The sequence below is a fragment of the Pseudotabrizicola sp. genome (genome assembly GCF_030656345.1).
Lineage (GTDB): Bacteria > Pseudomonadota > Alphaproteobacteria > Rhodobacterales > Rhodobacteraceae > Pseudotabrizicola.
Genome location: NZ_JAUSNR010000002.1, coordinates 1 through 114,135 on the forward strand (window position 1 = coordinate 1; position 114,135 = coordinate 114,135).

Sequence of the window (114,135 nt, forward strand, 5' to 3'; positions counted from 1 at the left end):
AGATGTGGCGCATGATGCTGGAACGGACACCGGCGCAGGGCTATGCTGATGTTTGTGCTGCAATCCGCGATGCGGATTATACCGCTGATCTGGCGCATATCCGGGCAAAAACGCTGGTGATGGTGGGGCGCGACGACGCGACGACCCCGCCGGCGCTGGTGCGCGCGATGGCCGCGCAGATTGCCGGGGCAAAGTTTATCGAGATCGCCGATGCAGGCCACCTGCCGTGCGTCGAGCAGCCCGAGCGGTTTGTGGCGCTGCTGAAGCAGCATCTGGCCTGAAGGGAGGGGGCCGTCAGGCCCCACCCAACCCGACCGTGACCCCGCCGCAGACGAACAGGGTTTGTCCGGTCACGAAACCTGATGCCGGTGCGCAGAAAAAGGCGACCGCGTTGGCGACATCTTCGGGCTGACCCATGCGGCGCAGCGGCACCTTGTCGATGATCTGGCGTGTGAGGGGGGCGTCGGGAGGGTTGTTGGCCCAGAACGCAGCCGTGCCGATGGGCCCGGGGGCCACGCAGTTCACCGTGATGCCACTGGGGGCCAGTTCCAACGCCCATGTCCTTGCCATCGATTGCGCGGCCCCTTTGGTGGCGCTGTACAGCGTGCGATGTTCTTTGCCCAAGGTGACGCGGCTGGTGTTCATCACGATACGCCCGCCACCCGCTGCCTTCATCCCCGGCACAAAGACCTGCGCGCAGATGAGCGAGGCGCGAAGGTTCACATGGAACAACCGGTCGAAATCGTCCAGATCTACACTTTCCAGCGGGCCGGGGGCGACGATGCCCACGTTGTTGACCAGACAGCCCACGCTTTCTGTGGCGACAAGCTCTGCGGTGACCGCGCGGGTGGCATCGGCATCGGACAGGTCGACCTGAATGAAGCGGTCGGGGCTGCCCTCTGGTCTGGCAGTATCGAGCACTACGGTGCGGAAGCCGTCAGCCTGCAGCCGTGCGGTGATGGCCGCACCGATGCCGCCCGCACCGCCGGTGATGACGGCGGTTGGCGTCATCGGTCATCCTCATGGATCGACGAGGGGTGGTGGCACAGAGGGGATACGGTGATGTCCATCCATTGATACAGCGGCAGGCCGGTCAGCACATCGTGCAGATGGGCGTTGTCGCGGCAATCAAACACCGACAGGTTGCTGTAGCTGCCCGCCACGCGCCACAGGTGGCGCCAGATGCCCTGACGTTGCAGATCCTGCGAATAGGCCTTTTCCCGCGCCTTGATCTCTGCCGCCTGCGCGTCGGGCATGTCGGGGGGCAGCAGGACGGTCATGTCTACCTGATACAGCATGTCAGCCCTTTTCCAATGTGTTGCGGCGGTCCAGATAGGCCTGCCGCCAGCGGGTGATGAAGACCCGGTCAAACAGATTGCCCCGATGGAAGGGATCGGCGGCGATGAAAGCCTCGGCCTCGGCGTGGGTTTCCAGAGCGACAAGGTAGAGGCCGCCGCTTGCGGCCTGCCCGTCATCTGATAGTTTGGCCCCGCAGGCCAGCAGCAGGTGGCGGTTCGCCTCCAGATAGTCCAGATGCGCAGGCCGAAGCCGGAGACGCAGGTCGCCGGCTTCGGGTTTGTCGTAGGTTTCAATCATGAATGGCATCTGATCAGGCCCCCATCTGGCCCCAGATCGCCACGGCACTGCCGAAGATCACACCCAGATACAGCAGGATCAGCACCATATAGCCCATGATGTCGCGCAGCTTGAGGCCCGAGATGGCCAGCGCGGGCAGAAGCCAGAACGGTTGCACCATGTTGGTCCACTGATCGCCGATCTGCACGGCAACGGCGGTGGCCGGGATCGGCGCGCCAAGCTGGCGGGCGGCTTCCATCATCACCGGGCCCTGAATGACCCACTGACCCCCGCCCGACGGTACGAAGATGTTGATCAGGCCGGCAGAGATGAAGGACCAGATCGGCAGGGTCTCAGCCGTTGAGATGCCGACGAACCAGCTGGCAAAGGTGACAATCAGGCCGGAACCGGACAGAATACCGAGGATACCGGCGTAAAACGGGTATTGGATGATCACGCCGCCGAGGATTTTCACCCCGTCGGTCAGCGCCGCCAGAAAGCGGTTCGGGGTGACGAACAGCAGGATGCCAAGGAACAGGAACAGCGTGTTGACGAAGTTCAGCGTGATCGCGCCGCCGTTCCACAGGTAAAGTCCGGCATACAGCACACCGAACAGGCCGGTGCCGACGCCGATGATGGAACTGTTGTTCAGCTTTTCGGCCACGCTTTCGCGCGCTGTATCGGGCTCGGTCACGCGGGCCTGTGCGTTGGCGGCAACCTCTTTGATCTGGGCCGGGTCTTTCGGCAACAGCATCGCGTTAAAGAACGGCAGGGTCAGCACGATCAGCGCGCTGGTGATCAGCATGATCGGCGAAAAGATCGTCTCACTCAGCGGGATCAGGCCGATGGTTTCTTCAAGGAAGTGTCCGGGCGTGTTGATCAGCAACGGGACCGATCCGGACAGGCCAATGCCATAGATGGCAAAGCCGGAATAGCCCGCCGCGATGACCAGCGGATAGTGCAACCCCTTGACCTTATGTCCAAGTTTTTGCGCAATCAGCGTGCCGATCACCAGACCGAAGCCCCAGTTCAGCCAGGTCGCGCACCCGGCAATCATGGTGGCGGCGATAATTGCGCCGCGTGGGGTGGTGACGGGGGCAATAAGCTTGTCCATCAGCCAGTTGACCAGCGGGGTGCGCGCCAGAATGTAACCCGCCAGCAGGATGATGGTCATCTGCATGGTAAAGGCCAGCAGGCTCCAGAAACTGTCGCCCCAGTATTGGGTGACCTCCATAAAGCCGGTGCCCTGGCTGAGCATTGCGAAGACAACGGTCAGTGCGGTCAGGATAATGGCCACGACCAGCGGGTCGGGCATATAGCGGCTCATAATCCGCATGAAGAAATTGGCAATCGTGTTCATATGTTCTCCTCCCAAGGCTTTCCCGAGCCTTATATAGTTTGCTTATCAAAGTTTCTGAGTTATATTGTCAACGCATAAATTGTGTGGATGTGCGGTTCTTGGCGTTGTGAGGCAGCATCACGGACTGACGTGGCGGAGGAGTCGCGGGCTGCGCTGAGGCAAAACGGGTGGAGATGAAATGAATCGGTGGAAGAACAGTCCAGAAGGGTCAAACTGGGGCCGGTTTGGCCCGGATGATGAGCTGGGCACGCTGAACCATATCGGCGCGGCGCAGCGGTTGGCGGCGGCGACGGAAATCCGCGAGGGGCTGGCGTTCTGCCTGTCCTTGCCGCTGGATATTCCAGGCACCGTTTCGATCCACCCGCGCCGCAAACCGCCGCGCCTACAGCCGACGTTTCTGGGCGACACGCCCTATATCAACTATCCGCTCGAAAACGTGGCCGAGGGTCTGCAGGATGTGCTGAGCGATGATCAGGTGCTGCTGTCGACCCAGTACTCCACTCAATGGGATTCGCTGGCCCATGTCGGCGCGTTGTTTGATGCCGATGGCGACGGGGTGGCAGAGCCGGTGTATTACAACGGTTTCCGGGCCGGCACCGATATTGAGGGCCAGACCGAGGGTAGCCTGCACGGGTCTTTCGCGCGGCATCTTTCGGTGGCGGGGATGGCGCAAAGCGGGGTGCAGGGGCGCGGCGTGCTGGTTGATCTGCTGCGCGTCTTTGGGCCGGAGCGGCGGATCGTCGGGTTGACGGATTTGCTGGCGGTGATGACAGCGCAGGGGATTGAGGTGCGGCAGGGCGATATCGTGATGCTGCGCACCGGCTATGCCGAGGCGCTGCTGGACATGCAAAGCGCACCCGATCCGGAGGCGCTGGACCGGTTTGGCGCGGTGCTTGACGGCACGGACGAGGCGCTGAAACGTTGGATCAGTGACAGTCGGATTGCCGCAATTGCGGCGGATAACTTTGCGGTGGAAAACCCGCATCTGACCCCGGATGACTGCTGCTTCCGGTTGCCGCTGCACCACCATTGCCTGTTCAAACTGGGGATGCCGCTGGCGGAACTGTGGTATCTGCGCGATCTGGCAGAGGCGCTGGCACAACGCGGGCGCAACGCGGTGTTCCTGACCGCGCCGCCCCTGCGGCTGCCCGGGGCGATCGGATCGCCGGTCACGCCGGTTGCCACGATCTGACAGAGGGGCGATCAGAGGGGCTGTGATACAGCATCCTCGCTCAATCCAACCGCCCGGCGTCAGCAAACTCCACCAGACGGCCCACCACGCAGCGGACATTCGGGCTGAGTTATCATTGCCGGGCCCAAACGACATGGACATCAACGGTGCCCTGCACGCGAAGTCGATTTGGTCCTGCCCAGATGCATAAAATGTTCGCATTATAAACAAATGTGCGATATATTGAAGATGGACAAAGATCCTTGGCAGTAAACTGCATGCGGAAGGCCAGTACTTTGAGAAATTCAGATGAAATTTGGGCTTTGGCCGACGCAAAGAAAGACAGATTCATCGCGCTTGCAGACCAGGTCTGGGATGTGCCCGAACTGCTGTACGAAGAACATGAAAGCGTCCGCCTGCATACCGAAGCGCTGCGTGCCGAAGGTTTTCGTATCACGGAAAAACTGGGCGGGATCGCTACGGCCGTTATGGGCGAAGCGGGGGAGGGCGGCCCGGTCATCGCCATTCTTGGTGAATATGATGCCCTGCCGGGGCTGAGCCAGCGGTCCGGGTCTTTCCAGCCCGAGCCTGTGGTCAAAGACGGCAACGGTCATGGTTGCGGCCATAATCTTCTGGGGGCCGGGGCCCTGGCGGCGGCGACGGCGGTGAAGGACTATCTGCAGCGTCATGGCCTGCCGGGCAGAGTGCGCTATTACGGCTGCCCCGCCGAAGAGGGTGGGGCAGCGAAGACTTTTCTGGTGCGCGATGGCCATTTTGATGATGTCGACGCAGCACTGTCCTGGCATCCGATGTCGTTCAACGGCGTCATTCCGCCGCTGACCCTTGCGGTCAGCATGGTGGATTTTCATTTCACCGGACGGGCTGCTCATGCCGCTGTGGCACCGCACCTTGGCCGGTCCGCGCTGGATGCGGCAGAGTTGATGAGTGTCGGCGTGAACTACCTGCGCGAACATGTGCCGCAAGACAGCCGGATCCACTACGCCTATCTGGATGCAGGTGGGCGCGCGCCGAATGTGGTGCAGGCGCAGGCGACGGTGCGCTATTCGGTGCGGTCCCTGCGCGCTGCAGACATGTGCGATCTGGTGGCGCGCGTGGGCCGGATTGCCGAAGGTGCCGCGCTGATGACCGCTACGCAGGTCCGGTCCAACGTGGTGACGGCCATGTCCGAAATGCTGGACAATCCGCCGTTGTACCGCCTGCTGCACGACAACATGGCACGGTTGGGCCCGCCGGATTTTGATGATTGCGACCGCGCCTTTGCCCAAAGAATGCAGGCGACCTTATTGCCCGACGCCATAGAAGCCGCCTTCGCCGGTGCGGGCATAGACCCAGACAACGCCCCCCTGCACGAAGGCCTGGTGCCGCTGGAGGCGCGGGGCGTGCCGATGCTCGGCTCAACTGATTTGGGCGATGTCAGCTGGGTCGTTCCTTTTGCGCAGGCTGGGCAGGCAACCCATGCGCTTGGCACCCCCGGCCATACCTGGCAGATCACTGCGCAGGGAAAGTCGCCCGCAGCCCACAAGGCAATGATCAATGTTGCCAAAGCCTTGGCATCTACCGCTCTTGATCTTCTGACAGAACCAAAGCACCTTGCGGCGTCCCGTGCAGATCATGCAAGGCGGGTTGCGGCACAGCCCTATGTGCCGCCCCTGGCGGATGACGCCACACCGCATGTGCCATGACAAAAGGATAAGCGACGTGCAATCAAACGTGAACCGGCTTTCCGCCCTGCGTGACATCATGCGGCACAGCGGAACCACGCTGACAGCACTTGCCCCTGGCGCGCATATGCATTGGGTGCTTGGCTATCATCCTCACCCGGATGAGCGGCCCACATATCTGCTGGTCGGGCCTCAGGTGGCTGCGATGGTGGTGCCATCCGTCAATGCGCAGGATATCGGGTCACGCGTTGATGTGCCGCTGCATGTCTGGACCGATGAAGACGGCCCGTCAGCCGCAATCCGCAGCGCCCTCGTGGCGGTTCTGCCGGGTGGTCCGGTCCGGGTTTCGCTGGATGAGACGATGCGTGCGGATGCGGCGCTGCTGCTGCTGGATCAGCTGAATGCAGCAGAGCGTTGTTTCGCGACGGAAACCGTCGGCGCTTTGCGGATGCACAAGGATGACGCAGAATTCGCCGCGTTGAAGACGGCGGCATCGGCGGCGGATCATGCCATGCAGGCAGGCTTTGCTGCCCTGCGCCCGGGGCTGACTGAACGGCAGGTCGCGGATGCAATCCGCGCGGGTTTTGCGAAGAAGGACACGCCCTCGGCGTTCTGTTTGGTGGCCAGCGGACCGAACGGGGCCTTTCCCCACCATTCCACGGGCGACCGGGTGTTGCAGACTGGCGACGCTGTGGTCATCGACATCGGCGGCACCACGGGCGGTTTTCCCAGCGACATGACGCGCATGGCGCTGGTTGGTCAGGCCCCCGAAGGCTATGATGATGTGCACGGTATTGTTGAACGTGCGTTGCAGGCCGCAATGGCTGCCGCGCGGCCCGGCGTGGTGGCAAAATCGGTGGACAAGGCTGCGCGTGATGTGATCACGCAGGCCAGCTATGGCGAATACTTTGTGCATCGCACCGGCCACGGGCTTGGGCTCGAAGTGCATGAGCCGCCCTATCTGACCGCCACGTCAGAGACGATCCTGCAGGAAGGGATGGTGTTTTCGATCGAACCCGGGATCTACCTCCCCGGGCGGTTCGGCATCCGGCTGGAAGAGATTGTCATCCTGCGCAAGGATGGGCCAGAGATCCTGTCGTCCCTTCCGCGGGCGGCTTTTATCTCAGCCTGACAGGATTGTCGCGCAATGCAGCAACTGCGCAAAAATAGTGCTTGATTTGGCTGTGCAAAGCATCGCTTAATCCGCACATATGTTCGCTAATCGCACTCTATATGCCAGCGCTGTCATCACGCCACTGGAGAGGAAATGCCATGAAGAGAAGTCTGTTTCTGTCAACTGCACTTGCGGTTCTGTCCTGCGGGACGGCTGCACACGCCGAAACCCTGCGCTGGGCGCTGGCCGGGGATGCTCTGACGCTTGATCCACACGCACAGAACGAAGGCGTCACTATCATGCTGCAATCGCAGATGATTGAACCTTTGGTCTCGCGCGCACCGAGCGGAGAGCTGGAGCCAACGCTGGCAACGGAATGGGCGGTCAAGGCCGATGATCCGAATGTCTGGGTGTTCAAGCTGCGCGAAGGCGTGACTTTCCATGACGGTGCAACATTTGACAGCGAAGACGTGGTATTCTCGGTGGACCGCGCCCGATCGGATGCCAGTCAGATGAAGGGCATCATCGCTTCGGTCGCCGAAGTGCGCGCAACCGGCCCCTACGAGGTCGAGATCGTGACCAACGGCCCGAACCCGATCCTACCCGCATCGCTTACCAGCATCATGATGCTCGACAAGGGCTGGACCGAAGCCAACAACGCAATCACAGTGCAAAACGTGGCGGCAGGCGAGGTGACGTTTTCGTCCACCAACGTGAACGGCACCGGCCCTTATATGCTGGTCTCGCGTGAGGCGGATTCCCGTACCGTGATGCGCGCCTATGATGGCTATTGGGGCAAAGACGCGTTTCCGCTGGTCTTTGACGAGGTGATCTTTACCCCGATCCAGAACGCTTCGACCCGCGTGGCAGCCTTGCTGTCAGGGGAACTGGATTTCATTCAGGACGTGCCGGTTCAGGATATTGAACGCGTCAAGGCGACGGCTGGCCTCAAGGTCGAAAGCTCGCCCGAAAACCGCTCGATCTTCTTCGGCCTGAACGTCAGCGATACATTGGTCGGCGGCAATATTGACGGCAAGAACCCGCTGGCCGACGTAAAGGTGCGCCAGGCCATCAACATGACAATCAACCGCGATGCCATCCGCGATGTGGTGATGCGCGGCCAGTCGGTTCCCGCCGGCATCATCATGCCGCCCTTTGTCAACGGCTGGACGGAAGAGCTGAACGCGTATCCCACACCCGACATGGACGCGGCCAAGGCCCTCTTGGCCGAGGCAGGCTATCCGGACGGGTTCCCCATCACGCTTGATTGCCCGAATGACCGTTACATCAATGACGAGGCGATCTGTCAGGCGACTGTCGGCATGTTGGGTCAGATCGGCATTCAGGCCCGCCTGAACGCCACCTCAAAGGCGCTGTTCTTCCCGCAGGTCAACGCAAAAGAAACCGACTTCTTCATGCTGGGCTGGGGCGTTCCGAGCTACGATTCGGAATATATCTTTAACTTCCTCTACCACACGCAGGACGCGTCCTATGGCAGCTGGAACAGCACACGCTATTCCAACGCCGAACTGGACGTACAGATCAAGGCGATTGCCGCCGAAGTCGATCTGCCCGCACGCGATGCAATGATCGCCGACATGTGGGCGACTGCCAAAGAAGATCTGGCCTACATCCCGATCCACCATCAGGTGCTGAACTGGGCGATGAAGGACACGCTGTCGGTCACTGTGGATGCCGACAATCAGGCGCGCGTGAAGTATTTTGCCCTGAACTGAAGCTGATAAAATCCTGAAAGGTCCGGTGGCCGCAACCACCGGGTCTTTTTCGTTTACACTGGTTTTCAGCCTCATCAAGGATGGTGCAAATGCTTGCATTCCTTATTCGCCGTCTGATCCAGTCGGTTGTCGTTCTGCTGGTGGTGGGGGCGGTGTCCTTCGGCATGTTCCGCTTTATCGGCGATCCGGTGAACAACATGCTGGGGCAGGAACGCACGCAAGCCGACATCGCAGAGCTGCGCGACCGGCTCGGGCTGGACCGGTCGGTTGTTGTGCAATACGCCGTGTTCCTGCGCAATGCGGTACAGGGCGATTTTGGGATCAGCTACCGGCAGGGTCGGCCCGTGGCCGATATTATTGCCGAACGCGCGCCCGCCACGCTGGAGCTGGCGGCGGTGTCTGGTGTGATGGCGCTGGTTTTCGGCATCGGTCTGGGCGTGATCACCGCGCTCAAACGGAAAAGCTGGTGGTCAAGCGCGATCATGACTGTGTCGCTGGTAGGCGTGTCATTGCCTACTTTTTTGATCGGGATTTTGCTGATCTATGTGTTCTCAGTCCAGCTGGAATGGTTGCCCAGCTTTGGTCGCGGCGAAACGGTGAGGGTCGGCGGCTGGACCACGGGGTTTCTGACTCAATCGGGCATTATCGCGCTGATCCTGCCCGCGATAACGCTGGGTCTGTATCAGATGACCCTGATCATGCGGATCGTACGGTCGGAAATGCTCGAAGTGCTGCGACAGGATTACATCCGCTTTGCCCGCGCACGCGGATTGCGGGAGCGCGCGATCAACTTTCGCCATGCGCTGAAAAACACGCTGGTGCCGGTGATCACGGTCACAGGCCTGCAGATGGGCAGCATCATTGCGTTTTCGATCATCACCGAAACAGTGTTTCAATGGCCGGGCATGGGGTTGTTGTTCATCAACGCCGTCCAGTTCGTCGATATTCCGGTGATGGCGGCGTATCTCATGATGATTTCGGTGCTGTTCGTCAGCATCAATCTGGTGGTGGATCTGCTCTATTTTGCCATTGATCCACGTCTGAGTGTTGAGGGAATCAAAGCATGATCCGCCGCGTCACTGCGTTCTGGCAGTCAGATTTTGGCTGGAAGTTCCGCCATTCGCCGATGGCAATCCTATCGGCGCTGGTCACGCTGCTGCTGATCGGTGCAGCGCTGCTGGCCCCGCTGATCGCGCCGTACAACCCGTTTGAGTCCTCCAGCCTAAACCTGATGAACGGCTTTTCCGCACCGATGGCCCCCAACGCCTTTACCGGCGATGTCTTTTTGCTGGGCACCGACGATCAGGGGCGCGATGTGTTTTCCACCATCCTTTACGGTCTGCGCGTGTCGCTGTTCGTCGGTGTGCTGGCGGTGCTGTTCGGGCTGGTGCTGGGGGTGACCCTGGGGCTGATCGCGGGCTATGTCGGCGGGCGTGTCGATGGGTTCATCATGCGGGTGGCCGATATCCAGTTGACCTTTCCCGCCATTCTGGTGGCCATGCTGATATTTGGCATCGCCAAGGGGATCATAGCCCCGCAATACCGCGACCAGATGGCCATCTGGGTGCTGATCATCGCCATCGGCCTGTCAGACTGGGTGCCGTTCGCCCGCGTCGTGCGCGGCGCGACCATGGTGGAAAAGAACCGCGACTATGTGCAGGCCGCGCGGCTGATCGGGCGCAAGCCTGTAGCCATCATGGCGCTGCATATTCTGCCCAATGTGCTGAACCCGATCCTCGTCATCGCCACCATCTCGCTCGCCCTTGCCATCATTGCCGAAGCCACGCTCAGCTTTCTGGGCGTGGGCGCGCCGCCGACACAGCCGAGCCTTGGCACCCTGATCCGCATCGGCCAGACCTTCCTGTTTTCCGGCGAATGGTGGATCCTGCTGTTTCCCGCTGCCACGCTGCTGGCGCTGGCTCTGGCAGTAAACTCGCTGGGCGACTGGCTGCGCGATGCCCTGAACCCGAGGCTGAAATGACACCCCCCGTATTGTCCGTGCGCAACCTTGTGGTTGCGATCCCGTCACGTGCCGGCATCAGCCGCCCGGTGAACAACATCAGCTATGACATCGCGGCGGGCGAGATCCTTGGCGTGGTGGGCGAGAGCGGGGCCGGGAAGTCGATGGCGGGCAATGCCGTCATCGGCCTGCTGGACCGGCCTGCGCATATCGCCTCAGGCGAGGTCTGGCTGAATGGCCGTCGCATCGACAACCTGCCACCGGAAGAGCTGCGCCAGATCCGGGGCCGCCAGATCGGCATGGTGTTTCAGGACCCTTTGACCTCGTTGAACCCGTTGCTGCGGATTGGGGATCAGCTGATCGAAACCATCCGCGAACACCTGCCGATGAGTGCAGCACAGGCGCGCGACCGGGCGGTGGCCGCCCTGGAAGAAGTGGGAATCCCGGCGGCGGCCGAACGGCTGAACAGCTATCCGCATGAGTTTTCCGGCGGCATGCGGCAGCGGGTGGTCATCGCGTTGGCGCTATGCGCAGAACCCTCGCTGGTCATCGCGGATGAACCTACGACTGCGTTGGATGTTTCGGTGCAGGCGCAGATCATCGCGCTGTTGAAACGCCTGTGCCGTGACCGTGGCACCGCAATCATGCTCGTCACCCATGACATGGGCGTCATCGCCGAAGCGGCAGACCGCGTGGCTGTGATGTATGCCGGGCGGCTGGCAGAGCTTGGGCCGGTGCGGTCCGTCATCAAGGCCCCGCGCCACCCCTATGCCGACGGGCTGATGGGCGCGATGCCCTCGCTGGCCGTGGGGCAGCGGCGGTTGCGGCAGATCCCTGGTTCCATGCCCCGCCCGTCCAACATCCCTCCCGGCTGCGCCTTCAGCCCGCGCTGCCCGCGTGCGGCTGAAAAGTGCCGAAAAGACCCGCCGCCCACCCTTGACGATGATCCGCAGGGCCGCGCCGCCTGTTGGTTCCCGATGGAGCATCCCGCATGACCGCCTTTGTCGAAGTCACCCGCCTTGGCCGCAACTTTGATGTGTCGAAGCCCTGGCTGAACCGCGTGATTGAACGCCTGCCACGCCGCAGGCTGGTGGCCGTGTCGGACGTGTCGTTCCGGATCGAAGAAGGAGCCGTCTATGCGCTGGTCGGCGAAAGCGGCTCGGGCAAATCGACGATCGGGCGGATGCTGGCCGGGCTGATGACACCCAGCGAGGGCACGGTGCATGTGGGCGGTGCCGATCTGCATGCCGACCCCGGCGCGCGCAAGGCGGCGCGGATCCAAATGATCTTTCAGGATCCTTACGCCAGCCTGAATCCGCGTTGGCGGGTACGGCGCATCATCTGCGAGCCGATGGTGGTGACCGGCGGGCCGACCAAAGGGCTGGCTGAACGCCTGCTCGAACAGGTGGGTCTGTCGGCGGAAGATGCCGACAAGTTCCCGCATGAGTTTTCCGGCGGCCAGCGTCAGCGCATCTGCATCGCCCGCGCCCTTGCCGCAAATCCGCGCCTGATCATTTGCGACGAGCCTACCTCGGCGCTGGATGTTTCGGTTCAGGCGCAGGTTCTGAACCTGATGAGTGATCTGCGCGATGATCTGGGCCTGACCTACATGTTCATCAGTCACGATCTGACCGTGGTGCGCCACATGGCCGACCGCATCGGTGTGCTCTATCTTGGCCGACTGATGGAAGAAGCAACACCTGATCAGCTTTTTGCCACTCCCCGCCACCCCTACACCCAGATGCTGCTGGCTGCCGCGCCGCTCATCGACGGGCGCACGCGCGACATCGACCTGCCGCGCGGCGAGGTGCCGGACCCGATCTCGCCACCGCCCGGCTGTGCCTTCAACCCGCGCTGCCCCTTTGCCATCGATCTGTGCCGGCAAGTGCGGCCCGAGCTGCGTGATGTGGACGGGTCCCGCGTGGCCTGCCATAGGGCCGAAGAGATTGCGGTGCCTCCCGCGGGCTGAGCCAGCGTCAGGCCAGGCTGATGTCTGCCTCGGCCTCCACCTCGATCAGATAGTCACCGATCAGGTCGATCCCGCCCACCAGCGTATTGGCAGGCCGCGCCGTGCCAAAGGCGCGGGCATGGGCGGCTGACACCGCTTCCCAATCGCTGGCATGACGCAGATAGATGCGGGTCCGGACGACATCTTCCTCTTTTCCTCCCAAAGACAGGATGGCCGCCTTGACCTTGTCAAAGGCAAACACCGCTTGCCCATAGGCATCACCCGGGCAGACCGGCGTGCCATCTGGCGCGGTTGCGGTGGTGCCGCTGACCAGAATGCGCGCGCCACTGCGCACGGCACGGGAAAATCCGGCCTTTTCCTCCCAGATGCTGCCTGACTCTGCATGGCGACGGCCATTGCGGGTTACAACCGGAAACGGCGTCGGCAGCGCCTCCAGATGGTGGCTCAGATCGCCCGAGGCGGTCAGGAACGGGGCCTTGCGGTATTCATCGCCGCAATCACCGGGAATGGGGGTCAGCATGGCCAGCCCTGTCTCGATTTCGACATGATCCTGGGGAGTCAGGGCCACCGACAGCGCGCCCAGATTGTCTGCCCGGTGATCACCTTCGGTCAGTCTTGTGCCGACGATGCAGGCTGAAATTCCGGGCTGCGCCAGCGTCCATGCGGTGACGATGTTCGGGACCGACACATCATGCCGCCGCGCCACCCGATCCAGCATCGCAAGCAGCGCCTGAAACCGGTCCCACCCCCCGGCGCTTTCGATGAAGCGCTTGTATTTCATCCGGCTCCAGTCGTCGATCTGGCCGGGTTCGGGCGCGCCAAGGCTGCGGGCCGACAGAAACCCGCCCGCCATGCTGCCAAAGGCGAGGATGGCGATGCCGTGTTCCGCCGCCACCTGCGCCATATCGCCCCGCGCGCGACGGTCCAGCATGGAAAAGCACACCTGATTTGACATCACCGGAATGCCGTGGCGCAGCAGCATGCTCAAATGGGCGGCGTCAAAATTGGTCAGCCCGATTTCACCGATCAGCCCTTCTTCCCGCAAGGCGGCAAGGTGGGTCAGCGCCTCCAGATAGGCCTGATCTTCATAGCGCCACCAATGGAACTGCATCACGTCAATGCGCTCTACGCCCAGCCGGTTCAGCGCGCGGTCAACCCCGGCGCGGACGGTGCCTGTGTCCATCGGGCCGGGCGGGGGGCACCATTTGGTCAGGATCGTGGGCGGCGTCTCGCCCGCGTCTCGCATCGCCTTATGGACCATTCCGGCGACGATTTCGGCATTGCCATAGTGATCGGCCATGTCAAAGGTATCAAACCCGGCGCGGGCATAGGTCAGCAAGGCCCCGGCGGCGGCGTCCAGATCGAACGGGCGGCCATCGCGTTCCTGATCGGCCATCTGCCACAGCCCGGTGATCAGACGGCGCACCTTCAAGGTGCCCAATGCGGTTTGCGGCGGTGTTTGCATGATTGCCCCCTGTAATTTTCGCACAACTGTGCGCATAATGAACGCCAAGGCAAGGGGGGCACATGAAGATCGGTCTGGTTGTCAATCCTGTGGCGGGTCTGGGGGGTGCCGTTGGTCTGAAAGGCACTGATGGTTGCGACACGGTGGCAGAGGCGCTGCGACGTGGGGCTGTGGCACAGTCAGGCCTGCGCGCGCGCAGGGCTATTGCGCGGCTGGCCGCGCGTGTGCCGGGGGCTGTGGTGACGGTGGTGCCGGGTCCGCTGGGGGCGGATTGGGTGGCCGGGCTGGATCTGCAGGTGACAATTGCACCGATGCCCACCCCGACCGGCACTGCGCAAGATACGCGCGATGCCGTGATGGCGCTGCAGGGGTGCGATCTGCTGGTGTTTGCCGGGGGCGATGGCACCGCGCGGGATGTGGCTGCCGCTCTGGCGGGTCGCGCCGGCCTGTTGGGCATTCCCTGCGGGGTCAAGATGCATTCGGGCGTGTTTGCCATTTCGCCGGAAGCGGCGGGGGCGGCTTTGGCGGATCTGGTCACAGATCCGGTGGGCCTGCGCTGGGACAACACCGCCGAAATCATGGATATCGACGAAGACATCCTGCGCGCGGGCCGTCTGGTGCCGCGCCTGTATGGTCTGGCGCGGGTGCCGCGCTTGCGGTCGCACATGCAGGCGGCCAAGGGCGGGCCGCGTCAGGATGCGGCTGCAGCCCTGACGGGCGCCGCTGCCGACATCGCGCGCCGGATGCAGCCGGGCACGCTCTATCTGATCGGTCCCGGCACCAGTGCGGGCGCAGTGGCGCAGGCGGCGGGGCACCGGCCCACCCTTCTGGGCACCGATGCCCTGCTTGATGGCGGGCTGCTGGCCCGCGATGCCCGTTCGGAAGATCTGGAACGGCTTGCCCACGGGCGGCGCGTGCAGATCATCTTAGGTGTTACCGGGCGGCAAGGCTTCCTGCTGGGGCGCGGCAATCAGACCATTTCAGATCGCCTGATCGCGCAGGCGGGACGCGATGGTCTGATCGTGCTGGCGACCGCAGAGAAACTGGATGCTTTGGCACAACCCATGCTGTGGGTCGATACGGGCGATCCGGCGCTGGATGTCCGCTTGTCTGGTTTCGTACAGGTCCACACGGGCCTGCGTCAGCGCAGAATGATGCGAATTGGCGCAGCCGCATAAAAGACCTTGTGCGCAGGACGAACTTTTGTGCAAGAATTGCGATGAAGTAGATTCGACGTAAAGGAGCGCGTAATGACGGGACCAACCCGAGCCCATCCATGGATGGCCAATTCCGCACCGGGAATGATCGATGCCATGCTGGCCGAGATCGGCGCAGCCTCGCTGGCCGAGGTGTTCGAGCAAATCCCGCAGGACCATTTCCGCAAGACCCCGCTGAACCTGCCGCCACAGTTGTCATCCGAGATGGAGCTGAAGCGCGATCTGCTGGGCAAGCTGCGCAAGAACGCGACCTGTGAGGACAACCTCAGTTTTCTGGGCGCAGGGGTCTGGCAGCACCACGTTCCGGCGATTGTAGATGAAATCGTCGGTCGCACCGAATTTGCCACCAACGTCTGGGGCAGCTATCAGTCCGACCATGGCCGCAATCAGGCTTGGTTCGAGTTTTCGTCCCAGCTCGGTGCCCTGCTGAACCTCGATGTGGTGCAGCTGCCAGTCTATTCCTGGGGCTGCGCCATCGGCCACGCCATCCGCATGGCCGCGCGCAAGACCGGGCGTAAAAAGGTGCTGCTCGCACGTCTGTCAGACCCCGAACGCCTGTCGGTGATCCGCACCTATTGCCAGCCGCAAGAGATGGAAAGCGCCATTGAAATCGTGCTGGTCGAGCCTGATGTCAGCTCTGGGCGGTTGGATCTTGCCGATCTGAAGTCCAAACTCGGCCCCGATGTGGCGGCGATCTATTTCGAGAACCCGGCCTATCTGGGTACGATTGAAGCCGAAGCGGCACAGATCGCCCGCATGACCCGTGCAGCGGGGGCAGAGACCATTGTCGGTGTCGATCCGCTCAGTCTTGGGGTGATGATGGCCCCGGGCGATTACGGTGCCGATATCGTCACCGGCCCGGTGCAGCCGTTGGGCGTGCACATGAACTGTGGCGGCGGGGTGGGCGGCTTCATCGCCTCGCGCGACGAGCCGGAGTATGTGCATCAGTACAACGGCTTTCTGGTCTCCATCGCCGAAACCGTGCAGCCGGGACAATTCGGGTTCGGCCTCGCCTGTCCACACCAGAATTCCTACGGCCAGCGCGAGCATGGCAATGACTGGACCGGCAATTCCACCTATCTCTGGGCCATCGCCGGTGCGGTTTACATGAGCCTGCTTGGTCCCGATGGTTTTCGGGAACTGGGCCAGCTGATCATCTCGCGCGCGCGCTACGCCGCGCAGCAGGTGTCGCAGGTGCCGGGGGTGCGGGTCCACTGGCCCGACACCACCTTCAAGGAATTCGTGGTGAATTTCGATGACACCGGGCTGAGCGTCACTGAAATCAACGATCGCCTGCGCGCGCGCGGGATCTTTGGCGGCAAGGATCTGTCGGGCGAAGATCTGGGTCTAGGCCAGTCCGCCCTGTGGTGCGTGACCGAAGTGCATAGCGCCGCCGACATCCGCCATGCCGCGAACACCCTCAAGGAGGTGCTGAAATGACCCGTTTGCCAAACTTTCATGCCGCCAAATGGGACGAGCCTTTGGTGATGGAACTGGGCCGCCCCGGTGGCCGCGGCCAGCTTTTCCCGGCCCCGGAACCAGAAGTCATGGAAGCCATCGGCGACAACCCGTTACCAGAGGCGATGCAGCGCAAGGATCGCCCGGTGCTGCCCGAAATCACCGAATTCGAAGCGCAGCGACACTATCTGCATCTATCCCAGATGACGCTGGGCATGATGGGCGTCAGCCTGTTTGGCACCTGCACCATGAAGTACAATTCCAAGACCTCGGAGTTCGCGACATGGCGGCCCCAGATCGCCGAGGTGCACCCCTATCAGCATCCCGATACGCTGCAGGGCGTGCTGGAAATCATTCATGATTTCGACGGTATCCTGCAATCGCTGTCGGGCATGGACCAGTTCGTGTTCCAGCCCGGTGGCGGGGCCGATGCCGCCTATACCATGACAGCAGTGGCGCGGGCCTATTGGGCGGACAAGGGCCAGCTGTCGCAGCGCACTGAGATGGTCACCTCGATTCAGGCCCACCCTTGCAACCCTGCCACCGCGGCGGCGGCGGGATTTACCGTGATCAACCTGCCGCTGGAGGAAAATGGCTACCCCTCGCTTGAAGCGTTGAAGGCGGCGCTCAGCGAGCGCACGGCACTGATCATGCTCAACAATCCCGACGACATGGGGATCTACAACCCCGAGATCCGCGAATGGGTGCAGGCCGCCAAGGATGTGGGCGCGCTGTGCTTCTATGACCACGCCAATTTCAACGGCGTGATGGGCAAGCTGTCGGCGCGCGAGCTGGGGTTCGACGCCTGCATGTTCATGCTGCATAAGACTTTCGGCGCGCCAAAGGCCGGGGGCGGGCCTGCTGTCGGGGCCTTTGGTTGCACGGCGGAACTGGCCCCCTATATGCCCGCTCCGGTGGTGGTGAAGATAGGCGACCGCTACGCGCTGGACGATGATCGCCCGAAATCCTGCGGCAAGATCCGCGAATTCTGGGGCAACGTGCCTCAAGTGGTGAAGGCCTATGCCTGGGCGCGGGCGATGGGGGCTGAAGGCATACAGATGGCCAGTGACATCTCTGTCGTGGCGAACAACTACATGGATCACCGTCTGGCCCAACTGACAGGCATCGCGCGATCAAACCCCGATGTGACCGCGCGGCGGATGGAGATGACCCGCTGGTCGCTTGCCCCGCTGCACGAGGAAACCGGGATCGGCACGGTAGAGATTGCCAACCGCATGGCCGACTACGGCATCGACCCGTGGTGGATGAGCCACGAGCCGTGGATCGTGCCGCAACCCTTCACGCCGGAGGCGGGGGAGCTGTGGTCGAAGGAAGACATCGACCTGTGGATCGACGTGCTGGCCAGGATCATGCAAGAGGCGCGTGAAAACCCGGAACTGGTGCGCACTGCCCCGCACAACCAACCGATTGCGCAGGTCAAGGGCGATGCGTTTGAAGACCCGTCGCAATGGGCGATGACCTGGCGGGCCTATCAACGCAAGCGTGATCAGCTTGCGGCGAAAGGCGCGGCCTGACCCTATGACCACCCTAGTCCGCCAGGACCGAAATGCCCGTGAGTGGCAAGGTTGGCGGCCGACCCAGAACAAGGTCGGCCGTGATCCGTGCGGTCATCGGTCCGGCGCTGAACCCTACCCAAGGGAACAGCGCAAGGAAGAACCCCGGAAATCCGGGCGCTTCGCCCAGAATTGGCCGCCAGTCCGGCGTGCCGTTGACCCATGCGGTCCAGGACCGCAGGGCACGCACGCCTGCAACGGACGGCACCACCCCGGCGGCCATGCCCATGTTGCCGGTCAGGCTGCGCGGGTCGGTCACCAGCCCCTCACCGCGCCGCGCCGCGGGCCAGCCGCCGCCGATCACAAGCCCGCCATTGGCGACCTGTTTCAACGACAGCTTGCCAGCCGCCGAGTAGACCAGATGCGGGATGGTGGCGGCCATCGGCTCGGTCACCGTGACCTGCAACGGGAAGCCCTCGATGCCCAGCCTCAGCCCCAGCATGCCCGCGATCTGCCCCGCCGCCGCTCCGGCAGCGTTGACCACGCGACCCGCCTGCACCCGACCCTTTTCGGTCACAACAGCGTAACCACTGCCGTCCACCTCGATTGCCGTCACGCGCGTATGCCGGTGAATCACCGCACCTGCCCGCTCTGCCGCCGCCGCAATGGCGGGCGTGGCGCGCAGTGGGTTGGCCTTGCCTTCACGCGCGCAATACCCGGCCCCGACGGCATTTTCGGCCAGATACGGCGCGATGTCGCGCAACTCGGCCCGGTTCAGCACCACCGTCTCTACCCCCGCCTCCGCCTCGATCCGCGCCTTGGCGGCAATGGCTTGCATCTGCGCATCCGTCCGTGCCACCACCAGCCCGCCCGCGAGCTTCACCTGCAGATCCTCTCCCACGCGGTCAGACAAACCCTGCCACAGCGTCAGCGAATTCGTCAGCAGCCGCAGGCAGGGTGCATAGGCGCGGGCCCAAGCCTCACCATACGCGACGAATTCCGGGTACTGGATCTGCAAATGGATCGACCCCGCATTGGCACCCGAGGCCTGCGCGCCCAGCTCGCCCGCCTCCAGCAACAGCACATCGGCCCCGTCTTCGGCCAGGTACATCGCGGTCATCAGACCGGCGATGCCACCACCAATTACCACAACATCCGCTTTACGTTGCATCACACCCCATGTGCCGGTTCAAACCGGTCATCAGAAAGGACAAAGACATGAAAACCTTCTCTGGCAGTTACACTGTCACTGTGACCCCCTTCACCGAAGGCGGGGCAGAGATCGACTACGCCGCATGGCGCCGGTTTCTCGACTGGCAGCTGGCCTGCGGTGTGCCAGGCATCATCATCCTGGGCACCACCGGCGAATTCCTGACCCTGACCGATGACGAGCGCGGTGCCTTTGTCGAGGCGACGGTCAAGCACATCGCCGGGCGCATCCCGGTCATGGTCGGCACGATGAACGCCTATACCCCGAACGCCGTGCGCTACTCCAAACAGGCAGAGGATCTCGGGGCCGACGGGCTGATGATCGTCCCGCCCTATTACTACACGCCGACCGAGGACGAGATCTTCAACTATTACAAGGCGATCTGCGAAGCCTGTAGCCTTCCCATCATGCTCTACAACAACCCCTTTACAACGAATGTCGACATGTCGGCCAAACTGGTGGGACGTCTGACCAAGAGCTTTGACCAGATCCGCTACATCAAGGAAGCCAGCCAGCGGATCGAGCGGATCAACGCGATCATCGTAGAATCCGACGGGTTGATGAATGTCTGGGCCGGTCAGCAGGTGCTGGAAAGCTACAAGATGGGTGCGGTCGGCTATGTGAACCCCTATGGCAACTACATTCCGCGCGCGACTGTGAAGTTCGTGGAATGGGCGGAGCAGGGGCGTTGGGATGATGTCTGGGCGGTGCAACGCATTATCCAGCAGTTCGACACGATCATCACCAAGGGGCATCCGTTGTACGGGCACCAGTGCTATTCCAAAGCGCTGGCGGCGGCGGCGGGCTATCCCGTGGGCGACGTGCGCGCGCCGATCACCACCTTTGCCAGCCTTGGCGATGAAGGCCGTGACCGCGTGGCGGCGATGGTCCCGCTGATGGCGGAACTGGACCGGGTGGTGGACCGGATCGAGGGGCGCGCGAAGGCCGCGGAATAGGCTCATCGGATGTAAGCCGCACCGTTCACGTCAAGGGTCGCGCCGGTCAGATGCCGCGCGCGGCCCGAGGCGAGGAACACCGCCAGTTCGGCAATGTCCTGCGGTGGCACCCATTCCCCCATCGGCAGTTGCGCGGTCACCGCCGCCACCCCGCCGGTACGCTCGGCGCTTTCCACACTCATCTGCGTCGCGACCACACCGGGGGCAATGACGTAAGCCAGAATGCCATCTTTCGCATGGGTTCGGGCTACAGTCTTGGTGGCCGCCGCAATTGCCGCCTTGGTCGCGGCATAGGCGATGGCACCGGGGTTGGTGGTGCCGCGTGTGGTAACCCATGACCCGATGCCGATGATGGCCCCGGATTGACCTGCCGCCAGCCAGTCGCGCACCGCCAGCCGCATCAGCTGCGCCGGCGACAGCACATTGACGCGCCACGCCTCGTCCCATGTCTCGTCCCACAGAGCCGCATCATCCGCGATGCCGCCCGCCTGCCGCATGATGGCGGCATTGTTCACCACCACATCCGGCAGCCCATCTGCGCAGACTTCGGCCCAGAACGCCGAAAGGCTGGCAGGATCACCGAAATCCGCTGACATCAGCCGGGCGCGGTCGGGGGCCATGGCCACCGCCGCCTCCGCCCCCTCCCGATCCCGCCCGTAATGCGCGATCACCTGCGCCCCCGCCCCCAGCATAGCCGAGGCGATGGCGGCCCCGATCCCTTTTGAGGCTCCGGTAACCAGAACCTTGCGTCCCTCCAGCATCATCGCCTACTTCCTTGTGATGAACGGCGTATTGCGCAGCGCCGGGTTCGACCGCGCATAAGATGCCGGCAGCACGATCTGCTCCCCCAGCGCCAGTGCTGCACGCCATGCCCAATGCGGGTCCCACAGCATGCCGCGCGCGATCGAGATCATGTCGGCCTGCCCCGCCATCAGGATCGTCTCCGCCTGCACCGCCTCGGTGATCTGGCCGACAGCCATGGTCGGGATGCCGCTTTCCGCCCGGATCTTGCCGGAAAAGGCTACTTGATACCCCGGTCCTGTCACGATCTTCTGCCGGTTGTCCAACCCGCCCGATGACACGTCAATCATGTCGCACCCCGCGTCGCGCAGTGCGATGGACAGGGCCACCGCCTCATCCGGGTTCCAGCCGCCCTCCACCCAGTCGGTCGCCGACAGGCGCAGGATCACCGGGACATCATCTGGCACCACGGCGCGCACCGCCCGGAACACTTCCAGCGTCAGGCGCAGGCGGTTTTCCAGCGAACCACCGTAGCGGTCGGTCCGCTGGTTCGACAGCGGCGACAGGAACTGGTGCAGCAGATAGCCGTGCGCCGCATGAATCTGGATCAGGTCAAACCCGGCGCGCACCGCTCTTTTGGCGCTGTCGGCAAAGGCGGTGATCACATCGGAAATTGCGGTTTCATCCATAGCGCGCGGGGTGGGCCATGTGTCCAGATAGGGCAGGGCGCTGGGCCCCACCGTTTCCCACGCTGCATCGCCCTGGGCCGGGCCACTGCCCTCCCACGGTGGCAGTGTGCTCGCCTTGCGCCCCGCATGGGCCAACTGGATGCCGATCTTGGCCGGGCTGTAGCGTCGTACGAAATCGACGACGCCTGCAAAGGCCGCCTCTTGCGCGTCATTCCACAGGCCGGGGCAGCCGGGGGTAATGCGCCCTTCTGGCACCACGCCCGTGGCTTCGGCAATGATCAGCCCCACGCCACCAAGCGCAAACTGGCCCAGATGCACCATGTGCCAGTCTGACGGCACACCGTCGTGGGCCTGATATTGGCACATCGGTGCCACGGTGATGCGGTTGGGGACCGTCAGGCCGCGGATGTCGATGGGGGAAAACAGGGTGCTTGCCATGTCCGTTCCTTTAATTTGTGATTGAACCCATGGTTCGTGCGATATATGAACTTATGTGCGTCATTATGATCTGCCTGTGAAGCCCCTGCAAACAAAAAGGACCAGCCCCATGACTGCTCTTTCTGTCGCTGCCAGCACCTTCCCCTTTCTCTACTCCCGCGATGGTCTGGATGCACTGAAGCATCTGCGGGGCCTCGGCTTTGATGCCTTCGAGATGATGATCTTCCCTCCGCATTGCTGGCCGCGCGAGCTGAGCGTGGCGCAGCGCCGCGAGACCAAGGCCTGGTTGAACGGCGAAGGCGCACGCCTGACCTCATTCTGCTATCCGCTGCTGGACAACAACCCCAACGGGGTGGACCGCTTGATTCGGGCCTATACGCTGGACCGCTACCGTGAAGCGATCGATCTGGCGGCGGAATGGAGCTGCCCCTATGTCGTTGCCATCCCCGGCCCGACAAGCTCGCTTATCAACCCGCCGCGCGAGTGGATGCTGAACTGGTTCGTAGAAGGCGTGCAGGAGTTGGTGCGCTATGCCAAGGGTACCGGGGTCGAGATCCTGCTGGAAAACGTGCCCTTCACCTTCCTGCCCACCGCGCAGGACATGGCCGATACCGCAGCCCTGATCGGGCCAGAGGTCGGCATCAACTATGACATCTGCAACGCCGCCTTCATCAAGGAAGACCCGGCAGAGGCGATCCGCATGCTGGGTCCGCTGGTCAAGAACGTGCATATCTCGGACTCGGGCTATGGCGAGTTCAAGCACGAGCGGCTGGGCACCGGCATCGTCGATCCCGCACCGGTGGTAGTGGCGCTGAAAGACATTGGCTATACCGGGGCCACGGTGCTCGAAATCATCACCGATGCGCTGCTGCCGGGGGCCGATCCCGATGGTGACATTTTGGCCAGCAAGGATATTTTGGTACAGCATGGCTGGAAGCCGCTGGGCTGACACCGCGGTGCCTGATCCCGCAACGCGCGGTCAGGCCAGCCCCGCCTCGACCGGGTAGACATGCCCGGTCAGCCCGGCCGCGGCGTCGCTGGCAAGGAAATGCGCGAGGTTGGCCACATCCGCCATCGTCGCCATCCGTCCCAGCATGGTTTCTGCCGCCAGCGCGCCAAGCGCCACCTCGGGCACAGGGCCACTTGCGGCATGTCGGGCCACAATGCGCGACACCAGCGCATCTGTCGCAACTGGACCGGGGGCCAGTGCATTCACCCTGATGCCGCGCGTGCCCAGATCCATCGCCGCTGCCCGCATCACCCCGATGGCGGCATGTTTTGACGCGGTATACAGCACCTGTTTCGGGTGGGCGCGAAACCCGTTGATTGACGCCATCACAATGCCCGACCCGTGACCAGAGGCGGCCAGCGCATCCGCGAAGCTGCCCAGCGTGATTGCCACGCCCCAGACGTTTACCGTCATCACGCGGTGCCACTCTGCTGCTTCCAGCTCGGTCAAGCCGCGCCATGGCGGCACGAGGCCAGCATTGGCCACCACGACCGAAACCTTGCCCAAACGGTCGGCAATCGCCCGCATTTGCGCCTCTGCCGCCGGATCGGTCAGGTCCAGCGCAATCCGCTCCCACCCCGCAGGCAGGCCCTCCAGCATCTGCTGCAGGTCCAGCGCGACGATCCGCGCGCCGGATGCCGCCAGCCGGTCGGCAATCGCCCGGCCCAGACCGCCACCGGCCCCGGTGATAACAGCGTTTCGTCCGGTCAGATCCTGTGTCACGCTCATATTGCACGCCGCTTTCGTTCAGACTACAGTTCGCTTTGACTGACGCACTTTTGTGCGTCATGTGAACGAATGCAAGTGCAATCGCAAAAAACGAGGCAGAGTCGTGACGGGCAAGAATGATGTGACAATTCTGGGTGCGGGGTCGATCGGCCTGTCCTTCGCCGCCGTGTTTGCCGATGCCGGGTTTTCGGTCACCGTTTGTGACCCGGACGCACCCCGCCGGGCACAGGCGGGCGAGGGGCTGGCCGTGCAACGCGACGCAATTGCGCTCGCCGGGTTGCGGCGCGGTTTGCCGGGGCAGGTGACTTTTGCCGCGGATGGTGACGAAACCCTGCCGCAGACCACGCTGGTCATCGAATGTGGACCGGAAAATCTATCGGTCAAACAGGCGATCTTTGCCGGTCTGCTGGCGCAATGTCCGGCGGATGCCATCCTTGTCACCGCCTCCTCTGCCATCCCCATGTCGCAGATCCTGCCCGACCCACAGGATCAGCGCCGCTGTCTGGTGGCACATCCGGTCAACCCGCCCGCCGTGCTGCGCATGATCGAACTATGCCCGGCCCCTGCAACCGATGCGTCAGCAACCGACCGGGCGGCAGAGATCTTCGCCGCCGCCGGGTTCGCGCCGGTGCGTCTGGGGCATGAGATCGAGGGCTTCGTCCTCAACCGCCTGCAAGGCGCGGTCCTGCGCGAGGCCTATCGGCTTGTCGATGAAGGAGTGACCGATGTTGCCGGGATTGAGGCCGTGATGCGCCTTGGCCTTGGCCCGCGCTGGGCGCTGTCGGGTCCGTTCGAGACGGCAGAGCTGAACACGCCGGGGGGCATCCGCGCCCATGCGGCGCGGATGGGGCCTGCCTATGGCCGGATGGGGGCCTGGCGGGGTGAAACGGTGGATTGGCATGCCGGGCTGATTGACACTGTTGAGGCGCAGCGCCGCGCTGAAATCGCAGCTGACCAACTGCCCGCCCGCGCCGCATGGCGCGCCCGCGCCGTGGCGCGGCTGGTGGCTGCGCGCGATGTGCTGATGGGAGAGAGACCGTGACAGAGGCGCAGACGGCAGGCCGGTTCACCTTTGACGGCCAAAGCATCCCCCTGCGTCCCGGCCAGTCACTGGCCGCCGCCCTCACCGAGGCGGGTCTGCGCAGCTTTCGCCAGACCGCCAAAGGGGCATCGCGTGGCATCTTTTGTGGTATGGGCGTGTGTCAGGACTGTCTGGTCACCATCGATGGCGTCCCGAATCGCCGCGCCTGCATGACCCCGGCTGTGGCGGGGCAGGAAATCCGCACCCAAGTGCCGTTTCCCGATCTGGCAACAGCCGCCATTGCCCAGCCACCCACACCGGCCCGCATCATCGCCCCTGATCTGCTGATCGTAGGCGGTGGCGCAGGGGGATTGTCAGCCGCCATTGCAGCGCGGCAGGCCGGGGCCAGCGTGATCATCCTTGATGAACGCAAGGTGGGCGGCGGCCAGTATTTCAAACAATCCGCCGTCTCTGCCCCGCTGGATGCCCAGCAATCTGCCGGGGCCGATCTGCTGGCACAGGCGCTCGCCGCCGGGGCAGAGCTGATCGCCGAGGTGGAACTCTGGGGTGCCTTCGACGGCCTGCTGTTTCTGGCCGAACATAAAGGGACCGCCCTGATCGCCCGCCCGCGCGCCGCCGTCATCGCTACCGGTGCTTATGAGCGGCCCGAAATCTGTCCCGGCTGGACTCTGCCCGGCGTAATGACCACGGGGGCTGCGCAGACCCTGTGGCGCAGTTACCGCACCCTGCCGGGGCGGCGGGTCGCGATTGTGGGGTCCGGCCCGCTGAACCTGCAGGTCGGGCTGGAACTGGCGCAAGGCGGTGCCGAGGTGGTGATGATCGCCGAACGCGGGCCAGCCCCATGGATGCGCCCTATGGCCTCGGCAGCGTTGGCGCTGGCCGGTCCGGCGCTGGCCCTGACAGGCCTGCGCACCCTGGCGGCTCTGCGCAAGCGCAGTGTGCCCGTGCGGCACGGCACGCAACTGGAGCGGATTGATGCGGTGGATAACGCCCTGCGAGTCACGTTGACCGGGGGCACGGCCCCCGTAACTGCCGATGCGGTCCTGATGAATGCAGGGTTCGAGCCGCAGAATGAAATCCTGCGCCTCCTCGGCGCAGCCTCCACCTACGACCCGGCCTTCGGCCATCTGCGCGTCACACGTGACGACACTGGTGCCACCACGGTGCCCGGCCTGTATGCCGTGGGTGATTGCGCGGGCTTGGGTGGCGCGCCCGCCGCGATGGCCGAGGGCCGCCTCGCCGGGCGGGCGGCGGCGGCGGCCCTGGGGTTCGGCGACGGTTATGATGTGTTTGCCGATCAGCGCGCCTTAAGCCGGTATCGGCGGTTTCAGCGCCACCTGTGGGCATTGCACGATGTGGCCCCGCGCCTTCCGGATGTGCCCGATGACACGTTGATCTGCCGATGCGAAGAGATCAGCGCCGGGCAGATCCGGGGTGGGCTGGCCGAACAGCCCGGCCATGCCGGCACGCTGAAACGGGCCACGCGCGTGGGTATGGGCCGCTGCCAAGGGCGCTACTGCGGCCCGGTCGCGGCGCGGCTGGTGGCCGCCGCCACCGGCAAGGCGCTGGAAGATCACAGCTATTTTGCCCCGCGCGTACCGATTAAGCCGGTTACAATTTCTGCTATACTGGCCGCAGAAGAGGCGCTGAAAGATGCACTCTGATGTGCTGGTGGTCGGGGCAGGCATCACAGGGATGATGGCGGCACTGCATCTGGCGGATGCGGGCGCGCGGGTTACGCTGGTGGACGCGGGCGAAAACGCCGGCACCTGGGCCAATGCGGGCAGTCTGCATGTGCAGATGCAAAGCCGCTTTATGCGCCTGTACCCCGATCAGGTGCCGGCGGTAGAGGCATCGCTGCCGCTGTATAAAGCGGCGGCAGAGGAATGGGTGCGGCTGGATGCGTTTTATGGCCCGTTTGAGCTGGTGCGCAAGGGCGGGCTGATGCTGGCCGAAGGGACCGTTCAGCTGCGCTTTCTGGAGGATAAGGCAAAGCGCGAAACCGCGCGCGGCCTGACGGTCGAGATGCTTGACCGCCCAGCGCTGGACCGGATTGCGCCTTGGCTCGGTCCGCAGATTGTGGGCGCGGAACTGTGCCATGATGAGGGCAAGCTGAACCCGCTGATCGCCAACGCGCGCCTGCTGGCCGAGCTGGGGCGGCGGGGCATTGTCACCATCCGCGACCGTATTCTGGGCATCGAGCAGGGCAGTGATGGCGTTACGGCGCAGGGTCAAAGCGGAACCTATCAGGCCGATCAGGCCCTTATCGCCTCGGCCTGGGGGGCGGGCGATATGGTGCGGGGCCTTGGCGTCACGATCCCCACTCGCGCAGAACCGCTGCACATGAACATCACAGAGGCGGCGGCGGTCAGCATCGGCCATCTGATCCAGCATGCCGAACGGTCGATCACCCTGAAGCAACTGGGGCAGGGGCAGATCGTCATCGGTGGCGGCTGGCCCGCACGGGACCGGGGGCGCATTATGCCGCCCGAGGTTCTGGCGGCGTCCTTCCTTGGCAATGTGGCGCTGGCCGCCCGGTTGGTGCCGCAGATCGGCGGCTTGCGGGTGATCCGGACCTGGGCCGGCATGAACACCACCGCAGACGGCGGCAGCACCATAGGGCGGCTGCCGCAGGCGTCGCGGGTGGTGATGGCCCTTCCCGGCGATGCGGGCTACACCCTTGGTCCGCTGGTCGCGCGGATGGCGGCAGGGGTTGCGCTTGGTACAGCACCAGAGGCTGATATGGGAAGGTTTGCACCGGCGCGCTTTGCCGCCTGATGCGGCAGGGCGCTTTAGCGTTTCAGCGAATCGCTGATGTTGCGCACGGTTTCCTGCAGCTTCGGCAGCACATATTCTATCGCCGCCGCAGGTCCCATGCGCACCGTCGGCACGCCGACGTTGATCGCGCCGACCAGACCACCGGCTGAATTGTGCAGCGGCACCGCAATCGACATCAGCCCGGTTTCCAGTTCCTGATCGACCAGCGACCAGCCCTGTTCGCGCACCTGTTCCAGTACCCGGCGGAATTCGACCGGATCGGTCACGGTGTGTTCGGTCATCCGGGTCAGCGGAATGTGCTGCAACATGCCCGGCCACATTTCCGGCGGCTGTGCGGCCAGCAACACCCGCCCCGTCGCGGTGCAATGGGCCGGGAACCGCGCGCCCACGCTGATGCCCACGCTGATCACGCGGTGATATTGCGCGCCAGACACATAGACCACGTCAAACCGGTCCAGCACCGCTGCCGAAACCGATTCGCGCAGCTCATTCGACAGATGGTCGATAAAGGGCCGCGCAATATCCCACGCGCCTTTGGAGGACAGGACAGAATAGCCCAGCTCCAGCACTTGTGGCGTCAGATCAAAGAGTTTGCCATCGGCCACCGCATAGCCTTCGTGCACCAGTGTCAGCAGAATGCGCCGCGCACCGGCGCGCGTATTGCCGGTTTCGGCAGCCACTTCCGACAGGGTCATCTTGCGGCGCGTTCGGTTGAAGGCGCGCAGCACCTCCAGCCCACGGGCAAGGCTGGAAACATAATCGCGCGGGTTCAATCCGCCGTTTTCGTCATCGCTCCAGTCCGGCGACGCGGTCATCAGACCTGTGCGCGCCGGGTTGCGCGGGGGCAGAACATCCACCACCGAATCCACCAAAGCCTCGTCTTTTTCAATCACTTCCTTGGCCATCGGCCGCCTCCGTTTACGCATCCGGGTCAATTCTTTGCGGCATCCTAGTTAGCACAGCCAAAACACATCCTATACCGGGAAATACGCTTGTTTAGGACTTGCTTTTTGAGCGGGTTTCATTGTTATATCGCACAAGAGTGCGTTATGTGAACAATAACACCGCAGGGAGATCGCAAAAATGAAGAAGACCCTCACTTTTCCGAACGGACTGACAAGAAGATCCATGCTTGCCGGTCTCGCCGCAGGCTCTGCTCTTACAGCCTTGCCGCGCCGCGCCCATGCTCAGGATGTCACCCTGCGCTGGTGGTCTCCGCAGGGTGCCCCGGCACAGGCCGAGGCGTACAGATTTCAGATTGCCGCCTTTGAGGCCCTCAATCCCGGCATCAAGGTCGTGTTTGAAACCACATCGGACGAAGGCTACGCTCCCCAGCTCGCCGCCGCCTTTGCCAGCGGCGAAGTGCCCGATATCGTGACCCATCTGCCATCTTTTGCGGTGCAGACCTATTACGCCAACGGTTTGGTCGAACCGATGGATGAGGTGATCGCCGCCGTTGGTGCTGATGACTATTATGCCGGCGCGAACGACGTTTTCAAAGCAGCCGACGGCAAGTACTGCGCGACCGGAATCGGCAACACCGCATCCGACATGCTGTGGCTGCGCCGTGATCTGATGGAAGCCTCGGGAATCGCTGACGCGCCCAAAACCTGGGATGAGCTGCGCGCCGCCTGCCAGACCATGCAGAAGGACGGCATCTTCGGTGCACCGCTGCCTTACGGTCAGAACTCGATGACCTCGCTGATCTTCATCGGCTTCATCCACCGCGCGGGAGGGTCGGTGTTCACGCCCGATCTGCAGATCGCGATTGATTCCGAAGCCACCCGCAACGCGCTGGAATTCTACAAATCGATGCGCGAGCTTTGCCCGCCCGGTGCCACCAACTACAGCTGGGGAGAAAGCCTGACGGCGTTTGTCTCGGGGTCCTGTGCCACGGGCATTTATGCAGGCCGCGTTCTGGCCAATGTGAACGCCCAGAATCCGGGCATCGCCGATCAGATCACCTGCACCACCTATCCGACGATGTCGGCAGACATCCCGGCCTGGACCTTCAACGACTTCCCCAGCATCTTCATCCCGGCCCAGTCGAAACAAAAAGAAGCTGCCAAGGCTTTTGCCGCCTTCCTCTTCAACCCCGAAGGCTACATCCGCCAGTTGCACGCGGCCCCGGGCCACGTGCTGCCGGTGCTGCAATCCATCAGCGAGAATCCAACTTATCAGGCTAATGAAATCATCCAGAAATACTCGGCCGAGGTCGATCTGATGGCTGGGGCTGCGGCAGGTGGCTTCAACCTTGGCTATGAGACCAGCGCGCACGCTTCGAACGAAAAGGCGGGTGAGGTGATTGCCTCGAACGCCATCTCCGATCTGGTCCAGCGCGTGGTGCTGAACGGCGATGACGTGGACACCGCGCTCAGCGATTGTTCCAAAACCATCGAAGCCATCATGCAGGGCTAAGGCACAGGCGGGCGGCCCGGCACCCGGGCGGCCCGCATCTTGAAGGAAACCGCATGACCGCCCCGATCCAATCCCCGTTAGAGCGCCGTTATGCGCGCCTTGGCCTGCTGCTGATTGCACCGACGGTGTTGATCTTCTGCGCCGTCATCATTTATCCGCTGGTCTCGGCGCTGTATCTGTCGCTGTTCAAGGTGTTCACCCCCACGCTGGAAAGCAGCTGGGTCGGGCTGTCGAACTACCGCGAACTGCTGGCCAGCGGTGTGTTCTGGAGGGCGCTGGTCAACACCCTGATCTGGACCGCCGGCACCCTGACGCTGCAGATCGTGCTGGGCATCGGCATGGCGCTGGTGCTGCACCAGAACATCTGGTTCCGGTCACTGGCACGGTCCCTGATCCTGTTTCCCTATTTCATCTCGACCGTGGTGGCGGTGCTGGTGTGGAAGTGGGTGTTCAATGATCTTTATGGCATTCTGAACCATCTGCTGATGCAGATTGGGCTGATCAACATGCCGATCGACTATCTGGGCAGCATGCCCAATGCGATGATCTCGGTCATCCTTGTCGGCGCGTGGAAGTATTTCCCCTTTGTGGTGATTGCCGTGCTAGCCCGGTTGCAGACCATTCCCGAACCGCTGTACGAAGCCGCCCGCATCGACGGCGCAGGCCCCGTCGCGCGGTTTTTTGACGTGACCTTGCCGCAATTGCGCGATGTGCTGGTGGTGATCATCATGCTGCGCGCGATCTGGGACTTCAAGGAATTCGACCTGATCTGGCTGCTGACCGGCGGCGGTCCGTCGTCTTCGACCGAAACGCTGCCCATTGTCGTCTACCGGCAGGCCTTTGCATTGAATCAGATGGGCATGGCCGCCGCCTGGGCGGTCTCGATGATGGCAATCCTGCTGGTGTTCATGATCGTCTATATCCGCAAAACCCGCGACAAAGGGGCCAATTGATGCGCAAATTCCTTGGCCCCGTGGTCCTGAACGTCTTTGCCTGGACCACCATTCTTGCCGTGGCCTTCCCGCTGTTCTGGATGCTGGTCACATCAGTTAAACCCCAGTCCGAACTGTTCCGCCGCCCGCCAACCATGCTGCCCGAAAGCTGGACGATGGAGCATTACTGGCACCTGCTGACACAGACCAACTTCCTGGTGTACTTCCGCAACTCTGTGGTGCTGTCCACCGTGACCACCCTGCTGGTGGTGACGGTGGCCACGCTGGGTGCCTACAGCCTTGTGCGGTTCCGCTACCGGGGGCGTGAAAGTCTCGCCTTCATGGTGCTGTTCACCTACCTGCTGCCTTCGGTGGTGCTTATCATTCCGCTCTACCTGATGCTGGTCGGCCTTGGCCTGTCCAATACCCTGTTCTCGCTTGTGATCGCCTACACCACTTTCGCGCTGCCTTACGCGCTTTGGCTGATGCGGTCCTTCATGGCGGGGGTGCCGGATGATCTGGAATATGCCGCCATGGTCGATGGTGCCAGCCGGATGGGGGCCTTTGTCGATGTGATCCTGCCGCAGCTGCTTCCCGGTATCATCTCGACAGCACTGTTCACCTTCATCCTGAGCTGGAACGAATATCTCTACGCGCTTGTTCTTGTGAATTCGGACAATGCGCGCCCGCTGACCACCGGCGTGATGAACATGCTGATCTCGTCTTTCAACATCGAATGGTCCCTGCTGATGGCCGCCTCGGTGATGATGAGCGTGCCCCTGATCATCGTCTTCGCCTTCCTGCAAAGCTATCTGACCCGCGGCTTCGGCGCGGGCGCCGTGAAAGGCTGATCCATGGCCAATGTCGATTTCCGCACTGTCGTAAAATCCTTCGGCACCTTTACCGCCCTGCACGGGTTGGACCTGTCGATCAAGTCGGGCGAGTTTGTGGCGCTCCTCGGTCCCTCCGGTTGTGGCAAGACCACCACCCTGCGCATGCTGGCGGGGCTGGAGTTTCCCACCAGCGGCGACATCATCATCGGTGACCGCCGGGTGAATGACCTTGCCCCAGGGGAGCGTGACATCGCCATGGTGTTCCAGTCCTATGCGCTTTACCCGCATATGACGGTTGCGGAAAACATCGCCTATCCGCTGAAGAAACGCGGAGTGTCAAAGGCCGAACGCGGCCCGATGGTCGCCAAGACTGCCGAAATGCTGCACCTGACCGCCCTTCTGGACCGTAAGCCCAAACAGCTTAGCGGCGGTCAGCAGCAGCGGGTGGCGCTGGGGCGTGCACTTATCCGCGACCCCAAGGTCTTCCTGCTCGACGAGCCGCTGTCGAACCTTGATGCCAAACTCCGCAGCCAGCTCCGCGCCGAGCTGATCGAACTGCACCGCCGCCTTGGCCGCACCATGGTTTATGTCACGCATGACCAGCTGGAAGCCATGACCATGGCCGACCGGATTGCGATCATGGAAGGCGGCAACCTGCAACAGTTTGCCCCCCCGGCCGAGGTCTATGCCAAACCCGCCAACCGCTTTGTGGCAGGCTTCATCGGCACGCCGGGCATGACGCTGATCGATGGTGCCCTGTCACAGACCGACGGTTCGTGGGAATTTGAAAGCCAGGGGCTGCGCCTGCGCGTGCCCCGGTTGGCCGATACCGCCGCCGCTGGCCCCGCCGCCTTTGGCATCCGCCCCGAGGACGTGCATCTGGGCAGCGGCGGTCTGACCGGCGACGTGGTGCTGACCGAGGCCACCGGGCACGAGACCATCGTCACCGTGGCCATCGCGTCCGGCGTGCGCGTCATTGCCCGCATCCCAGGCACGCCGACGATGCGCATCGGCGACCGCATTCCGGTCACGCTCGATGCCACGCGGGCGCATCTGTTTGCGGCTGGCCCGCATGGGCTTCGCCTCAACCATCCCTCCGGCGTTTCTGATGCCGATGAAACATTCAATATCGCCACGCCCTTGCGCGCGGCTTCCAAAGGAGTTGTGTCTTGAATCGTCATTCTGTCGACTGGGCGGGTCCAATGCCCGCGATCACCACGCCGTTCCGCAAGGATCTGTCGATCGACGAAGAGTCTTTCACAGCCAATATCGACCGGCTGTTTGCTGCCGGGTCTACCGGCATGGTGGCCGCAGGCTGCACCGGCGAGTTCTGGGCGCTGAGCCTTGCCGAACGCGCGCGGCTGGCCAAGCTGACGGCCGATGCCTGCCGTGGCCGCGGCCCCGCCATCGTGGGCACCGGGGCGATCCGTCAGGATGAAGTGATCGACCAGATCCACGCCATCAAGGAAGCGGGCGGCGACGGCGTGCTGGTGCTGCCGCCCTACTTCGCCCACCTGACCGAAGCCGAGGTCATCGCCCATTTTGAGGCGATCAACGCCGCCAGCGTTCTGCCCATCGTGCTCTACAACATCCCCGGCAATGCCGGAAATGCCATCACACCTGCCATCGCCAGCCGTCTGGCCGATCTGGACAATGTGGTCGCGATCAAGGAGTCGTCGGGCGACTGGAAGAACTTCCACGCCACTCTGCTGCAGGTGCGCGACCGCATCCGGGTCTATTGCGGCCCGTCTTCGGTCTACGGTGTGGCCGCCACTTTGGCGGGTGCTGACGGGCTGATCGACTGTTTTCCCAACGTCTGGGACAAGGGCTGTCTGGACCTGTGGCACGCCACCAAAGCGGGCCGGATGGATGAGGCATGGGCGCTGCAACGCACCGGCATCGAGATGACCGATCTGTTCACCTCTGACGGCCGCTCGCTGTACCCCGCCACGAAGGCTGCTATGAATTTCCTGGGTCTTCCGGGTGGCGGAGAGCCGCGTCCGCCGCTGCGGGCGCTGTCTGGTGCGCCGCTTCAGGGTCTGAAGGCCGGAATGGATGCGCTATTGGCGCCGAACGCAAAGGTGGCATGATGGAACTGGGATTGAATGGGCGGCGGGCAATCGTCACAGCCGCCTCACGGGGTTTGGGGTTTGCGGCAGCGCGGTCGCTTGCACGTGAAGGCGTGTCGGTCGTGATGAACGCCCGCACCGCCGGGCCGCTGGAAGAAGCCGCGAGCGCGATCCGCGCGGAATTCGGCGTCGAGGCGGTTCCTGTCGCCACGGATTTCAACACTGCCGAAGGCAGGGCCGAGATTCTGGCGGCGGCGGGTGAGGTGGATATTCTGGTCAACAACCCCGGCGTGCGGCAGGTGCCGACGCCCTATGACCAGATCACGTCGGAAGACTGGCGGCACTGGCTCGAAGTGCATTTCCTGTCGTCGATAGAGATGATTCAGGCTGTCGCCCCCGGGATGACCGCGCGCCGCTTTGGCCGTATCGTCAACATGAGCGTCAGTTTCATCAAGTTCCCGCAGGTCGGCTTTGCCCATTCCCACGCCGCTCGTCTGGCGCTGTCAGGTGCGGTGGCGGCGATGTCGCGCGAACTGTTGCCGCATAATGTGACCGTCAACACGGTCTGCCCCGGGTTGTTCGACACCGATGCGTTGCACACCAACCTGCACGGCCACGCCAAACGCGGCAACACCACCTATGAGGCGATCCTGAAGAACAGGCTGGAAACCTGCCCGGCGGGCCGTCTGGGTGATCCGTCGGAATGTGGCGACCTGATCACCTTCCTGTGCTCGGCGCAGGCCGGGTTCATCTCAGGGCAGAACATCGTCAACGATGGCGGCGTCTATCAGGGGCTGTTCTGATGGCACGCGTGGCGCTTTTGTCCGGTGGCGGGCGCGGCCTTGGGGCCGCGATTGCCAACCGTTTGCTGGCCGAAGGCTGGTCGCTGTCGCTCGGCCTGCGCGATGTTTCGCAAGCGAAACAATTCGGGCTGCCGGATCGGGTGCAGGCGGTTCCCTTTGACGCCAACGACCCCGCAGCAGCCACCGCTTGGGTGGAGGCCGCAGCGGAGCATTTCGGCCAGATCGACGCGCTGGTGAACAACGCCGGCATCATGAAGATGGTCGATTTCGACAAAGGCACCGAGGATGACCTCGACGCGATGTGGCAGGTCAACGTCAAGGCCCCGTTCCGCCTGATCCGCGCCGCCCTGCCGCATCTGCGAAAGACCGGGCAGGGCAGGGTGGTCAACATCGCCTCCACCGACGCCAAGCGCTACCGTCAGGGCACCAGCGTGGGCTATTCGATGACCAAACATGCACTGCTGTCGATGACGCAAGCCGTGCGCGCCACTGCCTGGGACGATGGCGTGCGCGCCACCGCGATCTGCCCCGGTGCGATTGATACCGACCTGCTGGCCAATGTCACAGGTGCCACCCCCAAAGCCGACCGGCTGACCCCCGAAACCGTGGCTGGCATGGTGGCATTCGTCCTGTCGCTGCCCAATCAGGCGAGCGTGCCCGAACTGATCGCCAACACCCGGCTGGAGAGCCTGATATGACCCTTGATCCACGCCTGAACGATGATCTTGCCGCATGGGATGCCGCGCATTTCCTGCACCCCACGACGCATATCGCCAACCATGCCAAGGGCATGGTGTCAGGCCGCATCGTCACCGGGGGCGAGGGATGCACGATCATCGACCGTGATGGCAACCGCTTTCTCGATGGCTTTGCCGCGCTCTATTGCGTGAACGCTGGCTACGGTCGCCCGGAAATCGCCGATGCGATGGCGAAACAAGCGCACGATCTGGCCTTCTTCCACAGCTTCGGTGGCCATGGGAATGAGCCCGCCATCCGCCTGGCCAAGATGGTGATGGACCGTGCCCCCGCGAACATGAGCCGGGTGTTCTTCGGCCTGTCCGGCTCGGATGCCAATGAGACCAACGTCAAGCTGGCTTGGCACTACCACATCCTTAAGGGTGAGCCGCAGCGGCGCAAGATCATATCGCGCTGGCGGGGCTATCACGGGTCGGGGATCGTGTCCGGCTCCATGACCGGCCTGCCCGGCTATCACGCCCGCATGGGCCTGCCGCTGCCCGGTTTCCTGCACACCCACACCGCTCATCACCTGCGGCGCCCGCTCGATGACATGGATCAAGACGCTTACCTGAACTGGCTGATCGCCGAGCTGGAGCAGATGATCGTCACCGAAGGCCCGGAGACCATCGCCGCCTTTGCGGGTGAACCGGCGATGGGCACCGGCGGCATCATCCCGCCGCCCCCCGGCTATTGGGCGCGGGTGCAAGAGGTGCTGGACCGCCACGGCATCCTCTTGATCGCGGACGAGGTGGTGACGGGCTTTGGCCGGACGGGATCTATGTTCGGTTCGGACCATTTCGGCCTGCGCCCTGATTTCATCACCGTGGCCAAGGGTCTGACCTCGGCCTATGCGCCCTTGTCGGGCTCGATCATCTCTACCCGCGTGATGGATGTGCTGCTGACCGGGTCGGAAGAGCACGGGATGCTGGCGCATGGCTTCACCTATTCCGCCCACCCGGTCTGTGCGGCGGCAGGGGTCGCAACATTGGCGTTGGTCGACAGTCTGGGGCTGGTGGCCAATGCGGGGCGGGTGGGGGCCCATTTCCGTGACGCGTTGAAAGATGCGCTGGGCACCCACCCGAATGTGGCCGAAATCCGGGGCGAAGGGCTGATGCTGGCGGTCGAATTCATGGCTGATCCGGGCAAGCGCGAATGGTTCGCCCCGATGACCGTGGTGCCAAAGATCACGGCTGCCATGCTGACGCGCGGCGTGATCGCGCGGCCTTTGCCTGAAGGCAACATCGTCGGCTTCGCGCCGCCCCTGTGCCTGTCCGTGCCAGAGGCGGACCGTCTGGTCGCCGCTCTCAGGGACGCGGTGACCGAGGTTCTGGGCTGAGACAGGCCGCAATGACAAGGATGACAACATGACTGACTTTTCGCATCTGGTGCGCGAGGCGAACCTGATCGGCGGCGCGTGGGTCGGGGCCGACTCCGGCACGATGATCGACGTGACCAACCCCGCAACTGGTGCCGTCATCGCCCGCGTGCCCAACGCCGGTGCTGACGAGACGCGCCGCGCCATTGATGCCGCCCACGCTGCCTTTCCCGCCTATGCCGCCCTGCCGCTGAACGAGCGTGTCGCCATGCTGCGCCGTCTGCATCAGGCGATCCTGGATCATCAGGAGCCTTTGGCCCGGATGATGACCGCCGAACAGGGCAAACCTTTGTCCGAGGCGCGGGCCGAAGTCGGATCAAGTGCGGCTTACGTCCTGTGGTTTGCCGAAGAGGCGCGGCGAATCTATGGCGAGATCATTCCGTCGCCCGTCGCCGGGCGGCGGCTGATGACGACCAAGCATCCGGTGGGCGTGGTGGCTGCAATCACGCCTTGGAATTTCCCGTCGTCGATGCTGGCGCGCAAGATCGGGCCAGCACTGGCGGCGGGCTGCACGGTGGTGGTGAAACCGGCCAGTGCCACGCCGCTGTCCGGCCTTGTCTGGGGGCATTTGGCAGAACAGGCAGGATTTCCGGCAGGTGTGGTCAATGTACTAACCGGCAGCGCCCGCGCCATCGGCGGCGAGATCATGACCAACACAAAGGTGCGCAAGATCACCTTCACCGGCTCGACCGAGATCGGCAAGGATCTGATCCGCGCCGCCGCTGGCACGGTCAAACGGGTGTCGATGGAACTGGGCGGCAATGCGCCTTTCATCGTGTTTGACGATGCTGATCTGGACCGTGCGGTCAGTGGCGCCATCACCGCAAAGTTCCGTAACGCGGGCCAGACCTGCATCTGCACCAACCGGCTTTATGTGCAATCGGGCATCTACGACCGCTTCACCGCCGCATTTGCCGAACGGGTCACCGCGTTGAAGGTTGCGCCGGGCGATGAGGATGGGGCGGAGCAGGGCCCGATGATCGACGAAGCGGCGGTCGAAAAGATGGAAAACCTTCTTGCCGACGCGCTGGAAAAAGGCGGCCAACTGGTTACCGGCGGCGGGCGTCATGCGCGCGGCGGGCTGTTCTTCCAGCCCACAGTGATCAGCGATGCCACCCCTGCCATGCGCTTCAGCTCCGAAGAGATCTTCGGCCCCGTCGCTGCGATCTATAAATTCGAGACTGAGGATCAGGCGATCAGCCTCGCCAATGACACCGAATACGGCCTCGCCGCCTATGCCTATACCCAGGACATGCGTCGCGTGTTCCGCCTGCAGGATCAGCTTGGCTATGGCCTTTTGGGCATCAACGAGGTGTTGATCGTCACCCCCGAAGCCCCTTTCGGCGGGATCAAGGAATCCGGCATGGGCCGCGAAGGCGGTCGCCAGGGGATCGAGGATTTTCTGGACCTGAAATACACCTGTATCGGCGGGCTGTAGCTCGCCTGTACTGGCTTGCCCACGCAAAATGACACGATCCATCAGCATAAGGAGTTACTGAAATGTTTACCCTTTCCAGATCTGATTTTGTGCGGGGCGCGGTTGCGTCCCTTGGCTTTGCGGTCTTGGGCGCAGCTCCGGCACTGGCACAGACCAGCCTGCGTTTTGCACATTTCTCGGTCGAGGATGACCCGAACCACCGCGCGGCCACCGAGCTGGCCGACATGGTTGCCGCCGCCACCGGGGGTTCGGTGACAATCGCTATTTCGCCCAATTCACAGCTGGGCGGCGAGGTAGATGTGGTCGAAGGCATCCTCTTGGGCACCATCGATATGGCCCCGCCCTCTGCCGCGGTTCTGGCCAACTGGGTGCCGGAAATGAACGTGCTGAACATGCCGTTCGTGTTTCGCGACTGGGACCATTACCAAAGCGTGCTGAACGGCCCGATCTATGACGAACTGAGTGCCGCCGCCGCGCCCAAGGGGCTGCGCCTGCTGGGCTTCATGACATCCGGCCCGCGCCATATCATGACAACGTCTGCGGTGAACGGAATGGAAGATCTGGCCGGACGCAAGATCCGGACTGTGCAGAACCCGGTACATGTGGCCACGTTCAACGCCTTCGGTGCCAATGCGACGGCGATCGCCTACCCCGAGGTTTACAGCTCGCTGCAAACCGGCGTGGTCGATGGTGCGGATGCCGCCAACACCAATTACTTTACGGCCAAGTTTTACGAAGTTGCTCCCTACTGGGCACAGGTCAGCTGGCTGTTCTACACCAACCCGATCGTAATTTCGGAAGCGAAATTCCAGTCCTTTGACGAGGCCACGCAAACGGCCCTGCTCGAAGCAGGCCGCAAGGTGGGGCAGGAGCAGCAGGCTGACTGGCGGGCGAGCGATGATGAGCTGCTGGCCGAGCTGACCGCAAATGGTGTCACGGTCACCACCCCCGATCCCGCCCCGTTCCGCGCGGCGGCGGAGGCGATCTACACCGAATTCCTGACCACCGATGAAGAAAAGCGCCTTGTCGCGCTGATCACGCAGTAATGCCGGTCAAGCGCCTGATCATCCTGTTGCGAACCCTGACCACCGGCTTTGCCGTCACCTGTTTTTGCTTTATGGTGCTGGCGGTTACGGTGCAGGTGATCGGGCGCTATCTGTTGCCCATCAAACTGGGCAATGCCGTGGAAAGTGCGGCCTTCGCGCAGGTCTGGCTGGCCTGTATCGGGGCCGGTCTGGCGCTGCGCCATGGCGCGGTGTTTGCGGTTGATGCGCTGCCCGCCACGCTGCCACTTTGGGCAGCGCGCATCGTGTCGGTGCTGATCGCGGCGGGGTCTTTGGTGTTTCTGGCAGTGCTGGTCTATGGCGGCATCCTTCTGGTCCGGCAGGGGGCCTCGCAAACATCTCCCACGCTTTTGATGCCGATGTGGATCGTGTTCTTGGCGGTACCGGTTGGCATGTCCTTCATGGCGCTGGAGGTGATCCTGCGTGTGGTTGACCGATGGGCAGACCCGTTCGCCCCTGTATTCGAGACGGAGATGGCAGAATGATGCCGCTGGGCGGGCTTGCGTTGGTGCTGCTTGCGGGCGGCGTGCCGATCTTTTTCGTGCTGGGTCTGACCGCGCTGATCTCGGTGCTGTATGCCGATCTGCCGCTGGTACTGCTGGCGCACCGGTTCTATTCCGGGCTGAACAACTTTACCCTGATGGCAATTCCGTTCTTCATCCTTGCGGGGATGTTGATGGATGCGGGCGGGTTGTCGCGGCGGATTGTCGATTTCGCCATGGCGTTGATCGGCTGGGTCACCGGCAGCTTGCTGATGGTGGCGATTGTCGCAGCCACGGCGCTCGCCGCCATGTCCGGATCTGGTAGTGCGGATACCGCAGCGGTCTCGGCGGTATTGCAACCCGAGTTGCGCAGACGGCGCTACAATGTCGATTTTGCGGCTGCCCTGATCGCGGCCTCGGGCACTCTGGCGCAGATCATTCCACCAAGTTTGATGCTGGTGCTGATCGGAGTCGTTAACAACCTGTCGATCGGTGCATTGTTTCTGGCGGGCATCCTGCCCGGCCTTCTGGTCCTGCCGGGGTTTTTCTACATCGCGCATCGCCATGCGTCGCGTGGCGGGTCGCAATACCGTTCGTCAGAACCGTTCAATGGCCGCCGGTTGTGGCACAGCTTTGTTGTGGCGCTGCCTGCCTTTGGCATGGCGGTGGTCATCATGGGCGGTATCATTGGCGGCATCTTCACCCCCACCGAAGCTGCAGGGGCTGCCGTGGTCTACGCCCTGATTGTCGGGGCCTTCGTGTACCGAGAGCTGACATGGGCGCGGTTCCTGCACGCCATGGTGCAGGCCAGTGCCTTTACGTCCGGTATACTGATCCTGGTAGCGGCGGCGACCACCTTCAACTGGCTGATTGCTGTGGCCGGTTTTCCCGAGATGATCAAGATCTGGTTCAGCGACAATATCAACAATTTCTGGATGTTCCTGCTGATCGTCAACGTGCTGCTGATGGCGCTTGGCATGGTCATGGAAAGTCTTGCGATCATCCTGCTGCTGAGCCCCATCCTGCTGCCGATTGCTGCCTCCTATGGCATCGACCCGGTGCATTTCAGCGTGGTGATGGTGTTCAACTGCGCCATCGGGATGATCACTCCGCCGCTCGGCGGCGCGGTGTTCGTGGCGGCCACCATTGCCAGGCGTCCGTTTCTGGCCGTGGTGCGCCATATCTGGCAGCCTTGGCTGGTGATGACGTCTGTTTTGCTGCTGATCACTTTTGCGCCATTCTTCACGCTGATCCTGCCACAGCTGGCGGGCTACCTGAGATAGACCCGGCCCACGCCCCGGCATGAAAAAGGGGGCCGCCTGGCCCCCTTTTGGTTTACTCCACGACAATCAGATCCTGCCAGCCGGTGGTCAGTGCCTCGCCGCCACCGGGGCGGGCGACGACGCAATCCTCGACCCGGGCGGAAAAGGTGCCGTCCTGGAAGATTGAGGGCTCGATGGTGAAGATCATGCCTTCCTCGACCGGGGTGGCGTCGCCCTTGGTCAGGAACGGCGGCTCGTGCACGTCCCATCCAATGGCATGACCGAGCCGGTGGCGGAACTTGTCGCCGTAGCCGGCATCGGCGATCACATCACGCGCGATCTTGTCTACTTGTTCGCAGGTCGTCGCCCCAGCCTTCAGCGCCTCGATCCCGGCGCGCTGGCTGTCCATGATCAGGCGGTGCACCTTGACCTGCTCGTCGCTCGGCGCGCCAAAGCTGACCGTGCGGCCAAAGTCATAGCACATCCCGTCATGCACCGCGCCAAAGTCGAACAGCACCGACACCGGGGCAGTCAGCACCCGGGGCCAGGTTTCCAGCCGTCGGCCAAAGCGCATCGGATGGTCCGGCCCGGTATTGTACAGTGACGTGGTGAACGATGGGCCAAGCGAGCCGTGGCGCTTCATCTGGTAGTCAACCTCGGCCACCACATCCAGTTCGGTCATTCCGATCTTCAGCCGGGCCAGCACATCGGTGAAGGCGGCTTCGGTGATGCGGCCCGCCTCGCGCATGGTGGCAATCTCGCCTTCGTCCTTGATCACGCGTAGGGCGCGCAGGATATGGGTGGCGGAGGTGAAGCGGGCGGCGGGCACCAGCCTTTGCAGTTCCATCAGGCTTTCGGCTTCGGCATTGTCCGATGTGGCAATGGTCGCGCCATCCTTGATGCCCAGCTCTTTCAGGATGCCCTGCACCATCACCACCGGGTCATCCCAATCACCCAGCACCCGCACGTCCAGCCCATCAGACCCGCCCTTGGCACCGAACTCCGCCGTCATGCGCGGCAGGGTCAGGATCGGGTCACGGTCAGGCGCGATCCATGCGCCTTCCAGCCACATGCCGGGGTGCAGGTTCCGGCCATAGTTCGGGATGTCACGGTGGATGCCGGTCAGGTAGTCCAGATCAGTGCCTAGCGGAATGAACACAAGGTCAGCCTTGCCGGGCAGAAGCCCTCGGAAACGGGTCATGCGGTCTTGGTAGGTAGCCATCAGGTCTCTCCCTTTGGTGGTTCTGATTCAGATAAGGTGGCAGGCCGCGCGCCTGCCCGGCGCAATTGCGCGAAGGGCCGGGCTTTCCACGCGGCAGCGGTCGGTCGCCAGTGGGCAACGCGGGTGAAAATGGCAGCCCGAGGGCGGGTTCAGCGGCGACGGGATTTCCCCCGCCACGGGTTGAAACGCGGTGCGTCGGCGGCTCAACCGGGGCACGGCCTCGACCAATGCGCGGGTGTAGGGGTGTTGTGGGGTGTCGAACACTGCTTCTGCAGGGCCCTCCTCAACCACGCGGCCCAGATACATTACAAGCACCCGGTCGGCGAGATGGCGCACGATGCCAAGATCATGGCTGATGAAGATATAGGTCAGCCCCAGTTCCTCGCGCAGGTCCATGAAGAGGTTGACGATCTGCGCCTGTACCGACACATCCAGCGCTGACACCGCCTCGTCACAGATCAACACCTCGGGCTTCACCGCCAGCGCCCGGGCAATGCCGATGCGCTGACGCTGGCCGCCGGAAAACTGGTGCGCGAAACGATCGTGAAAGGCGGGGTCGATACCGCAGCGATCCATCAGGGTGCGGACATATGTGTCGAGCTCGGCGGTGCCGACGATGCGGTGCACGCGCGGGGCCTCGCCAATCAGTTCGGTCACCCGTTTGCGCGGGTTGAGCGACGAGAACGGGTCCTGAAAGATCATCTGCCGATCAAGGCCCTCGGTCACATCGCGCCGCTTGCCTTCCTGCAGCACCTCGCCCGATGTGGGGCGCGTGAGGCCCGCCGCCATCCGGCCAAGGGTGGATTTGCCGCAACCGGATTCGCCCACGATGCCCAGTACATCGCCACGGTGCAGGGTGAAATCGACACCATCCACCGCGCGCACCACCTGTGCGCCGGGGCCAAGACCGATGCGGCCGAGCGAGCGCGACAGAACGCTGTCATTGGTGCGGAAGGTCTTGGTCAGGCCCCGCGCCTCGAGGATGGGTAGATCGGCGGTCATGCCATGGCTCCGGCAGATTCGGTCAGGGGGTGGTGACAGCGGACGGTCTGGCCGCTGCCCGTGGGGCGCGGGTCGGGCCGGGTGGTGTCGCACAGCGCCGTGCGGTGCGCGCAGCGCGCGGCAAAGGCGCAACCGGGGGGCAGGTCGGACAGCAGCGGCATCCGGCCCGGGATCATCGGCAGGCGGGTGCCCTTGGGCTGGCCCGCCGCCACGCTGTCGATCAGTCCGCGGGTATAGGGGTGGGCGGGCGTGTCGAGCACGGCATCGACCGGGCCTTCCTCGACCACGCGGCCCGCGTACATAACCGACACCCGGTCGGCGATGCCCGCGACCACCGCCAGATCATGAGTGATCCAGACCAGCGCCGTGCCTCGGTCACGGCAAAGCGCCTGCGCCAGCGCAAGGATCTGGCCCTGTATGGTCACATCCAGCGCGGTCGTCGGTTCATCCGCGATCACCAGCTTCGGGCTGTGCAGCAGCGCTGTCGCAATTGCCACCCGCTGTCGCATGCCACCTGATAACTCATGCGGCCAGGCCCGCAGCCGCTGTTCCGGTGCTGCGATCCCCACCTCGGACAACGCCGCCACCAGCCGGGCACGCACGGCAGAGCGAGGCAGGGGGTCATGTGCGCACAGCGCGTCGCGCATCTGTGTCTCCACCCGCAAGACCGGGTTCAGGGTCATCATCGGGTCCTGAAAGATCATGCCGACCTGCCGCCCACGGACGCCCCGCATATGCCCCGGCGTCAGGCCGCGCAGATCGGTGCCGTCCAGCTCGATCCGGCCCGCCGTCACCCGCGCATCGCCCGGCAACAACCCGTTGATGGAAAACCCGGTCAGCGATTTGCCTGACCCGCTTTCGCCGACCAGCGCCACGATTTCTCCGGCATGCACGGTCAGGTCCACCCCATCCAGCGCGCGCAACTCATGCGCGCCGGTGCCAAAAACGGTGGTCAGGCCACGCACTGTCAGAACAGGGGCCATGGATCAGCCTCTCAGATGGGGGTTGAGGACTTCGCGCAGGCGGTCGCCCACAACGTTGATCGACACGACCAGCACCAACAGCACCACGCCCGGCAGCACCGAAATCCACCAGCGCCCGGATTGCAGGTAATCGAACCCGTTGGCGATCAGTAGTCCCAGCGAAGGGCGGGTGGGCGGCAAGCCCAGACCCAGAAAGCTCAGCGTGGCTTCAAGCGAAATCGCCTGCGCCATCTGGATCGTCGCCACCACCAGCAGCGTGGGCAGGCAGTTCGGCAGGATGTGGTGAAACAGGATGCGCAGCGACGGCAGGCGTAAGCCTCGCGCGGCATCGACGTAGTCGCGCGCGTTTTCCACCAGCGCCACGCTGCGCACGGTGCGCGCAAAGTACGCCCATTGCACCACCACCAGCGCCACGATGATCTTGTCGATCCCGCGCCCCAGAATAACCAGCAGGATCAGAGCCACCAGTATCGTCGGCAGGCTCAGCTGAAGATCGACAATCCGCATCAGCACGGCATCGACCCAGCCGCCGCTAAACGCCGCCACCAGCCCGACCAGCGTGCCAAAGGCCAGCGCAATCACCCCCGAGGCCAGCCCCACGATGAGCGAGATCCGCAGACCATACAGCATGGCCGACAGCATGTCGCGCCCCTGCCCATCGGTGCCCAGCCAAAAGGTCACCCCGGCAAAACTGGCTTCACCCGGGGACAGCAGGTTGTCGAGGATCGAGACTGACCGCAGGTCATAGGGATCTTGCGGCGCGATCAGTGGTGCGAAAATCGCGGCCAGGGTCATCGCCACAAAAACGCAGAACGCAACACTCGCGGTCGGAGAGGCGAAGAACGCGGTGGCAAAGGCGTGCAGGCGCGAGGGGCGCTTGGTAAAGATCATGGCCATCCCTCAGACCGCCCCTGCGCCAAGGCGCACGCGCGGATCAAGCAGAGAATACAGGATGTCGATCACCAGATTCAGCAACACGAACATGGTGACCACAAAGATCAGGTAGGCAACGATCAACGGGCGGTCCAATACGCTGATGGCGTCGATCAGCATCTTTCCGACGCCCGGCCAGGAAAAGATCGACTCCGTCACTACGGCAAAGGCGATGACGCCGCCGAACTCCATCCCCAGCACGGTGACAATCGGGATCAGCAGGTTTTTCATCGCATGCCAGCCCAGTATGCGGTATTCCGGCACGCCGTTGGCGCGGGCAAAGCGGATGTAATCCGATGTCATCACCTCGCGCAGCCCGGCGCGGGTCAGGCGGATTACCATCGACATCATGAGAAGCGACAGGGTGAAGGCCGGCATCGCCAGATGGCGCAATCCGTCAAGGGTCAGAAAGCTGACCCTGACGCCGAACACCGTTACCAGATCCCCCCGGCCAATCGCAGGCAACCAGCCCAGATAGACAGAGAACGTCAAAATCATGATCAGCCCGATCCAGAAGATCGGCACCGAAAAGCCGATCATCGACAGGCCCATGATGGTCTTCGATATCCAGCTGTCAGGCCGCAGCCCCGCATAGAACCCCGCAGGCAGGCCAACCCCCACCGCCAGCACCAATGCGGCCACCGCAAGTTCCAGCGTGGCGGGGAAGCGTTCCCAGATCAGGCTCATCGCGGGCACGCCATGGGTGAAGGACCGGCCCAGATCCCCCTCGGCAAGGTTGCCAAGGAAGATCAGGTATTGCTGCCAGACCGGACGGTCGAGGCCAAGGTTGACCATGATCGCGTCGAGACAGGCTTTGGTGCATTCGGACGAGGCAAAAAGATCGACCGGGTTTCCGATGACATGGATGCCAAAGAACACCAGAACGGTCATCGCGAACAGGACCAGAATGGCCTGCAAGATGCGTCTGAGGATGAATTCAGCCATAATCCGCCCTAGGTTTTACTTTGTGCCCCGCCCGGTTCATGCGTCAGTCAACGCGCTTTACTTCGACCGCAAGCGTGCGTTCATTTGTGCGTGGTGCATGTTCCAGACCGGCCTTCATTGCCCATTTGTTCACCTGAAAATGCAGCGGGATCAGGGCGCGATCTTCCATCGCAAAACGGGTGGCATCCTGCAGCAGGGCGAGCCGCGCGGTGCGGTCGATGGTCTGCTTGGCCAGTACCGATTTCGCGTCGATCGACGGGTTGGAATAGCGACCGAAGTTGCCGTTTCCACCGCCGGTTGCCGCATTATAGGTTTCCAGAATGCCCGAGACGGAATAGGTCGCCTCGCCTGCCACGGTGCCCCAGCCGGTCAGAGACATTGAAAACTTCGGGCTGTCAAAGCCGGGGAAACCGTCAGCGCCTCCGCGGATCAGGTCGGAGAAGAACACCGCGCGCGGCATCGTGTCCACCTCTGTCGTGATGCCGATCTGGGTCCAGAACTGCGCCACCGCCTCGACGATGCGGGCATCGTTGATGTAGCGGTCATTCGGCCCGTGGATGGTCATGCGGAACCCGTCGCCATAGCCTGCCTCGGCCAGCAGCGCGCGGGCGGCTTCGGGGTCATAGGCATCGGGTTGCAGATCCTCGACATAGCCGAAGAAGCCTGGCGGCACGATGTTGCGCGTGGGCTGGCTGGCTCCGCCCATGATCCGGTCACGGATCGCATCTCGGTTGATCGCCAGCGACAGCGCCTTGCGCACGCGCCAGTCGCGCAGCGGGTTCAGCATTGCGCTGCCATCATTGGCGGTGATGTAGGGTTCAGAATGGCGATAGGATGGCATCATATATATCAGCCGGTCTGACGCGATGGACGACACGGCAAAGCGGTCATCGCCTTCGAGCTGCGGCAGGTCGACAGTCGGCGGATAGTCGATCATGTCGACATCGCCGTTCAGCAGGGCCGCCAGCCGTGCGCTGTCTTCGCCCACGGGGCGGAACACCACCTCATCCCAACCCGGGTCGCCGCCCCACCAGTTGGGGTTTTTGGCGACAACGATGCGGTTTCCGGGGCTGAACTCCTTATAAATGAACGGCCCGGTGCCGATGGCTGCAGCGCCCGAGTTGAAATCGACTGACGGGGTTTTGCCCGGCACCACATGCTGCGCCACAATCGGGATCATCGCCAGATCTTCGGCCATGGTCGGATAGGGGCCTTCGGTGGTGATGTGAACGGTATGGTCGTCCACCTTGGACCAGACCTTGCCACCCTTCGCCAGCTGAAACGCGGGACTGGCGGTAGCGCCTTCGATCCCGGCTTTGAGCCGGTCAAAGGAATAGATAACGTCATCGGCGGTGAACGCCTCGCCATCATGCCAGGTTACGCCCTGTCGCAGTCTGAATTCCCAGGTGGTGTCATTGATGGGCTCCCACGACAAGGCCAGCCCGGGCGATGGCTGTGACGCGCTGTCCAGATCGACCAGATGCTCGAAGATATGTTCCTGCAATTGCAGGTCGGCAGAAAGCTGGGTCCAGTGCGGATCAAGCGTCGCCGCTTCTGACCGCACGCCGATGGTCAGCACTTCTTGGGCAAGGGCGGTCTGCGGCCCGGCAAGGGCAAGGGTTGCCACGATGGCAAAGCCAAGTCGTTTCACGTCATATCCTCCTTGTTGATGGTTTTGGATGGCACGCCTGCGCCCCGCGCTTTTCTCATTGAGCGGAAAAGTTCTCGCTGCGCACAAAAGTTCTTTGAAGGCTAAGGCAGGGCGCGTCGGTCTGTAAACAAAAATTTTGAACAAAAGTTCGGAAAACGCGGTGTGCCACCAAAGCGGTGAAATCTGCGTCAGTAAACGAGCGCCAGCTTTGCGGCGAGGGCGTCAAAACTGTACCCGGCCGCCTGCACCGCATCACTGCGGCGGCAGCTATAATAGGCTTGCGCCAGATCGGGGCCGAACCAAGTGGTAGCATCCTGCAGAGCTTGCCGTGTCAATGCTGCGTCGAGCGAAGCGGGCAGCGGGCGCACCCGCCAGGCGGCGCGCTGTTCGGGCGGCAATGTGTCGGGGTCGTGCTGCACATCGGGAGGGGCGGGACTGCCAGCCGCAATGCCCGCAAGTCCGGCACGGATGATTGCCGCCAGCGCCAGATAGACATTGGCGGTCGCATCGCTCACCCGGTATTCCAGCGATGCCTTGGGGCTGCTGCCATCCACTGCCGGGCCACGCGGCACCAGCCGGATCATCGCCTCGCGATTGCGCAGACCCACACAGGTAAAGGCCCCGACCCATGAATGCGGCCGCAGCCGTGCATAGGAATTGGCCGACAGCACGGTCAACGGCACAAGGCTTTCCGCATGGTCGATCAGCCCGGCCACAAAGGGCGCCGAACGGTTGGTCAGCCAATCGGAATGACAGGTCACATTGCGCGCACCATCCCACAGCGAGAAATGGATGTGTACGCCATTGCCCACCTCATCCAGTGACGGCTTGGGCAGGAAACTGGCCCGAAGCCCCATGCAATGCGCCGTGTCGCGGATGGTTTCCAGCGTCAGCACCGTGCGGTCAGCGGCGGTCAGCGGGTCGGTGGGGACCGAGCTGATCTCGAACTGCGAAGCTCCGTATTCGGCTTGGAACTGCTCCAGCGCGATGCCGGACCGCTCCAGCGTGTCCAACACTCTCTGGCCGAGCGGCGCAATCACGCGCCCGGCAGACAGCGAAAATGCCACATGGTTCGACTCGTTCAGCCCGTGCACCGTGAATTCATGCTCAAGCGCCACCTTCATCGTCAGGCCGGTGGCGGCCAGGTCGGCAATCGCCGATTTCAACGCCGTGCGCGGGCAGCAGGCCCATGGCGTACCATCCATCTGCCGCGCATCGCACAGCGCAAGATCAAACGCAGGGCCACCCTGATGCCCGCCCAAGGTAACGCAAGCCGCCGGGTCCGGGACAAAGCGGATCTCGCCCAAGGGACCAAAGGGATTGTCGGGTGGCAAACCGTTCAGGGCGCCGATGGTCAGGTTGGCGGGCACCCATGGCAGCCCATCGGCCATCGCCTCTGCCATCCGGCCTGCGGGCACCGATCTGCCGCGCAGTATGCCGTTCAGGTCCTGATTGCCGAGGAACAGAAAATGCCCGGGCGTGGCCATGCCATGTCTCCGCATCTGGTCAGGGTGGTGGCGCGCAATCTGCGCGCCACCACGGTCTCAGCGGCCCAGAGCGGTCTGGATACGCGTCAGATAGTCTTGCGCTTCCGGCTGGTTCGTCAGGATCACATCCCACGACATCTTGGCCTTTTCCATGAACGGACCCAGCTCCGGCTCGATGATCTCTACCCCTGCGGCGCGGGCGGTCTCTAACCCGGCGGCGGCCAGTTCGTCATGCGCGGCGATGCCAACCGCAATCGACTCAGTCGCGGCAGTCTGCACGATTTCCTTCAGATCATCGGGCAGCCCGTCCCAGAACGATTTCGACAGCAGGAACACGGTGGTCGACTGGTGTACGGTCAGCATTGTGTAGCTGTTGACGGTTTCATGAAACTTGTCTGCCACCAGCGCGTCGGGCGAGATTTCGATCGCATCAACCACGTTGTTCTGCAACGCCATGAAGAGCTCGCCATAGGCCATCGGGGTCGGCTGGGTGCCAAACGCATTGTAGGCCTCGACAAAGCCCGGCGTCGGCAGCACGCGGATCTTCACGCCTGCCAGATCATCCACCGTTTCGATCCGCACCGGGTTGCGGGACGCTACGCTGCGCTCATAGCTCGACCCGAAGCCAAGGCCGTACATGTCGTAGTCGCCCAGCAGGTCCAGCATCTCGCGACCCATGTCGCTTTGGAGGATGTCATAGGCCTGCGCCTTGTTGTCGAACAGATAGGGCAGCGACAGCACGCGGTAGGCTGGCACCACAGTTTCCAGCGTGGAGCCGCCGATGAAGCCGCCGGTCAGAATGCCGGTGCGGATCGACTGGATGGCGCGGGTTTCATTCCCGGCCTGCGCACAGCACTGGATATCCACCGTGATGCGCCCGCCGGAGCGTTCTTCCATCAGCCCGGAAAAGTGGTTCAGGATCACCTGATACGGGCTTTGGTCGCTCAGCACATGGGCCAGCGTCATCTCGTAAGTCTGGGCCGATGCCCCCCCGGCCAGCAAGACTGTGCTGGCGGCGGTGGCGATCAGGGTCTTGAACGTGTTCATGTGTCGTTCCTCCTGTGGTTGGTTTTTTGGTTATCGAAGCAGGGCCAGCGAAATGCCGGGGACGTAGGTTATGAGCATCAGATTTCCGACGAGAACCGCGAGAAAAATGAACAGTGGCCGCATCAGCTGTTCCATCGAAATCTTGGCAATCCCGCAGGCGATAAACAGGTTGACCCCCACCGGCGGCGTCACCATGCCCACCGCCAGATTGACGATCATGATCATGCCGAAATGCACCGGGTGGATGCCGTAGGAGGCGGCAATCGGTGCAAGGATCGGGCCAAGGATGATGATGGCGGCAAAGGTTTCCATGAACATGCCAACGCCGATCAGGAACACGTTGACCAGCAGCAGGAACACCAGCGGGTTGTCCGTCACCGTGCTGAGCATCGCGCCGATCATTTGCGGCGCGCGCATCAGATGCAGGGCAAAGCCGAACATCGCGGCAAAGGCCACGATGATCATCACCACTGCCGACGTAACGGCCGCCCCGGCAAAGATGCGGGGCATGTCGCGCAGCCTGATCTCGCGGTAGACCACCACGCTCAGGAACATGGCATAGACCACCGCCACCACCGCGGCTTCTGTCGCGGTGAAGATACCGCCGAAGATACCGCCAAGGATGATCACCGGCAGGAACAGCGACAACGATGCGCGCAGGGTGGCGGCCCAGACCCGGCGGACATAGGGACCAAGGACAAAGACCTCGCGCTCGCCATAGCCCTTGACCATTGAAATCAGGATCACGGTGGCGATCAGCGACAGCCCGATCATCAGGCCCGGCAAAAAGCCTGCGAGGAACATGTCGGTGATCGAAACGCCAGTGGTCACGCCGTAGATGATCATGGCGACCGAAGGTGGGATGATCACCCCCAGTTCACCGGAAGCCGCCGTGGTCGCGGCGCTGAACGGGCGGGGGTATTTCTGCTTTTCCATCTCGGGGATCAGCATCGAGCCCACTGCCGCCGCCGTGGCCGCCGATGAGCCGGAGATTGTTGAAAACAGCATCGAGGTCAGCACAACCGCCGCCGCCAGCCCGCCCCTTACCCAAGCCAGCAAGGCCTTGGCCAGGTCCACCAGCCGCTCGGCAATGCCGCCGAACTGCATCAGCCGTCCTGCCAACACATACAGCGGAAGCGCCATCAGCGTGAAGCTGTCCAGTGATTCGAACACCACCTGTGGCACCGCGATCAGCGGGATGCCCCGGTCAATCAGGATGGGCAGCGATGCCATGCCAAGCGCCAGCGCAATAGGCACGCTGATTGCAAACAGGCCCAGCAGGATCAGGATCAACGACACCATACCCTAAACCTCCGGCGCATCATCGGCGGCGAAGCGGATATCACGACCGGACAAAACCGTGTCGATCACCAGCGCAACAGAGTTGATGATCATCAACCCCGCCCCCACCGGCATGGCCCAATAAACGTAGTCCTTGGTGATCCCCAGCACCGGGCTGGTCTCCGACCGGCCCAGATCCACAAACGAGATGCCCACCCAGACCATCATCGCAAAGAACGCGACGCACAGCACAATCGACAGATTGCGCACCGGAATGCCGATCCGGGCGGGCAGCTTGCGCACCCCGAATTCCAGCGCGATCATCTGTGCATGGCGCACGCCAACCCCGGCACCCAGAAACACCATCCAGATCAGCGCATAGCGGGCCAATTCCTCGGTCCAGGGCGCGCTGATGTTGATGCCGCCCGCCGTCAGCACGAAACGCACGGTGACTTGCCCGAAGACAGAAAGGGTCACCACCATCAACAACATGCCGACAAGGATTGTCACCCCGGCGTTCAGTTTGTCGATGGCAGACAAGAAGCTGTGCACGGGCGCTTTCCTTGGGTTTTGAAGCCGGTCCTCAATTAGTTCACCAGAATCAATTTGTGCGCAATAGTTTCTTTTGTTCGCATATAGAACATTTTGCGATCTGAGAGGCTGGGCTTAGTTCCGGCCGATCGGATGCATGGTTGCGCGATGAAAATCCTTGGTCCCCGCAGCCTTCAGCACCAGCCGGGTGATCTTCCAACCATCTGCGCTGCGCGCAAATTCATGGTGATACTGCGCCCACAACTCACCATCCGGCGCGCCGGAATGATAGCGGTGCCAGGCGTAGAGGTAGCTTATGCTGCTCGCTCTGCCTGCGGATTCAAACCGGATATCAATGTTCGAAACATGATGGCTTGTCGCCGCAAAGATGGTTTTCAGGCCAGTGGCCACGCCTTTGCGGATTTCCTCCTGCCCAGTCAGCACCGCTGCCTCGGGCCCATAATCGACCACCGCCTCGGGCGCAAAAAGTGCGGCCACGTCGTCCGGTTCATTGCGGTCAAAGTGATAGCAATAGGCCCGGATCACTCCGGCAATCGCCTCACGGTCGAACAGCTGTTGGACGGTAGAGCTGTGTTCCATCGGCAAAGCCTCCATTCTGCAGGTGAATATGTGCGATTAACGCACAAATGTTTCAGTTTGGGCTATTTGCCCGTCGGCCCGACAGTATCCATCGCGCCAGGATCAGCATCAGCACGATGAACCCCGAAACAAAGGTGCCGATCACTGCAATCGCGGGGACAAGTGGCGAATAATTGGTGGCCGTGCGCGAAAACAGCCACAGCGGCAGCGGCGTGTCGGCCCCGCTGGTGTAAACTGACAAGGGAAGGTTGGACCACGACAGCAGAAAGGCGAACAACGCGCCGGAAAAGATGCCGGGCCACAGCGCTGGCAGCGTCACCTCGCGCGCAACCTGCCAGCGTGAGGCACCCAGATCGAACGCCGCCTCTTCCTGCGCCACGTCGTAGCCGAACAGCCGGATCGAGATGACCAGCGTGACAATCGGCACGATCCACACCGCATGGGCCACCACCGCCGTCTTCCAGCTGGGTGCGATTCCAAGCGCCGACATCGACAGCAGCAGCGCCAGGCCAAGCACCGGCTGCGGGAAAAAAATGGGCAGCACCAGTATCTTCTGAAACACCCCGCGCCCGCGCCAGTCATAGCGCGCATAGGCCATTGCCCCGATGGTGCCCAAAACCACCGACAACAGCACAACACAGACCGCGATCTGCAAGGATATGACATGCAGCGTCACCGTTGTGTAATCCGCCGCCGCCGCACGGTAGGCGTCCAGCGTCCAGACCTTGTGCGGAAACCGCATGTAGCGGGTGTTGGCAAGCGAGGCGAGTACGACCGAGGCAATCGGCAGATAGAGCGCAGTCACCAGAGTGCCAACCCACAGCACCTTGAGCCACAGGATGTGCCGCCCGCCCGTCATCGCCGGATGATCCGGTTCAGGTCGATCCGGCGGACGGCGGGAAACACCAGCGCTGCCGTGACGGCGATGACCAGCACGGTCAGCGCCGCCCCCATCGGCCAATCCTGCGCATAGTTGAACCGCTGCTCGATGGCCGCCGTGATCACCGTTACCGCGCGCCCACCCAGGATCGCCGCCTCGGCATTTGCCCCAAGGCACAGAACGAATGTCAACAAGCCCCCCACCAACAGGCCGGGGGCGGCAAGTGGCAGTTCCACCTCACGCAGAACCGCCCATCGGCCTGCGCCCAGATCCCGAGCCGCCTCAATCCGGTCGCCCGGGATCATGGCCACGCCCAGAAGCATCGGAAACAGCATGAAGGGGAAGTGGATGTAGATCATGCCCACCAGTGCCGCGAAACGGGTGTTCAGAAAAGTACCGATCTGCACGTCAAAAAGCGCATTCAGGGTGCCCGCCAGAATTCCGCCCCCCGGCATCAGAAAGACCGACAACCCGAACAGACGCACGCTTTCCGAGATGAAGATCGGCAGCGCGATCAGGGCGGTCACGATGCTGGCCCAGCGGCCCGCGTGATGGTGCAGGATCTTGGCCGTGGGCCAGGCCAGCAAGGCGGTGATCAGCGTGGTCAGCGCCGCGCCGATCAGCGACCACATCAAGGGCATGCCGTATCCGTCGCTAAAGGCGGTGCGGTAGTTCTGCAAACCGACCTCGCTGGTCAGATCAAAGGTGCGCGGCGGCATCAGGCTGTACCAGACGACGATCCCCAATGGTGCCGCAAAGAACAGCAGCATCAACACGATCATCGGCAGCGCATACAAGAAACCGGGATTGCGCTGCATCACGTGTCGACCCAGGCGATATCCGCCACATCAAAGCTGAACTGCGCCGTCTGTCCGATCTGCAGACCGGCTTGCGGCCCTGCGGCAACCTCGGCGATCAGCGCCGCGTCACCTGCGCGAAGGTGAAACTGCGTGCGTGACCCCAGCATCAGCTTTTGCGTCACCACCGCATGGAAGGCGTCGCCGGCGTCACCGCCCGGGCGCAGGGATTCCGGGCGCAGTACGGCATAGGCCCCCATTGCCCCCGATGCAGGCACGCCCAGATCGGCAAATATCGCACTGCCGCCCGCCTGAGACACCGCCAGAATGTTCACCTCGCCCATAAAGCCCGCAACAAAGCGGCTTCGCGGGCGGCGATAAATCTCGTCTGGGGTGCCGATCTGTTCAAACTTTCCGGCCCGCATGATGGCGATGCGGTCTGACATAACCATCGCTTCTTCCAGGCTGTGGGTGATATAGATGAAGGTCTTGCCCGTGCGCTGGTGCAGCTCTTTCAACTCCACCTCCAAGGTCTTGCGCAGACGGTAATCAATGGCCGACAGCGGCTCGTCAAAGAACAGGATCTCCGGATCCGACCCCAAGGCCCGCGCCAGCGCCACCCGCTGCCGTTCGCCCCCCGAACATTGCGTCACCGGGCGGGGATAGTAGCCCTCTGGCAAGCGGACCAGACGCAACAATTCGAGCGCGCGGGCACGCCGCACCTCGGGGGCCACGCCCTTCATCTTCATCGCGAACTCGATGTTCTGCCCGACCGTGCGGTGGTCAAACAGCGCCAGCGACTGGAACACCATCGCTGTGGGCCGCCGGTTGGCGGGCATGTCAGTGATGTCGCGCCCGCGCAGGTGCAGGCTGCCTGCCGTGGGCGTATCGAGGCCCGCCAGCAGCCGCACGAGTGTGGATTTGCCGCTGCCCGACGGGCCGACGATGGTAAAAAACTCACCTTCGGCAATGTCGATCGACACGCCGTCCACGGCGGTCATCGTCCCGAACCGCCGGGTCAGCCCTGTCAGCGACAGGGCTGGTGGAGGATGTGTCACCGCTCAACCCCGCGCGCGCATCGCGGCGGAATAGATGTCATACAGCCTGTCATAATCCGGCACGATGTCGAACTCGACCGCATTGGCGATCCGCTCGTCGAACTCATCCCACTGGATCGCGGCCAGCTCTTCGGTGGTGAAGCGCGACATCAGCTCCGGGTTGGCCATCTGTGCCACCGGCTGAAAGTTGCCATTGCCGCGCGCCACGATCTCTGCTGCGTCCGGCGTGGTGATGAACTCAAGGAAATCAATGGCTTCATCGAGCGGATCGGGATTGGCCACCGCCGAATTGATCTCGATCCAGTTGATGCCGCCCTTGCCATCGGCGGGGCCGGAATTGGGGGTGATGGCATACAGGTTGTTCACGCCCTCCAGCCGCGCCGCTGCCGTGGTATAGGTGCCGCCGGTGAAATACATGTCAATTTCGCCGTTCAGGATGGCCAGGTTCAGTTGCACGAAATCGGTGGTGATCAGCTTGGCGTTCTGTATCCAGCGCTTTGCGGTCTCTTCGAACCGTGCCACCTCTTCATCGGTTTTCACCTTGAACGGGTGCACACCGGCCCCCATGCAGATATCCATCACATTCCAGTCTTCATAGGCCAGAATGCCGTAGCGCCCGCTGAAATCGGGATTGTTGAAAAGATCCCAGCCCTCGTCCTTGGCCAGTTCCGGCGAGATCACGTCGGAATTCACCACGAAATCAAAAGTCTCATAGCGCTGCACCACGCCCAGCAGGTGGTTGCCATCCTCGCTCATCGCCCAAGGATAAGGCGCGGCGAACTTTGGTTTCATCTGCGCATATAGCGGCTCGAAACGGTCGCGCGGCAATTCGCGGATCAGGCCTGATGGCCACATCTCACCCCGCGCCCATGGGTTGTTAACGTTGATAAAATCCCAGACCGAGGTTTCCCCAGCCCGCAGCCGGTTCACCGAGCTTGGGTCCGATATATGGATCTCATAGCGGATGTCGCCCCCGGTCTGCTCCTTCCACAGCGCCAGCAGGCGCGGGTCGGCATAGGCATCCCATGTCAACAATGACAAGGGCCGCGACTGTGCGCTGGCCGCCATCGGCAGGCTTGCCGCCGCCGCCCCTGCCGCAAGGCTTTGCATGAATTTCCGGCGGCTGACCGAATGCTGCATCGGTGTCCGAAGCGGGTTGCGGGATGCCATCTGGCGCAGAATGCGGTCGCAGTTCATCAAAGCCTCCTTGTTCGCTATGTGAACTATTATGCGCGAATAGATTCATTTCAACGTATTTTCCGACGATCACCCCGTATTCATGGAAAAGCCGTGTCTCTTTGACCCCGGAAGTGCGGAAATTTGAGGCCGGCATTGCTGCAAAGTCCCCTAAAATGCACCCTTTGCCCCCAGCCCAACGCGGACGAAGCCCTTGCCTCTTGGATGAAGGTCATGAACACATGTGCGCAGACCCGCCGCCTCTTGTGTTGAAGGACCCGCCATGACATCCCCCTTCCTCTCCACCACATCACGCGACATCCCGATTGTGCCAGATCGTGCGGTGCTCTTGTTCATTGATGTGCAGAACTTTTCCTGCCACCCGGACGGTGCGGAATGGGCGGCGCTGCGAGCGGAAGATCTGGCGCAGATTCGCGATCCGTTCCTGGCCCAGATGCGCGATCACGTGGTGCCCCGGATGCAAAGACTACAGGCCGCCGCGCGCCGGGCAGGGATCGAGGTTATGTACACCACCATCGAAAGTCTGACCCTTGATGGGCGCGACCGCAGCCTTGATTACAAAATCAGCGGCTTTAACGTGCCAAAGGGATCGTGGGACGGCAAAGTGCTGGACGAAATCGCGCCGCAGGGCGATGAAATGGTGCTGCCGAAGTCCTCCTCCAGCGTGTTTGTCTCGACCCATATCGACTACATCCTGCGCAACCTTGGGGCGCAGCAGGTGATCATCTCTGGCGTGCTAACCGACCAATGCGTTGAAAGCGCCATCCGCGACGCCTGCGACCTCGGCTATCTGGTGACGCAAGTCACAGATGCCTGCGCTACCTTTGGTGAGGCGCGACAGGCCGCGTCGATCAACGCGATCAAGGGGTACTGCCGTCAGGTATCCACCGACGCCCTTGTCGCTGAACTGAAAGGCTGAAGCGTATTTGGGCGCTGTGCGAACTTTAGTGCGAAATTTGTAGACAGCCAGCGGGTAGCCCCTGTATCGTCGGAAGCATGTGGAAAACACTTGTTCTCCACCCGAACCGCCCAGAGCCGCAGGTAGCCCAAATGCCGCACATGACCGACCCGACCGCAAAGGCGCGGGCCAGATGAACCCCGACCGGGTCTGGGAAACTCCTGAGGAAGAATGGCGCGCGCTGGTCAACCGCGTGCGCGCCGGACAACCCTTGAAGCCCGCGGTCTGGCCGGGCGGGGCACACTGCGCGGTTGCCCTGTCGTTTGATGCCGATCACGAGACGTTTGAGCTGGGGCAGGGCCGCGCCGCCATCGGGCGGCTGGCCTGGGGCGAATTCGGGCGACGCACGGGTGTGCCACGCGTGCTTGATGTGCTGCACCGCCATGATGTACGCGCCACCTTCTTTACCCCCGCTGTCGCCGCGCTGATCGACCCCGCCGCGATGCGCCCCATCACCGACGCCGGGCACGAGATCGGTGTGCACGGCTGGCTGCACGAGAACACCTCGCGCCTTGACCGCACCACCGAGCGTGAGTTGATGTTGCGCGCCCGCGACGCGCTGGAACAGGTCACCGGCCAGCGCCCCGTAGGCCACCGCGCCGCGCAATGGGACCTCAGCCCGCATACCATCGAGCTGGTGGCCGAATTGGGCTTTGCCTATGACAGCAGCCTGATGGCCGACGACGAATGCTACGAACTGGTCACCAATGGCACCCCCACCGGCGTGGTCGAGGTGCCGGTGGAATGGGTGCGCGATGATGCGGTCTACCTGCTGTTCAACCGCGACCCCGCCACCCGGCCCTGGACCCCGCCCGAAGCGGTGTTCGACATCTTTCGCCGCGAGTTGGACGCCGCCTTTGACGATGGCGGCTTGTTCCAGCTGGTGATGCACCCCTTTGTGATCGGCTACCGGTCGCGCATCTGGATCCTCGATCAGCTGATCGCGCACGCAAAGGCACGCGGAACCGTCTGGTTTGCCACCCATGCCGAAATCGCCGACTGGGTCTGGCAGCACCGCTCCCAAACAGATTGAACCGCAAAGGACACGGCCCATGCTGAAGTTCTATTACAACGCCGCGCCCAACCCGTTGAAAGTGGCGCTGTTTCTGGAAGAATCTGGCCTGCCCTACAAAGGCATCGCCGTTGATACCAAACGCGGCCAGCAGCATGAGCCTGCTTTCCTTGCCATCAACCCCAATGCGAAGGTGCCGGTGATTGTCGATGGCGATGTGGTGGTCTTCGACAGCAACGCCATTCTGCTCTATCTGGCAGAAAAAACCGGGAGTTTCCTGCCGGAAAACACGCCAACCGCGCGCGGAGCTTTGTTGTCGTGGCTGATGTTCATTGCCAGCGGCGTCGGCCCTTTTTCGGGGCAGGCCGTCCATTTCCGCAACTTCGCGCCGGGCGACAACCCCTATGCCCGCAAGCGCTATGATTTCGAGGCGCGTCGCCACTGGCGCATCATCGATGACCGGCTGGCGCAGGGGCGCTACATATTGGGCGACCAGTACACCATTCTGGACATGGCGGTCTGGGGCTGGGCACCGCGCATCCCCTACATGCTTGGCGAAGGTGCCATGGATGATTTCGCCAACATCGCCCGCCTGATGGCCGAGCTTGACGCGCGTCCCGCCGCGCAAGCCGCGCTCACACTGAAGGACCGCCACGCGTTCAAGGTCGAGATGGATGAAGAGTCTCTGCGGTCCATGTATCCGCAGATCTTCGGGCCGGACCCGGTTTGATGCGCACCGCAATTGTCACCGGCGCAGGCTCGGGCATCGGGCGCGCGGTGGCCGCGCGCTTTGCCGCTGAAGGTATGGCCGTTCTCTGCGCCGACCTAAATGATGCGGCGGCACAGGTCGTCGCCGATGATCTGTCAGCCGCCGGGCATCACGTCCGCGCCATCCGGACCGACATCACGGACGAAGCTTCGGTGGCCGACATGGCCGCCTTTGCGATGGACTGGACCGGCCGCATCGACACTTGCATCGCCAACGCGGGCGCGATGATCGAAGGCGATATCCTGTCGCTGTCGCTGGACGACTGGAACCACGCGCTTATGGTCAATGCCACGGGGGCTTTCCTCACCGCGCGCGCCGTGCTGCCGCATCTGGTGATGCAGGCCGGCACGCTGGTCTTTACTGCCTCGACTGTCGGGCTGCTGGGAATGAAGGGGGTGGCGGCCTACTCGGCAGCCAAGGGAGCGGTCGTGGCGCTGACCCGCCAGCTTGCCGCCGATTTCGCCGCCCGCGGAGTGCGAGTGAACGCAGTGGCCCCGGGTGCCGTGCGCACCCCGCTGTCGGAATCGCAGTTCCGTGCCCGCGCCGCAGATGAGGCAGAATTTCAGGCCCTGTTGGCCCAAGTAATTGGGCGCTATCCGATCGCGCGCTGGGGCACTCCGCAAGAGATTGCTGAGGTGGTGCTGTTTCTGGCAACAGAGCGCTCGGCGTGGATGACCGGCCAAATTATTCCGGTTGATGGTGGCTTGTTGCAACTACGCTAAATGAGCCCATCTACCAATCGGATGATTGATCCTGACAACAGCAATTACTCTGTACGCCCCGCCGACGCATCATCGCGGTGCAGAAGCGGTGTACAGAGGGCTTGGGGGCAATCCGGCCATTTGATAGTGCCGCTTGGCTTGTCTTATGAGCTTCCCCAGTTCCCATGCGATGGCTTCGTCCTGCGTGACTTCCTCCAGCAAGATTATGGCAGTTGGCTGCAGGACCCGGTCCTGTTGGAACGGCTGGTCGGCGAGAAACTGAAGGCTGAAGCCGAGACCATCTCTGCCGGGGGTTGGAAGTGGATCGAAGTCGCCGTGGGCTTCCCCTACGGCCACACGATGGGCCTGCACGAGCTTTTGGGCACCATGGTCGATCTGACCAAGGAGGAGCGGGCCACGCGCGAAGCACTGCGAGACGAATATGACCGCCTGCAGGCTGAATACGCTGAGGCCGATGATCTTCCCGAAGAGATTGATCGGCGTCTGGCCGAGATCGAGCGCCCCTTGGCGCCTTCGACACCCGGCTGATGGTCTTCGATCCCGAACAGGTCGGCAGGGCTGGGGTCTTCTTCAGCATCGACAGCGACGGAAGCCCGCGCTGGCAAGGCAAGCCGCGCGAGCGCATAGAACACCGGAACCGCCAGTGCCACGGTAGAAAACGCCATCCAGACCGACGCGAACAATGAGGCCCAGGCCCCGGCGCGGGGCCGGAACACCCTTTGCCAAAAGTCAAAGCTGTATTCTGTCGGATAGCGCGCCGGGAAAAACCACTTTGTTGCAAAGGTCCACATCGCGGCCCTCGCAGGGCAAAGCCTTGGCGAACCATCCTGACCCTCAGAGCGCCCGCAAGAGCGTTTCAGAACTCAGCCCCGCATTGCGCTTGGATCAGAGGGAAAGATCTCTGTCAGGGTCAGGTCGCAGCCAATCAGTGCCTGCTCGCGCGATTGGCGAACGAAATCGCTTATCATGCCAGCGTTGGCCGACAGGCCACTGGCGGCCCATTTCGCCCCCAGTGCCGTATCCATCATCGCGATGTCCTGGATGATCCACGGAGTCGTTTCCGCATATTTGCGGCGTTTATCCAGCCACATCGCGAGCGACCCATCAAACAGATCACTCAAGGCCGAGGCAATCCACGGGTTTTCCATGGCAAAGCTCGCTTTCAGGCCAAGAATATGCATCCCCGGCACATAGCCGACACGATCAAAATAGGCGATCTCGGCGCTGCGGAAATCCGACAGCACATGGCGAAAGGCCGAGTCAGGGCGGAAAAATCCGGTCGGCATGAACGGGGTGAACACGGCATCAAGACTACCATCCAGCAGCGCCGCGATCATCGGCTGCTCTCCGGGCATCGCTTCAATCCGGCCCGGTCGGGCAAAGCGGCCCAGACGGTCGGTAATGGGGTGCGCCTCTGTCAGGCGGCCAGCATACCACATGACATCTTCAATCCCGACACCCAGATCCGCGAGCGCTGCCCGCGTCCAGGTATTGCCGCTGTCCTGCCAACCGGTGACACCAATCTTCTTGCCTGCCAGATCCTCCAGCCGGGTGATGGGGCTGGTCTTGGCCGTGATGATGCAGCGGTGGCGAAAGCCCCGCATCAGAAACTGCGGCACGCCCAGAACCGCAGTGCACCCAGCCGCCCGGTCCTGAACGTAGCGGCTAAAGGAAATTTCGGCCCCGTCGTAGGCGGTAGTCGTTGCCAGATCGTCGACCAGCGTGCCCACTCGCGTGATCTGCAGGTCAATTCTGGGGTCGCCCACATCGCCCAAAAGCAAGGGTGTCAGATAGTCCCAATCGCGGAGGGCAAGGCGAACTGTCGGTGCCATCAGATATGTCCGCTTCTGCATTTAGGGGCGACGCTGAACCCCTATCGTGCAGCCTGCTGGGCGCAGGCTGCACGATAGGGACGACAGGAGTATCAACACCTGACAGACATCCCCGCGTCCAATTGAAAATTCTTTTGTAAGTCGTAAAGATTTTTGATCGGTTGTCAGCGCCTGCCCTGGCACTCGGCCAGCCGGAACTTTGATCACATGTCCCTGGGCCGCCTGTTCAGGCACCACAAATCTGCATCGGCGACAACAGACCCACAGACGGGACTCGGCTCCTGCACCTTCAGGTTTACCGGCGACTGCACCGCAGCAGGTATGTTGCGCAACCGATTGTAAATTATGTAAAAAATGCAACGTCAAGATTGACCTTTACAGCATCGGAACAGACTGTTGGCGCCCGTCGGAAAATCGGAGCGGAAAAGAAATCTATCCACCATAAAAGATTTTTCGATTGGACATCCCCCCCTCACAAGGCTTCGATCCACCGCAAGACGAGGCACAAGCCCGCGACACCCCCATCCAACAGAGACGAGGTTTCCATGACACCTTCCCTTCCGATGAGCATGATGGCCACGCGCCGCAGCGTTTTGCTCAGCCTGGGCGCTGGCATCACCGCGATGGCATTGCCGCGCGGCACCTGGGCGCAAGCCACTGACGCCATCCTCAAGTTCGGACTTTCCACCTTCCCCCCCACGGTCAAGCCGTTCGACAATACCGGCGGGGCAGCAAACACTGTCAAACTGATGATCTACCGTGGGCTAATGGGATATGATGCGTCGGGGAAGCTGCTGCCCGAACTGGCAGAAAGCTATGAATGGCTTGAACCCACGGTTGCCGTGTTCAAGCTGCGGGCGAATGCCACGTTCCACAACGGCAAGCCGGTTACGGCGGCCGATGTGATCTTTTCCTTGAACGAAATCACCAAAGAAGGCTCCACCGCGTTTCTGAAAAGCGATCTGGCCATCATCTCAGCGGTGGAAGCGGTTGACGACAAGACGGTCAAGATCACCCTTTCTTCACCCAGCGCGATTTTCATGGATCTGATGGCCAGTTATTGCTGTCCGATCATTTCCGCCGAAAGCACCGATGGGAATGACATCGGCGCCGGTCCGTTTGTGATGAAATCCTCCGAAAAGGGCGTCTATATCGAGCTGGAGCGCTACGGGGCCTATTACGACGAAGGCGGGCCCAATTTCGGTGGCATCCGCTTTATCGCTTATGCCGATGAGAACCTGCGCTTTGCCGCTTTGGAGGCGGGAGACGTACATCTGATCGAATATCTGCCATGGACCCAGTTTGACGCTGTGGAAGCGTCGGACACGATGCAGATGAAAAGCACGCTAGGGCCGTATATGTTCCTGCTGTTCAATGTAACTCAAGGCCCGTTTGCCGATGCAAAGGTGCGTCAGGCGGTCGGCTATGCGATCGAACGGCAGGATGTGGTGGATGCGGCCTTTGCCGGTCGGGGCGTACCGCTTTTTGGCCTGCCCAATCCGCAAGGTTCGCCCTTTGATCTGGCCGACCCGGCGCATGAGTGGACCTATGACATTGAAAAGGCCAAGGCGTTGCTGGCCGAGGCGGGCTATCCGAATGGCTTCGACTGCCGCCTTCTGGCCACTGCGACCTATGGCATGCACCAGGACACCGCATCCGTGGTGCAAGCGTATCTGGCGATGATCGGCATCAACGCCACGCTGGATCTGCCCGATTGGGGCACACGTGTCACCGCGGGGAAGGAAGGCAAGTACGATCTGGCCGTGCATGGCACATCGGGCATCTACAACGACCCTGACTCGCTCTGGTCGCTGCTGTATTCGGGCAACCCGTCCTATCTGCAATCGTTTGGCTTCAAAAGCGCGCGGATTGACGGCCTGTTGGAGCAGGGCCGCACCGAAGTGGACACCGAAAAGCGCAAGGCTGTTTACCAGGATCTTGCCGCCGCCTATTTCGAGGAAGTGCCGCAAGTGCCGCTGAACTGGCGGGTTCAGGCCTATGCGATGAAAAAATCGGTCACCGGGTTCGAGGCACTGCCTGGCTTTCTGAACGGATCATCCGCCTACGCGCTTGACGAAACCCAACTGGGTTAAGGGGCGGCAGATGCTGGCATTCCTCCTGCGCCGTGTGGCGGCGGCGATCGTGATGCTGCTGGTCGTGGGCACGATCATCTTTTCTCTTCTGGTGATCGTGCCCGGTGACCCGGCAGAGCTGTTGCTGTCGACGGGTGGCGGCAGTGCCACGCAGGAGGCGATCCAGAATCTGCGCAACGAGATGGGGCTGGATAAGCCCATTCTTGCCCAGTACTTCAGTTTTCTGATCAATACGGCGCAGTTCGAGTTCGGCACATCCATTGTCGATGGCTCGTCCATCGCGGATGCCATTGCGCTGCGCCTGCCCCGCACTCTGGAGATCATCGGCGTAGGAGCGGTCCTCGCGCTGATTGTGGCGATACCGGTGGGCACGTTGGCGGGCTTGCGCGGTGGTGGGCGTTTCGATGTTGTCGCCTCGGGGGTAAACGCGCTCTTTACCTCGATCCCGGGTTTCGTAGTCGGCACGCTGTTCATCTACTTTTTCGCGCAGGTGCTGCGGGTGCTGCCCGCCGGGGGCTATATCGCCTTTTCCGAAGACCCTGCGCAGCATCTGCAAATGCTGGTGCTGCCTGCAACCACTGTAGCACTGCATCTGGCGACGATCATCTTTCGGATGACGCGGGCAAGCGTGCTGGAAATGCGCGGGCATGACTGGGTGCGCACCGCCACAGCAAAGGGCCTGCGCCGCAGTCTGGTGGTACGCCGCCATATCCTGCGCAACGCGTTGGGGCCGGTGATAACCGTTGTCGGCCTGCAGCTCGGGATTCTGCTGGGATCAACCGTGCTGATCGAGTTTGTCTATAACTGGCCCGGACTGAGCGGAATGCTGGTCACAGCGGTCGAGCAACGCGATTATCCGACGGTTCGCGCCATCATCCTGACGGTCGCCGCGATCTTTATCGCGATCAATCTGGTGATCGACATCCTGTATTCCTTGCTGGACCCGAGGATTCGCCTGAAATGACCGCAATCCCTGTCCCGCAAAAGACCCGCCTGCTGTCTGCCATTCCCCGACGCATGATCCTGCCCAGCATTCTGCTGGCGGCGCTGATCCTCATTCCCTTTGCCGCTCCGCTGATCACTGGCGCAGATCCGGTACAGATCTCGGTTCGTGACCGGCTGGCGCTGCCAAGCTGGGAGCATTGGCTGGGGCAGGATGAATTCGGGCGCGACCGGCTGGCACGGGTGCTGTATGGCGGGCAGGTATCGCTTACCGTGGCCTTTGTGGCCACCACGTTGGCCTGCATCTTTGGCACGCTGCTGGGTCTGATTGGCGCTTATTTCCGCGGGCCTTTTGAATTTATCACCACGCGCCTGTCGGATGTGGTGCTGTGCTTTCCGCCGATCTTGCTGGCGCTGCTGGTGGTGACACTGTTCGGCCCCGGTGCGGGAACGTTGGTGGCGGTGCTGTCCGTGCTGTACTTTCCGTCCTTTGCCCGGATCGCCTTTTCCGAGGCGCTGCGCGTCTCGTCGCTGGACTTTGTCGAGGCGTCGCGCGCCTTGGGCACACCGTCGCACCGGATTGTGCTGGGCACCATTCTGCCCAACATCGCTGGTCCGCTATCGGTGCAATATTCGCTGACCGCCGCCGCCGCGATCACCATCGAAAGCGGGCTATCCTTTCTTGGGCTGGGTGTGGTGCCGCCTGCCCCGTCCTGGGGCCAGATGATCCGGGGCGCGCGGCAGTTCATGAATCAGGATCCGCTGGGCATCCTGATCCCCTGCGTGGCGCTGATATTGACCATCTACGCCATCAACTTCTTCTGCGACCGTCTGCGCGATACATTGGACCCTAAGGGAGCATTGGGCGGTGGCAAGGATGAAACCTCGGTGCCGGTTGCTGCGCGCGTTGCCCCGCCGGATGAGACGGCAGATGTGGTCGCCTCGATCCGCGATCTGCGGTTGCAACTGATCCGCCCCGGCGGGCCGGTCGATGTGATCCAGGATGTGTCACTGACATTGCGGGCCAACCAATGTACAGCCCTTGTGGGCGAAAGCGGTTCGGGAAAATCGCTGTCTTCGCTCGCCCTGATGGGCCTGTTGCCCGGTGCGATCCACCAGGCCGGCGGGGCACTGCGCCTGCGCCGAAAATCAGGCCAGATGGTGGATCTGGGTACTCTGACAGCCAAGGCGTTGGAAGATGTGCGCGGCAATGATGTGGCGATGATCTTTCAGGAGCCGATGACCTCGCTGAACCCGATCCACAAGATTGGTACCCAGATGGTCGAGGCGATCCTGTCACACCGCCCGATGCCCTATGCTGACGCCCGTACCCGCGCCATCGACCTGCTGGAGCTGGTCGGCATCAACGAACCGGCCCGTCGGTTTGACGGCTACCCGCATGAGATGTCGGGCGGCATGCGCCAGCGGGTGATGATCGCCATGGCGTTGACCTGCGAGCCGCGCCTGTTGATCGCGGACGAACCCACCACCGCGCTGGATGTGACCATTCAGGCCGAGATCATCGAATTGCTGCAACGCCTGCGTACCGAATATGCAGATGGTCTGAGCCTGCTGTTCATCAGCCACAACCTTGGCATCGTGTCCGAAATTGCGGACCGCGTGGCGGTGATGTATTCGGGTCAGGTGGTCGAGGAAGGCCCCGTGTCGCAGGTGCTGAACACCCCGCACCACCCCTATACAGTAGCTTTGCTGGAAAGCATGCCCTCGTCCCATGAAGAGCTGCACTCGGCGCGGGGTGACCGGCTGCGGGCGATCAGCGGCACCCCGCCTCTGCCGGATGCCCGCCCCTCGGGCTGTGCCTTTCGCGACCGCTGCCCGATTGCGATCCCGTCCTGTGCTGATGCCCCGCCGCCTCTGTTCAACAGCGCCGATGGGGACCGTCAGGTGCGGTGCTTCCGGGCACCCGAAGCTGGATTGGAGGCCGCCCGATGACCCCGCTGCTGGAGGTTGAGAACCTGAGCAAAAGCTATCCCGTCGGCCGCAAGGGGCTGTTCGGCAAGCGGATGATGCAGGTCTTGCGCGAGGTCAGCCTTTCGGTGCAGCCCGGCGAGGTTCTGGGGCTGGTCGGGGAAAGCGGATCGGGCAAAAGCACCATCGGCAAGGCAGTGCTGCGCCTGATCGAGGCGGATAGCGGCACGGTCCGGTTTGACGGACAGGATCTTTCCACTATCTCTCACGCCGATCTGCGTCGCCTTCGCAAGGATATGCAGATCATCTTTCAGGACCCTTACGCCAGTCTTGATCCGCGCAAGACCATTCGCGCCGTGTTGTCCGAAGCTTTGGACACCCACAAGCTGCACATGGGCACCGCCCGCGCCGATAGACTGACCGAACTGATGACCATGGTGGGTCTGAGCCCGGCGTTTCTTGACCGCCGCCCGCATGAGTTTTCCGGCGGCCAGCGACAGCGCATCGGCATTGCCCGCGCTTTGGCGGTCGAGCCGAAATTCATCGTCTGTGACGAGGCGGTCTCGGCGCTGGATGTATCGATTCAGGCACAGGTGCTGAACTTGCTGGCCGATTTGCGCGCCATGACCGGAATCTCGTTGCTGTTCATCAGCCACGATCTGTCGGTGGTGCGCTACATCTCGGACCGAGTGATGGTGCTGTATCTGGGCAAGGTGATGGAGGTCGGGCCGGCGGACCAGATCCATTTTGCGCCCAGACACCCCTATACCGCCGCGCTGATTTCGGCGGAGCCTAGCCTCAAACATGAAAGCAATCGCATCCGGCTGACGGGTGAGATTCCTTCGCCGCTCACGCCACCCTCTGGCTGCGTGTTCCGCAGCCGCTGCCCCTATGCGCTGCCTGCTTGCGCCGAAACCGTGCCGCCCCTGCGCGACATTGGCGAAGACCGGCTAAAAGCCTGCATCCGCGACGACATTCTTTAAGGAAATACACTGATGATGACCGACAAGATCAAGATCGCCGAACTGACCAGCGAAGAAGCGCGTCAGTATCTGAACAAGGATGCCGTGATCCTGCTGCCGATGGGCTCGCTGGAGGATCAGGGCACGCACGCGCCGATGGGCGACTATCTGGCTGCCGAATGTGTGGCGCTGGACATCGCCCGCGCCGCGCGTGCCGAAGGCGTCCCGACGTTCATCGCCCCGGTAATCCCGTTTGGCGGGGCCGATTATTTCGGTTCTTCGCACGGTGGCATTGCCATCAGTCAGGCCACACTTTCCGCTTTGCTGGACGACATGTTTGCCAGCCTCGCGCGGCATGGTCTGACCAAGATTCTTGTCATTAACGGGCATGGGGGCAATGTCGGGCCCATCAATGATGTGTCGCTGAAGTGGCGGCAAAAAAACGGGATGTTCGTGGCGTCGATGTATCTTTGGCAGATCAGCTATGAGCTGCTCAAAGACATTCTCGGTCCCGAACAGGCGGCGAAATCCTCGGGGCACGGCGGCGACCCGCTGACCTCGATCGGGTTGCATTACTACCCGGAGATCCTGCGCCTCGATTTGCGTCAGGCCCCCCCGAACGGCCAGAAGGCCATGGGCTTAGAGGTGGCCGGGTTTGCCGCGATCAAATACGACGGCGCACGCCTGCAAGCCCCCATCGAAGCGATTGAAAGCGCGCCGCACGGCGTGTGGGGCGGCGATCCTGTGCACTGCTCGGCCGAAACTGGCAAGGCCCTGACCGACCGCCTCGTCAAAATCGGTGCCGGCTTCATCCGTGATCACGTCTCCAAAGGCTTTGCGGCCTGACGCGTCCTCAAAAGGCAGGGCGGCACGTGTGCCGCCCCTGACGGCATCGCAAAGAAGAGGGACATAAACCTGTACTCGGATTTCCTGAGCGCCTTGCGCAAAGCCAGTTTCGAAGGGGATCTGTCCGAACCACCAGCCCCCGCGCCAAGGGATTGCCCATTGGTTCCGGTGCCGCCACCGCGCGGGCGCGGAACGATTTGGCCAAAACGGGGGACTGTCAGCAGCCGGGCAATGCATTGCAGATCCGCCGTGTCGCGTGGACCAGAATGCGGCGCTTGCACCTTATGGCTTGGTCTTTTGCGCCAGAGCGTTCCACCTCGTCCCGTGCCACCATTGGCAGCATGATTTCCACCGATGCCCGTGATCAGGGGGCGTGCATGTCTGGCAAGACCAGTGATCACGTTTTGTTTAAGCGTTACGGTCAACCTGCCAAAGATTGGCTGTTGCGGGATGGCGGGCACCTGGGGGCATGAGGTGCGGAATCAGACGGTCTCATCGAAGACCTTTGCGCAAAACTGGGCCGGGCATGTCACCCGCACAGTTCAGACCGATCTGGCCACGGGCTTTTCTTGCCGCTGTCAGACGGCTCTGCGCGCAGGCGTTCAGAACACCCGTCCGATCGCGCTGCTCAAAACCTGTCTTTCTGCCCGCTGACAGTCGGCTTTCAGAAGCTGCACGACCCATGGTCAGTGCGGCAGAAAGGTTACATAGCGTGGATGCGCGGCCGCCCATTCCTCGGCGGCCTGCCGGGCCAGTTGGAAAATCTGCTCGGTCTGCACCTTGCGCGCCTTGTTGACGTGAACGCAGCGGATGTCCAACGGGGCCAATCGCACCGTCGTCGGGATCTCGACCAGCATGCCGGTTGCGATGTCATTTTCCAGCGCAGCCAGTGGCACTGCAGACGCGCCGTAGCCGCAACGGACCATATCGCAGATCGTGGCGAGAGAGTTGCCGGTGTGGCGGGCGCTTGGCCGCCGGCGCGTTTCCTCAATCAGCTCTGCCACCGGGCCGAACAACGGCGAGGTGTGCGGATATAGCACCAGAGGAAGTTCGCGCAGCTCATCCGGCGTCAGGGGTCGCAGGATTTCCCCCACTACATCGGGCCGGGCCGCCCAGCCGACATGGTACAGCACCGAAAAGCTATTTGGAATTTGCGGCAAGCCCGCTTCGCCTGTCACAAAAGCCATATCGAGCGCACCCGATTTGACCAGCGGGCGCAGATCGATGTTTCCCCCGGCATAGAAATCTACGAGCGGGGCATCGGGCATGGCGGCGATCTTGCGCCGCAACGTGACACCCCATGTCTGGCTGACCATTGCAACCAGACCAATCGAATAACGTTTTTTTTGCTTGGCCTTCAACCGGCTGGTCAGCGTCTCGCTCAGGTTCAGGAAATTTTCAGCATATTCGGCGACTTCGTGCCCCTGTTCCGTCAGGGTAAATTCGGATTGCGAGCGATCGATCAGCTGCACGCCGAAGCTTTCTTCCAGGCCGGAAATACGAGCAGAAACAGCCGGTTGCGTAAGGCCGATGTGATCGGCCACGCGTTGATAGCTTTGCAGGCGGGTCAGCCAGTAAAAGGCTTCAAGCTGTTTGAAGTTCATGTGGAAGGTCTATCGGGCATGGCGATGATTTTCACATAAAAACTTTCTATGGACCAGACCAGAATTTTTGCTTTGACGCTGCCGTGCCGCGTGGGCTGAATAAAGATAGCCCCCAAGCGCCACTCTGCACACGCGCTACAACGCCCAAGGATACCTGATGAGCATTGCCGTTTCCCTGCCCGCCAACGACAAGACCGAATGGTGGTGCAAGATGCTTCGCGATCTGATGCCGGATTGGGATATCTATCCCATCAATCAGGTGCCCGATCCCGACGCCATTACCTATTCGGTGGTCTGGCGGCCAGCCACCGGGGCCATGACGCCGTTCCGCAATCTGAAGGCCATCGTGTCGCTGGGCGCGGGGATCGACCATGTGCTCGCGGACAAGGAGCTGCCTCAGGATGTGCCGATCATCCGCACCGTGGGTACCGACCTGACACAACGGATGAAGGAATACATCGCGCTGCATGTTCTGCGCCACCACCGGGAGCTGCCGCAGATCCAGGCCAATCAGGCTGCCCACCTCTGGGATCAGATCATCGTGCCCCCCGCCCCCGAGCGGCGTGTCGGGGTTATGGGTCTGGGAAATCTTGGGGCCGCCGCCGCGCAGTTGCTGGCACAGATCGGCTTCAACGTGGTGGGATGGTCGCGCTCTGCCAAGATCATCGAAGGCGTCACAACATATTCGGGCGACGAGGCTTTTGGCGCGTTTCTCGAAGGCACCGAAATTCTTGTCTGCCTTCTGCCACTGACCGAAAGCACATTGGGCATTCTGAACGCTGACACCTTCAACAGGCTCAAGCGCGGGGCGTGTGTCATCAACGCCGCACGTGGTTCCCACATGGTAGACAGCGATCTGATTGATGCGCTGGGTTCGGGGCAGATCTCTGGGGCGACGCTGGATGTTTTTCATGTCGAACCACTGCCAAAGGATCATCCGTTCTGGGACCATCCGCGCATCACGGTGACCCCGCATGTCGCCTCGATGATCGACGCGCCGACCGGCAGCAAGATCGTCGCCAAAAATATCCGCGCCTTTGAGGACGCGGGTACTGTTGCCGATCTTGCGGACGCAAAGCGGGGCTACTAGGCGTACCAGCCTGCAGCGACCAGCAGCACCCATCAAAATCACCCTCCCCACCTCCGGCCCCTTTCTGGGGCCGGCTTCCTGCATTTGACGCAAAACATTAACCAAACTTCATATAAATTTCAAAGTATTACATATTTCTCCTCATGGCCCCATCCAAAGTTTCTTTGATGCGCTTGTTAAAAAAATTCGATTGGACATCGCGGATGGAAAACCGTTGCATCAGGGGATCAACCGGGCCGTCCAAAGCCTGCAGAAATCGCTATTTGCCCCGAAATGCGGCCGGGGGCACGTGATCCGCCCGACCTTCGCCAACGCACGGTCAGCCACCGCAAGGGGCCTGTTTCGTGCTGCGCCTTTGACTGCCTGGGCAGTCGTCGCTCGAAACGGCACCTCCGTTCCCGGAGAGCCTTCATCCAACAGGAGCCTGCTTTAACATGACATCACGCCTTCTTTGCGCCCTCGCGGCCACGAGCCTGCTGGCCAGCGCAGCCCACGCGCAGTCAACCGAGGTATCGGGCGAAATCACGCTGTCGGCCTATTCCGGCATCTTTCAGGACAAATACACCGAGGCGGTCATCAAACCGTTTCAAGAGAAATTTCCGGATGTCACGGTGAACTACTTTGCGTCAAACGCGTCGTCGGTGATGCTGGGCAACCTGCGGTCGCAGGCCAGTGATGTGCAGACCGATGTTGTGATCTTTGACGTGTCGACCGCGCTTATCGGCAACAAGGAAGAGCTGCTTGCACCGCTTTCGGTGGCCGACATTCCGAACCTGGCCGATCTGCTGCCGCAGGCGACCGTGCAAGAAGGTTTTGGTCCGGCCGTTACCTTTGACAACCTCGTGCTGGTCTACAACACCGAGGCCATCTCCACCAAACCGGACTCGCTTTCCGTGCTGTGGGATCCGCAATACGCGGGCAAACTGGCCGTGACCTCGATGCCCTCGATCCTTGGCTCTGGCCTGATGGTGATGACCTCGGCGATGCTGGGCGAAGACTATACACAGTCGGTAGAGCAATCATCTGCCAAGCTGGCCGAACTGGCACCTGCCGTGCAGACCTTTGACCCCAAGCCGGATTCCTACACGCTGGTCATCAACGGTACTGTTGCACTGGCGACGGGCTGGAATGCCCGCGCGCAATACTATGCCGATGAGTCTGCGGGCAAACTGGACGTTGTTCTGCCCAAGGAAGGCACCATCCTGCAGATCAATACAATCAACCTGATCAAAGGCGCCAAGAACGAGGCGGCTGCCAAGGCGTTCATCAACTACGCCCTGTCGCCCGAAGCTCAGGCCGCCTTTACCGAAGCGATGTTCTATGCCCCGGTCAACGCAAAGGCAGTGGTCAGCCCGGAGGCCACCGCGCGCACTGTAGCTGGTCAGCTGGAGCAGATCCTGCCGCTCGACTGGGGCTGGGCTGCCACCAAGTCCGAAGAGTGGAACCAGATCTGGAAGCGCCAGATCATCTCGGCCGGCAACTGACAGCGAAACGGACGGACCCATGAACCTGCGCCCCTCCCCCTTGGCTGACACCGCTCCGCCGCATATCCGCATTGACCGGCTGACCTTTGACTATGGCGGTGCCCGGCCGGCGGTGGACGCTTTGTCATTCGATATTGCCAAAGGCGAGTTCATTGGACTTCTCGGTCCGTCCGGCTGCGGCAAATCCACTACCCTGCGCATGTTCGCAGGGTTGCTGGCCCCCACCTCGGGCCAGATCATGATCGGCGGGCAGGATATCGTGTCGCGCCCACCGTGGGAGCGCAATCTGGGTCTGGTTTTCCAGTCCTACGCCCTGTTCCCCCACATGACCGTTGAACAGAACGTGGCGTTCGGGCTGCGGCTGCGCAAGGTCAGCAAAGAAGGCCAGCGCGCCCGGGTTGCCGAAGCCCTGCGCGCCGTCCGGCTGGACAGCTATGGCAGCCGCTGGCCGTCAGAGCTGTCCGGCGGCCAGCAGCAACGAGTCGCCATCGCCCGCGCCATCGTGATCGAGCCAGAGATCCTGCTGCTTGACGAGCCGCTGTCAAACCTTGATGCCCGTCTGCGCGACGAGATGCGGTTTGAAATCCGCGACATCCAGACGCGCACCGGCATCACCACCTTGTTCGTCACCCATGACCAGCAAGAAGCCCTGACAATGTGCGACCGGATTGCCGTGATGAATGCGGGCAGGCTGGAGCAGATCGGCACCCCGACCGACGTGTATGATCGCGCAGCAACCCCGTTCGTTGCAAACTTCATCGGGCGGGCGAATAATCTTTCGTCCAAACTTTCCCTCGTTGGGGGCCAGCCTGTCCTGACGTGCGACGGGCAGACACTGCCGCAACCGCTTCCTGCCGATGTGCCCGAAAACAGTGTCACCGGAAACAGTGTCGCCGCGATGGTGCGCCCCCATGCTATCCGTCTGATGCCACCTGCGCCTGAGGGAGTTTCCGGCACGGTCATGCGTCGCGTCTTCGTCGGCAGCATGATCGAGACCGAGATCAGGCTTGATGGCGGTCAGACCCTGATTGCCGAACTGCGCCCGAACAGCGCAGATGCCGCACTGTCCAACATTGGTGCGCGTGTCACGCTGGACTGGCAGGCCAGCGACATGCGTCTGTTTGCATCATGAGCGCCCTTGCCACAGATGGCCGCACGCGCCTGACGCCATGGCTGCTGCTTGCACCGGTGCTGCTGGTGCTGCTGGTGTCGTTCATCGCGCCGATCCTGTGGCTGTTCCGCATGTCGCTGAACGAGTCTGATTTCGGCGCGATCATCCCTGCTGTCAGTCTGGGCACCTATATCAAGATCCTCAACGACACCTACTATCTGGATCTGCTTGGGCGAACTCTGCGCCTGGCCGTCACATGTTCGCTGGTGGCGCTGGCGATGGCCTATCCGATGGCCCTGTTTCTGTCGCGGATGACATCGCGCTGGCGGACGCCGCTGACGGTGCTGGCGGCATCGCCGCTGCTGATTTCGGCGGTGGTGCGGTCGTTCGGCTGGATGATCACCCTTGGCGACGACGGGCTGTTAAACAACCTGCTGCTTGGCGTCGGGCTGATCGCCGCACCGCTGCGGATCGTCAACAATTACTTTGGCGTCGTCATCGGCCTGTCGGAAAGCATCATGCCCTTTATGTTTCTGACCATCATGGCAGGCTTGGGCAAGCTGGACCGCCGGCTGGACGATGCCGCCATGTCGCTGGGCGCGCCGCCCCATATCGTCTTTCTGCGCATCATCTTGCCGCTAAGCCTGCCCGCCATCGTGGCAGGACTGACCATCGGTTTTGTACTGTCGGTATCGTCCTTCATCACACCAACGCTGCTGGGAGGCGGGCGCGTGTTCCTGCTGGCAACCGAGGTTTATGACCTTGCGCTGATGTCGCTCGACTGGCCGACCGCCGCTGCGCTGTCATTCCTGATGTTGGGACTGTTTCTGGTGGCCATGCTCGTGACCGCACTGCTGGTTCGCCTGATGACAAGGACACGCTGACATGACCAGATTGCTTTCCATTCTTGGCCGGGCCTACGTGATAGCCATCTTCGGCTTTATCTTCCTGCCGATGCTGATCATTCTGATAATCTCGTTCAGCGCCGACAGCTATCTGTCTTTCCCGCCCTCGGGCTGGAGCCTGAAGTGGTACAGTACCGTTCTGGGCAACACGACCTTCATGGCCGGGCTGAAAAACAGCGCTATCATCGCGCTGATCGTGGCAGTGCTCAGCCTGCTGCTGGGCCTGCCCGCAGCTTATGCTCTGGTGCGGATGGAATTTCCGGGCCGCACGCTGATCCGCAACCTGATTCTGGCACCGCTGGTGCTGCCCGCGATGATGTTGGGGCTGGGCCTGTTGATGGTGTTCACCCCCGCTGGGCTGGTGGCGACCTATCCGGGGCTGGTGCTGGCGCATCTGGTGATGACGCTGCCGTTTTCGGTGCGCATTCTTCAAACCACCCTGTCCAATCTGGGCACGGATCTGGAAGAGGCCGCCATGACGCTGGGTGCGCGTCCGCTGCAGACCTTTCTGCTGATCACACTGCCCCGGCTGATGCCCGGCGTCATCGCCTCCAGCGCCATTGCCGCGATCCTGTCGTTTGACGAAATCGTGCTGTCGCTGTTCATCGTCGGCCCGCGCCTGCAAACCCTGCCGGTCGCGATCTATCGCTATGTCGATGAACGGACAGACCCGATGGTCGCTGTTCTGGCGGTGCTGCTGATCGCGATCTCGCTGGCCATCGTGCTGGTCGTAGAACGCAGCGTCGGCTTTGCCAAAGCCTTCGGGCGCTGAATTTCCTGTCTTAACCATCGAAAGACCTGACATGACCTACAAGATCAAACCAATGCCCGCGCAGATTCCGGCGGAACATCTGAGCCTTTTGGCGCAATGCGAAACCGCGACGCTCGGCCATTGGCGGCAGTTCGGCTTTCTCAGCCGCAAGATCCAACCGCTGATCCCGCGCCGCCGCGTTGTCGGTACTGCGGTGACCATCGCCATTCCCGGCCCGGATTCCACCCTGCTGCATCACCTGCTCAGCCTGATCAGGCCCGGTGATTTCGTGATTGTCGACCGCCTGCATGATGACCGCTACGCATGTTGGGGCGGCGGCGTGACCGTGGGTGCCAAAGCGGCTGGCGCGGTTGGTGCAGTTGTCGATGGCCCCTGCACGGATCTGGAAGAGATCGAGGCATCAGATTTTCCGATGTGGTGCCGGGGCATCTCTCCGATCACCACCCGCATTTACGATCTGGGCGGGGCGATCAACGTGGCGGTTTCTGTCGGCAACACCGTTGTGATGCCGGGCGACGCGGTGCTGGCGGATGAAAGCGGCGTTGTCGTGCTGTCCCCGGACGAGGTGGAAGCCGAGGCCCGCAAAGCGATCGAAACTCAGATCAGGGGCAAAGATCGCGAGGCCAGCGTACGCGATACCGGCGTCAAGCTGGGCGATCTGTCTGGAGCTTCTGCCAAAGTTCTCGCAAAGCTGGCCTGATCCATGCACTTGTTCTGGCCGGGGCCCATGGATCCCGGCCATGCCCCAGCACGTATCGCACCAACCAGAGAGCCATCATGACACGCCCGCGCCTCCCCTTCGTTTGCGAAAAATCACCCGCCAGCGGCAGCGGTGGCGTCGTGGTGACCAACCATCCGCTTGGATCGGCAGCCGGGGCGGAAATGCTCGCCGCCGGGGGCAATGCGATTGACGCCGCCGTGGCAGCCCTGTTGGCCTTGACGGTAGTAGAGCCGATGATGGTGGGCATTGCGGGCGGCGGGCTGTCCCATATCCGCCTGGCCGATGGGCAGCATCTGGTGATCGATGCGCTGTCATCAGCAGCGGCGTCGATGCACCCCGAAATCTATCAGCCGGTTTCAGACGATCCGGCGCAATACATGGATGCCAAAGACAATCGCAACCTGAGCGGGGCGTCGGCCGTTGCAGTTCCGGGAAACCTTGCGGGCTGGTGCAGCATGCACAGGCGCTTTGGCAAGCTGTCCTTCACGGATGTGGTAGAACCTGCGATCCGGCTCGCCGAACGCGGTTTTGTGGTCACGCATTATCTGGCAGGCGCTATCAAGGAGTCCGAGGCGGAACTGGGCCGCGACCCCGAAATGGCGCGGCTGGTGCTGCGCGACGGCGCGGCCCTTAACCCCGGCGACCGGATGGCAATGGGCGACTACGCGCAAAGCCTGCGACTGATCCAGCAGGAGGGTGCAGCCGCCTTGCACGGTGGCGCGCTGGGGGCCGCGCTGGCGGCACGCATGAAAACCGGCGGGCCTGATGCGGGCTGGGTCACGTTGGATGATCTGCGCACCTACTGCCCCGTTGACCGCGCGCCGATCATCGGCACTTACCGTGGGTTCCAGATCGCAGGCCCGCCGCCCCCCGCGTCTTCCGGGGTTCATGTGACCCAGATGCTCAACATGCTCGAAGGATACGACGTTGCGGCTATGGGCGTCGGCACGACCGAAGGCCTGCACCTGCTGGCCGAGGTTATCCGCATCGCATTTGCAGACCGCCGCGCCTTTTCCGGCGATCCGGACTTTGTGGATGTGCCGGTGGGGCGACTGACCTCAAAAACCTATGCCGCCGAGTGCCGCGCGCAGATCCGCAGCAGTGCAGGCCACCCAGATCCCTTTGCTCGGGGTCGCGAAAGTCAGGACACAACCCATATCACCGTTGCTGACCGCGATGGCAACATTGTCACCGCCACCCACACCATCAACGGGCTGTTCGGGGCGCGGTTCGTGGTGCCGGAGACCGGGATCATACCGAACAATTACATGTCAAACTTTGATCCGCGCCCCGGCAAAGCACTGTCCATCGTACCGGGAAAACGGGTGCCCACTTCCATGGCCCCGATGATGGTTCTGCAAGATGGCAAACCCGTGTTTGCATTGGGCCTGCCGGGTGGGTTGCGCATCTTTCCGTCGGCAATGCAGGCCATTGTCAATCTGATAGACCATCGCATGACCCTGCAAGAGGCCGTCGAGGCCCCACGGATCTGGACCCAGGGCCAGGAGGTGGAGCTGGAAGAAGGTTACGCCCCACAAAAGCCCGCTCTTGAAGCGTTGGGTCACAAGGTTAAGGTTGTCCCGCATATTGGTGGGGGTATGAATGCTATTGCATTTGACGACACCCAGACAGGGGCTGCCTGCTGGCGCGCCGATGGGACAGTTCTTGCTCTCGGTGGCGGCCTCGCCCGCCCCGGCGTCCGCTTTTGGCCCGACAAGGCACCCGCTGATGCTACTTAACACCCTCCCGGCGCGCAAACCTAGACCCAGCTTGTCTGGACGCGCAGCCGCCGCCCGGTGATGACACCTGCAAGTCGTTGGGGTCGCTCTGTCAGCATGCTGTCGGAGGCAACGGCGTCAAGGCGCGCTACAACAATAACAGCGACTTCGTTAGTTGCCCCGGCGAGTTCTGATTGGAAAGCACATGCCTTTGCCCCTCGCCAAACCCAAAGTGCCACGCTTTGATGTGGCGATCATCGGGGCCGGGGTCGTGGGCTGCGCGGTGGCACGCCGCTTTGCCCGTGAGGGTGCCAAGGTCGTGGTGATCGAAAAAGGGGCAGATATTCTGTCGGGGGCCTCCAAAGCCAACAGCGCAATCCTGCACACAGGATTTGACGCGCCACCCGGAAGTCTTGAGCTGGATCTGATCAAGGCGGGAAGGGCGGAATATCTGGACATCCATGGCGCACTTGGGCTGTCAATTGTGGAAACCGGCGCTTTGGTCTGTGCCTGGGCCGATCACGAGGGGGCGCAGTTGGAGTCCATTGCGGTACAGGCACATGAGAACGGCATATCCGAGGTGCACCTTCTGACCGGACCTCAGGCAAGGCAGGCGGTTCCCGGCCTGTCGAAAGCCCTGCTCGCCGCAGTCGACATAAAGGGCGAACATGTGATCGACCCGTGGTCTGCGCCGCTGGCCTATCTGACCGAGGCGGTGGCCCTTGGCACCGAGTTCCGCCGCAATACAGAGCTGCTATCCGGCAGCTTTTCGGGTGACTGGCATTTGCAGACCAGCCAGGGCGACATTCACGCCGCATCAGTCGTCAATGCCGCAGGGCTTTTCGGGGATGAGATCAACGCACGGCTGGGCCTGCCTGTGGATTTCAACATCAGGCCCCGCAAGGGACAGTTCGTCGTGCTCGACAAGGCGGCCGCTGTTCACGTACCGAAAATCCTGCTGCCGGTTCCGAACGAGATCACCAAGGGCATCGTCATCTGCCCCACGGCTTTTGGCAATGTGCTGGTTGGTCCCACCGCCGAAGAGCAGGGGGACCGCGATCGCGCCACCGTAGAGACAGCAACGTTGGAGATGTTGAAGGCGCATGGGGAGAGACTGGTACCGTCTCTTGCCGGTATCGAGGTGACGGCGGTATACGCCGGTCTGCGCCCCGGCACCGAAAAGAAGCACTACCGCGTCTCCAGCGACCCAAAAAGCCGCGCGATTGTGCTGGGCGGCATCCGGTCCACCGGACTGAGCGCGGCATTGGGGTTGGCTCAACATGCGGTTCGGTTGCATGCGGCATTTGCACAGCCGTTTCTCAAGCCAGCCGAAATTCCCCCCGTCACAGTGCCGAACCTGACCGAAACCCGCCCCCGCGACTGGCAGCAACCCGGCCATGGCGAAATCCTGTGTCACTGCGAGATGGTCACCCGGCGGGAGGTCGAGACTTGCCTGACCTCGCCCGTGCCGCCCGGCGATTTTGGCGGCCTGCGGCGTCGCACCCGCGCCGGGATGGGGCGGTGTCAGGGCTTTTACTGTCAGGGCCGACTGGCCGAGATTTCCGCCGGACACTTGGCTTGTCCCCTGTCCTGCGAGGGGGCCGCGGAATGACCGTGGATGTGGCCATCGTCGGCGGCGGACCTGCGGGCGTAGCGGCGGCGTTGGAGTTGCGGCACCACGGGCATTCGGTGATCATTCTGGAGCGCGAAGCATGTCTGGGCGGCGCCACCCGGCATTGCAGTCACTCTCCCTTTGGTATGCGTGAGTTCGGCCGCATTTACCTGGGTGCCGCCTATGGTCAAAGGCTGCAAAACGACGCCGCCCGCGCCGGGGTCGACCTGCGCTATCACCAGTCAGTGACGCGGATCGGACCGGGTGGCCAATTGGAAATCGCCAATCCCGACGGCCTGACATCGCTGACGGCGCGCCGTATCCTGATCGCAACAGGCGCGCGGGAAAAGCCGCGTTCCGCCCGGATGCTGCCGGGAGACCGCCCGGTCGGGGTCATCACCACCGGGACGTTGCAGGCGATGATCGCATTCCAGCACAAGATCCCTTTCCGACGCCCGCTGATCCTGGGATCGGAACTGGTGACACTATCGGCCGTTATGACCTGCCGCAGCAACGGCATTTACCCCGTCGCCGTGATTGAAACCCGGCCTTTCCCCTTGGTCTGTGCCCCCCTGTCGTGGTTTCCGGGCCTTTTGGGCATTCCCTTTCACACCGGGACACAGGTGCTGGACATCATCGGCAAGGGCCGGGTTGAGGCAGTCCGCATTCTCCGAGCCGGACAGGAACAGGTCATCGCTTGCGACGGCCTGCTTCTGACCGGGCACTTCACCCCAGAGGCTTCGCTTCTGCAGATGTCCGGTCTTGCGCTCTGCCCAGATACGGCTGGACCCGTGATTGATCAGACCGGGCGTCTGGCGGCCGGACTTTACGCGGCGGGCAATCTGCTAAGGCCGGTCGAAACGTGCGGCTGGGCTTACCGCGAAGGGCGCTGCATCGGTCAGACCATCGCTGCGGATTTGCAGCGAGGCACAGCAACTGCAACAGTCCGCGTCACCCATGACGCGCCCTTGCGCTATGTCGTGCCCCAGTTTTTGCAGCGTGGTATGGCAGGTATGCAGCATTTCCAACTGCGTGTCACGCGCCCGGTCGTCGGGGAAATCGCCCTGGAGCTGGATGGTCGCGCGGTGTTCCGCCTGCAAAACCGCTGGATGCCGGAACGCCGCATCCTTGTGCCAATCCCGAAACAGGCCATGCAGGCGGCCCATGTCCATTTCTCATTCCGGGAGTCTGACTGATGCGGGTCGCCGCCATTGACCAAGGCACCACGTCGACCCGTGCGCTGGTGATTGACGCACACGGCAACTGGCAGATCGCAGCCAGCCTCCGGCATGCTCAGCACCACCCGCAGCCGGGCTGGGTTGAACATGACGCCGAAGAAATGATCCGCAACATCCGCGCCTGTCTCAAGGCGACGGGTGATGTCGATGCGATCGGTCTGGCCAATCAGGGTGAAAGTTGCCTTGCATGGCATGCAGAGACCAAAGCGCCTCTGTCGCCGGTGATCGTGTGGCAGGATGCCCGCACGCAGGGCACCCTTTCCGTGCGGCCAGCAGCTGATGCCCAACGGTCGAAAGCGATTTGTGGTCTGCCGCTGGACCCCTATTTCTCGGCATCGAAACTGGCGTGGCTGCGGCAGAATCTGGCCACTGTGCGCGCTGCAGAAGCAAAGGGAACCCTGCGGCTTGGCACAACCGACGCTTTCTTTCTGGACCGGCTGGCGGGGGTGTTCGCCACGGATTGCGCCACCGCCTCGCGCACCGGATTGATGAATCTGGCAACGCAGGAATGGAGCGCCGAACTTTGCGCCCTGCACGGCGTACCAATCGAATGCCTGCCGCCGATCCGGGCGGTGGACGCCGGTTTTGGCACGATTGGCGGCGTGCCGGTCCGGGCCTCAATCGTTGACCAGCAGGCAGCGCTTTACGGCCACAACGCGCGCCTGCCCGGAGATTGCAAGATCACCTTTGGTACCGGGGCCTTTCTTCTGGCGCTGACAGGGACCGAGCGGCCGATGGTCGAAGGCCTGTTACCGACACTGGCGTGGAAGCGTCAGGGCCAGCCCGCCCTGTTTGCGGTTGAAGGTGGCGTCTACGACGCAGGCTCTGCGCTGGAATGGGCCCGCCGGATCGGGCTTTTCTCGACCCTTGACGAGCTTGGCACCTTTCACGGGCCGTCTGCCATATCGCGCGGGTTGGTCTTTGTGCCAGCCCTGTCCGGTCTTGCCGCCCCCCACTGGGATCGCTTAGCGGCCCCCCTGTTCATTGGCATGGACCACACCACCGACCGTCGCGACATGGTCCGCGCGGTTCTGGAGGGGATCGCCCTTTTGACGGTTGACCTGATCGAGGAAGCCAGTGGCACCGTCAGCTTGGGCGCGACGATCTCTATCGACGGGGGTGTGTCGCAAAGCGCCTATTTCGCCCAATTCCTCGCCTCGGCTGCGGGACGTGCGATCAGCGTGGCACCGATGCACGAACTGACCGCACTGGGTCTGGCCGAACTGTGCGGTCAGGATATAAGCGGGGTGCGGATGGGCGGTCAGACCTTCATGCCAGATGCTTCTGTGTCCGATGCGGACCACCGTACTTTTGCCATGGCCCTAGCGCGCACAAGGGAGTGGCGTCGCTGCCCCCCCGAAAACAGCGAACCAGGCTGATACCTCGGGGTTGGCAAGCGTCGTGGACACGGCTGCGACGCTGACGAGTATGTCTGTGTGAAGCCATACGGATCTTATGGGCAAGCCGATTGCACATGTTGCAAGCATAGCACGCCCGCCGGGCCGTTGTGACGGCGCCCCCCGGAGGAGCGAAGCGATCTGCACGACGGCGATCGCGGCGGCGGTATCAGGCAGGACAGAAACAACGGCCGGCGTCAAAACGGTCGGGATCAACGGTTGGAACGTCATCAGAACACCTCATGTTGGGGCAAACGGGAGGGCCGAAGGCGCTCTCGTGCAGCCTTCCAGCTCCCCGCCCCATCCTGCCTCTGCGTCTCTGACCTCGGTCCTTCGCTGAGCGGTGGTTGATTATGTTCCTGATATGTTCTATACAGCAGTACCAAGTAGCAGAGGAGTTTTTCCGATGGAAGACACCAGTTTTGCCCTGCCGGTGACGTCCAAGCAGATCGCCTATGCGCGGTCATTGGCGCTGCGCAACCAGACGCTGTTGCCTTGGGAGGTACAGCAGGATCGGCGAGCCTTGAGTTCCTGGATCGACGGGCAGGCCAGGTTGAAACCGGTCTCCGCGCTTGACCCGCTGCCGTCGTCGAAACAGGTCGCCTTTGCCGAGCGTCTCGCCCGCATCAAACGGCGCGCCGTCCCGGACGAGTGCTTCCGCGACAAGGGGCTCATGTCGAAATGGATTGACGGGAACAAGTGACGGGGTGCGGTCACCGATCCTGAGCTGCGTTCGCGAAGACGGATTGCAAGCAGTCGAGGCCGCTTGCCGCGAAGCCCTCGACCAAGGCGTCCACTCAGCCCCAGTCGTCATTAACATTCTTGCCCGAAGACGTGATCCGATTCCACCGCGCTGCGCCTGACCCACGAACCCGTGGTCGATTGCGCTCGCTACGACATCTGAATGTGCCGCGCCAGCAGCCCGCCCAGCGCGCTTTGTTCCGGGCGTATCCGCAAAACGGCAAGGCTGCTTTCCAGAATGTCGCGCGGGATGTCGCGACCGATCACTACGATCCGGCTGGTGCGGTCACCTTCTGGCCAGTGCGGCATGCTGACCGGCGGATGAAAGATGTGTTGCGCACCGTGAAAGGCGAAGGGGTGTTGGATGCCCTCTACATGCACGATGCCCTTCATGCGCAAGACATCGGGGCCGCGCAGCGCGATCAGGGTATCGAGCCAGAAATCGAAGATGTCCGCCGGGATCGGATCGTCGATGATGGCCGAGACAGACGTGATGCGGCTGTCGTGCAGGCTGAGAGCGGCAGTCGGCGCAGGCCTGTGAAACCCCATCGAAAGGCCGGCAAACGGGTCTGCGGCGGGGTTCGGGGCGAACAGCCCATAGGTGGGGTTGCCGTGACCGATGGGCTGGGCAGGCGGCGTGGGTCTGGGTGCCGCATAGGCAGCGACATTGACCCAGGAGAGGGTTTGCGCGGGATCGGCGTCTGCCTGCAGGCCGCTGATGCCGAACAGGGTGCCGGGTGCCACGCGGCCTTGATTGGCGGTGATGCGGGCGGCACCGGGGTTGATCTGGGCCAGACGGGTTTCGAACCGGCGCAGCTCGCTTGGGGTGACAAGGTCGGTCTTGGTCAGCACGATCCGGTCGGCAAGGGCAATCTGGTTCACCGCCTCGAACTGCGCGTCCAAGCTGCGTGGCCCGGTGGCGGCACAGGCCGTGGTGACGACGCCGTCCAGCCGAAAGGCCGCTGCCAGTTCGCGCTCGATCAACAGAGTGTGCAGGATCGGGCCGGGGTCGGCCAAACCTGTCGTCTCGATCACCACGCGGTCAAAGGCCACTTCGCCCAGCGCCTGACGGCGCAGCAGCGCCAGCATGGCAGTCACCAGGTCGCCCCGGATCGTGCAGCACAGGCACCCGGATTGCAGCAGGACCATCTCTTCGGTCGCTTCTTCTATCAGGTCGTGATCAAGGCCTATATCACCGAATTCATTGATAATCACCGCCACTCGCCCCATGCCGGAATCACGGATCAGGTGGTTCAGAAGTGTGGTTTTGCCAGACCCGAGGAACCCGGTCAGCAGCGTGACCGGAATGGGCAATGCGGGGGCTGTCATGTCTGAGTGCGCCTTTCGTCCTGTCAATAATCACTTGCGTTATATTATAACATTACATTATGCAAGCCGTTGACACAGTCCGGAGCCCGTCATGCATGCCATAGATTTTGCCCCCCGCACCAGCATCGCGCAGGTTGAGGAAGGCATGTGCCTTGCGCCACGGTTCGACGTGGACGGACTAATCCCGGTTGTCACCACGGACCGAACGACAGGCGAGGTGTTGATGATGGGGGTGATGACAGCCGAAGCCCTGCGCCTGACAATACAGGCGGGCGAGGCGCATTACTGGAGCCGGTCCCGCAAGTGCGTTTGGCACAAGGGGGCAACCTCGGGTCTTGTGCAGCGCGTGATCGAGATGCGGATCGACGATGATCAGGATGCCGTCTGGCTGCGGGTCGAGGTTGCAGGCGGGGCGTCGTGCCATGTTGGTTACCGGTCGTGCTTTTACCGGGCTGTGCCGGTGGGGCAGGCGGGAGCGCTGCGGTTTGTCGAGCACGTCAAGGTGTTCAATCCGGTCGCGGTTTACGGCGATGCCCCAAACCCGACGGTGCTGTGATGACAGTGCACCCTGCGCCTGCTGCCTGCCACCATGTCTTTGTCTGCACGGCATGTTGCGATGTTGGTGCCGATGATCTGCCGGGCGCAGCCTTGCTGCAGACCTTGCATCAGGCTTTCGCCGCTTGCGATTTGTCGAACACATTCACGGTGTCCGGCGTGCTCTGCATGGCTGGCTGCACGCGCCCCTGCACGGTGGGATTTGCCGCAAACGGCAAGGCGGCGTGGTTGTTCGGTGATCTCGGCCCCGCAGATTGCGCCGACATTGTCGCTTTCGCAGGTCTTTACGCAGTGCTGAATGATGGCTGGTGTTCGTCCACTGACCGCCCCGGCAAGCTGTCACGCAGTGCCCTTGCGCGAATCCCGTCTCTGCCGCTTTGGACGCGTGAGGGCGCACAATGACGGAGCATCTTGTGGCATCGGGCCTCTCATGGGCACCGCGCGGTGGCACGCCAATCCTGCACAATGTCAGCTTTACCGTGCCACAAGGTCAGGTGCTTGCGATCTGCGGCGCGAATGGTGCGGGCAAATCAACACTGCTACGGATGCTTTACCGCTATTTGCGCCCGGATGCGGGGCAGGTGCTGCTGGGCGGCACCGACCTGTGGGCGCTGAACCCCCGTGTCGCTGCCCGCCGCGTTGCCGCCGTTCTGCAGGAACAGCCCACGGATTTCGCCCTGACCGTGCGCGAGATGGTGGGCCTTGGCCGCACCCCGCACCGCGCAGGCTTTGCCGGGGCAGGGGCACGGGACGCCAAGGTCGTGGCCGCAAGTCTGCACCGGATGGATCTGGTGCGCTTTGCAGCCAAGCCCTTTGGCACACTGTCGGGCGGCGAGCGTCAGCGGGTGATGGTGGCGCGCGCATTGGCGCAGGAACCGGAACTGCTGGTGCTGGACGAACCGACCAACCATCTTGACATCCGCCACCAGCTGGACGTGCTGACCTTGCTGCGCGGTCTTGGCCTGACGGTAATCCTGACGTTGCACGATCTTACGCTGGCGGCGGAACATGCCGATGCGGTGCTGATCCTGCACCATGGGCGGCTGATTGCACATGGCGCGCCGCGCAATGTGTTGACCCCCGATATCATCAACCGCGCCTTCGACGTGACCGCGCGGATCGACACCACGGGACCCAGCCCGCGCTATTCCTTTCATCTTTAACGGAGACCCCGATGAAACTTGCCGCCCTTGCCTTGCTTCTGTCCGCCACGTCCGCCGCCGCGTTCCCCGTCACGGTGAGAAGCTGCGACCGCGACGTGACTTTTGAGGCCGCCCCGGCCCGCGCCGTTTCCAACGACGTGAACCTGACCGAGATGATGCTGGTTCTGGGCCTGCGCGACCGGATGGTCGGCTATACTGGGATTTCAGGCTGGAAAACGCTTGATGCGCAGATGCGCGACGGCATTGCCGAATTGCCGGAACTGTCGGCCAAATATCCGACCAAGGAAGTGCTGGTCGGGGCCGAGCCTGACATTTTCTTTGCGGGCTGGAACTATGGCATGAAGGTCGGCGGTGAAGTCACGCCTGAAACGCTGGCTCCCTTTGGCATTCAGACCTATGAGCTGACCGAAAGCTGCATCCACATCGGCGCCAAGGACAAGGTTGCGATGGAGGACATGTATAGTGACCTACTCAATCTGGGCACGATCTTTGGCGTGTCTGACCGTGCGACGGCGCTGGTTGATGGCTACAAGGCGCGTCTGGCCGAGGTGACGGCGGGCGTGGACCGCGCCAACCCCCTCCGCGTATTCGTCTATGACAGCGGCGAAGAGGCCCCCTTTACCGCCGGAAGATACGCCATGCCCACAGCCATGATCGAGGCGGCGGGCGGCGTGAACATTATGGACGATGTCGAGAAAAGCTGGACCGAGATTGCTTGGGAGCCGGTGGTCGAACGCAACCCCCAAGTGATCGTCATCGTGAACTACGGCGATGTGACTGCCGAACAGAAGATCGCCTTCATGAAGACCAATCCGGCATTTGCGGGCATTGATGCGGTGGTGAACGACCGTTTTGTCGTGCTTGAATATGTCGAGGCAACGCCCGGGCCGCGCAATATCGCCGCGGTGGAAAAGCTGGTCGCAGGATTTGCTGCCAACTGATCACGCGGCCCGCGCAACCTTTGCGCGGGCCATACCCCCGGAGGGCACCATGATTGACAGCACGTTGACCCATGCCGCATCCCGTCGCCTGACCCTTGGTGTCGGGGCCTTGATCGGCCTTTGCACCCTTGGCGCATCCATCCTTCTGGCCGTGGCGGTGGGCGCGGTGTCCATCCCGCTGCCAACGGTCGTGGGCGTTCTGGTGGGCAAGCTGATGCCGGGGATGGTCGAGGCCACATGGACCACAGGTGCCTCGGCGATTGTCTGGGAAATCCGCTTTCCCCGCGCGCTGCTGGCGGCGCTGGTGGGGGCGGGGCTGGGGCTGGTGGGAGCGGCCTTGCAAGCGGTGACGCGCAATCCGCTGGCGGACCCGCATCTGTTGGGTATCTCATCCGGGGCAGCGTTTGGAGCCATTCTGGCGCTGTTGCACACCGGGTTGTTTCTGGGACTGCTGACGGTGCCTTTGCTGGCCTTTGCTGGCGCACTGGTGGCGGCGATGCTGGTGGTAGGGGTGGCGCAACTGGCGGGGGCGACCAGTGCGGACCGGCTGGTTCTGGCAGGCGTTGCCGTCAGCTTTATCGTGATGGCCGGGGCCAACGTTCTGATCTTTCTGGGTGATCCGCGCGCGACGCATACGGTGGTGTTCTGGATGCTTGGCGGCCTTGGCCTTGCGCAATGGGCGCATCTGATCTGGCCGCTGGCGGTGCTGGTGCCCACCGGCCTGTGGCTGTGGCTGCGCGCGCCCGAGATGAACGCGATGACAGTGGGTGATGAAACCGCCGCCACCCTTGGCATCGCACCTGCCCGGTTCCGGTTGCAGGTGTTTGTCGCAGGTGCGCTGATCACCGGAGTCATGGTGGCGTTTTCCGGGATCATCGGCTTTGTCGGCCTGATGATGCCGCATATTGTGCGCCTTGTGATGGGGGGCAACAACGCCCGCGTGCTGCCGTTTTCGGCCCTGTTCGGCGCGATTTTCCTGATCTGGGCCGATATCGTGGCCCGTGTTGTCATGGCGCCCGAAGATATGCCGATCGGCGTTGTGACGGGCCTGATTGGCGGCGTGTTCTTTGTCGGCCTGCTGGCGCGGCGCAGGATGTAGCGTTGCAAGGTGACGCGTCGGTGCTTGTGGGATGTTATGTTATAGTATAACCATCTTGCCGAACCGAGAGGCTGCCGTGACCAAGTCGATCCCGCCCCATCCAGTGACCGCTGTGCTGTCCGGCAACGATTTGCTGGTCTTTGATGTGCTGCGTGCAGCCAACGGCCCGGCTTCGGCCTATGACATTCTTGATCGCCTGAAGCCGGAACGCCCCCGCATTGCGCCGACGACAATTTACCGCGCGTTGGAGCACTTGATCCGTGCGGGGCGTGTGCGTCGCATTGAATCACTGAACGCCTATCTTGCGGCCACGGAGGCAGGTGACCGGGCGGTTGTCTTCGCGATTTGCGATGATTGCGGCCGGGTGCAAGAGCGCGATGCTGGTACCGAAGTGGGGCGCATCACCAAAGCGTTGGCACGCGATGGATTTCGCCCGACCCATCCGGTCGTCGAGGTGCACGGCCGCTGTGGCGATTGTGAAGCGGGCTCTAACAGCGTGGCAGGGGGCAAGCCATGACCGGCTTCAGCCTGATCGTGGCGGGGCTTGGCCTGCGGCTGGCTGTGGCAGCCCTTGTATCGGGCCTGCTCTGGGCGGCTTTTGCGCTGGGTGGCCTGAGCCATGCCCGCGATGTGGCCGCACTGATCACACAGATGAAGGCCGAGTCCATCACGGCCGTTTTCGTCGAAAACACCCCGGACAGTCGCCTGCTCGGGCAGATTCCTGCGGAAACCGGGGCAAAGGTTGGCGGCACGTTGTTTTCCGACGCGCTGTCTGGCCCGGATGGACCGGCCAGCACCTACCTGAACATGATGCGCCACACCACCGCCACCCTCACCGCCGCTTTGAAGGAATGACCATGTCCGCACAAATCCCCGTTACCGTTCTCACCGGCTTTCTGGGTGCCGGAAAGACGACGCTCCTGAACCGTATCCTGACCGAAAACCATGGCCGCAAGTTCGCCGTCATCATCAACGAGTTTGGTGAGACCGGCATCGACAACGACCTTGTCACCCATGCCGATGAAGAAGTGTTCGAGATGAACAACGGCTGCATCTGCTGCACCGTGCGCGGTGATCTGATCCGCATCATCGGCGGACTGATGAAGCGCAAGGGGCTGGATGGTATCCTGATCGAGACCACGGGACTGGCTGATCCTGCCCCGGTGGCGCAGACCTTCTACGTCGATGCCGACGTCGCCGCCCGCACGCGGCTGGATGCGATCCTGACGGTTGCAGATGCGGTAAACCTTTCCACCCATCTGGACGAAAGCCACGAGGCTGCCGAGCAGATCGCCTTTGCCGACATCGTGCTGCTGAACAAGACCGACCTTGTGGATGCCGAAACGCTGACCGCGGTCGAGGCCCGGTTGCGCGCGATCAACCCAACGGCAAAGATCATCCGCACCGCGCGCTGCGACGTGGACCTTGATCAGGTGTTGGGCCTGAAAGCGTTTGAGTTGGACCGTGTGCTGGAGATCGAGCCGGATTTCCTGACCGAAGACCATGCGCATGAACATGATGACGCGGTCACAAGCATCTCGCTGCATTCGGATGTGCCGATGAACCCCGACGCCTTCCAGATGTGGTTCAGCCGCCTTCTGCGCGAAAAGGGGCAAGACCTGCTGCGGTCCAAAGGCATCATCGACATGGCGGGCGAGGATCAACGCTATGTCGTTCAGGGCGTGCATATGCTGATGGACGGCAACCTCTTGGGTCCGTGGCCGACCGACAAGCCGCGCCAGACCAGACTGGTGTTCATCGGCCGCAATCTGGCCAGCATGGGTCTGCGCGAGGGATTTGAGTCGTGCAAGGCGGCGTGACGCTTCCACCACCGCTGACCCGCCCGCCTGAGCCCACTGCCATCGAAAAGGTAGGCCGGTATTTCGATTGCGACGCGGTTCCGACTGGGGCGGTGGCTGTCGGTGACAGCGTCTATGCCAGCTTCGGCGATGGGCAGATCCGGGTGTTCCGCCCGAACCTGCCGGTGCAGGAGGTCCCAGCGCACAGGGGCGCAATCCTGTGCGTAGCCCGCCACACCTCGGGCGTTCTGACGGGGGGCGACGATGGCCGCGTCCTGCATCTGGATGCGGACAAGGGGATGACCGAACTGGCCCGGCACGGCGGCAGTTGGGTCGATTGTGTCGCCACGCACCCAAAGGGTGCGTGGGCAGCCTCGGTCGGCAAGACCGCGCATCTGACGGACGTTGGGGGCCGCGTTTACGCCCTTGATCACCCCAGCACAGTTGGCGGCATGGCCTTTGACCGTAAGGGCGGGCGGCTGGCCGTGGCGCATTATGGCGGCGTCACGCTCTGGACCCGTGGCCGGCGCGACTGGAAGGCATCATCGCTGAAATGGGCAGGCAGCCATGGGGCGGTGACGTGGAGCCCGGACAACCGGTTTCTTGTCACCACGATGCAGGAAAATGCCCTGCACGGGTGGCGGCTGCGCGACAAGGCCGACATGCGGATGTCGGGCTATCCGGCCAAGGTCAAGTCGATGGACTGGGTCGGAAAACTGCCCCACCTCGCCAGCAGTGGCGCGCAAGAGGCAATCTGCTGGCCCTTTGATGGCGCAAATGGCCCAATGGGGAAGCGACCGTTGACGCTGTGCCATGACGGCGACGCCCTGGCGACCGCAGTTTGCGGCTTGCCGGGCCACGACGCCGTGCTGACCGGGTTCGAGAACGGCGTCGTGCTTTACAGCGAACTCGACATGGGTTTCGATCCCTGTGTGATCAAGCGCCGCTCCGGGGCTGCGATCACCCATCTGGTGGTGACGCCCGACACCGGCTGGATGCTTGCCGCCGCCGAGGACGGGCTGGTGCTCTGGGCTCCCTTGGGCAGGACAGACCGCTGATGTTTGGCCTGTTCAAACGCAAAGCCCCCGCCGATCCGGTCGTGACAGACCGCGTGAAGCTGTGGGTCGCCAGCGCGATGGGTTTGTGCGACCGCGACACCATCATGCTGGCCGAACTGGACTGCCGCGACCCCGGCTGCCCCGATCTGGAGACTGTGGTCACTGTCATCCTCTCCGACCGCCGCCAGTTCGTCCTGCGGTTTCCCGGCCCGATGGCGCGCGTGACCGAAGAAGGTGTGCAGTCGCTTTTTGCCCAAGGCCCGGTCGGCCACACCGAATGAGCTGCCGATGCAGGCGGGCCAAGGGCCCGGGGCATCGCGCTCTTGTCTTCCCGTGCCAGCAAATGTGTTTAGGTGACAGTGTTTTGTTCCCACGGTAATCCGCCCCGTTTTGGCGGGGCACGACCGTAGAACCTACGCGGACATTTTCAGTTTCTGAGCGGGGTGAACCCGCCACTGCCCATGTTGGGGGCTCGTTGTTATAGGTCCATAGCCAGTCGGTGGCGATCTGCTGTGCCTCATCGATGGTTTCAAACTCTGATCGCCAAAGGCTTGCCACGCCATTCGATGATCTGGTTCAGGGAACGGATGACCCGCTCTGCCGGCAGCGAGAAGTCGACCGTGATGTCCAGACCCTCACGGTCGAAATCGTCCAGCACGTTCAGCAGCCGGAAATGGCGCCCGTCGCCGCGGTTTGAAGCGCAGGTTCAGCTCCAGCTCGCAGCATATCCTGTGGACCCGCTTGTGGTTCCAGATATGGCCGTTGACGTTCCGCAGGTGCAGGAAGCACAGCCCGAGCCCCCAGGTCCTGTGGACATTCGTCAGCCCAACCAGCAGGTCGGCGATCATCTCGTTCTCTTCGTCGCGCTCCGGTCTGCAGCTCAAACAGGTCTCGCTGACGCCAAGCGCCCGGCGGGCCAGCGCGATGCTGTTCCCCTTCGTTGCCACCGCCTTCTCGGCCAGCTCCCGGCGCTGAGCAGGCGGCGTCACTTTTTCCAAGTGTCTCGAGAAGCAGGTCAGCCTGCATGCTCAGATCGGCAAACATGTGCTTCAGCCGCCGGTTCTCATCTTCCAGCGCCTTCATCTGGCTGATCATGGACGCATCGATGCTGCCATATTTCGCGCGCCATTTGTAAAAGGTCGTACTGCTGATCCCATGCTCACGGCAAAACTCAGACGCGGCCAAACCGCCCCCGGCTTTCGGTGAAACGGCCCTTCTTCATCGGCATCATCAGCCCGATGGCGCTTGCCGCCAAACACGCGCTCGGGCGCGACAAAATCCATGCCCCGACTGACAAAGGCTGTTGCAACGGACAATGGAGACTACAGTTGTGTCGAGATCGCCACCTGCGACAAGGCCGCGATCACGGTGACCATGTCGCGCCCCGAGACCTCGGGCAATCGCAGCGCGGGCATGCATGTGAAGGCCGACTTCAAATATGACGTCGCACGGGACGTCTATATCTGCGCGACCGTGGATGAACTGACCCTTCGCTATACGCGCGAGGAAGACGGGCTCCTTGGGTCACCGACTACAACCGAACCGCCCACTTCGGCCCTTGGCTGCCAGAACCGGGGCGGATTCGCCCTGCACCTGAACATCGCAATCGCCCGACCCGCTGTACGCGATGACAGTTCCGCGCGCCGCCCGGTGGCAGGACAGAAGTCGCAACGCGCTATGAGACTGTTCCCCTTTTGCCTCAAACGCAGGCAGTCGGACATCAATCGTTGACTTGGACTCCGCAGGCCCGCACTGGAAGTGAATGCAAAAAATTAACTATTTTCACGGATCCGGAATGGGAGACGGTATGGGCATGCTTCATCTGCAAGGAGGACGCGTGTCGCAGGCCGTCGGCTTGAGCCTGGGGGCGGTTGTCACGCTGTCCTGCATGGGCGCAACAGCTTTTGCGCAGGACCTGGTGTGCGATAGCGCGGCCCCGGTCGGGACAGAGGCATATGAAATCTGTGATCTTGGCACGCTGGACACCGGAACGCGCAGCGGCGCATCGGGCATCAGTGCTGACGGGACTGTCGTGATCGGGTACGCCAACACCAGCGACGGCATGCGCCCGTTCCGTTGGACGCAGAGTGGCGGAATGCAAAACCTTGGTGTGCTGTCCAACGCCCACACCACGGCAAGAGGCGTCAGTGCAGATGGTACTGTCGTGGTGGGTACCAGCTGGGATCGCGGATTCCGATGGGTTGAAGGTGTGGGACTGTCAGATATTGGCACTCTGGCCGGGGGGGACACCACGGCGAATGCGGTCAGTCCGGATGGATCTGTCGTTGTCGGATACAGCATGGTTTCAGATATCAAGCGTGCCTATCGCTGGACTGAAACCTCGATGGAAGCTCTCTTCGGCGGAGACCACAGCGAGGCCTTGGGCGTCAATTCTGATGGTACCGTCATCGTGGGACACTACTCCACCGGGTGGTGGGTCGCCTTCCGTTGGGTCGAAGGCGTTGGGATGCAGTCTTTGGGAAGCCTCGGTGGGTATGTCCGGAGTCAAGCGAACGCGGTGACCCCGGATGGTTCTATTGTTGTGGGTTCCGCTGCCACCCCCGATGATTCAACACATGCCTTTCGCTGGGTCGCGAATGGCACAGGCGGTGTTTCCGGCAACCCCCAGATGGAAGACCTCGGCACGTTTGAGGGCGGAAGCAACAGCGACGCCACGGCTGTGAATGCCGATGGCACTGTCGTGGTGGGATCTTCCAACAATGGCGCATCAACCTGGGCATTCCGATGGGTTGAAGGCGAGGGCATGCAGAACCTTGGTGGATTGACCGGAGCATCCGACAGCATTGCCACCGGCGTGAGTGCCGACGGGTCTATCGTGGTGGGGGAGAGTGCAAGTTACGGAGATGATCACTTTGATATGGGGACAACCAGAGCCTTCATCTGGCGCGCTGGGAGCGGGTCGGATGGCGGTGGCACGATGGAAGACATTGCCAACCTCACCGCCTCTGTCCCGATCCTTGGCAATGACAGTGCGGTCGCACAAGCCGAACAGCAGTTTGCGCTGGGTCAGACCATGGGGCAGCAAGCTTTTGTGCAATCCGGTCAGATGGTCATGTCTGCTCAGACCAATATCCAGCACACCGGGCGCAACCCGACGACGGTTGGCGCGCGCAATTCTTCGGTTGGCGCGATCAGCTTCGGGCGCGGGATCAGTGGCACAGTCACACTGGGCGCGACGCTCAGCCTGAGCGGCACCAGCCTGAAAAACAACGCGTTCGACATGGATACGGATGTGGGCGCAGCCCTGTGGGGCCAGTACAGCGCAGGGGGTGCCGCGCGCACAGGCCTGCAATTCAGCGGTGCAATCGGCTATATGACATCCGAGGGTGAAATCGCCCGTGGCCGTCTGTTGACAGATGTGCTTCTGGCGACAGGCTCTTCCACAGTCGAAACCCGGGCCGTACAGGCGAGCATTGGCCACGGGCTTGAGCATGGGGACTGGCTGATCACATCGCAGATTGGCATCGCGCATTACGACACCCGCCGCGAGGCCTATGCCGAAACCGGCGCCAGCTTTAACGCCAGCTATGACGAGATGCGCAGCAGCCGGACCGTGGCAACGTTGGGTGTGACCGGCGCGTTTGACGTAAGTGAGCGTGGCCGTCTGGCACTCGGAGTTGGCGTCGACCGGGAACTGAACCCGGAACGTCCGCGCCTGACCGGGGCATCCGACATTCCCGGGCTGGCCACTTTCGATTTTGGTGGCACCTTCACACCGAACCGCACCCGCGGTTTCGCAACCGTTGACTACACCTATGCCTTTGAGAACGGGTCAAGCCTGACGGGAAATCTGCGGGTCGGCGACGCTGTCTATGGGACCACGCGTTCGGTGGGCGTTGGGGTCTCCTACAGCATGCAATTCTGACGGCGGAGAAGCTCTCGGACCCGGCCCTCGTGTGTGAGGGCCGGAGGACGCGCGGGGACTCTACCCCGCTTCCGGCTCAGCCGTGCGCGAGGCCTGCCATCTCTGGGCAGGCCCGCAGACATCTGTCAGCGAACCACATGGACCGAGCATTGCGCGTGGCGCACGACCCTTCCAGCGGTGCAGCCAAGGAAATAGTCCTGCAATCCGGGCCGGTGCGACATGATCACGATGCAATCCACCTGATTTGCCTCGGCCCATTCCAGAATTGTCTGACCCGAATGCCCCTCGATCAACACGCCCGCGCCATTTGCAAACTGCGCGGCCAGGCCGTTCAGCTGATCACGGATCGCCAGTTTCAGATCGGCGTCATAATCCGAAGGGATGTATGACATCGCATAGCCCGGGATCTTCTCCTTCACATGCAATACAGTCACCTTGCCATCGGGCGACAACAGGTTCTTTGCGGCCTGAAAGGGCCGCTCCGGCGCGTGATCGGTGTCAAGAGCCACGGCCACAAGAATATGCTGATACATTTCACCCTCCCAGGATTGTGTTTCATCTACACTTTCAGCTTTGACCCGGCCGCGCATTGACACGGATCAAACCGCGTTCATCTGGCGGCGAGGGTCAGGCTGTCATCCTGACGTCGGGAGACGTCAGGGCTGCATCACATAAGTGCCGGGGGCGGGACAAAGCGGGGCAAGGCCGTTATCCGGGGCACCCAGTGCAGGCGCTTGCACCAGACCACCGCCCTGCGCTGCCAGCCAGTCGGCCCAATGCGGCCACCACGAGCCGGGCTCTGGTTCGGTTTCTGCCAGCCAGGCGTCGGGGCCGACATAATGCGCCCCTGCCGGGCGGTGCGCGCTGCGGTAGTGCCGCCGCTTGTGGCCCGGCTCGCTCAGGATGCCGGTGTTGTGGCCGCCCTTTGTCAGCACGAAGGTCAGGTCGCAGTCGGTGAACAGCTTGGTTTTGTAGACTGACCGCCATGGCGCAATGTGGTCGGTTTCGGTGCCGATCACGAACAGCGGCACAGACAGATCCTTCAGCGCGATCACCCGGCCCTCGACGGCAAAGCGCCCCGCCGTCAGCCGGTTTTCCAGAAACAACCCACGCAGATATTGCGAATGCATGCGGGCCGGCATCCGCGTCGTGTCCGACAGCCAGACCCCTATATCGGTGGGCACATCCTCGCGACCCAGAAAATAGCGCTGGACGGCACGGGTCCAGATCAGGTCTTCGGCGCGGATTGCCGCAAAGGCGCGGGCCATCTGCGGGCGGTCAAGATAGCCCTGTTCCCACATCAGATCTTCCAGAAACGCGACCTGACTTTCGTCGAGAAACAACAAAAGCTCGCCCGCTTCGGCGAAATCCACTTGCGCGGCCATCAGGGTGACCGAGCCAAAGCGGTTGTCGCCGTCCCGGGCCATCGTCGCCGCTGTAATCGCCAGAATGGTGCCGCCAAGGCAGTAGCCGACGGCCTGAACCGGGGCGTCCGGCACGATTGTGGTCACAGCGTCAAGCGCGGCCATCACCCCGCGCTTGCGGTAATCCTCCAACGACAGGTCGCGCTGATCAGAGGTCGGGTTGGTCCACGAGATCATGAAGACGGTGAAACCCTGCCCGACCAGATAGCGCACCATCGAGTTTTCGGGCGACAGATCGAGGATGTAGTATTTCATGATCCAGGCCGGGACGATCAGGATCGGGCGGGCATGGACCTGCGGCGTTTGCGGCGTGTACTGGATCAGCTCCATCAACTCATTGCGATAGACGACCACGCCGGGCGTGCAGGCGAGATCCTTGCCAACCTGATAGCCTTCGGGGGCCGGGTCGCGCTGGCCGGTCAGGGTCTTGATCGCGTCATGGGCAAAATGCGCTGCACCTTCGGTCAGGTTGCGGCCCCCGGTCCTGACCGTTTCGGCAATGATCTCGGGGTTAAGCAACGGCGCGTTCGAGGGTGACAGAACATCCAGCGTCTGGCGGGCCAGAAAACGCGTGCGCTCGGCGTCATCGGGGCGCAGGCCGCGCATCGGTTCGGTGGCATGGTCCCACCAGTCCTGCATCGCCAGAAACCCCTGCTGCCACATCTGGAACGGCGGCTTTTGCCAGCCGTCATGGTTAAAGCGGTGGTCATAGGGCTTTGGGGCAAAGGGCGGGGCACCGCCGGGGCTGGTCGCCAGAGCCATCAGCTTCAACAGGCTGCGCTGTGCATGTTCGGCCAGTTCCAACTGACGGCCGGGCGCACGGCCAAGATGCTGGGCCCAGTCGCTCCACGCCTCGATGAAGGCATGGGTGGAGGTCCCGCCGGACAGCCGCGCAAACGCTGCTCGGGCGGCGCGGTCAAAATTCTGATGCGGATGTTCGGCTGGTTGTGGTGTCTCGATCACTGCCGGAAGCCCGGCGACCACCGGCGGGGAAACGGGGGGCAACTGCGGGGTTTTCCTGAGTCTGGTCATCTTGGCCTCTTTCCTTCTGGACTGGGGGCACTGATCGGGGAATCGAAGAAAATCTGGTTACTCCGGCTGTGTCACAGGTCACCATTTCACCCCGGGTTTGATCTGCTTTTCATGGGGCGCACGAAGGCGGCGGCACGGACCCCTCTGTGCCCTGGCACCACAACCCTCGGACCCAATGATCGGCGGCCCTTTCTGGCCTGTCGTTGATTTATGTCATGTTGCCCCGCAGGGTCGGCAAATGTCCTGCAACCCTGTCACACCCGGTGCGCGGTCCCAATCTGCGGGCCTGCCGCCTGTGCACCGTAGTGGGCGATCCTCTCGGCATGTTCTGCGACCCGGTCCAGCCAGCGCAGCGCATCGGTTTCCCGAAACACGTCCGCCGGGCTGATCAGGTCCGCATGGTTGCGCAGGAATGCCCCACGCCGGTGCTGCAGTGTGATGTCGCGGATGCGGTCAGACAGCCTGCTGGCCTGACCCGGCTTTGGTGGCCTGGACAGGGCTGCGGCAATGGCACGGGCAGGTCGTGCCAGTCGCGGGTTGTCGGCCAGATGGGCGATGCGGCCCCGCTCTTCGCTGCGCGCGGTCAGCCGGGTGATATGGTCGGTCAGATGCATCAGCGCGGCCATCCGGTTCAGCGGATCTGGCCGGTCCGGGGCCAGTTGCAGCCGTGAAAGCCAGGTTTCCAGCGCCTTGCGGGCTGGCTCTACCCGGCCGGGCAGCGCGGCCAGCGGGCGCAGGTCGCGTGCGCCCTGGGGGGCCAGTGCCGCCTGCAACGCCTGACCAATGGCCTCGGTGATGGCCGTCGCTGTGCGCGCGGCGGCATCCAGCGCGGTGCCGCTGTCTGCCAGAAGCTGCGGGTCCAGCGCCGCCGCCAGCGTAACCGGCCTGTCCGGCACCAGCCAGATCACCAGCGCGGCAAAGGGTCTTGTCAACGGCAGGAACAGGGCTGCGCCCAACACATTCAATCCGGTGTGAAACAGGACCAGTGCCGTCTGGTCATCCGGCCCGGTAAGCGGGTTGTGCAGCAGCGGTGCCAGCACGCTGATCAGCGGAAACGCCAGCATGGCCGAGATGGAATTGAACAACAGGTTGGCAACGGCTGCCCGCTGCATCTCGCTGCCGCCCCCCAGACTGGCCAGAAACCCGGTCAGCGTGGTGCCCATGTTCATGCCCACCACCATCGCCGCCGCCTGCCCGAAGGTCAGCGCACCAGACCCCAGAAGCACAAGCGCCAACGCTATCCCCGCCGACGAGCTTTGCATGATCGCCACGAGGATCAGACCCGTCGCAACCATCACCAGCCGTCCGGCCCATGTGTCCCCGGGCAACCAGTCGGGTGTCACATAGGTCTCAACCCCCGCTGATGCGGCCTGCATCAGGTCCAGCCCGATGAAAAGCAGCGACAGCCCTGCCAGCATCCGGCCCAGCCGTGCGAGCTGGCCCTCACCAAGAATTCCCATCAGGGATGCCACAAACAGGACAGGCAGGGCCACGATCCCCAGCTTGAGCTTTACCCCGACCAGCATGATGATCCAGCCGGTCATCGTCGTGCCGATGCTGGCCCCATAGATCACACCCAGCGAATGCGAAAAACTGATCAGCCCCGCGCCGACAAAGCCGATGGTCATGACCGTGACGGCCGTCGAGGATTGCACAACAGCGGTGATGCCCGCCCCGGTCAGAACGCCGCGCAACGGGCTGGAGGTCATGCGCAACAGCCAGCGTCGCAATCCATCCCCGGCAAGCGACCGCAACGCCGCTGTCATTGTCTCCATGCCGAACAGAAACAGTCCGATTCCGCCCAAGAATCCCAGCACTCCGCCTGTCATGGACCGACCACGGCAACGGCATTCAGGTGCCGCAGGTCATGCTGACGGGTCATCGGCGGGCGATTTTCGTATGCGGCGATCTTTTTCATCCCCTCAGGCCCAGCCGGATTTGCTTTTCGATCTCGGCTATTGCAAAGAACGCGACGCCGACGCCGACGATCAGCAATCCGTCGGTCAGCGAGACTGCATGCGTGCCAAGGACGCTTTGGAACAGCGGCACATAGGTGACGGCGAATTGCGCCGCAGTGACGGCGATGACCACGCCCCAGATCACCTTTGTCCCGCGCAAGGCCGCCCATGTCAGCGAGGTGCCGTGCATGTTGCGCACGAAGAACAGGTTGAAAATCTCAAGCACCACCAAGGTGTTCATGGCGATGGTCTGTGCCAGGGCCAGCGGATAGCCGCGTGACAGCGCATAGCTGAACATGCCAAAGATCGCGACCACGAACAGAAAGCCCACGAACACCACATACCAGACCAATGCGCCCGAAAGCACCGGCGCATGGCGTGCGCGGGGCGGACGGACCATGGTGCCTGCCTCGGTCGGCTCGAACGCGAGCGCGAGGCCAAGGGTGATCCCGGTGATCAGGTTGACCCACAGGATCTGCACCGCCGTGACCGGCAGGGCCATGCCCGCGATCAGCGCCACTATGATCACCAGAGATTCGCCTGCGTTGGTGGGCAGGGTCCAGCTGATCACCTTTTTCAGGTTGTCATAGACCGTGCGTCCCTCGCGCACGGCTGCGGCGATAGAGGCGAAGTTGTCATCGGCCAGCACCAGGTCGGCGGCTTCTTTCGCCGCCTCGGACCCTTTCAGCCCCATGGCAATGCCCGCATCGGCGCGTTTGAGCGCCGGGGCGTCATTCACCCCGTCGCCGGTCATCGCCACGGAAAGGCCATTGGCCTGAAGCGCCGTGACAAGGCGCAGCTTGTCTTCGGGGCTGGTGCGGGCAAACACATCGACCGAGGCGACTTCCAGCGCCAGCTGGGCGTCGTCCAGCTTGTCCAGATCGGCACCGGTCAACACCCGGCCGGGGTTTTCCAGCCCGATCTGCGCTGCAATGGCCGCAGCGGTGCCAGCGTGGTCGCCGGTGATCATCTTGACCCGGATACCGGCCGCCCGGCATTCCGCCACGGCGGCAATCGCCTCGGGGCGCGGCGGGTCGATCAGGCCGACAAGACCAAGGAAAGTCAGCCCGCCCTCCAGTTCTGCCGGGTCAATCCGGTCACCCGTCTCGGGACGTTCTGCCAGTGCCAGCACGCGCAAACCCCGCCGCGCCAGCGCTTCGGCGCGGTGGTGCCAGTGCTGCAGGTCAATGTTGCCGCACATTCCCAACACGCGTTCCGGCGCGCCCTTCACATGGGTCACGCGGCCCTGTGGCCCGTCGATCAGCACTGCCATGAAGCGGTGGCGGCTGTCGAAGGGGATGGAGTCCAGCCGGCGCTGCCTGTGATCGCCACCGACCTTGCCTGCAAAGGCCAGAAGCGCGCCCTCCATCGGGTCACCCTCGACGATCCAATCCCCATCCTTGCGATGCAGGCTTGCATCGTTGCACAAGGCTGCCGCCCGGGCGAGCGGCGTCAGGTCGCCCGCCGGAGTGATCTCCCCTTCGGGCGCATATCCTTCGCCACGGATGACAAAGGCTCCCTCTGCCGTTTCAACCGCGGCCACCACCATTTCGTTGCGGGTCAGCGTGCCGGTCTTGTCGGTGCAGATCACCGAAACCGACCCGATGGCCTCGATCGCGGGCAGGCGGCGGACGATGGCGTTGCGGCGCGCCATGGCCTGCACGCCGATGGCAAGGGTGATTGTCATCACTGCAGGCAAGCCTTCGGGGATCGCCGCGACGGCGACGCCGACCACGGCCATGAACAGATCGGCAAACGGCATCTGGAGTACGTAGGTGCCCCAGGCCAGCAAAAGCCCCGCCACCAGCAGGATCAGGAATGACAGCCAGCGTGCGAAGTGGTCGATCTGCGCGACCAGAGGGGTGGTCAGCTGTTCGACCCCGGCCAGAAGCCCGCCGATGCGCCCGATCTCGGTGGCCTGACCCGTCGCCACCACCAGACCGCGGGCGGTGCCTTGCGTGATCAGCGTGCCTGACCATAGCATCGAACGGCGGTCGCCAAGGGCGGCATCGGTGGCAACCGGGGTCTGGCCCTTTTCCACTGGCACCGACTCGCCGGTCAGGATGGCCTCTTGCGCGGCCAGCCCCCGCGCCTCGATCACCCGCAGGTCGGCGGGAACCTTGTCGCCCGCCTCCAGCAGTACGATGTCGCCGGGGACAAGGTCGGCCCCGTCCACCGATGCCCGCTGCCCATCGCGCAAGACGGCGGCCTTTGGCGCAAGCATGTCGCGGATCGCCGCCATCGCCGCCTCGGCCTTGCCCTCTTGGATAAAGCCGATGATAGCGTTCGCCAGCACCACCGCCAGGATCACGCCGGTATCCACCCAGTGCTGCAACGCACCCGTAACCACCGCCGCGCCGATCAGAACGTAGATCAGCACGTTGTGAAACTGCCGCAGGAACCGGACCACCGGCCCCCGCGCGCGCACTTCCGGCAGGCGGTTTGGCCCGTGTTCGGCCAGCCGCCGTGCAGCCTCGGGCGTGCCCAGTCCTTCGGGTGTTGCGGCAAGTCCGGCAAGGCAGTCGGCGGCTGGGGTGGCGTGGGGGTGCGTCAGTTCCATCATCGCGCGGTATAGCCGCCGTCGATGACAATCTCGGTCCCGGTGACGAACTTCGCCTCGTCCGACGCGAGCCAGACCACGGCCCAGGCGATGTCATCGGGCTCGCCCATCGTGCCGATGGGATGGGCCGCGCCCGCAGCCGCCTTTGCCGCCTCCAGATCGGGAGAGGTGGCGCGCAGATGGTTTTCCACCATCGGTGTCCAGATATAGGCCGGGTGAACCGAGTTCACCCGGATCTTCTCGGGGGCATAGGTGATCGCGTCGTTCTTGGTCATCAGCCGCACCGCGCCTTTGGAGGCGTGATAGGGCGCGATGCCACCGATGCCGACCAGACCGGCAATAGAGGACAGGTTGATGATCGACCCCTTTCCCGCCGCGCGCAGATGCGGGATCGCGTGTTTGGTGCCAAAGAACACGCCCTTCACGTTCACGGCCAGCACAATATCCCATTCCGCCTCGGTCACCTGATCGGTGGGCTTGGGGCTGCCGGAAATGCCCGCGTTGTTCACCAGCACATTCAGGGCACCGAACCGGGCGGCTGCGGCGTCGATGGCGGCTTTCATCGCGGCCTCGTCCGTCACATCCACGCGCCAGAATCCGGCGTCATGGCCCTTGGCGGTCAGTTCAGCGGCCAGCGCTGCGCCCTCGGCCTCAAGCATGTCAAGGATCGCAACCTTGGCACCTTCTTCGGCCATACGGATAACGCATGCGCGACCGATGCCGACGGCACCCCCGGTCACGAAGGCGGTCTTGCCTGCAAGTCGGTTCATATCAATCGTCCTTTCGTTGGTTTGGTTGTCGTCGGGGCGTCATCCCGTTGCCCGGCCCTCGGCCGCGATTTCGGGAAAATCTGTTCGGTCTTCGGCCACAGCACCGGACAAAAGCTCCACGGCGCGGTCTGCCGCATCCTGAAACGGCTCCAGCACCAGATCGACACCCGCGCCGGACAGGGCCTCGCTGTCGCCGCTGCTGTGCGAGGCCGCCGCGATCCGGCCCGAGAAACCGGCCGTGCGCGCCAGCTGGATCAGGGTCCGCCGGGTGTCTTCGTGGCTGAGGCCGGTCGGGTGGATCGGCACCGTCGAGACCATCCACTCGGCCCCCCGGAACGGCAGTTCAGCTACAAATTCAGGGTCACTTGCATCGCCGAAATCGGCCTCAAGCCCAAGGTCCCGCCAGCGCCGCACCGCCTGCGGGTTGAAGTCCACGCCCAGCACGCGGATGCCGCGTTTGTGCAACCGCAGCCCGATGGCGGTGCCAAAGCGGCCCAGCCCGAAAATGATGATCCTGTAGCTGCTGGGCGCATGTGCCCCCGCTTCGGATGGCTCTCGCGGCGTGTTCTTTCGCTCGAAGACTCCAAGCAACGGCTCGAAGCGTGCGTAAAGCTGATGCGAATAGGTGATCATGTAGGTCGATGCCGCGATGGTCACGAGGCCCACCATGGTGACAAGGCCAAGTGCGTCTTCGGTCACATGCCCGATCGACACGCCCATGGCGACAAAGATCAGGGAAAACTCGCTGATCTGTGCCACCGTCAGACCGGCAAGGAAGCCGGTGCGCTTGCGGTAGCCCATTGCCCCCATGATCGCCAACACGATCAAGGGGTTGCCGATCAGCACGAACAACGAGAACAGGATCGCTCCGATCACATGGGTCCCCAGAAGCGACAGGTCCAGCGTGGCCCCAAGGGCGATGAAGAAGAACAGAAGCAGGAAGTCGCGCAACGGCGCCAGCCGGGCGGCAATGGTCTCGCGATAGGGGGTGGAGGCCAGCGCTATGCCCGCCATCAGGCCACCCACCTCTTTGCCCAGACCCACGAAATCGCCGACAGCCGCAAACATCGCGGCCAGCGCGATGGCGAAAATCACCAGAAGTTCCGGCGCGCGGGCGAGCCGTTCGGTCAGCGGGTTCGCGGCATAACGGACGAACAGGACCACCACCGCCACCAGTGCCAGCCCGGAGGCCAGCACCATGACCACCGACCCGCCGCCATGCCCGGTATCCGAGGCACCGATACCGATCGCCGACAGCACGATCATCGCCAGCACCACGACAAGGTCCTGCACGATCAGGAACCCCAGCGCGATCTGGCCATGCAGGGCGTCGATCTCGCGCTTGTCGGACAGCAGTTTGACAATGATGATGGTCGAGGAAAACGTCAGCGCGACCGCGACGTACAGGCTGGTTATGTGCCCCAGTCCCAGCGCCAGACCGATCAGATAGCCAAAGAACGCCGTGAACATGACCTGCCCCAGCCCGGTCATCACCGACACCACACCCAGCGACCGGATCAGCTTTACGTCAAGTTTTATGCCGACCAGAAACAGCAGCACCGCGATGCCCAGCTCTGACAGCAGGTCAATCTGCGCATCCGACCGCACGACATCCAGCGCCGACGGCCCCGCGATCAGCCCGACCGCGATGAAGCTGACGATCAGCGGCTGCCGCGCCAGCGTGCCGATCAGCCCGATGCCGGCAGCCATGGCCAGAAGCAGGGCCACTTCGGCAAAAGAGGTCAGTATCGGCATCAAGGCTTCCCTTCGGCATCAGGACCGGCTGGTCCATCATTGTGCTCCCTCGGTGCTGTCTGATGCAGCCGCAGGAAGTCGTTCAGATCGGCATTGGCAATGCGCCAGCCCTTGCCGATATTAATTGCGCGCAAACGGCCCAGCTTGATCCAGTGGCGCACGGTCGCCTCGGCGACTTGCAGGCGGTCAGCGACTTGCCTGACGGTTTGATACTGGTCCTGCGGCATGGCGTTCTGTGTCCCGTGGGCTTTTGTGCAGAATAGCGAAGGACAGTCGCTTTTGATTGATCTGGATCAATTCACAAGACGATCCTGAGTGATTTACTCGCCTTAGGCGAAGGGCAGGGGGGACAAACCATCAAAAAGACCATGTTTGCGACTGGCTTCCCGGAACGGTCTGATCCGGGCGTTCAGGCGCGCGGTCAACCGCACTCCGGGCGAAGGTTCTGGTCAGCGTCGGCCGCCAGACCCTGAAAGACGCAGATTGTAACGTCCTCGTCCTTCCGGACGAAGCCGCATGTTTGATGCAGTACCACCCGCAGGAATTCTGCACCGCACCTGTCAAAGGAGACTAAACCATGCCGGATCGCATTGCCTACATCCCCCTGAATACCTATCCGCAAGCGGCCTCCGACGCTGCAGTCCTGCGCGCGATCAGCTTTGCAGGCGCGCTCGGATGCAAGGTGCATGTCTCGACGTTCGCGGCGAAGTTTCCGCCGGTTCCGTCGCCGGTCGGGGGGTACCTCATCAACGTCGAGGCTCTTTCGCGCGCAGCAGAGGCGCGCAGTGAAGCAGAGTGCAAACGTCTGCAAACCCTTGTCGGGACCGCTGGCGGGTCAGGTGCCGGGGTTTCCGTCACCAGTCATGACGTCGTGGCGGGTGAAGCGCTGACATTGGCTGTGACGGAATCGCGCTACTTCGATCTGTCATTGGTAATTTGGTCGGCCGAAGCGGTTGCGACGCAGGACATGGCACAAGGCCTGATCTTCGGCTCAGGCCTTCCCGTGATCCTTGTTCCCCCAACGGGCCCAATGGACGTCGTCGATCACATTGCCATTGCTTGGGATGAAAGCCGTGTTGCCGCGCGCGCTCTTGGCGATGCCTTGCGGATCTTGCGGCCAGGGGGAAGGGTCTCTGTCCTGACGGTGCAGGATGAAAAGGCGCTGAACGGGACCGGACTTGCGCAGACCCTTGCATCGGCCCTTGTTTTGCGAGGCTACGATGCAAAAGCGGTCGATCTGACACTGGACGGAAAAAGCATCGCAACCGCCCTTCAGGATGCGGCGCTTGCCGAGGGCGCACAGCTTTTGGCGATGGGCGGCTTTGGCCATTCCCGCCTTCGCGACTTTATTCTTGGCGGCGCTACGAAGGGTATTTTGGGCGATTTGCGCATTGCCAGTCTGCTGGCGCATTAGGGTTCAATGTACACTGAAAGGGCGTGCTGGTGCCGCGCCAGACGTTTCGGTTGCGGCGCAGAACGACGCTTTTCCGGCTGACCGATCAGGTCGGCACCTGCGAGGTTGCGCTGCGCCCCTCCATGACTTGATACGAGCGCATTTCCTTGGTGCCGAACGATTGGGCCGCAACACCTACACGCACCGGCCTGCATCAGTGACCCGATCCTCGACTTGCCCGGACAATCCGTGTGGTTCGACTCTGACATTCCAAGCCATCGCCACACACCATCTGCTCACAGTCAGGACGGCAAGATGCTTCCGCCCACGCGCATGTCTTGTGCCCGTAGGCCAAGCCGTTATGACAACAGGGCAGTCCCGCTGACGCCAGACTGCGCGAAACGGCGGAGATCCGGTCATGCACGATCACAGCTTTTTGCAGCGGCAATGGCGCAAGGTATTGCGTCTGGCCTTCTGGCTGGCGGTTCTGGTCCCACTGTCGGTGGGGATCGGCTCGGCTGTCGCGTTGTTTTTGTGGTCGCTGGAGCGGGCCACGCAGGCGCGCTTTGATCTGCCATGGCTGATCTGGCTGATGCCGGTGGCAGGCTTTGCGATGGTCTGGGCCTACCAGAAGTTTGGCGGCGCATCGACTGGCGGCAACAATCTCATTGTGGATGAAATCCATCAGCCCGGCGGCGGCGTGCCGTTGCGCATGGCACCGTTCATTCTGGTCTCGACCGTGCTGACCCATCTGGTCGGAGGCTCGGCGGGGCGTGAGGGCACTGCTGTGCAGATCGGTGGGGCGCTGGCGGGTGGTCTGGGGCGGCGGTTTGATCTGGATGCGCCGTCGATGCGCATCCTGCTGATCTGCGGCATCGCGGCAGGGTTCGGCGCGGTGTTTGGCACCCCGCTGGCCGGCGCAATCTTTGCGCTCGAGGTGCTGATGATCGGGCGCATCCAATATGACGCCCTGCTGCCTGCGCTGCTGGCGGCGCTGGTGGGTCACTGGACGGTGCTGGCCTGGGGCGTGGGCCATGTGCATTACGAGATCAGCTTCATCCCCAGCGACGTCACCGGCTGGTTTGGTGTGGATATCGTGCTGTTTGCCAAGGTCGCCGTAGCCGGGCTGATCTTTGGCCTGTGCGCCCGCGCCTTTGCCGAAACGTCGCACGGGCTGGCGGCGCTGTGGGCGCGCTTTGTCCCCTATGCGCCATTGCGCCCGGTCATCGCCTCGGGGCTGATCATCGGGCTGGTCTACCTGCTCGACACCCGCGCCTATCTGGGCCTTGGGGTCTGGAGCGCGATTCCCGGCGATCCGACGCTGATCGGGTTTCTGCAGCCGGATCAGACCGACCACACCAGCTGGTTCTGGAAGTTCCTGTTCACCGTGATCACCTTGTCAGCCGGGTTCAAGGGGGGGGAGGTGACACCTTTGTTCTTCATCGGGGCGGCCCTTGGCGTGGCGCTTGGGTCGCTGATGGGGGTGCCGACCGACCTGATGGCCGCCATCGGTTTCGTCGCGGTGTTTGCCGGGGCCACCAACACGCCGCTGGCCTGCGTGATCATGGGGATCGAACTGTTCGGCGCAACCCATGCTGTGTCGTTGGCCATCGGCTGTTTCATGGCCTATGCCGCCTCGGGCCATGCATCGATTTACGGCGCGCAACGGATCGCGGTGGCCAAGACGCGTGTCGCCTGGCAGCCCGACCCCGCCGTGCCCCTGCACCAGTGGCGCAAATTGCGCCGGTCGAAAGCAAAAGGGCGAAAGCCCGCCGACGACTGATCAGGCGACACAACAGGGCGGGTTGCACGACCCCTTATGCCTTCTGCGCAGGCCGTGGGGGCGTCATGCCAAGGGTCTTCCTGTCATTGGCTGCCGCATCAGGGCGCATTGCCGGTTTTGATCGCCGCAATGACCATCCCTGACCGCGTTCAGCCGATGGTGCGGCGCAGCACGTCCAGCCAGTTTCCCCAACACAGCCGCGCAATCAGATCCGTACCATAGCCTGCCTTTTCCATTGCATGGCCAAGCGCGGGCAGGCCTGCCGCTGACCCCATGAAGTGCGGGATCATCGTGCCGTCGAAATCCGACCCCAGCGCCACGCCGCCCTCGCCCAGTCGGGCGATCAGATGGTCGATGTGGCGCAGCATCACCTCGGGGCCGGTGTCGGCGTTCTTCACGCCATCCGTGCGGAGAAAGGCCACTCCGAAGTTCAGCCCCACCAGCCCCTTGCTTTCGGCAATCGCGTCAAGCTGACGATCCGTCAGGTTGCGGGTGGCGGGTGTCAGCGTATGTGCGCCGGAATGGGTGGCAACCATCGGCGCATCGGTCAGCTTTGCCACATCCCAGAACCCCGCCTCGTTCAGGTGGCTGAGGTCGAACAGGATGCGCAGGCGGTTACAGGCGGAAAGCAACTGCCGCCCCGCCGCTGTCAGCCCCGGCCCGGTATCGGGCGAGGCCGGAAAGTTGAAGGGAACGCCATGGCCAAAGATGTTGTCACGGCTCCAGACCGGGCCGAGGGAGCGCAGGCCTGCGGAGTGGTACAGGTACAATTCGTCCAGATCAGGGCCGATCCCCTCACAGCCTTCGATATGCAGCAGGGCGGCGATTGCGCCGGCCGCCTGCGCGGACTCGATCTCGGCAACACTCCGGCACAGGCGGATGGCATCGGGCCGGTCTGCGGACATGCGGTGCAGGATCGCGGCCTGTTCCAGCGTCACCTGCCGCGCCATCGTGGTGTCGACGGGTTCAAACGCACGGCAGGTTGCCATCGGGTCGGGGGCCGTCGCCGGATCGCCCGGAACCCAGACCGCGAAAAAACCGCCCGCAAAGCCACCTGCGCAGCACTTTGCCAGATCGACGTCGCCGTCTGTCCCATTGAAAAACGCGGCCCCCGTGCGGTCGCCAGCCGCCCAGAGTTTACTCAACAGGTCATTGTGGCCATCGAAAACCGGGCGCATCGGCATGGGTCTCTCCTTCTTTGTGACAGCGTTAAGACTCGCCTTGACAGGGGGGCACAAAAATTGCCCAGTTGGTCAAAGTTGCGTCTGCCCGGTCCGGGTATAGACGCATACCAACAAGAGAGACAGGGAGTCTTCCATGAAGCTTGACCTTACCCTTCGCCGTGCCGGTGCATTTGCGCTGGCGTCTTTTCTGGCCGGGACCGCCCCTGCCGCGCTGATGGCGCAAACCCCCGCCGATACGCTGGTGATCGCGGATGCGATCGACGACATCGTGTCCATCGACCCGCATGAAGCGTTCGAGTTTTCCGGCACCGATCTGGTAAACAACACCTATGACACGCTGGTAGAACTGGACCCGACGCAACCGGGTGACCTCGTCCCCGGGCTGGCCGAAAGCTGGGACGTGGCCGAAGATGGCGTGACCTACACCTTCAAGATGCGCCCCGGCGTCACCTTTGCTTCGGGGAATCCAGTGCGGGCCGAGGATGCGGCATTTTCCCTGCAGCGTGTGGTCAAACTGAACAAGACCCCGGCCTTCATCCTGACCCAGTTCGGCTTTACGCCTGAAAATGTCGAGGAAATGATCACCTTTGACGGTGACACGGTCACGATGAAAACCGACCAGCCCTATGCGCCCAGCTTTGTCTACAACTGCCTGACCGCTGCCGTCGGGTCGATTGTCGACAAGGAAACCGTCATGGCCAACGAGGCCAATGGCGACATGGGCAATGAATGGCTGAAGTCGAACACGGCGGGGACGGGGGCCTATGTGCTGCTCTCGTACAAACCATCCGACAGCTATATCCTTGAGGCGCGGGAAGGCCATTGGCGTGGCGATGCCAAGCTCAAGCGCGTGTTCATGCGTCATATCCCCGAGGGCGCGACCAACCGCCTGCTGCTGGAGCGTGGTGATATCGACGTCAGCCGCGAAGTGACTTCGGTCGACATCGAAGGCATGGAGGGCAATGCCGATATCCGCGTGGAAACCGACCTTGCAGGCTATATCTACTATATCTCCGCCAACCAGAAGAACGAAGCACTGGCCAATCCCAAGGTGTTGGAGGCGATGCGCTGGGCCATCGACTACCAGGGCATGACTGAAAGCTTCCTCAAGAACGAACAGACCGTGCATCAGGCCTTCCTGCCGCTCGGCTATCTGGGTTCGATCGACGAAACGCCCTATTCGCTGGATATTGAAAAGGCCAAGGCGCTGCTGGCGGAATCCGGGGTAGACCTGCCCCTGAACATCAAGATGTCGGTGCGCAACAGCCAGAACCGCACCGATATGGCGCAGTCGGTGCAGAACACTTTTGCACAGGCCGGGATCAACCTGACACTTTCCATCGGTGAGGGCGCGGAAGTGCTGGGCGAATATCGCGCCCGCCAGCATGACCTGACGCTGCAAAGCTGGGGGCCAGATTATCCTGACCCGCATACCAACGCATCGACCTTCGTGATCAACGGCGACAATTCGGATGAGGCACAGCTGACCGGCAGTCTTGCCTGGCGCAACGCATATGATCCGGGCGAGCTGATGACCATGACGGAAGCGGCCGTGATCGAACGCGATACCGACAAGCGCCGCGAAATGTATGAGGAAATTCAGCGGGTACACCGCGATACCTCGCCGTTCATCACCATGTTCCAGGAAAACAACCGCACCGCGATGCGCTCCAACGTCAAAAACTTCTACACTGGCGGCACCGTGGACTCGGTGACCTACTGGCTGGTCGAAAAGTAAGGGTTGTTCGGCGGGCGGGGTCACTCTCGTCCGCCGATGACTGCCGCGCATGACCGCATCCCCCGACACTCCCGCCCCGCCCGCCGGTCGCTTGTCCGGTCTTCCCCGTGTGCTGCGCCTGATCGGCGGCACCGCGCTTTCGCTGGCGATCACCATTCTGGGCCTGCTGCTGGTGACCTTCATCATCGGGCGCGTGGTGCCCATCGACCCGGTTCTGGCCATCGTCGGCGAGCGCGCTACCACAGCGCAGTATGAGGCGACGCGGCTGGCGCTCGGCCTCGATGAACCGATGTGGAAGCAATTCGCGATCTATGTCAGCAATGCCGTGCAGGGCGATCTGGGCCAGTCGCTGCGCACCAAGCGCGAGGTGTCGGCCGATATCATCCGCTATTTCCCCGCAACGCTGGAACTGGCGACCATTGCCACGCTGTTTGGTGTGCTGGTCGGCGTGCCTGCGGGTGTCTTGGCCGCCACCAGACCCGGCACATGGGTGGATCAGGTTGTGCGGATCGTGGGGCTGATGGGCTATTCGATGCCGGTGTTCTGGCTGGGGCTGCTGGCGCTGCTGGTGTTTTATGGCATTCTTGGCTGGGTCGGCGGGCCGGGGCGGCTTGATGCCGGGTTCTCGATGATGTTCGAACTGGATGTAAAACAGCGCACGGGCATGATCCTGATCGACACCGCGCTGGCCGGTGAATGGCCGATGTTCCGCAACGCGGTCAGCCATATCATCCTGCCGTCTGCGGTGCTGGGCTATACCTCGATGGCCTATATCAGCCGCATGACCCGCAGTTTCATGATGAATGAGCTTGGGCAGGAATACATCACCACTGCGCGGGTGAAGGGCATGCCCGAATGGCGGGTGGTCTGGGTGCATGCGCTGAAAAACGTGATGGTGCCGCTGATCACGGTGATTGCGCTGTCCTATGCCTATCTGCTGGAAGGGTCTGTGTTGACCGAGACAATCTTTGCCTGGCCGGGGCTGGGCAGCTATATCACCGATGCCCTGTTTGCCGCCGACATGCCTGCTGTTCTGGGCGGTACGGTGGTGGTGGGCGTGGTCTTCGTGACGCTGAACATGGCGTCAGATCTGTTGTACCGCCTTGTCGATCCGAGGGCGCGCTGATGGCCACAATGACCGAATGGCTGCGCGACCCCAGCCCCGCCTCGCGCACGCAGGCGCGGCTGGGGCAAAGCTATCTTGCCTGGCTGCGGATGCGGCGCAATCCGCTGGCGATGGTGGGGCTTTTCATCATCCTTGTGCTGCTGTTCATCGCGGCCTTTGCCCCTTGGGTTGCCACCCATGACCCGCTGGCGCAGAACCTGTCACAGCGTCTGCTGCCGCCCGGCACAGCGGGGCATTGGCTGGGCACCGATGATTTCGGACGCGATATCTGGAGCAGGATCGCCTACGGCTCGCGTATCACGCTGTATATTGTGACGTTGGTCGCGGTGACGGCCCCGGTGATCGGACTGCTGATCGGCACGGTTGCGGGCTATTTCGGTGGCTGGGTCGATCAGGTGCTGATGCGGATCACCGATATTTTCCTCGCCTTCCCACGGCTGATCCTTGCGCTGGCACTGGTCGCCGTTCTGGGGCCGGGGATTGAAAACGCGGTTCTGGCCATCGCGCTGACAGCATGGCCACCCTATGCAAGGGTGGCGCGGGCCGAAACGCTGACGGTGCGCACATCGGACTATATCGCCGCCGTGCGCCTGCAAGGGGCCGGGGCAGGGCGGATCATCTGGGGTCATGTGATGCCGATGTGCCTGCCGTCGGTGATCATCCGCGTCACGCTGGACATGGCTGGCGTGATCCTGATTGCCGCCGGTCTGGGCTTCCTTGGCCTTGGCGTGCAGCCACCGACCCCGGAATGGGGCTTGATGATCTCATCCGGACGCAAGTTCCTGTTTGAACAGTGGTGGGTCGCGACGATGCCGGGGCTTGCGATCTTTATCGTGTCGCTGGGCTTCAACCTGTTGGGCGACGGGTTGCGCGATGTGCTGGACCCAAGGAGCAGCGGCAAATGACCTTGCTTTCGGTAAAAGACCTGCGCGTGACCTTCGACACCGAAGCCGGCCGCGTCGAGGCCGTGCGCGGCGTGTCCTTCAGCCTTGGCCGCGAACGGCTGGGCATTGTAGGCGAAAGCGGATCGGGAAAGACCATGACGGGCCGGTCCGTGCTGCGGCTGATCCGCCCGCCAGGCCGGATCGAGGCGACCGAGATGGTGTTTGACGGCACCGATCTGATGGCTGCTTCGGAACGCGAGATGCGCGCCCTGCGTGGCCAGCGGATCGCCATGGTGATGCAGGACCCGAAATATTCGCTCAATCCGGTGATGAAGGTCGGCGCGCAATTGACCGAAGGTCTGCGGCTGCGCGATGGCATGTCGGCCAAGGCGGCGCGCTTCAAAGCCATCGAGGCGCTGGAGGCCGTGCAGATCCGCGGGGCCGAGCGCGTGATGGAGGCCTATCCGCACGAGTTGTCGGGCGGCATGGGTCAGCGCGTGATGATCGCGATGATGCTGATCCCCAACCCTGACCTGCTGATCGCGGATGAACCGACCTCGGCGCTGGATGTGACCGTGCAGGCCGAGGTGCTGACCATCCTTGACGGGCTGGTGCGCGACCGGGGCATGGGGCTGATATTTATCAGCCACGACCTGCGGCTGGTGGGGCGGTTCTGCGACCGGGTTCTGGTGATGTACAAGGGCCGGGTGGTCGAGGAGCTGGAGGCAAAGAACCTGATGCAGGCACAGCATCCCTATACAAGGGGTCTGCTGAACTGCCTGCCCCGTATCGGCGGCAGCCGGGCCCCGTTGCCGGGGCTGGACCGCGCTGCGGAATGGGCGGAGTAAAGCGATGGCACTGATCGAGGTTGAAAATCTGTCGGTCCATTACGGGATCAAGGGTCAGTTGGTGCGCGCTGTGGAAAGCGTCAGCCTGAGTGTGGACACGCGCGAAAGCTACGGGCTGGTGGGCGAAAGCGGCTCGGGCAAATCGACCATCCTGCGCGCCATCTGCGGGCTGGCACCCATGACGGCGGGCCAGATCCGCATCGGCGGGCAGACCTTGCCCACCCCGCGCGGCCGGGCCTTCAGCCGCCGGGTGCAGATGGTGTTTCAAGACCCCTATGCCAGCCTGCATCCGCGCCACACGCTGGACCGCACGCTGTCGGAACCGCTGGCGATTCATGGCATCGGCGGCAGTGATGCGCGGGTGGTCAAGGCGCTGGAAGATGTGGGATTGCCCGCCAACTTCCGCTTCCGCTATCCGCATCAGCTTTCCGGTGGCCAACGCCAGCGGGTGGCGATTGCCCGGGCGCTGATGCTGGAACCGGAGATCCTTTTGCTGGATGAACCGACCTCGGCGCTGGATGCCTCGGTGCAGTCCGAAACGCTGAACCTGT

104 protein-coding genes and 3 pseudogenes (1 of these 107 only partly in view) are annotated in these 114,135 nt (G+C 62.7%); 70 read left to right on the top strand and 37 right to left on the bottom strand.

Annotated features, from left to right (window positions below; all coding sequences use genetic code 11):
- Positions 1–281: alpha/beta fold hydrolase (locus Q7J44_RS00060; RefSeq protein ID WP_304875857.1), on the top strand; the 281-nt coding region annotated here is incomplete at its 5' end.
- Between the two features lie 13 nt (positions 282–294).
- Here the strand turns inward: Q7J44_RS00060 and Q7J44_RS00065 are convergent.
- Genes Q7J44_RS00065 through Q7J44_RS00080 form a run of 4 tightly spaced genes read right to left on the bottom strand, consistent with a single transcriptional unit; the run spans position 295 to position 2,935 of the window.
- On the bottom strand, positions 295–1,011 hold the full coding sequence (locus Q7J44_RS00065) for an SDR family oxidoreductase (RefSeq protein WP_304875858.1): 717 nt from the start codon (positions 1,009–1,011) through the stop codon (positions 295–297).
- Positions 1,008–1,298 (bottom strand): muconolactone Delta-isomerase, encoded by a 291-nt coding sequence (gene catC, locus Q7J44_RS00070; RefSeq protein WP_304875859.1) that lies wholly within the window; start codon positions 1,296–1,298, stop codon positions 1,008–1,010. Before catC ends, Q7J44_RS00065 begins: the two co-directional genes overlap by 4 nt.
- Position 1,299: 1 nt before the next feature.
- Positions 1,300–1,605 carry a YciI family protein gene (locus tag Q7J44_RS00075; protein ID WP_304875860.1) on the bottom strand — a complete coding sequence of 102 codons (306 nt, stop codon included), beginning with the start codon at positions 1,603–1,605 and terminating at the stop codon, positions 1,300–1,302.
- A gap of 4 nt (positions 1,606–1,609) precedes the next feature.
- Positions 1,610–2,935, bottom strand: coding sequence for a short-chain fatty acid transporter (locus Q7J44_RS00080; RefSeq protein ID WP_304875861.1), 1,326 nt, complete (start codon positions 2,933–2,935; stop codon positions 1,610–1,612).
- Positions 2,936–3,113: 178 nt separating this feature from the next.
- On the opposite strand from Q7J44_RS00080, the gene Q7J44_RS00085 reads away from it, so the two are divergent.
- From Q7J44_RS00085 to Q7J44_RS00120, 8 genes are all read left to right on the top strand, one after another.
- Complete coding sequence (locus tag Q7J44_RS00085) at positions 3,114–4,127, top strand: cyclase family protein (protein WP_304875862.1); 1,014 nt, start codon at positions 3,114–3,116, stop codon at positions 4,125–4,127.
- A gap of 302 nt (positions 4,128–4,429) precedes the next feature.
- On the top strand, positions 4,430–5,809 hold the full coding sequence (locus Q7J44_RS00090) for an amidohydrolase (RefSeq protein WP_304875863.1): 1,380 nt from the start codon (positions 4,430–4,432) through the stop codon (positions 5,807–5,809).
- Between the two features lie 16 nt (positions 5,810–5,825).
- On the top strand, positions 5,826–6,920 hold the full coding sequence (locus Q7J44_RS00095; protein WP_304875864.1) for a M24 family metallopeptidase: 1,095 nt from the start codon (positions 5,826–5,828) through the stop codon (positions 6,918–6,920).
- Positions 6,921–7,060: 140 nt separating this feature from the next.
- Positions 7,061–8,638, top strand: coding sequence for an ABC transporter substrate-binding protein (locus tag Q7J44_RS00100; RefSeq protein WP_304875865.1), 1,578 nt, complete (start codon positions 7,061–7,063; stop codon positions 8,636–8,638).
- 89 nt (positions 8,639–8,727) lie between these two features.
- A complete protein-coding gene (locus tag Q7J44_RS00105) occupies positions 8,728–9,705 on the top strand; it encodes an ABC transporter permease (protein ID WP_304875866.1) in 978 nt (325 codons plus the stop codon).
- A complete protein-coding gene (locus tag Q7J44_RS00110) occupies positions 9,702–10,619 on the top strand; it encodes an ABC transporter permease (protein WP_304875867.1) in 918 nt (305 codons plus the stop codon). The genes Q7J44_RS00105 and Q7J44_RS00110 overlap by 4 nt, the downstream gene beginning before the upstream one ends.
- Positions 10,616–11,593: an ABC transporter ATP-binding protein gene (locus tag Q7J44_RS00115; protein WP_304875868.1), complete on the top strand. Its 978-nt coding sequence runs from the start codon at positions 10,616–10,618 to the stop codon at positions 11,591–11,593. The genes Q7J44_RS00110 and Q7J44_RS00115 overlap by 4 nt, the downstream gene beginning before the upstream one ends.
- Positions 11,590–12,567: an ABC transporter ATP-binding protein gene (locus tag Q7J44_RS00120; RefSeq protein WP_304875869.1), complete on the top strand. Its 978-nt coding sequence runs from the start codon at positions 11,590–11,592 to the stop codon at positions 12,565–12,567. Before Q7J44_RS00115 ends, Q7J44_RS00120 begins: the two co-directional genes overlap by 4 nt.
- Before the next feature lie 7 nt (positions 12,568–12,574).
- On the opposite strand, the gene Q7J44_RS00125 is transcribed toward Q7J44_RS00120, so the two are convergent.
- Positions 12,575–14,032 (bottom strand): aldo/keto reductase, encoded by a 1,458-nt coding sequence (locus Q7J44_RS00125; protein ID WP_304875870.1) that lies wholly within the window; start codon positions 14,030–14,032, stop codon positions 12,575–12,577.
- A 62-nt stretch (positions 14,033–14,094) separates the two neighbouring features.
- Between Q7J44_RS00125 and Q7J44_RS00130 the strand changes: the two genes are divergently transcribed.
- From Q7J44_RS00130 to gcvPB, 3 genes are all read left to right on the top strand, one after another.
- Positions 14,095–15,210 carry an ATP-NAD kinase family protein gene (locus Q7J44_RS00130; RefSeq protein ID WP_304875871.1) on the top strand — a complete coding sequence of 372 codons (1,116 nt, stop codon included), beginning with the start codon at positions 14,095–14,097 and terminating at the stop codon, positions 15,208–15,210.
- A gap of 72 nt (positions 15,211–15,282) precedes the next feature.
- Complete coding sequence (gene gcvPA / locus Q7J44_RS00135; protein ID WP_304875872.1) at positions 15,283–16,689, top strand: aminomethyl-transferring glycine dehydrogenase subunit GcvPA; 1,407 nt, start codon at positions 15,283–15,285, stop codon at positions 16,687–16,689.
- Positions 16,686–18,242: an aminomethyl-transferring glycine dehydrogenase subunit GcvPB gene (gene gcvPB, locus Q7J44_RS00140; protein ID WP_304875873.1), complete on the top strand. Its 1,557-nt coding sequence runs from the start codon at positions 16,686–16,688 to the stop codon at positions 18,240–18,242. Before gcvPA ends, gcvPB begins: the two co-directional genes overlap by 4 nt.
- Positions 18,243–18,255: 13 nt before the next feature.
- Here gcvPB and Q7J44_RS00145 read toward each other — a convergent pair whose 3' ends face one another.
- The gene (locus Q7J44_RS00145; protein WP_304875874.1) at positions 18,256–19,392 is read right to left on the bottom strand and encodes an FAD-binding oxidoreductase; all 1,137 of its coding nucleotides are present in this window, start codon (positions 19,390–19,392) and stop codon (positions 18,256–18,258) included.
- 47 nt (positions 19,393–19,439) lie between these two features.
- On the opposite strand from Q7J44_RS00145, the gene Q7J44_RS00150 reads away from it, so the two are divergent.
- Positions 19,440–20,387: a dihydrodipicolinate synthase family protein gene (locus tag Q7J44_RS00150; protein ID WP_304875875.1), complete on the top strand. Its 948-nt coding sequence runs from the start codon at positions 19,440–19,442 to the stop codon at positions 20,385–20,387.
- 2 nt (positions 20,388–20,389) lie between these two features.
- Here the strand turns inward: Q7J44_RS00150 and Q7J44_RS00155 are convergent, their stop codons facing one another.
- A complete protein-coding gene (locus Q7J44_RS00155; protein WP_304875876.1) occupies positions 20,390–21,151 on the bottom strand; it encodes an SDR family NAD(P)-dependent oxidoreductase in 762 nt (253 codons plus the stop codon).
- Positions 21,152–21,154: 3 nt separating this feature from the next.
- A complete protein-coding gene (locus tag Q7J44_RS00160; RefSeq protein ID WP_304875877.1) occupies positions 21,155–22,255 on the bottom strand; it encodes an NADH:flavin oxidoreductase/NADH oxidase in 1,101 nt (366 codons plus the stop codon).
- Positions 22,256–22,364: 109 nt separating this feature from the next.
- Between Q7J44_RS00160 and Q7J44_RS00165 the strand changes: the two genes are divergently transcribed.
- Positions 22,365–23,204 carry a sugar phosphate isomerase/epimerase gene (locus Q7J44_RS00165; RefSeq protein WP_304875878.1) on the top strand — a complete coding sequence of 280 codons (840 nt, stop codon included), beginning with the start codon at positions 22,365–22,367 and terminating at the stop codon, positions 23,202–23,204.
- Between the two features lie 30 nt (positions 23,205–23,234).
- Here Q7J44_RS00165 and Q7J44_RS00170 read toward each other — a convergent pair whose 3' ends face one another.
- Positions 23,235–23,993, bottom strand: coding sequence for an SDR family NAD(P)-dependent oxidoreductase (locus Q7J44_RS00170; RefSeq protein ID WP_304875879.1), 759 nt, complete (start codon positions 23,991–23,993; stop codon positions 23,235–23,237).
- Between the two features lie 103 nt (positions 23,994–24,096).
- Here Q7J44_RS00170 and Q7J44_RS00175 point away from each other — a divergent pair, with 103 nt between their 5' ends.
- Genes Q7J44_RS00175 through Q7J44_RS00185 form a run of 3 tightly spaced genes read left to right on the top strand, consistent with a single transcriptional unit; the run spans position 24,097 to position 27,813 of the window.
- Positions 24,097–25,035 (top strand): 3-hydroxyacyl-CoA dehydrogenase NAD-binding domain-containing protein, encoded by a 939-nt coding sequence (locus Q7J44_RS00175; protein WP_304875880.1) that lies wholly within the window; start codon positions 24,097–24,099, stop codon positions 25,033–25,035.
- On the top strand, positions 25,032–26,699 hold the full coding sequence (locus Q7J44_RS00180; RefSeq protein WP_304875881.1) for an FAD-dependent oxidoreductase: 1,668 nt from the start codon (positions 25,032–25,034) through the stop codon (positions 26,697–26,699). Before Q7J44_RS00175 ends, Q7J44_RS00180 begins: the two co-directional genes overlap by 4 nt.
- A complete protein-coding gene (locus Q7J44_RS00185) occupies positions 26,689–27,813 on the top strand; it encodes an FAD-binding oxidoreductase (RefSeq protein WP_304875882.1) in 1,125 nt (374 codons plus the stop codon). Before Q7J44_RS00180 ends, Q7J44_RS00185 begins: the two co-directional genes overlap by 11 nt.
- Before the next feature lie 14 nt (positions 27,814–27,827).
- Here the strand turns inward: Q7J44_RS00185 and Q7J44_RS00190 are convergent, their stop codons facing one another.
- Positions 27,828–28,718 carry an IclR family transcriptional regulator C-terminal domain-containing protein gene (locus tag Q7J44_RS00190; RefSeq protein ID WP_304875883.1) on the bottom strand — a complete coding sequence of 297 codons (891 nt, stop codon included), beginning with the start codon at positions 28,716–28,718 and terminating at the stop codon, positions 27,828–27,830.
- 223 nt (positions 28,719–28,941) lie between these two features.
- Here Q7J44_RS00190 and Q7J44_RS00195 point away from each other — a divergent pair, with 223 nt between their 5' ends.
- The 12 genes from Q7J44_RS00195 to Q7J44_RS00250 all read left to right on the top strand — a co-directional run bounded on the left by Q7J44_RS00195 (position 28,942) and on the right by Q7J44_RS00250 (position 41,248).
- Positions 28,942–30,231 carry an ABC transporter substrate-binding protein gene (locus Q7J44_RS00195; RefSeq protein ID WP_304875884.1) on the top strand — a complete coding sequence of 430 codons (1,290 nt, stop codon included), beginning with the start codon at positions 28,942–28,944 and terminating at the stop codon, positions 30,229–30,231.
- Positions 30,232–30,284: 53 nt separating this feature from the next.
- Entirely contained in the window at positions 30,285–31,184 is a 900-nt protein-coding gene (locus tag Q7J44_RS00200; protein WP_304875885.1) for a carbohydrate ABC transporter permease, read from the top strand.
- Positions 31,184–32,014, top strand: a complete 831-nt coding sequence (locus tag Q7J44_RS00205; RefSeq protein WP_304875886.1) for a carbohydrate ABC transporter permease — start codon at positions 31,184–31,186, stop codon at positions 32,012–32,014. The genes Q7J44_RS00200 and Q7J44_RS00205 overlap by 1 nt, the downstream gene beginning before the upstream one ends.
- A gap of 3 nt (positions 32,015–32,017) precedes the next feature.
- Entirely contained in the window at positions 32,018–33,169 is a 1,152-nt protein-coding gene (locus Q7J44_RS00210; protein ID WP_304875887.1) for an ABC transporter ATP-binding protein, read from the top strand.
- Positions 33,166–34,086 (top strand): dihydrodipicolinate synthase family protein, encoded by a 921-nt coding sequence (locus Q7J44_RS00215; RefSeq protein ID WP_304875888.1) that lies wholly within the window; start codon positions 33,166–33,168, stop codon positions 34,084–34,086. Before Q7J44_RS00210 ends, Q7J44_RS00215 begins: the two co-directional genes overlap by 4 nt.
- The gene (locus Q7J44_RS00220; RefSeq protein WP_304875889.1) at positions 34,086–34,868 is read left to right on the top strand and encodes an SDR family oxidoreductase; all 783 of its coding nucleotides are present in this window, start codon (positions 34,086–34,088) and stop codon (positions 34,866–34,868) included. Before Q7J44_RS00215 ends, Q7J44_RS00220 begins: the two co-directional genes overlap by 1 nt.
- Entirely contained in the window at positions 34,868–35,566 is a 699-nt protein-coding gene (locus Q7J44_RS00225) for an SDR family NAD(P)-dependent oxidoreductase (RefSeq protein ID WP_304875890.1), read from the top strand. Before Q7J44_RS00220 ends, Q7J44_RS00225 begins: the two co-directional genes overlap by 1 nt.
- On the top strand, positions 35,563–36,942 hold the full coding sequence (locus Q7J44_RS00230) for an aminotransferase class III-fold pyridoxal phosphate-dependent enzyme (RefSeq protein ID WP_304875891.1): 1,380 nt from the start codon (positions 35,563–35,565) through the stop codon (positions 36,940–36,942). Before Q7J44_RS00225 ends, Q7J44_RS00230 begins: the two co-directional genes overlap by 4 nt.
- Positions 36,943–36,970: 28 nt before the next feature.
- A complete protein-coding gene (locus tag Q7J44_RS00235; protein WP_304875892.1) occupies positions 36,971–38,419 on the top strand; it encodes an NAD-dependent succinate-semialdehyde dehydrogenase in 1,449 nt (482 codons plus the stop codon).
- Positions 38,420–38,481: 62 nt separating this feature from the next.
- On the top strand, positions 38,482–39,465 hold the full coding sequence (locus tag Q7J44_RS00240) for a TRAP transporter substrate-binding protein (RefSeq protein ID WP_304875893.1): 984 nt from the start codon (positions 38,482–38,484) through the stop codon (positions 39,463–39,465).
- A complete protein-coding gene (locus tag Q7J44_RS00245) occupies positions 39,465–39,968 on the top strand; it encodes a TRAP transporter small permease (RefSeq protein ID WP_304875894.1) in 504 nt (167 codons plus the stop codon). Before Q7J44_RS00240 ends, Q7J44_RS00245 begins: the two co-directional genes overlap by 1 nt.
- Positions 39,965–41,248, top strand: a complete 1,284-nt coding sequence (locus tag Q7J44_RS00250; RefSeq protein WP_304875895.1) for a TRAP transporter large permease — start codon at positions 39,965–39,967, stop codon at positions 41,246–41,248. The genes Q7J44_RS00245 and Q7J44_RS00250 overlap by 4 nt, the downstream gene beginning before the upstream one ends.
- 52 nt (positions 41,249–41,300) lie before the next feature.
- On the opposite strand, the gene Q7J44_RS00255 is transcribed toward Q7J44_RS00250, so the two are convergent.
- The 15 genes from Q7J44_RS00255 to Q7J44_RS00325 all read right to left on the bottom strand — a co-directional run bounded on the left by Q7J44_RS00255 (position 41,301) and on the right by Q7J44_RS00325 (position 56,841).
- A complete protein-coding gene (locus Q7J44_RS00255) occupies positions 41,301–42,449 on the bottom strand; it encodes a Xaa-Pro peptidase family protein (RefSeq protein ID WP_304875896.1) in 1,149 nt (382 codons plus the stop codon).
- A gap of 27 nt (positions 42,450–42,476) precedes the next feature.
- Positions 42,477–43,451, bottom strand: a complete 975-nt coding sequence (locus Q7J44_RS00260; protein WP_304875897.1) for an ABC transporter ATP-binding protein — start codon at positions 43,449–43,451, stop codon at positions 42,477–42,479.
- Positions 43,448–44,434 carry an ABC transporter ATP-binding protein gene (locus Q7J44_RS00265; RefSeq protein WP_304875898.1) on the bottom strand — a complete coding sequence of 329 codons (987 nt, stop codon included), beginning with the start codon at positions 44,432–44,434 and terminating at the stop codon, positions 43,448–43,450. The genes Q7J44_RS00260 and Q7J44_RS00265 overlap by 4 nt, the downstream gene beginning before the upstream one ends.
- Positions 44,435–44,437: 3 nt before the next feature.
- Positions 44,438–45,325, bottom strand: coding sequence for an ABC transporter permease (locus Q7J44_RS00270; protein WP_304875899.1), 888 nt, complete (start codon positions 45,323–45,325; stop codon positions 44,438–44,440).
- A 9-nt stretch (positions 45,326–45,334) separates the two neighbouring features.
- Positions 45,335–46,312, bottom strand: a complete 978-nt coding sequence (locus Q7J44_RS00275; RefSeq protein WP_304875900.1) for an ABC transporter permease — start codon at positions 46,310–46,312, stop codon at positions 45,335–45,337.
- Between the two features lie 43 nt (positions 46,313–46,355).
- Entirely contained in the window at positions 46,356–47,963 is a 1,608-nt protein-coding gene (locus tag Q7J44_RS00280) for an ABC transporter substrate-binding protein (protein ID WP_304875901.1), read from the bottom strand.
- Between the two features lie 188 nt (positions 47,964–48,151).
- On the bottom strand, positions 48,152–49,450 hold the full coding sequence (locus tag Q7J44_RS00285) for a glutamine synthetase family protein (protein ID WP_304875902.1): 1,299 nt from the start codon (positions 49,448–49,450) through the stop codon (positions 48,152–48,154).
- Between the two features lie 57 nt (positions 49,451–49,507).
- A complete protein-coding gene (locus tag Q7J44_RS00290; protein ID WP_304875903.1) occupies positions 49,508–50,497 on the bottom strand; it encodes a TRAP transporter substrate-binding protein in 990 nt (329 codons plus the stop codon).
- Between the two features lie 30 nt (positions 50,498–50,527).
- Positions 50,528–51,799: a TRAP transporter large permease gene (locus tag Q7J44_RS00295; protein ID WP_304875904.1), complete on the bottom strand. Its 1,272-nt coding sequence runs from the start codon at positions 51,797–51,799 to the stop codon at positions 50,528–50,530.
- A 3-nt stretch (positions 51,800–51,802) separates the two neighbouring features.
- Positions 51,803–52,330, bottom strand: coding sequence for a TRAP transporter small permease (locus tag Q7J44_RS00300; RefSeq protein WP_304875905.1), 528 nt, complete (start codon positions 52,328–52,330; stop codon positions 51,803–51,805).
- 114 nt (positions 52,331–52,444) lie between these two features.
- Positions 52,445–52,909, bottom strand: a complete 465-nt coding sequence (locus tag Q7J44_RS00305; protein WP_304875906.1) for a nuclear transport factor 2 family protein — start codon at positions 52,907–52,909, stop codon at positions 52,445–52,447.
- A 52-nt stretch (positions 52,910–52,961) separates the two neighbouring features.
- Positions 52,962–53,768: an ABC transporter permease gene (locus tag Q7J44_RS00310; protein ID WP_304875907.1), complete on the bottom strand. Its 807-nt coding sequence runs from the start codon at positions 53,766–53,768 to the stop codon at positions 52,962–52,964.
- Positions 53,765–54,607, bottom strand: coding sequence for an ABC transporter permease (locus Q7J44_RS00315; protein ID WP_304875908.1), 843 nt, complete (start codon positions 54,605–54,607; stop codon positions 53,765–53,767). The genes Q7J44_RS00310 and Q7J44_RS00315 overlap by 4 nt, the downstream gene beginning before the upstream one ends.
- Positions 54,607–55,644, bottom strand: coding sequence for an ABC transporter ATP-binding protein (locus tag Q7J44_RS00320; RefSeq protein WP_304875909.1), 1,038 nt, complete (start codon positions 55,642–55,644; stop codon positions 54,607–54,609). The genes Q7J44_RS00315 and Q7J44_RS00320 overlap by 1 nt, the downstream gene beginning before the upstream one ends.
- 3 nt (positions 55,645–55,647) lie before the next feature.
- Positions 55,648–56,841 (bottom strand): PotD/PotF family extracellular solute-binding protein, encoded by a 1,194-nt coding sequence (locus tag Q7J44_RS00325; protein ID WP_304875910.1) that lies wholly within the window; start codon positions 56,839–56,841, stop codon positions 55,648–55,650.
- Between the two features lie 262 nt (positions 56,842–57,103).
- Here Q7J44_RS00325 and Q7J44_RS00330 point away from each other — a divergent pair, with 262 nt between their 5' ends.
- From Q7J44_RS00330 to Q7J44_RS00350, 5 genes are all read left to right on the top strand, one after another.
- Positions 57,104–57,760 carry an isochorismatase family cysteine hydrolase gene (locus Q7J44_RS00330; RefSeq protein WP_304875911.1) on the top strand — a complete coding sequence of 219 codons (657 nt, stop codon included), beginning with the start codon at positions 57,104–57,106 and terminating at the stop codon, positions 57,758–57,760.
- A gap of 172 nt (positions 57,761–57,932) precedes the next feature.
- Positions 57,933–58,832 (top strand): polysaccharide deacetylase, encoded by a 900-nt coding sequence (locus Q7J44_RS00335; RefSeq protein WP_304875912.1) that lies wholly within the window; start codon positions 57,933–57,935, stop codon positions 58,830–58,832.
- Between the two features lie 19 nt (positions 58,833–58,851).
- Positions 58,852–59,541, top strand: a complete 690-nt coding sequence (locus tag Q7J44_RS00340) for a glutathione S-transferase family protein (protein ID WP_304875913.1) — start codon at positions 58,852–58,854, stop codon at positions 59,539–59,541.
- Entirely contained in the window at positions 59,541–60,302 is a 762-nt protein-coding gene (locus Q7J44_RS00345; protein ID WP_304875914.1) for an SDR family NAD(P)-dependent oxidoreductase, read from the top strand. The genes Q7J44_RS00340 and Q7J44_RS00345 overlap by 1 nt, the downstream gene beginning before the upstream one ends.
- 234 nt (positions 60,303–60,536) lie before the next feature.
- On the top strand, positions 60,537–60,830 hold the full coding sequence (locus Q7J44_RS00350) for a hypothetical protein (RefSeq protein WP_304875915.1): 294 nt from the start codon (positions 60,537–60,539) through the stop codon (positions 60,828–60,830).
- Positions 60,831–61,165: 335 nt separating this feature from the next.
- On the opposite strand, the gene Q7J44_RS00355 is transcribed toward Q7J44_RS00350, so the two are convergent.
- On the bottom strand, positions 61,166–62,134 hold the full coding sequence (locus Q7J44_RS00355) for a nitrate ABC transporter substrate-binding protein (protein WP_304875916.1): 969 nt from the start codon (positions 62,132–62,134) through the stop codon (positions 61,166–61,168).
- Between the two features lie 545 nt (positions 62,135–62,679).
- Between Q7J44_RS00355 and Q7J44_RS00360 the strand changes: the two genes are divergently transcribed.
- The 5 genes from Q7J44_RS00360 to Q7J44_RS00380 are packed head-to-tail and all read left to right on the top strand — an operon-like array spanning position 62,680 to position 68,906.
- On the top strand, positions 62,680–64,227 hold the full coding sequence (locus Q7J44_RS00360; protein ID WP_304875917.1) for an ABC transporter substrate-binding protein: 1,548 nt from the start codon (positions 62,680–62,682) through the stop codon (positions 64,225–64,227).
- 10 nt (positions 64,228–64,237) lie between these two features.
- The gene (locus Q7J44_RS00365) at positions 64,238–65,191 is read left to right on the top strand and encodes an ABC transporter permease (RefSeq protein WP_304875918.1); all 954 of its coding nucleotides are present in this window, start codon (positions 64,238–64,240) and stop codon (positions 65,189–65,191) included.
- On the top strand, positions 65,188–67,122 hold the full coding sequence (locus Q7J44_RS00370) for a dipeptide/oligopeptide/nickel ABC transporter permease/ATP-binding protein (protein WP_304875919.1): 1,935 nt from the start codon (positions 65,188–65,190) through the stop codon (positions 67,120–67,122). Before Q7J44_RS00365 ends, Q7J44_RS00370 begins: the two co-directional genes overlap by 4 nt.
- Positions 67,119–68,081 carry an ABC transporter ATP-binding protein gene (locus tag Q7J44_RS00375; RefSeq protein WP_304875920.1) on the top strand — a complete coding sequence of 321 codons (963 nt, stop codon included), beginning with the start codon at positions 67,119–67,121 and terminating at the stop codon, positions 68,079–68,081. Before Q7J44_RS00370 ends, Q7J44_RS00375 begins: the two co-directional genes overlap by 4 nt.
- A gap of 12 nt (positions 68,082–68,093) precedes the next feature.
- Positions 68,094–68,906: a creatininase family protein gene (locus Q7J44_RS00380; protein ID WP_304875921.1), complete on the top strand. Its 813-nt coding sequence runs from the start codon at positions 68,094–68,096 to the stop codon at positions 68,904–68,906.
- A gap of 686 nt (positions 68,907–69,592) precedes the next feature.
- On the opposite strand, the gene Q7J44_RS00385 is transcribed toward Q7J44_RS00380, so the two are convergent.
- Entirely contained in the window at positions 69,593–70,510 is a 918-nt protein-coding gene (locus Q7J44_RS00385; protein ID WP_304875922.1) for a LysR family transcriptional regulator, read from the bottom strand.
- A gap of 157 nt (positions 70,511–70,667) precedes the next feature.
- Here Q7J44_RS00385 and Q7J44_RS00390 point away from each other — a divergent pair, with 157 nt between their 5' ends.
- The 12 genes and pseudogenes from Q7J44_RS00390 to Q7J44_RS00445 all read left to right on the top strand — a co-directional run.
- Complete coding sequence (locus Q7J44_RS00390) at positions 70,668–71,600, top strand: glyoxylate/hydroxypyruvate reductase A (RefSeq protein ID WP_304875923.1); 933 nt, start codon at positions 70,668–70,670, stop codon at positions 71,598–71,600.
- 434 nt (positions 71,601–72,034) lie between these two features.
- Positions 72,035–73,084 carry an ABC transporter substrate-binding protein gene (locus Q7J44_RS00395; RefSeq protein WP_304875924.1) on the top strand — a complete coding sequence of 350 codons (1,050 nt, stop codon included), beginning with the start codon at positions 72,035–72,037 and terminating at the stop codon, positions 73,082–73,084.
- A gap of 19 nt (positions 73,085–73,103) precedes the next feature.
- Entirely contained in the window at positions 73,104–74,216 is a 1,113-nt protein-coding gene (locus Q7J44_RS00400) for an ABC transporter ATP-binding protein (RefSeq protein ID WP_304875925.1), read from the top strand.
- Complete coding sequence (locus tag Q7J44_RS00405) at positions 74,213–75,079, top strand: ABC transporter permease (RefSeq protein ID WP_304875926.1); 867 nt, start codon at positions 74,213–74,215, stop codon at positions 75,077–75,079. The genes Q7J44_RS00400 and Q7J44_RS00405 overlap by 4 nt, the downstream gene beginning before the upstream one ends.
- A gap of 1 nt (position 75,080) precedes the next feature.
- Positions 75,081–75,872, top strand: coding sequence for an ABC transporter permease (locus Q7J44_RS00410; protein ID WP_304875928.1), 792 nt, complete (start codon positions 75,081–75,083; stop codon positions 75,870–75,872).
- Positions 75,873–75,903: 31 nt separating this feature from the next.
- A complete protein-coding gene (locus Q7J44_RS00415) occupies positions 75,904–76,572 on the top strand; it encodes an RraA family protein (protein WP_304875930.1) in 669 nt (222 codons plus the stop codon).
- A gap of 77 nt (positions 76,573–76,649) precedes the next feature.
- Complete coding sequence (ggt, locus tag Q7J44_RS00420) at positions 76,650–78,332, top strand: gamma-glutamyltransferase (RefSeq protein WP_304875931.1); 1,683 nt, start codon at positions 76,650–76,652, stop codon at positions 78,330–78,332.
- Positions 78,333–78,516: 184 nt separating this feature from the next.
- A complete protein-coding gene (locus Q7J44_RS00425; RefSeq protein ID WP_304875933.1) occupies positions 78,517–79,923 on the top strand; it encodes an NAD(P)/FAD-dependent oxidoreductase in 1,407 nt (468 codons plus the stop codon).
- Positions 79,920–81,119 (top strand): NAD(P)/FAD-dependent oxidoreductase, encoded by a 1,200-nt coding sequence (locus Q7J44_RS00430; RefSeq protein ID WP_304875935.1) that lies wholly within the window; start codon positions 79,920–79,922, stop codon positions 81,117–81,119. Before Q7J44_RS00425 ends, Q7J44_RS00430 begins: the two co-directional genes overlap by 4 nt.
- The gene (locus Q7J44_RS00435) at positions 81,119–82,540 is read left to right on the top strand and encodes an FGGY family carbohydrate kinase (protein WP_304875937.1); all 1,422 of its coding nucleotides are present in this window, start codon (positions 81,119–81,121) and stop codon (positions 82,538–82,540) included. Before Q7J44_RS00430 ends, Q7J44_RS00435 begins: the two co-directional genes overlap by 1 nt.
- A gap of 424 nt (positions 82,541–82,964) precedes the next feature.
- Positions 82,965–83,261, top strand: a complete 297-nt coding sequence (locus tag Q7J44_RS00440) for a hypothetical protein (protein ID WP_304875939.1) — start codon at positions 82,965–82,967, stop codon at positions 83,259–83,261.
- A pseudogene (locus Q7J44_RS00445) lies at positions 83,188–83,462 on the top strand (IS21 family transposase); the annotation flags it as partial. The gene Q7J44_RS00440 and the pseudogene Q7J44_RS00445, both read left to right, overlap by 74 nt.
- Here the strand turns inward: Q7J44_RS00445 and Q7J44_RS00450 are convergent.
- Positions 83,450–84,628: a GTP-binding protein gene (locus tag Q7J44_RS00450; RefSeq protein ID WP_304875941.1), complete on the bottom strand. Its 1,179-nt coding sequence runs from the start codon at positions 84,626–84,628 to the stop codon at positions 83,450–83,452. The pseudogene Q7J44_RS00445 and the gene Q7J44_RS00450 overlap by 13 nt on opposite strands.
- Before the next feature lie 91 nt (positions 84,629–84,719).
- On the opposite strand from Q7J44_RS00450, the gene hisI reads away from it, so the two are divergent.
- The 10 genes from hisI (at position 84,720) to Q7J44_RS00500 (ending at position 91,524) form a co-directional block, all read left to right on the top strand.
- Positions 84,720–85,184 (top strand): phosphoribosyl-AMP cyclohydrolase, encoded by a 465-nt coding sequence (hisI, locus tag Q7J44_RS00455; protein ID WP_304875943.1) that lies wholly within the window; start codon positions 84,720–84,722, stop codon positions 85,182–85,184.
- On the top strand, positions 85,184–85,585 hold the full coding sequence (locus Q7J44_RS00460; protein WP_304875945.1) for a DUF1636 domain-containing protein: 402 nt from the start codon (positions 85,184–85,186) through the stop codon (positions 85,583–85,585). The genes hisI and Q7J44_RS00460 overlap by 1 nt, the downstream gene beginning before the upstream one ends.
- Positions 85,582–86,346 carry an ABC transporter ATP-binding protein gene (locus Q7J44_RS00465; protein WP_304875947.1) on the top strand — a complete coding sequence of 255 codons (765 nt, stop codon included), beginning with the start codon at positions 85,582–85,584 and terminating at the stop codon, positions 86,344–86,346. The genes Q7J44_RS00460 and Q7J44_RS00465 overlap by 4 nt, the downstream gene beginning before the upstream one ends.
- 11 nt (positions 86,347–86,357) lie before the next feature.
- Positions 86,358–87,287 carry an ABC transporter substrate-binding protein gene (locus tag Q7J44_RS00470; protein WP_304875948.1) on the top strand — a complete coding sequence of 310 codons (930 nt, stop codon included), beginning with the start codon at positions 86,358–86,360 and terminating at the stop codon, positions 87,285–87,287.
- A 49-nt stretch (positions 87,288–87,336) separates the two neighbouring features.
- Positions 87,337–88,386, top strand: a complete 1,050-nt coding sequence (locus tag Q7J44_RS00475) for an iron ABC transporter permease (RefSeq protein WP_304875950.1) — start codon at positions 87,337–87,339, stop codon at positions 88,384–88,386.
- 76 nt (positions 88,387–88,462) lie between these two features.
- Positions 88,463–88,903 carry a Fur family transcriptional regulator gene (locus Q7J44_RS00480; protein ID WP_304875952.1) on the top strand — a complete coding sequence of 147 codons (441 nt, stop codon included), beginning with the start codon at positions 88,463–88,465 and terminating at the stop codon, positions 88,901–88,903.
- Complete coding sequence (locus Q7J44_RS00485; RefSeq protein WP_304875954.1) at positions 88,900–89,241, top strand: metal ABC transporter solute-binding protein, Zn/Mn family; 342 nt, start codon at positions 88,900–88,902, stop codon at positions 89,239–89,241. The genes Q7J44_RS00480 and Q7J44_RS00485 overlap by 4 nt, the downstream gene beginning before the upstream one ends.
- A 2-nt stretch (positions 89,242–89,243) precedes the next feature.
- Complete coding sequence (locus tag Q7J44_RS00490; RefSeq protein ID WP_304875956.1) at positions 89,244–90,206, top strand: GTP-binding protein; 963 nt, start codon at positions 89,244–89,246, stop codon at positions 90,204–90,206.
- Positions 90,203–91,243 (top strand): WD40 repeat domain-containing protein, encoded by a 1,041-nt coding sequence (locus tag Q7J44_RS00495; RefSeq protein WP_304875957.1) that lies wholly within the window; start codon positions 90,203–90,205, stop codon positions 91,241–91,243. Before Q7J44_RS00490 ends, Q7J44_RS00495 begins: the two co-directional genes overlap by 4 nt.
- The gene (locus tag Q7J44_RS00500; protein WP_304875958.1) at positions 91,243–91,524 is read left to right on the top strand and encodes a hypothetical protein; all 282 of its coding nucleotides are present in this window, start codon (positions 91,243–91,245) and stop codon (positions 91,522–91,524) included. The genes Q7J44_RS00495 and Q7J44_RS00500 overlap by 1 nt, the downstream gene beginning before the upstream one ends.
- Positions 91,525–91,656: 132 nt before the next feature.
- Here Q7J44_RS00500 and Q7J44_RS00505 read toward each other — a convergent pair.
- Positions 91,657–92,455, bottom strand: a pseudogene (locus Q7J44_RS00505) (transposase); the annotation flags it as partial.
- 17 nt (positions 92,456–92,472) lie between these two features.
- On the opposite strand from Q7J44_RS00505, the pseudogene Q7J44_RS00510 reads away from it, so the two are divergent.
- Positions 92,473–92,761 (top strand): annotated as a pseudogene (locus tag Q7J44_RS00510) (IS5/IS1182 family transposase); the annotation flags it as partial.
- A gap of 319 nt (positions 92,762–93,080) precedes the next feature.
- Positions 93,081–95,129, top strand: coding sequence for an autotransporter domain-containing protein (locus Q7J44_RS00515; RefSeq protein WP_304875959.1), 2,049 nt, complete (start codon positions 93,081–93,083; stop codon positions 95,127–95,129).
- 125 nt (positions 95,130–95,254) lie between these two features.
- Here the strand turns inward: Q7J44_RS00515 and Q7J44_RS00520 are convergent, their stop codons facing one another.
- From Q7J44_RS00520 to Q7J44_RS00550, 7 genes are all read right to left on the bottom strand, one after another.
- Positions 95,255–95,662 (bottom strand): universal stress protein, encoded by a 408-nt coding sequence (locus Q7J44_RS00520; protein ID WP_304875960.1) that lies wholly within the window; start codon positions 95,660–95,662, stop codon positions 95,255–95,257.
- 123 nt (positions 95,663–95,785) lie between these two features.
- Positions 95,786–97,585, bottom strand: coding sequence for an alpha/beta hydrolase (locus Q7J44_RS00525; protein WP_304875962.1), 1,800 nt, complete (start codon positions 97,583–97,585; stop codon positions 95,786–95,788).
- Positions 97,586–97,839: 254 nt separating this feature from the next.
- Positions 97,840–99,390: a Na/Pi cotransporter family protein gene (locus tag Q7J44_RS00530; protein WP_304875964.1), complete on the bottom strand. Its 1,551-nt coding sequence runs from the start codon at positions 99,388–99,390 to the stop codon at positions 97,840–97,842.
- 109 nt (positions 99,391–99,499) lie between these two features.
- Positions 99,500–102,103 carry an HAD-IC family P-type ATPase gene (locus Q7J44_RS00535; RefSeq protein ID WP_304876360.1) on the bottom strand — a complete coding sequence of 868 codons (2,604 nt, stop codon included), beginning with the start codon at positions 102,101–102,103 and terminating at the stop codon, positions 99,500–99,502.
- Positions 102,103–102,873, bottom strand: coding sequence for an SDR family NAD(P)-dependent oxidoreductase (locus Q7J44_RS00540; protein WP_304875966.1), 771 nt, complete (start codon positions 102,871–102,873; stop codon positions 102,103–102,105). Before Q7J44_RS00540 ends, Q7J44_RS00535 begins: the two co-directional genes overlap by 1 nt.
- Positions 102,874–102,912: 39 nt before the next feature.
- A complete protein-coding gene (locus Q7J44_RS00545) occupies positions 102,913–104,628 on the bottom strand; it encodes a cation:proton antiporter (protein ID WP_304875968.1) in 1,716 nt (571 codons plus the stop codon).
- Entirely contained in the window at positions 104,628–104,855 is a 228-nt protein-coding gene (locus Q7J44_RS00550) for a helix-turn-helix domain-containing protein (RefSeq protein ID WP_304875969.1), read from the bottom strand. Before Q7J44_RS00550 ends, Q7J44_RS00545 begins: the two co-directional genes overlap by 1 nt.
- A 350-nt stretch (positions 104,856–105,205) precedes the next feature.
- Between Q7J44_RS00550 and Q7J44_RS00555 the strand changes: the two genes are divergently transcribed.
- A complete protein-coding gene (locus Q7J44_RS00555; protein ID WP_304875971.1) occupies positions 105,206–106,042 on the top strand; it encodes a universal stress protein in 837 nt (278 codons plus the stop codon).
- Between the two features lie 397 nt (positions 106,043–106,439).
- Positions 106,440–107,804: a voltage-gated chloride channel family protein gene (locus Q7J44_RS00560; RefSeq protein ID WP_304875973.1), complete on the top strand. Its 1,365-nt coding sequence runs from the start codon at positions 106,440–106,442 to the stop codon at positions 107,802–107,804.
- Between the two features lie 149 nt (positions 107,805–107,953).
- On the opposite strand, the gene Q7J44_RS00565 is transcribed toward Q7J44_RS00560, so the two are convergent.
- Entirely contained in the window at positions 107,954–108,982 is a 1,029-nt protein-coding gene (locus Q7J44_RS00565) for a dipeptidase (RefSeq protein ID WP_304876362.1), read from the bottom strand.
- A gap of 139 nt (positions 108,983–109,121) precedes the next feature.
- Here Q7J44_RS00565 and Q7J44_RS00570 point away from each other — a divergent pair, with 139 nt between their 5' ends.
- The 5 genes in view from Q7J44_RS00570 to Q7J44_RS00590 are tightly spaced (at most 49 nt apart) and all read left to right on the top strand, a layout consistent with a single transcriptional unit that may run on beyond the window.
- Positions 109,122–110,726 (top strand): ABC transporter substrate-binding protein, encoded by a 1,605-nt coding sequence (locus tag Q7J44_RS00570; RefSeq protein ID WP_304875975.1) that lies wholly within the window; start codon positions 109,122–109,124, stop codon positions 110,724–110,726.
- Positions 110,727–110,775: 49 nt separating this feature from the next.
- Positions 110,776–111,852, top strand: coding sequence for an ABC transporter permease (locus Q7J44_RS00575; RefSeq protein WP_304875977.1), 1,077 nt, complete (start codon positions 110,776–110,778; stop codon positions 111,850–111,852).
- Positions 111,852–112,757: a nickel transporter permease gene (gene nikC / locus Q7J44_RS00580; protein WP_304875979.1), complete on the top strand. Its 906-nt coding sequence runs from the start codon at positions 111,852–111,854 to the stop codon at positions 112,755–112,757. The genes Q7J44_RS00575 and nikC overlap by 1 nt, the downstream gene beginning before the upstream one ends.
- Positions 112,754–113,584, top strand: a complete 831-nt coding sequence (locus Q7J44_RS00585; protein WP_304875981.1) for an ABC transporter ATP-binding protein — start codon at positions 112,754–112,756, stop codon at positions 113,582–113,584. Before nikC ends, Q7J44_RS00585 begins: the two co-directional genes overlap by 4 nt.
- A 4-nt stretch (positions 113,585–113,588) precedes the next feature.
- A protein-coding gene (locus tag Q7J44_RS00590; protein ID WP_304875983.1) for an ABC transporter ATP-binding protein crosses the window boundary here: on the top strand, positions 113,589–114,135 show its 5' portion. It continues 212 nt past the right edge of the window; 547 of the gene's 759 nt are visible here — the first part of the coding sequence; the start codon lies at positions 113,589–113,591; its stop codon lies off the right edge, out of view.

What these genes read in the sequence shown, in the direction of transcription:
- Q7J44_RS00065 (WP_304875858.1), bottom strand. Translation starts at nt 1,011, where the DNA reads ATGACGCCAACCGCCGTCATCACCGGCGGTGCGGGCGGCATCGGTGCG.
- catC (WP_304875859.1), bottom strand. Translation starts at nt 1,298, where the DNA reads ATGCTGTATCAGGTAGACATGACCGTCCTGCTGCCCCCCGACATGCCC.
- Q7J44_RS00075 (WP_304875860.1), bottom strand. Translation starts at nt 1,605, where the DNA reads ATGCCATTCATGATTGAAACCTACGACAAACCCGAAGCCGGCGACCTG.
- Q7J44_RS00080 (WP_304875861.1), bottom strand. Translation starts at nt 2,935, where the DNA reads ATGAACACGATTGCCAATTTCTTCATGCGGATTATGAGCCGCTATATG.
- Q7J44_RS00085 (WP_304875862.1), top strand. Translation starts at nt 3,114, where the DNA reads ATGAATCGGTGGAAGAACAGTCCAGAAGGGTCAAACTGGGGCCGGTTT.
- Q7J44_RS00100 (WP_304875865.1), top strand. Translation starts at nt 7,061, where the DNA reads ATGAAGAGAAGTCTGTTTCTGTCAACTGCACTTGCGGTTCTGTCCTGC.
- Q7J44_RS00105 (WP_304875866.1), top strand. Translation starts at nt 8,728, where the DNA reads ATGCTTGCATTCCTTATTCGCCGTCTGATCCAGTCGGTTGTCGTTCTG.
- Q7J44_RS00110 (WP_304875867.1), top strand. Translation starts at nt 9,702, where the DNA reads ATGATCCGCCGCGTCACTGCGTTCTGGCAGTCAGATTTTGGCTGGAAG.
- Q7J44_RS00115 (WP_304875868.1), top strand. Translation starts at nt 10,616, where the DNA reads ATGACACCCCCCGTATTGTCCGTGCGCAACCTTGTGGTTGCGATCCCG.
- Q7J44_RS00120 (WP_304875869.1), top strand. Translation starts at nt 11,590, where the DNA reads ATGACCGCCTTTGTCGAAGTCACCCGCCTTGGCCGCAACTTTGATGTG.
- Q7J44_RS00125 (WP_304875870.1), bottom strand. Translation starts at nt 14,032, where the DNA reads ATGCAAACACCGCCGCAAACCGCATTGGGCACCTTGAAGGTGCGCCGT.
- Q7J44_RS00130 (WP_304875871.1), top strand. Translation starts at nt 14,095, where the DNA reads ATGAAGATCGGTCTGGTTGTCAATCCTGTGGCGGGTCTGGGGGGTGCC.
- gcvPA (WP_304875872.1), top strand. Translation starts at nt 15,283, where the DNA reads ATGACGGGACCAACCCGAGCCCATCCATGGATGGCCAATTCCGCACCG.
- gcvPB (WP_304875873.1), top strand. Translation starts at nt 16,686, where the DNA reads ATGACCCGTTTGCCAAACTTTCATGCCGCCAAATGGGACGAGCCTTTG.
- Q7J44_RS00145 (WP_304875874.1), bottom strand. Translation starts at nt 19,392, where the DNA reads ATGCAACGTAAAGCGGATGTTGTGGTAATTGGTGGTGGCATCGCCGGT.
- Q7J44_RS00150 (WP_304875875.1), top strand. Translation starts at nt 19,440, where the DNA reads ATGAAAACCTTCTCTGGCAGTTACACTGTCACTGTGACCCCCTTCACC.
- Q7J44_RS00155 (WP_304875876.1), bottom strand. Translation starts at nt 21,151, where the DNA reads ATGATGCTGGAGGGACGCAAGGTTCTGGTTACCGGAGCCTCAAAAGGG.
- Q7J44_RS00160 (WP_304875877.1), bottom strand. Translation starts at nt 22,255, where the DNA reads ATGGCAAGCACCCTGTTTTCCCCCATCGACATCCGCGGCCTGACGGTC.
- Q7J44_RS00165 (WP_304875878.1), top strand. Translation starts at nt 22,365, where the DNA reads ATGACTGCTCTTTCTGTCGCTGCCAGCACCTTCCCCTTTCTCTACTCC.
- Q7J44_RS00170 (WP_304875879.1), bottom strand. Translation starts at nt 23,993, where the DNA reads ATGAGCGTGACACAGGATCTGACCGGACGAAACGCTGTTATCACCGGG.
- Q7J44_RS00185 (WP_304875882.1), top strand. Translation starts at nt 26,689, where the DNA reads ATGCACTCTGATGTGCTGGTGGTCGGGGCAGGCATCACAGGGATGATG.
- Q7J44_RS00190 (WP_304875883.1), bottom strand. Translation starts at nt 28,718, where the DNA reads ATGGCCAAGGAAGTGATTGAAAAAGACGAGGCTTTGGTGGATTCGGTG.
- Q7J44_RS00195 (WP_304875884.1), top strand. Translation starts at nt 28,942, where the DNA reads ATGCTTGCCGGTCTCGCCGCAGGCTCTGCTCTTACAGCCTTGCCGCGC.
- Q7J44_RS00200 (WP_304875885.1), top strand. Translation starts at nt 30,285, where the DNA reads ATGACCGCCCCGATCCAATCCCCGTTAGAGCGCCGTTATGCGCGCCTT.
- Q7J44_RS00205 (WP_304875886.1), top strand. Translation starts at nt 31,184, where the DNA reads ATGCGCAAATTCCTTGGCCCCGTGGTCCTGAACGTCTTTGCCTGGACC.
- Q7J44_RS00210 (WP_304875887.1), top strand. Translation starts at nt 32,018, where the DNA reads ATGGCCAATGTCGATTTCCGCACTGTCGTAAAATCCTTCGGCACCTTT.
- Q7J44_RS00220 (WP_304875889.1), top strand. Translation starts at nt 34,086, where the DNA reads ATGGAACTGGGATTGAATGGGCGGCGGGCAATCGTCACAGCCGCCTCA.
- Q7J44_RS00225 (WP_304875890.1), top strand. Translation starts at nt 34,868, where the DNA reads ATGGCACGCGTGGCGCTTTTGTCCGGTGGCGGGCGCGGCCTTGGGGCC.
- Q7J44_RS00230 (WP_304875891.1), top strand. Translation starts at nt 35,563, where the DNA reads ATGACCCTTGATCCACGCCTGAACGATGATCTTGCCGCATGGGATGCC.
- Q7J44_RS00235 (WP_304875892.1), top strand. Translation starts at nt 36,971, where the DNA reads ATGACTGACTTTTCGCATCTGGTGCGCGAGGCGAACCTGATCGGCGGC.
- Q7J44_RS00240 (WP_304875893.1), top strand. Translation starts at nt 38,482, where the DNA reads ATGTTTACCCTTTCCAGATCTGATTTTGTGCGGGGCGCGGTTGCGTCC.
- Q7J44_RS00245 (WP_304875894.1), top strand. Translation starts at nt 39,465, where the DNA reads ATGCCGGTCAAGCGCCTGATCATCCTGTTGCGAACCCTGACCACCGGC.
- Q7J44_RS00250 (WP_304875895.1), top strand. Translation starts at nt 39,965, where the DNA reads ATGATGCCGCTGGGCGGGCTTGCGTTGGTGCTGCTTGCGGGCGGCGTG.
- Q7J44_RS00255 (WP_304875896.1), bottom strand. Translation starts at nt 42,449, where the DNA reads ATGGCTACCTACCAAGACCGCATGACCCGTTTCCGAGGGCTTCTGCCC.
- Q7J44_RS00260 (WP_304875897.1), bottom strand. Translation starts at nt 43,451, where the DNA reads ATGACCGCCGATCTACCCATCCTCGAGGCGCGGGGCCTGACCAAGACC.
- Q7J44_RS00265 (WP_304875898.1), bottom strand. Translation starts at nt 44,434, where the DNA reads ATGGCCCCTGTTCTGACAGTGCGTGGCCTGACCACCGTTTTTGGCACC.
- Q7J44_RS00270 (WP_304875899.1), bottom strand. Translation starts at nt 45,325, where the DNA reads ATGATCTTTACCAAGCGCCCCTCGCGCCTGCACGCCTTTGCCACCGCG.
- Q7J44_RS00275 (WP_304875900.1), bottom strand. Translation starts at nt 46,312, where the DNA reads ATGGCTGAATTCATCCTCAGACGCATCTTGCAGGCCATTCTGGTCCTG.
- Q7J44_RS00285 (WP_304875902.1), bottom strand. Translation starts at nt 49,450, where the DNA reads ATGGCCACGCCCGGGCATTTTCTGTTCCTCGGCAATCAGGACCTGAAC.
- Q7J44_RS00290 (WP_304875903.1), bottom strand. Translation starts at nt 50,497, where the DNA reads ATGAACACGTTCAAGACCCTGATCGCCACCGCCGCCAGCACAGTCTTG.
- Q7J44_RS00295 (WP_304875904.1), bottom strand. Translation starts at nt 51,799, where the DNA reads ATGGTGTCGTTGATCCTGATCCTGCTGGGCCTGTTTGCAATCAGCGTG.
- Q7J44_RS00305 (WP_304875906.1), bottom strand. Translation starts at nt 52,909, where the DNA reads ATGGAACACAGCTCTACCGTCCAACAGCTGTTCGACCGTGAGGCGATT.
- Q7J44_RS00310 (WP_304875907.1), bottom strand. Translation starts at nt 53,768, where the DNA reads ATGACGGGCGGGCGGCACATCCTGTGGCTCAAGGTGCTGTGGGTTGGC.
- Q7J44_RS00315 (WP_304875908.1), bottom strand. Translation starts at nt 54,607, where the DNA reads ATGCAGCGCAATCCCGGTTTCTTGTATGCGCTGCCGATGATCGTGTTG.
- Q7J44_RS00325 (WP_304875910.1), bottom strand. Translation starts at nt 56,841, where the DNA reads ATGAACTGCGACCGCATTCTGCGCCAGATGGCATCCCGCAACCCGCTT.
- Q7J44_RS00330 (WP_304875911.1), top strand. Translation starts at nt 57,104, where the DNA reads ATGACATCCCCCTTCCTCTCCACCACATCACGCGACATCCCGATTGTG.
- Q7J44_RS00335 (WP_304875912.1), top strand. Translation starts at nt 57,933, where the DNA reads ATGAACCCCGACCGGGTCTGGGAAACTCCTGAGGAAGAATGGCGCGCG.
- Q7J44_RS00340 (WP_304875913.1), top strand. Translation starts at nt 58,852, where the DNA reads ATGCTGAAGTTCTATTACAACGCCGCGCCCAACCCGTTGAAAGTGGCG.
- Q7J44_RS00345 (WP_304875914.1), top strand. Translation starts at nt 59,541, where the DNA reads ATGCGCACCGCAATTGTCACCGGCGCAGGCTCGGGCATCGGGCGCGCG.
- Q7J44_RS00355 (WP_304875916.1), bottom strand. Translation starts at nt 62,134, where the DNA reads ATGGCACCGACAGTTCGCCTTGCCCTCCGCGATTGGGACTATCTGACA.
- Q7J44_RS00360 (WP_304875917.1), top strand. Translation starts at nt 62,680, where the DNA reads ATGACACCTTCCCTTCCGATGAGCATGATGGCCACGCGCCGCAGCGTT.
- Q7J44_RS00365 (WP_304875918.1), top strand. Translation starts at nt 64,238, where the DNA reads ATGCTGGCATTCCTCCTGCGCCGTGTGGCGGCGGCGATCGTGATGCTG.
- Q7J44_RS00370 (WP_304875919.1), top strand. Translation starts at nt 65,188, where the DNA reads ATGACCGCAATCCCTGTCCCGCAAAAGACCCGCCTGCTGTCTGCCATT.
- Q7J44_RS00375 (WP_304875920.1), top strand. Translation starts at nt 67,119, where the DNA reads ATGACCCCGCTGCTGGAGGTTGAGAACCTGAGCAAAAGCTATCCCGTC.
- Q7J44_RS00380 (WP_304875921.1), top strand. Translation starts at nt 68,094, where the DNA reads ATGATGACCGACAAGATCAAGATCGCCGAACTGACCAGCGAAGAAGCG.
- Q7J44_RS00385 (WP_304875922.1), bottom strand. Translation starts at nt 70,510, where the DNA reads ATGAACTTCAAACAGCTTGAAGCCTTTTACTGGCTGACCCGCCTGCAA.
- Q7J44_RS00390 (WP_304875923.1), top strand. Translation starts at nt 70,668, where the DNA reads ATGAGCATTGCCGTTTCCCTGCCCGCCAACGACAAGACCGAATGGTGG.
- Q7J44_RS00395 (WP_304875924.1), top strand. Translation starts at nt 72,035, where the DNA reads ATGACATCACGCCTTCTTTGCGCCCTCGCGGCCACGAGCCTGCTGGCC.
- Q7J44_RS00400 (WP_304875925.1), top strand. Translation starts at nt 73,104, where the DNA reads ATGAACCTGCGCCCCTCCCCCTTGGCTGACACCGCTCCGCCGCATATC.
- Q7J44_RS00405 (WP_304875926.1), top strand. Translation starts at nt 74,213, where the DNA reads ATGAGCGCCCTTGCCACAGATGGCCGCACGCGCCTGACGCCATGGCTG.
- Q7J44_RS00410 (WP_304875928.1), top strand. Translation starts at nt 75,081, where the DNA reads ATGACCAGATTGCTTTCCATTCTTGGCCGGGCCTACGTGATAGCCATC.
- Q7J44_RS00415 (WP_304875930.1), top strand. Translation starts at nt 75,904, where the DNA reads ATGACCTACAAGATCAAACCAATGCCCGCGCAGATTCCGGCGGAACAT.
- ggt (WP_304875931.1), top strand. Translation starts at nt 76,650, where the DNA reads ATGACACGCCCGCGCCTCCCCTTCGTTTGCGAAAAATCACCCGCCAGC.
- Q7J44_RS00425 (WP_304875933.1), top strand. Translation starts at nt 78,517, where the DNA reads ATGCCTTTGCCCCTCGCCAAACCCAAAGTGCCACGCTTTGATGTGGCG.
- Q7J44_RS00430 (WP_304875935.1), top strand. Translation starts at nt 79,920, where the DNA reads ATGACCGTGGATGTGGCCATCGTCGGCGGCGGACCTGCGGGCGTAGCG.
- Q7J44_RS00435 (WP_304875937.1), top strand. Translation starts at nt 81,119, where the DNA reads ATGCGGGTCGCCGCCATTGACCAAGGCACCACGTCGACCCGTGCGCTG.
- Q7J44_RS00440 (WP_304875939.1), top strand. Translation starts at nt 82,965, where the DNA reads ATGGAAGACACCAGTTTTGCCCTGCCGGTGACGTCCAAGCAGATCGCC.
- Q7J44_RS00450 (WP_304875941.1), bottom strand. Translation starts at nt 84,628, where the DNA reads ATGACAGCCCCCGCATTGCCCATTCCGGTCACGCTGCTGACCGGGTTC.
- hisI (WP_304875943.1), top strand. Translation starts at nt 84,720, where the DNA reads ATGCATGCCATAGATTTTGCCCCCCGCACCAGCATCGCGCAGGTTGAG.
- Q7J44_RS00460 (WP_304875945.1), top strand. Translation starts at nt 85,184, where the DNA reads ATGACAGTGCACCCTGCGCCTGCTGCCTGCCACCATGTCTTTGTCTGC.
- Q7J44_RS00465 (WP_304875947.1), top strand. Translation starts at nt 85,582, where the DNA reads ATGACGGAGCATCTTGTGGCATCGGGCCTCTCATGGGCACCGCGCGGT.
- Q7J44_RS00470 (WP_304875948.1), top strand. Translation starts at nt 86,358, where the DNA reads ATGAAACTTGCCGCCCTTGCCTTGCTTCTGTCCGCCACGTCCGCCGCC.
- Q7J44_RS00475 (WP_304875950.1), top strand. Translation starts at nt 87,337, where the DNA reads ATGATTGACAGCACGTTGACCCATGCCGCATCCCGTCGCCTGACCCTT.
- Q7J44_RS00485 (WP_304875954.1), top strand. Translation starts at nt 88,900, where the DNA reads ATGACCGGCTTCAGCCTGATCGTGGCGGGGCTTGGCCTGCGGCTGGCT.
- Q7J44_RS00490 (WP_304875956.1), top strand. Translation starts at nt 89,244, where the DNA reads ATGTCCGCACAAATCCCCGTTACCGTTCTCACCGGCTTTCTGGGTGCC.
- Q7J44_RS00500 (WP_304875958.1), top strand. Translation starts at nt 91,243, where the DNA reads ATGTTTGGCCTGTTCAAACGCAAAGCCCCCGCCGATCCGGTCGTGACA.
- Q7J44_RS00520 (WP_304875960.1), bottom strand. Translation starts at nt 95,662, where the DNA reads ATGTATCAGCATATTCTTGTGGCCGTGGCTCTTGACACCGATCACGCG.
- Q7J44_RS00525 (WP_304875962.1), bottom strand. Translation starts at nt 97,585, where the DNA reads ATGACCAGACTCAGGAAAACCCCGCAGTTGCCCCCCGTTTCCCCGCCG.
- Q7J44_RS00535 (WP_304876360.1), bottom strand. Translation starts at nt 102,103, where the DNA reads ATGGAACTGACGCACCCCCACGCCACCCCAGCCGCCGACTGCCTTGCC.
- Q7J44_RS00540 (WP_304875966.1), bottom strand. Translation starts at nt 102,873, where the DNA reads ATGAACCGACTTGCAGGCAAGACCGCCTTCGTGACCGGGGGTGCCGTC.
- Q7J44_RS00545 (WP_304875968.1), bottom strand. Translation starts at nt 104,628, where the DNA reads ATGCCGATACTGACCTCTTTTGCCGAAGTGGCCCTGCTTCTGGCCATG.
- Q7J44_RS00550 (WP_304875969.1), bottom strand. Translation starts at nt 104,855, where the DNA reads ATGCCGCAGGACCAGTATCAAACCGTCAGGCAAGTCGCTGACCGCCTG.
- Q7J44_RS00555 (WP_304875971.1), top strand. Translation starts at nt 105,206, where the DNA reads ATGCCGGATCGCATTGCCTACATCCCCCTGAATACCTATCCGCAAGCG.
- Q7J44_RS00560 (WP_304875973.1), top strand. Translation starts at nt 106,440, where the DNA reads ATGCACGATCACAGCTTTTTGCAGCGGCAATGGCGCAAGGTATTGCGT.
- Q7J44_RS00565 (WP_304876362.1), bottom strand. Translation starts at nt 108,982, where the DNA reads ATGCGCCCGGTTTTCGATGGCCACAATGACCTGTTGAGTAAACTCTGG.
- Q7J44_RS00570 (WP_304875975.1), top strand. Translation starts at nt 109,122, where the DNA reads ATGAAGCTTGACCTTACCCTTCGCCGTGCCGGTGCATTTGCGCTGGCG.
- Q7J44_RS00575 (WP_304875977.1), top strand. Translation starts at nt 110,776, where the DNA reads ATGACCGCATCCCCCGACACTCCCGCCCCGCCCGCCGGTCGCTTGTCC.
- nikC (WP_304875979.1), top strand. Translation starts at nt 111,852, where the DNA reads ATGGCCACAATGACCGAATGGCTGCGCGACCCCAGCCCCGCCTCGCGC.
- Q7J44_RS00585 (WP_304875981.1), top strand. Translation starts at nt 112,754, where the DNA reads ATGACCTTGCTTTCGGTAAAAGACCTGCGCGTGACCTTCGACACCGAA.